Origin of the sequence: Nocardioides sp. ChNu-99, assembly GCF_029493445.1 — a bacterium.
Classification (GTDB): Bacteria; Actinomycetota; Actinomycetes; order Propionibacteriales; family Nocardioidaceae; genus Nocardioides.
Window position 1 is genome coordinate 1 of the sequence record NZ_JAHWBL010000004.1, and the last position, 110,609, is coordinate 110,609.

General features: G+C 72.9%; 117 protein-coding genes and 1 tRNA gene (1 of these 118 running past the window's edge). 70 read left to right on the top strand and 48 right to left on the bottom strand.

Going from position 1 to position 110,609, the window contains the following annotated elements:
* From KK617_RS02395 to KK617_RS02420, 6 genes are all read left to right on the top strand, one after another.
* Positions 1-443, top strand: a 443-nt coding sequence (locus KK617_RS02395) for an FHA domain-containing protein (protein ID WP_277497808.1), incomplete at its 5' end; no start/stop codon positions are given.
* A 291-nt stretch (positions 444-734) separates the two neighbouring features.
* Positions 735-1,217 (top strand): DUF4395 domain-containing protein, encoded by a 483-nt coding sequence (locus KK617_RS02400; RefSeq protein ID WP_277497809.1) that lies wholly within the window; start codon positions 735-737, stop codon positions 1,215-1,217.
* Between the two features lie 82 nt (positions 1,218-1,299).
* Entirely contained in the window at positions 1,300-2,163 is an 864-nt protein-coding gene (locus KK617_RS02405) for a sulfurtransferase (protein ID WP_277497810.1), read from the top strand.
* Between the two features lies 1 nt (position 2,164).
* The gene (locus tag KK617_RS02410; protein WP_277497811.1) at positions 2,165-2,461 is read left to right on the top strand and encodes a DUF1416 domain-containing protein; all 297 of its coding nucleotides are present in this window, start codon (positions 2,165-2,167) and stop codon (positions 2,459-2,461) included.
* A gap of 166 nt (positions 2,462-2,627) precedes the next feature.
* The gene (locus KK617_RS02415) at positions 2,628-2,966 is read left to right on the top strand and encodes a hypothetical protein (protein ID WP_277497812.1); all 339 of its coding nucleotides are present in this window, start codon (positions 2,628-2,630) and stop codon (positions 2,964-2,966) included.
* Positions 2,967-3,113: 147 nt separating this feature from the next.
* Positions 3,114-3,239 (top strand): hypothetical protein, encoded by a 126-nt coding sequence (locus KK617_RS02420; RefSeq protein WP_277497813.1) that lies wholly within the window; start codon positions 3,114-3,116, stop codon positions 3,237-3,239.
* Positions 3,240-3,273: 34 nt separating this feature from the next.
* Here KK617_RS02420 and KK617_RS02425 read toward each other — a convergent pair whose 3' ends face one another.
* Entirely contained in the window at positions 3,274-5,514 is a 2,241-nt protein-coding gene (locus KK617_RS02425; protein WP_277497814.1) for an acyltransferase family protein, read from the bottom strand.
* Between the two features lie 144 nt (positions 5,515-5,658).
* Between KK617_RS02425 and KK617_RS02430 the strand changes: the two genes are divergently transcribed.
* Positions 5,659-6,501, top strand: coding sequence for a 3-keto-5-aminohexanoate cleavage protein (locus tag KK617_RS02430; protein ID WP_277497815.1), 843 nt, complete (start codon positions 5,659-5,661; stop codon positions 6,499-6,501).
* Positions 6,502-6,654: 153 nt separating this feature from the next.
* The gene (locus KK617_RS02435) at positions 6,655-7,098 is read left to right on the top strand and encodes a hypothetical protein (RefSeq protein ID WP_277497816.1); all 444 of its coding nucleotides are present in this window, start codon (positions 6,655-6,657) and stop codon (positions 7,096-7,098) included.
* Positions 7,099-7,186: 88 nt separating this feature from the next.
* Here KK617_RS02435 and KK617_RS02440 read toward each other — a convergent pair whose 3' ends face one another.
* The gene (locus KK617_RS02440; protein WP_277497817.1) at positions 7,187-7,546 is read right to left on the bottom strand and encodes a DsrE family protein; all 360 of its coding nucleotides are present in this window, start codon (positions 7,544-7,546) and stop codon (positions 7,187-7,189) included.
* 154 nt (positions 7,547-7,700) lie between these two features.
* Between KK617_RS02440 and KK617_RS02445 the strand changes: the two genes are divergently transcribed.
* From KK617_RS02445 to KK617_RS02460, 4 genes are read left to right on the top strand one after another with little or no spacing between them, the layout of a single operon-like run.
* The gene (locus KK617_RS02445; RefSeq protein ID WP_277497818.1) at positions 7,701-8,195 is read left to right on the top strand and encodes an FABP family protein; all 495 of its coding nucleotides are present in this window, start codon (positions 7,701-7,703) and stop codon (positions 8,193-8,195) included.
* A gap of 3 nt (positions 8,196-8,198) precedes the next feature.
* Positions 8,199-8,666 (top strand): transcriptional repressor, encoded by a 468-nt coding sequence (locus KK617_RS02450; protein ID WP_277497819.1) that lies wholly within the window; start codon positions 8,199-8,201, stop codon positions 8,664-8,666.
* Entirely contained in the window at positions 8,659-9,618 is a 960-nt protein-coding gene (locus KK617_RS02455; RefSeq protein WP_277497820.1) for a folate-binding protein, read from the top strand. The genes KK617_RS02450 and KK617_RS02455 overlap by 8 nt, the downstream gene beginning before the upstream one ends.
* A 20-nt stretch (positions 9,619-9,638) precedes the next feature.
* A complete protein-coding gene (locus KK617_RS02460) occupies positions 9,639-11,384 on the top strand; it encodes a DUF4012 domain-containing protein (RefSeq protein ID WP_277497821.1) in 1,746 nt (581 codons plus the stop codon).
* A gap of 58 nt (positions 11,385-11,442) precedes the next feature.
* Here the strand turns inward: KK617_RS02460 and KK617_RS02465 are convergent, their stop codons facing one another.
* Positions 11,443-12,858: a polysaccharide biosynthesis tyrosine autokinase gene (locus KK617_RS02465; RefSeq protein WP_277497822.1), complete on the bottom strand. Its 1,416-nt coding sequence runs from the start codon at positions 12,856-12,858 to the stop codon at positions 11,443-11,445.
* A 213-nt stretch (positions 12,859-13,071) separates the two neighbouring features.
* Here KK617_RS02465 and KK617_RS02470 point away from each other — a divergent pair, with 213 nt between their 5' ends.
* Positions 13,072-14,547, top strand: coding sequence for a sugar transferase (locus tag KK617_RS02470; protein ID WP_277497823.1), 1,476 nt, complete (start codon positions 13,072-13,074; stop codon positions 14,545-14,547).
* A 114-nt stretch (positions 14,548-14,661) separates the two neighbouring features.
* Here KK617_RS02470 and rfbA read toward each other — a convergent pair whose 3' ends face one another.
* Positions 14,662-15,522, bottom strand: a complete 861-nt coding sequence (gene rfbA / locus KK617_RS02475; RefSeq protein ID WP_277497825.1) for a glucose-1-phosphate thymidylyltransferase RfbA — start codon at positions 15,520-15,522, stop codon at positions 14,662-14,664.
* 23 nt (positions 15,523-15,545) lie between these two features.
* Between rfbA and rfbB the strand changes: the two genes are divergently transcribed.
* Both rfbB and KK617_RS02485 read left to right on the top strand, forming a co-directional pair.
* Positions 15,546-16,544: a dTDP-glucose 4,6-dehydratase gene (rfbB, locus tag KK617_RS02480; protein WP_277497826.1), complete on the top strand. Its 999-nt coding sequence runs from the start codon at positions 15,546-15,548 to the stop codon at positions 16,542-16,544.
* A 53-nt stretch (positions 16,545-16,597) separates the two neighbouring features.
* The gene (locus KK617_RS02485) at positions 16,598-18,010 is read left to right on the top strand and encodes a bifunctional dTDP-4-dehydrorhamnose 3,5-epimerase family protein/NAD(P)-dependent oxidoreductase (protein ID WP_277497828.1); all 1,413 of its coding nucleotides are present in this window, start codon (positions 16,598-16,600) and stop codon (positions 18,008-18,010) included.
* On the opposite strand, the gene KK617_RS02490 is transcribed toward KK617_RS02485, so the two are convergent.
* Positions 17,991-18,296 (bottom strand): DUF2516 family protein, encoded by a 306-nt coding sequence (locus tag KK617_RS02490; protein ID WP_277497831.1) that lies wholly within the window; start codon positions 18,294-18,296, stop codon positions 17,991-17,993. The genes KK617_RS02485 and KK617_RS02490 overlap by 20 nt on opposite strands.
* A 25-nt stretch (positions 18,297-18,321) precedes the next feature.
* On the opposite strand from KK617_RS02490, the gene KK617_RS02495 reads away from it, so the two are divergent.
* Positions 18,322-19,497, top strand: coding sequence for a nucleotidyltransferase family protein (locus KK617_RS02495; RefSeq protein ID WP_277497833.1), 1,176 nt, complete (start codon positions 18,322-18,324; stop codon positions 19,495-19,497).
* Between the two features lie 46 nt (positions 19,498-19,543).
* Here KK617_RS02495 and KK617_RS02500 read toward each other — a convergent pair whose 3' ends face one another.
* Both KK617_RS02500 and KK617_RS02505 read right to left on the bottom strand, forming a co-directional pair.
* The gene (locus KK617_RS02500) at positions 19,544-20,248 is read right to left on the bottom strand and encodes a hypothetical protein (RefSeq protein WP_277497835.1); all 705 of its coding nucleotides are present in this window, start codon (positions 20,246-20,248) and stop codon (positions 19,544-19,546) included.
* 88 nt (positions 20,249-20,336) lie between these two features.
* Positions 20,337-20,714 carry a helix-turn-helix transcriptional regulator gene (locus KK617_RS02505; RefSeq protein WP_277497837.1) on the bottom strand — a complete coding sequence of 126 codons (378 nt, stop codon included), beginning with the start codon at positions 20,712-20,714 and terminating at the stop codon, positions 20,337-20,339.
* Positions 20,715-21,066: 352 nt separating this feature from the next.
* Here KK617_RS02505 and cysC point away from each other — a divergent pair, with 352 nt between their 5' ends.
* Together cysC and KK617_RS02515 are read left to right on the top strand one after the other, a co-directional pair.
* Positions 21,067-22,863 (top strand): adenylyl-sulfate kinase, encoded by a 1,797-nt coding sequence (gene cysC, locus KK617_RS02510; protein WP_277497839.1) that lies wholly within the window; start codon positions 21,067-21,069, stop codon positions 22,861-22,863.
* A 286-nt stretch (positions 22,864-23,149) separates the two neighbouring features.
* Positions 23,150-23,830 carry a GDSL-type esterase/lipase family protein gene (locus KK617_RS02515; protein WP_277497841.1) on the top strand — a complete coding sequence of 227 codons (681 nt, stop codon included), beginning with the start codon at positions 23,150-23,152 and terminating at the stop codon, positions 23,828-23,830.
* On the opposite strand, the gene KK617_RS02520 is transcribed toward KK617_RS02515, so the two are convergent.
* Entirely contained in the window at positions 23,811-25,163 is a 1,353-nt protein-coding gene (locus KK617_RS02520) for a hypothetical protein (RefSeq protein WP_277497842.1), read from the bottom strand. The two genes, KK617_RS02515 and KK617_RS02520, sit on opposite strands and share 20 nt — an antisense overlap.
* Before the next feature lie 393 nt (positions 25,164-25,556).
* Here KK617_RS02520 and KK617_RS02525 point away from each other — a divergent pair, with 393 nt between their 5' ends.
* The 8 genes from KK617_RS02525 to KK617_RS02560 all read left to right on the top strand — a co-directional run bounded on the left by KK617_RS02525 (position 25,557) and on the right by KK617_RS02560 (position 33,931).
* Positions 25,557-26,723, top strand: a complete 1,167-nt coding sequence (locus KK617_RS02525) for a nucleotide sugar dehydrogenase (RefSeq protein ID WP_277497844.1) — start codon at positions 25,557-25,559, stop codon at positions 26,721-26,723.
* Positions 26,724-26,886: 163 nt separating this feature from the next.
* The gene (gene cysD, locus KK617_RS02530; protein ID WP_277497846.1) at positions 26,887-27,801 is read left to right on the top strand and encodes a sulfate adenylyltransferase subunit CysD; all 915 of its coding nucleotides are present in this window, start codon (positions 26,887-26,889) and stop codon (positions 27,799-27,801) included.
* Complete coding sequence (locus tag KK617_RS02535; RefSeq protein ID WP_277497847.1) at positions 27,801-29,045, top strand: GTP-binding protein; 1,245 nt, start codon at positions 27,801-27,803, stop codon at positions 29,043-29,045. Before cysD ends, KK617_RS02535 begins: the two co-directional genes overlap by 1 nt.
* Positions 29,046-29,124: 79 nt before the next feature.
* The gene (locus KK617_RS02540; RefSeq protein WP_277497848.1) at positions 29,125-30,261 is read left to right on the top strand and encodes a glycosyltransferase family 4 protein; all 1,137 of its coding nucleotides are present in this window, start codon (positions 29,125-29,127) and stop codon (positions 30,259-30,261) included.
* The gene (locus tag KK617_RS02545; protein ID WP_277497849.1) at positions 30,258-31,199 is read left to right on the top strand and encodes an NAD-dependent epimerase/dehydratase family protein; all 942 of its coding nucleotides are present in this window, start codon (positions 30,258-30,260) and stop codon (positions 31,197-31,199) included. The genes KK617_RS02540 and KK617_RS02545 overlap by 4 nt, the downstream gene beginning before the upstream one ends.
* 331 nt (positions 31,200-31,530) lie before the next feature.
* Positions 31,531-31,752: a hypothetical protein gene (locus tag KK617_RS02550; RefSeq protein ID WP_277498015.1), complete on the top strand. Its 222-nt coding sequence runs from the start codon at positions 31,531-31,533 to the stop codon at positions 31,750-31,752.
* A gap of 47 nt (positions 31,753-31,799) precedes the next feature.
* Complete coding sequence (locus KK617_RS02555) at positions 31,800-33,104, top strand: lipopolysaccharide biosynthesis protein (protein WP_277498017.1); 1,305 nt, start codon at positions 31,800-31,802, stop codon at positions 33,102-33,104.
* On the top strand, positions 33,101-33,931 hold the full coding sequence (locus KK617_RS02560) for a glycosyltransferase family 2 protein (RefSeq protein WP_277497850.1): 831 nt from the start codon (positions 33,101-33,103) through the stop codon (positions 33,929-33,931). Before KK617_RS02555 ends, KK617_RS02560 begins: the two co-directional genes overlap by 4 nt.
* A gap of 32 nt (positions 33,932-33,963) precedes the next feature.
* Here KK617_RS02560 and KK617_RS02565 read toward each other — a convergent pair whose 3' ends face one another.
* The 8 genes from KK617_RS02565 to KK617_RS02600 all read right to left on the bottom strand — a co-directional run bounded on the left by KK617_RS02565 (position 33,964) and on the right by KK617_RS02600 (position 41,009).
* Complete coding sequence (locus KK617_RS02565) at positions 33,964-35,016, bottom strand: glycosyltransferase family 4 protein (RefSeq protein WP_277497851.1); 1,053 nt, start codon at positions 35,014-35,016, stop codon at positions 33,964-33,966.
* The gene (locus tag KK617_RS02570) at positions 35,013-36,194 is read right to left on the bottom strand and encodes a glycosyltransferase family 4 protein (RefSeq protein ID WP_277497852.1); all 1,182 of its coding nucleotides are present in this window, start codon (positions 36,192-36,194) and stop codon (positions 35,013-35,015) included. The genes KK617_RS02565 and KK617_RS02570 overlap by 4 nt, the downstream gene beginning before the upstream one ends.
* Positions 36,191-37,123 carry an NAD-dependent epimerase/dehydratase family protein gene (locus tag KK617_RS02575; RefSeq protein ID WP_277497853.1) on the bottom strand — a complete coding sequence of 311 codons (933 nt, stop codon included), beginning with the start codon at positions 37,121-37,123 and terminating at the stop codon, positions 36,191-36,193. The genes KK617_RS02570 and KK617_RS02575 overlap by 4 nt, the downstream gene beginning before the upstream one ends.
* Positions 37,123-38,118, bottom strand: coding sequence for a GDP-mannose 4,6-dehydratase (locus tag KK617_RS02580; protein WP_277497854.1), 996 nt, complete (start codon positions 38,116-38,118; stop codon positions 37,123-37,125). Before KK617_RS02580 ends, KK617_RS02575 begins: the two co-directional genes overlap by 1 nt.
* Positions 38,115-39,266 (bottom strand): glycosyltransferase, encoded by a 1,152-nt coding sequence (locus tag KK617_RS02585; RefSeq protein ID WP_277497855.1) that lies wholly within the window; start codon positions 39,264-39,266, stop codon positions 38,115-38,117. The genes KK617_RS02580 and KK617_RS02585 overlap by 4 nt, the downstream gene beginning before the upstream one ends.
* A 141-nt stretch (positions 39,267-39,407) precedes the next feature.
* Positions 39,408-39,794, bottom strand: a complete 387-nt coding sequence (locus tag KK617_RS02590) for an MscL family protein (RefSeq protein WP_277497857.1) — start codon at positions 39,792-39,794, stop codon at positions 39,408-39,410.
* A gap of 38 nt (positions 39,795-39,832) precedes the next feature.
* Positions 39,833-40,507 carry an SAF domain-containing protein gene (locus tag KK617_RS02595; protein ID WP_277497859.1) on the bottom strand — a complete coding sequence of 225 codons (675 nt, stop codon included), beginning with the start codon at positions 40,505-40,507 and terminating at the stop codon, positions 39,833-39,835.
* Positions 40,508-40,685: 178 nt separating this feature from the next.
* Entirely contained in the window at positions 40,686-41,009 is a 324-nt protein-coding gene (locus KK617_RS02600; RefSeq protein WP_277497862.1) for an FmdB family zinc ribbon protein, read from the bottom strand.
* Positions 41,010-41,163: 154 nt separating this feature from the next.
* Here KK617_RS02600 and KK617_RS02605 point away from each other — a divergent pair, with 154 nt between their 5' ends.
* Positions 41,164-41,364 carry a hypothetical protein gene (locus KK617_RS02605; RefSeq protein ID WP_277497864.1) on the top strand — a complete coding sequence of 67 codons (201 nt, stop codon included), beginning with the start codon at positions 41,164-41,166 and terminating at the stop codon, positions 41,362-41,364.
* Between the two features lie 79 nt (positions 41,365-41,443).
* On the opposite strand, the gene KK617_RS02610 is transcribed toward KK617_RS02605, so the two are convergent.
* On the bottom strand, positions 41,444-41,959 hold the full coding sequence (locus KK617_RS02610; protein ID WP_277497867.1) for a hypothetical protein: 516 nt from the start codon (positions 41,957-41,959) through the stop codon (positions 41,444-41,446).
* 229 nt (positions 41,960-42,188) lie between these two features.
* On the opposite strand from KK617_RS02610, the gene KK617_RS02615 reads away from it, so the two are divergent.
* Both KK617_RS02615 and KK617_RS02620 read left to right on the top strand, forming a co-directional pair.
* Positions 42,189-43,862, top strand: coding sequence for a HAMP domain-containing sensor histidine kinase (locus tag KK617_RS02615; RefSeq protein WP_277497868.1), 1,674 nt, complete (start codon positions 42,189-42,191; stop codon positions 43,860-43,862).
* A gap of 43 nt (positions 43,863-43,905) precedes the next feature.
* Positions 43,906-44,352 (top strand): hypothetical protein, encoded by a 447-nt coding sequence (locus KK617_RS02620; protein ID WP_277497870.1) that lies wholly within the window; start codon positions 43,906-43,908, stop codon positions 44,350-44,352.
* Positions 44,353-44,374: 22 nt separating this feature from the next.
* Here the strand turns inward: KK617_RS02620 and KK617_RS02625 are convergent, their stop codons facing one another.
* Complete coding sequence (locus KK617_RS02625) at positions 44,375-44,977, bottom strand: 5-formyltetrahydrofolate cyclo-ligase (protein WP_277497872.1); 603 nt, start codon at positions 44,975-44,977, stop codon at positions 44,375-44,377.
* 23 nt (positions 44,978-45,000) lie between these two features.
* Here KK617_RS02625 and KK617_RS02630 point away from each other — a divergent pair, with 23 nt between their 5' ends.
* The 9 genes from KK617_RS02630 to KK617_RS02670 all read left to right on the top strand — a co-directional run bounded on the left by KK617_RS02630 (position 45,001) and on the right by KK617_RS02670 (position 52,465).
* Entirely contained in the window at positions 45,001-46,380 is a 1,380-nt protein-coding gene (locus KK617_RS02630) for a UTP--glucose-1-phosphate uridylyltransferase (protein ID WP_277497874.1), read from the top strand.
* Positions 46,381-46,436: 56 nt separating this feature from the next.
* The gene (glp, locus tag KK617_RS02635; protein ID WP_277497877.1) at positions 46,437-47,699 is read left to right on the top strand and encodes a gephyrin-like molybdotransferase Glp; all 1,263 of its coding nucleotides are present in this window, start codon (positions 46,437-46,439) and stop codon (positions 47,697-47,699) included.
* Positions 47,699-48,193 (top strand): cyclic pyranopterin monophosphate synthase MoaC, encoded by a 495-nt coding sequence (gene moaC, locus KK617_RS02640; protein ID WP_277497879.1) that lies wholly within the window; start codon positions 47,699-47,701, stop codon positions 48,191-48,193. The genes glp and moaC overlap by 1 nt, the downstream gene beginning before the upstream one ends.
* Entirely contained in the window at positions 48,190-48,729 is a 540-nt protein-coding gene (locus tag KK617_RS02645) for a MogA/MoaB family molybdenum cofactor biosynthesis protein (RefSeq protein ID WP_277497881.1), read from the top strand. The genes moaC and KK617_RS02645 overlap by 4 nt, the downstream gene beginning before the upstream one ends.
* 8 nt (positions 48,730-48,737) lie before the next feature.
* Positions 48,738-49,349, top strand: a complete 612-nt coding sequence (locus KK617_RS02650; RefSeq protein ID WP_277497883.1) for a GNAT family protein — start codon at positions 48,738-48,740, stop codon at positions 49,347-49,349.
* A gap of 159 nt (positions 49,350-49,508) precedes the next feature.
* Entirely contained in the window at positions 49,509-50,426 is a 918-nt protein-coding gene (locus KK617_RS02655; protein WP_277497886.1) for a GDSL-type esterase/lipase family protein, read from the top strand.
* 80 nt (positions 50,427-50,506) lie between these two features.
* Positions 50,507-51,358, top strand: a complete 852-nt coding sequence (locus KK617_RS02660) for a hypothetical protein (RefSeq protein WP_277497888.1) — start codon at positions 50,507-50,509, stop codon at positions 51,356-51,358.
* A gap of 80 nt (positions 51,359-51,438) precedes the next feature.
* Positions 51,439-51,514: transfer RNA gene (locus KK617_RS02665), tRNA-Ala, on the top strand.
* Positions 51,515-51,607: 93 nt separating this feature from the next.
* Positions 51,608-52,465 (top strand): class I SAM-dependent methyltransferase, encoded by an 858-nt coding sequence (locus tag KK617_RS02670; protein ID WP_277497890.1) that lies wholly within the window; start codon positions 51,608-51,610, stop codon positions 52,463-52,465.
* 16 nt (positions 52,466-52,481) lie between these two features.
* On the opposite strand, the gene KK617_RS02675 is transcribed toward KK617_RS02670, so the two are convergent.
* A complete protein-coding gene (locus KK617_RS02675) occupies positions 52,482-54,092 on the bottom strand; it encodes a peptide chain release factor 3 (protein ID WP_277497891.1) in 1,611 nt (536 codons plus the stop codon).
* Between the two features lie 109 nt (positions 54,093-54,201).
* On the opposite strand from KK617_RS02675, the gene KK617_RS02680 reads away from it, so the two are divergent.
* The 3 genes from KK617_RS02680 to KK617_RS02690 are packed head-to-tail and all read left to right on the top strand — an operon-like array spanning position 54,202 to position 56,029.
* Positions 54,202-55,221, top strand: a complete 1,020-nt coding sequence (locus KK617_RS02680; protein WP_277497894.1) for an LLM class flavin-dependent oxidoreductase — start codon at positions 54,202-54,204, stop codon at positions 55,219-55,221.
* A 26-nt stretch (positions 55,222-55,247) separates the two neighbouring features.
* Complete coding sequence (locus tag KK617_RS02685; protein ID WP_277497896.1) at positions 55,248-55,565, top strand: GNAT family N-acetyltransferase; 318 nt, start codon at positions 55,248-55,250, stop codon at positions 55,563-55,565.
* Entirely contained in the window at positions 55,565-56,029 is a 465-nt protein-coding gene (locus KK617_RS02690) for a carboxymuconolactone decarboxylase family protein (RefSeq protein WP_277497898.1), read from the top strand. Before KK617_RS02685 ends, KK617_RS02690 begins: the two co-directional genes overlap by 1 nt.
* Before the next feature lie 106 nt (positions 56,030-56,135).
* On the opposite strand, the gene KK617_RS02695 is transcribed toward KK617_RS02690, so the two are convergent.
* Both KK617_RS02695 and KK617_RS02700 read right to left on the bottom strand, forming a co-directional pair.
* Positions 56,136-56,792: a class F sortase gene (locus KK617_RS02695; protein WP_277497899.1), complete on the bottom strand. Its 657-nt coding sequence runs from the start codon at positions 56,790-56,792 to the stop codon at positions 56,136-56,138.
* A gap of 12 nt (positions 56,793-56,804) precedes the next feature.
* Positions 56,805-58,073 carry a hypothetical protein gene (locus KK617_RS02700; RefSeq protein WP_277497900.1) on the bottom strand — a complete coding sequence of 423 codons (1,269 nt, stop codon included), beginning with the start codon at positions 58,071-58,073 and terminating at the stop codon, positions 56,805-56,807.
* Between the two features lie 321 nt (positions 58,074-58,394).
* Between KK617_RS02700 and npdG the strand changes: the two genes are divergently transcribed.
* Positions 58,395-59,078, top strand: a complete 684-nt coding sequence (gene npdG / locus KK617_RS02705) for an NADPH-dependent F420 reductase (protein ID WP_277497903.1) — start codon at positions 58,395-58,397, stop codon at positions 59,076-59,078.
* Between the two features lie 301 nt (positions 59,079-59,379).
* On the opposite strand, the gene rpsN is transcribed toward npdG, so the two are convergent.
* Genes rpsN through rpmB form a run of 3 tightly spaced genes read right to left on the bottom strand, consistent with a single transcriptional unit; the run spans position 59,380 to position 60,091 of the window.
* Positions 59,380-59,685, bottom strand: coding sequence for a 30S ribosomal protein S14 (gene rpsN, locus KK617_RS02710; RefSeq protein WP_277497904.1), 306 nt, complete (start codon positions 59,683-59,685; stop codon positions 59,380-59,382).
* Entirely contained in the window at positions 59,685-59,855 is a 171-nt protein-coding gene (rpmG, locus tag KK617_RS02715; protein ID WP_277497906.1) for a 50S ribosomal protein L33, read from the bottom strand. The genes rpsN and rpmG overlap by 1 nt, the downstream gene beginning before the upstream one ends.
* Positions 59,855-60,091: a 50S ribosomal protein L28 gene (gene rpmB, locus KK617_RS02720; protein ID WP_277497908.1), complete on the bottom strand. Its 237-nt coding sequence runs from the start codon at positions 60,089-60,091 to the stop codon at positions 59,855-59,857. The genes rpmG and rpmB overlap by 1 nt, the downstream gene beginning before the upstream one ends.
* A gap of 69 nt (positions 60,092-60,160) precedes the next feature.
* Here rpmB and KK617_RS02725 point away from each other — a divergent pair, with 69 nt between their 5' ends.
* The 5 genes from KK617_RS02725 to KK617_RS02745 all read left to right on the top strand — a co-directional run bounded on the left by KK617_RS02725 (position 60,161) and on the right by KK617_RS02745 (position 62,698).
* The gene (locus KK617_RS02725; RefSeq protein ID WP_277497909.1) at positions 60,161-60,454 is read left to right on the top strand and encodes a type B 50S ribosomal protein L31; all 294 of its coding nucleotides are present in this window, start codon (positions 60,161-60,163) and stop codon (positions 60,452-60,454) included.
* On the top strand, positions 60,451-61,530 hold the full coding sequence (locus KK617_RS02730) for a GTP-binding protein (protein ID WP_277497911.1): 1,080 nt from the start codon (positions 60,451-60,453) through the stop codon (positions 61,528-61,530). Before KK617_RS02725 ends, KK617_RS02730 begins: the two co-directional genes overlap by 4 nt.
* A 92-nt stretch (positions 61,531-61,622) precedes the next feature.
* On the top strand, positions 61,623-61,808 hold the full coding sequence (rpmF, locus tag KK617_RS02735) for a 50S ribosomal protein L32 (RefSeq protein WP_277497913.1): 186 nt from the start codon (positions 61,623-61,625) through the stop codon (positions 61,806-61,808).
* A 63-nt stretch (positions 61,809-61,871) separates the two neighbouring features.
* Positions 61,872-61,994, top strand: coding sequence for a type B 50S ribosomal protein L36 (gene ykgO / locus KK617_RS02740; RefSeq protein WP_023645249.1), 123 nt, complete (start codon positions 61,872-61,874; stop codon positions 61,992-61,994).
* 113 nt (positions 61,995-62,107) lie between these two features.
* Entirely contained in the window at positions 62,108-62,698 is a 591-nt protein-coding gene (locus KK617_RS02745; protein ID WP_277497926.1) for a hypothetical protein, read from the top strand.
* Between the two features lie 109 nt (positions 62,699-62,807).
* On the opposite strand, the gene KK617_RS02750 is transcribed toward KK617_RS02745, so the two are convergent.
* Together KK617_RS02750 and KK617_RS02755 are read right to left on the bottom strand one after the other, a co-directional pair.
* Positions 62,808-63,083: an HU family DNA-binding protein gene (locus tag KK617_RS02750; RefSeq protein ID WP_277497928.1), complete on the bottom strand. Its 276-nt coding sequence runs from the start codon at positions 63,081-63,083 to the stop codon at positions 62,808-62,810.
* 62 nt (positions 63,084-63,145) lie between these two features.
* Complete coding sequence (locus KK617_RS02755) at positions 63,146-64,453, bottom strand: MFS transporter (protein WP_277497930.1); 1,308 nt, start codon at positions 64,451-64,453, stop codon at positions 63,146-63,148.
* Between the two features lie 202 nt (positions 64,454-64,655).
* Between KK617_RS02755 and KK617_RS02760 the strand changes: the two genes are divergently transcribed.
* Complete coding sequence (locus KK617_RS02760; protein ID WP_277497933.1) at positions 64,656-65,192, top strand: DNA starvation/stationary phase protection protein; 537 nt, start codon at positions 64,656-64,658, stop codon at positions 65,190-65,192.
* A gap of 131 nt (positions 65,193-65,323) precedes the next feature.
* On the opposite strand, the gene KK617_RS02765 is transcribed toward KK617_RS02760, so the two are convergent.
* Complete coding sequence (locus KK617_RS02765; protein ID WP_277497935.1) at positions 65,324-65,734, bottom strand: TIGR03618 family F420-dependent PPOX class oxidoreductase; 411 nt, start codon at positions 65,732-65,734, stop codon at positions 65,324-65,326.
* Entirely contained in the window at positions 65,731-66,612 is an 882-nt protein-coding gene (locus KK617_RS02770; RefSeq protein ID WP_277497937.1) for a hypothetical protein, read from the bottom strand. Before KK617_RS02770 ends, KK617_RS02765 begins: the two co-directional genes overlap by 4 nt.
* 51 nt (positions 66,613-66,663) lie before the next feature.
* On the opposite strand from KK617_RS02770, the gene KK617_RS02775 reads away from it, so the two are divergent.
* Positions 66,664-67,659 carry an SDR family NAD(P)-dependent oxidoreductase gene (locus KK617_RS02775; RefSeq protein WP_277497940.1) on the top strand — a complete coding sequence of 332 codons (996 nt, stop codon included), beginning with the start codon at positions 66,664-66,666 and terminating at the stop codon, positions 67,657-67,659.
* Here KK617_RS02775 and KK617_RS02780 read toward each other — a convergent pair.
* Positions 67,656-69,368, bottom strand: coding sequence for a phospholipid carrier-dependent glycosyltransferase (locus tag KK617_RS02780; RefSeq protein ID WP_277498019.1), 1,713 nt, complete (start codon positions 69,366-69,368; stop codon positions 67,656-67,658). The genes KK617_RS02775 and KK617_RS02780 overlap by 4 nt on opposite strands.
* A 90-nt stretch (positions 69,369-69,458) precedes the next feature.
* On the opposite strand from KK617_RS02780, the gene rsmI reads away from it, so the two are divergent.
* The 7 genes from rsmI to KK617_RS02815 all read left to right on the top strand — a co-directional run bounded on the left by rsmI (position 69,459) and on the right by KK617_RS02815 (position 77,493).
* Positions 69,459-70,283 (top strand): 16S rRNA (cytidine(1402)-2'-O)-methyltransferase, encoded by an 825-nt coding sequence (rsmI, locus tag KK617_RS02785; RefSeq protein WP_277498022.1) that lies wholly within the window; start codon positions 69,459-69,461, stop codon positions 70,281-70,283.
* A 19-nt stretch (positions 70,284-70,302) separates the two neighbouring features.
* Entirely contained in the window at positions 70,303-71,166 is an 864-nt protein-coding gene (locus tag KK617_RS02790) for an alpha/beta fold hydrolase (RefSeq protein WP_277497941.1), read from the top strand.
* Positions 71,163-72,113, top strand: coding sequence for a TatD family hydrolase (locus tag KK617_RS02795; RefSeq protein WP_277497942.1), 951 nt, complete (start codon positions 71,163-71,165; stop codon positions 72,111-72,113). The genes KK617_RS02790 and KK617_RS02795 overlap by 4 nt, the downstream gene beginning before the upstream one ends.
* Before the next feature lie 336 nt (positions 72,114-72,449).
* Entirely contained in the window at positions 72,450-73,655 is a 1,206-nt protein-coding gene (locus KK617_RS02800; protein WP_277497943.1) for a resuscitation-promoting factor, read from the top strand.
* A 135-nt stretch (positions 73,656-73,790) separates the two neighbouring features.
* Positions 73,791-74,711: a 16S rRNA (adenine(1518)-N(6)/adenine(1519)-N(6))-dimethyltransferase RsmA gene (gene rsmA, locus KK617_RS02805; RefSeq protein WP_277497945.1), complete on the top strand. Its 921-nt coding sequence runs from the start codon at positions 73,791-73,793 to the stop codon at positions 74,709-74,711.
* Positions 74,708-75,679, top strand: a complete 972-nt coding sequence (locus KK617_RS02810) for a 4-(cytidine 5'-diphospho)-2-C-methyl-D-erythritol kinase (protein ID WP_277497947.1) — start codon at positions 74,708-74,710, stop codon at positions 75,677-75,679. Before rsmA ends, KK617_RS02810 begins: the two co-directional genes overlap by 4 nt.
* Positions 75,679-77,493: an ABC-F family ATP-binding cassette domain-containing protein gene (locus KK617_RS02815; protein WP_277497949.1), complete on the top strand. Its 1,815-nt coding sequence runs from the start codon at positions 75,679-75,681 to the stop codon at positions 77,491-77,493. The genes KK617_RS02810 and KK617_RS02815 overlap by 1 nt, the downstream gene beginning before the upstream one ends.
* Before the next feature lie 422 nt (positions 77,494-77,915).
* Here the strand turns inward: KK617_RS02815 and KK617_RS02820 are convergent, their stop codons facing one another.
* Entirely contained in the window at positions 77,916-78,401 is a 486-nt protein-coding gene (locus KK617_RS02820) for a MarR family transcriptional regulator (protein WP_277497950.1), read from the bottom strand.
* 87 nt (positions 78,402-78,488) lie between these two features.
* On the opposite strand from KK617_RS02820, the gene KK617_RS02825 reads away from it, so the two are divergent.
* Both KK617_RS02825 and KK617_RS02830 read left to right on the top strand, forming a co-directional pair.
* Positions 78,489-79,313 (top strand): methyltransferase domain-containing protein, encoded by an 825-nt coding sequence (locus KK617_RS02825; RefSeq protein WP_277497951.1) that lies wholly within the window; start codon positions 78,489-78,491, stop codon positions 79,311-79,313.
* A 33-nt stretch (positions 79,314-79,346) separates the two neighbouring features.
* Positions 79,347-79,826: a hotdog fold domain-containing protein gene (locus KK617_RS02830; RefSeq protein ID WP_277497953.1), complete on the top strand. Its 480-nt coding sequence runs from the start codon at positions 79,347-79,349 to the stop codon at positions 79,824-79,826.
* A 70-nt stretch (positions 79,827-79,896) separates the two neighbouring features.
* Here the strand turns inward: KK617_RS02830 and KK617_RS02835 are convergent, their stop codons facing one another.
* From KK617_RS02835 to KK617_RS02850, 4 genes are all read right to left on the bottom strand, one after another.
* Positions 79,897-80,745 (bottom strand): amino acid ABC transporter permease, encoded by an 849-nt coding sequence (locus tag KK617_RS02835; protein WP_277497954.1) that lies wholly within the window; start codon positions 80,743-80,745, stop codon positions 79,897-79,899.
* Positions 80,742-81,434: an amino acid ABC transporter permease gene (locus KK617_RS02840; protein WP_277497955.1), complete on the bottom strand. Its 693-nt coding sequence runs from the start codon at positions 81,432-81,434 to the stop codon at positions 80,742-80,744. The genes KK617_RS02835 and KK617_RS02840 overlap by 4 nt, the downstream gene beginning before the upstream one ends.
* A gap of 133 nt (positions 81,435-81,567) precedes the next feature.
* The gene (locus tag KK617_RS02845) at positions 81,568-82,425 is read right to left on the bottom strand and encodes a glutamate ABC transporter substrate-binding protein (protein ID WP_277497956.1); all 858 of its coding nucleotides are present in this window, start codon (positions 82,423-82,425) and stop codon (positions 81,568-81,570) included.
* A gap of 174 nt (positions 82,426-82,599) precedes the next feature.
* On the bottom strand, positions 82,600-83,328 hold the full coding sequence (locus tag KK617_RS02850) for an amino acid ABC transporter ATP-binding protein (protein WP_277498023.1): 729 nt from the start codon (positions 83,326-83,328) through the stop codon (positions 82,600-82,602).
* Between the two features lie 184 nt (positions 83,329-83,512).
* Here KK617_RS02850 and miaB point away from each other — a divergent pair, with 184 nt between their 5' ends.
* Positions 83,513-85,018 carry a tRNA (N6-isopentenyl adenosine(37)-C2)-methylthiotransferase MiaB gene (miaB, locus tag KK617_RS02855; RefSeq protein ID WP_277497958.1) on the top strand — a complete coding sequence of 502 codons (1,506 nt, stop codon included), beginning with the start codon at positions 83,513-83,515 and terminating at the stop codon, positions 85,016-85,018.
* A gap of 15 nt (positions 85,019-85,033) precedes the next feature.
* Here the strand turns inward: miaB and KK617_RS02860 are convergent, their stop codons facing one another.
* The 4 genes from KK617_RS02860 to KK617_RS02875 form a co-directional block, all read right to left on the bottom strand.
* On the bottom strand, positions 85,034-86,014 hold the full coding sequence (locus KK617_RS02860; protein ID WP_277497960.1) for a glycosyl hydrolase: 981 nt from the start codon (positions 86,012-86,014) through the stop codon (positions 85,034-85,036).
* 108 nt (positions 86,015-86,122) lie between these two features.
* The gene (locus KK617_RS02865; RefSeq protein ID WP_277497962.1) at positions 86,123-86,368 is read right to left on the bottom strand and encodes a hypothetical protein; all 246 of its coding nucleotides are present in this window, start codon (positions 86,366-86,368) and stop codon (positions 86,123-86,125) included.
* The gene (locus KK617_RS02870) at positions 86,365-86,961 is read right to left on the bottom strand and encodes an NUDIX domain-containing protein (protein WP_277497963.1); all 597 of its coding nucleotides are present in this window, start codon (positions 86,959-86,961) and stop codon (positions 86,365-86,367) included. Before KK617_RS02870 ends, KK617_RS02865 begins: the two co-directional genes overlap by 4 nt.
* On the bottom strand, positions 86,958-87,188 hold the full coding sequence (locus KK617_RS02875; protein ID WP_277497965.1) for an antitoxin: 231 nt from the start codon (positions 87,186-87,188) through the stop codon (positions 86,958-86,960). The genes KK617_RS02870 and KK617_RS02875 overlap by 4 nt, the downstream gene beginning before the upstream one ends.
* Positions 87,189-87,282: 94 nt before the next feature.
* On the opposite strand from KK617_RS02875, the gene miaA reads away from it, so the two are divergent.
* The 3 genes from miaA (at position 87,283) to KK617_RS02890 (ending at position 90,065) form a co-directional block, all read left to right on the top strand.
* Positions 87,283-88,206, top strand: coding sequence for a tRNA (adenosine(37)-N6)-dimethylallyltransferase MiaA (miaA, locus tag KK617_RS02880; RefSeq protein WP_277497967.1), 924 nt, complete (start codon positions 87,283-87,285; stop codon positions 88,204-88,206).
* A 222-nt stretch (positions 88,207-88,428) separates the two neighbouring features.
* Positions 88,429-89,490 (top strand): helix-turn-helix domain-containing protein, encoded by a 1,062-nt coding sequence (locus tag KK617_RS02885; protein ID WP_277497969.1) that lies wholly within the window; start codon positions 88,429-88,431, stop codon positions 89,488-89,490.
* A complete protein-coding gene (locus tag KK617_RS02890) occupies positions 89,487-90,065 on the top strand; it encodes a dihydrofolate reductase family protein (protein WP_277497971.1) in 579 nt (192 codons plus the stop codon). The genes KK617_RS02885 and KK617_RS02890 overlap by 4 nt, the downstream gene beginning before the upstream one ends.
* Here the strand turns inward: KK617_RS02890 and KK617_RS02895 are convergent.
* Positions 90,062-90,976 (bottom strand): sterol desaturase family protein, encoded by a 915-nt coding sequence (locus tag KK617_RS02895; protein WP_277497973.1) that lies wholly within the window; start codon positions 90,974-90,976, stop codon positions 90,062-90,064. The genes KK617_RS02890 and KK617_RS02895 overlap by 4 nt on opposite strands.
* Positions 90,977-91,046: 70 nt before the next feature.
* On the opposite strand from KK617_RS02895, the gene KK617_RS02900 reads away from it, so the two are divergent.
* The 6 genes from KK617_RS02900 to KK617_RS02925 all read left to right on the top strand — a co-directional run bounded on the left by KK617_RS02900 (position 91,047) and on the right by KK617_RS02925 (position 100,745).
* Positions 91,047-91,673: a TetR/AcrR family transcriptional regulator gene (locus KK617_RS02900; protein ID WP_277497975.1), complete on the top strand. Its 627-nt coding sequence runs from the start codon at positions 91,047-91,049 to the stop codon at positions 91,671-91,673.
* A 168-nt stretch (positions 91,674-91,841) separates the two neighbouring features.
* Entirely contained in the window at positions 91,842-92,717 is an 876-nt protein-coding gene (dapF, locus tag KK617_RS02905) for a diaminopimelate epimerase (protein ID WP_277497976.1), read from the top strand.
* Between the two features lie 95 nt (positions 92,718-92,812).
* Positions 92,813-94,459: an alkaline phosphatase D family protein gene (locus KK617_RS02910; RefSeq protein WP_277497977.1), complete on the top strand. Its 1,647-nt coding sequence runs from the start codon at positions 92,813-92,815 to the stop codon at positions 94,457-94,459.
* A gap of 42 nt (positions 94,460-94,501) precedes the next feature.
* Positions 94,502-96,010, top strand: a complete 1,509-nt coding sequence (hflX, locus tag KK617_RS02915) for a GTPase HflX (RefSeq protein WP_277497978.1) — start codon at positions 94,502-94,504, stop codon at positions 96,008-96,010.
* A 220-nt stretch (positions 96,011-96,230) separates the two neighbouring features.
* Positions 96,231-98,552: a protein translocase subunit SecD gene (gene secD, locus KK617_RS02920; RefSeq protein ID WP_277497980.1), complete on the top strand. Its 2,322-nt coding sequence runs from the start codon at positions 96,231-96,233 to the stop codon at positions 98,550-98,552.
* A 237-nt stretch (positions 98,553-98,789) separates the two neighbouring features.
* Complete coding sequence (locus tag KK617_RS02925; protein ID WP_277498024.1) at positions 98,790-100,745, top strand: ATP-dependent DNA helicase; 1,956 nt, start codon at positions 98,790-98,792, stop codon at positions 100,743-100,745.
* Positions 100,746-100,796: 51 nt separating this feature from the next.
* On the opposite strand, the gene KK617_RS02930 is transcribed toward KK617_RS02925, so the two are convergent.
* From KK617_RS02930 to lexA, 4 genes are all read right to left on the bottom strand, one after another.
* Positions 100,797-102,131: an alkaline phosphatase family protein gene (locus tag KK617_RS02930; RefSeq protein WP_277497982.1), complete on the bottom strand. Its 1,335-nt coding sequence runs from the start codon at positions 102,129-102,131 to the stop codon at positions 100,797-100,799.
* A 1-nt stretch (position 102,132) separates the two neighbouring features.
* Entirely contained in the window at positions 102,133-103,866 is a 1,734-nt protein-coding gene (locus KK617_RS02935) for an alkaline phosphatase D family protein (RefSeq protein ID WP_277497984.1), read from the bottom strand.
* A gap of 140 nt (positions 103,867-104,006) precedes the next feature.
* Positions 104,007-104,435: a hypothetical protein gene (locus KK617_RS02940; RefSeq protein WP_277497986.1), complete on the bottom strand. Its 429-nt coding sequence runs from the start codon at positions 104,433-104,435 to the stop codon at positions 104,007-104,009.
* 109 nt (positions 104,436-104,544) lie between these two features.
* A complete protein-coding gene (lexA, locus tag KK617_RS02945) occupies positions 104,545-105,300 on the bottom strand; it encodes a transcriptional repressor LexA (RefSeq protein WP_277497988.1) in 756 nt (251 codons plus the stop codon).
* A gap of 370 nt (positions 105,301-105,670) precedes the next feature.
* On the opposite strand from lexA, the gene KK617_RS02950 reads away from it, so the two are divergent.
* Entirely contained in the window at positions 105,671-106,051 is a 381-nt protein-coding gene (locus tag KK617_RS02950; RefSeq protein WP_277497990.1) for a LysM peptidoglycan-binding domain-containing protein, read from the top strand.
* A 235-nt stretch (positions 106,052-106,286) separates the two neighbouring features.
* On the opposite strand, the gene KK617_RS02955 is transcribed toward KK617_RS02950, so the two are convergent.
* The 5 genes from KK617_RS02955 to KK617_RS02975 form a co-directional block, all read right to left on the bottom strand.
* Positions 106,287-107,141 carry a PKD domain-containing protein gene (locus tag KK617_RS02955; protein ID WP_277497991.1) on the bottom strand — a complete coding sequence of 285 codons (855 nt, stop codon included), beginning with the start codon at positions 107,139-107,141 and terminating at the stop codon, positions 106,287-106,289.
* Positions 107,114-107,674, bottom strand: a complete 561-nt coding sequence (locus tag KK617_RS02960) for a DUF6318 family protein (RefSeq protein WP_277497992.1) — start codon at positions 107,672-107,674, stop codon at positions 107,114-107,116. Before KK617_RS02960 ends, KK617_RS02955 begins: the two co-directional genes overlap by 28 nt.
* 266 nt (positions 107,675-107,940) lie before the next feature.
* On the bottom strand, positions 107,941-108,483 hold the full coding sequence (locus tag KK617_RS02965) for a PKD domain-containing protein (protein WP_277497993.1): 543 nt from the start codon (positions 108,481-108,483) through the stop codon (positions 107,941-107,943).
* 302 nt (positions 108,484-108,785) lie between these two features.
* Entirely contained in the window at positions 108,786-109,349 is a 564-nt protein-coding gene (locus KK617_RS02970) for a DUF6318 family protein (RefSeq protein WP_277497994.1), read from the bottom strand.
* Positions 109,350-109,457: 108 nt separating this feature from the next.
* The gene (locus tag KK617_RS02975; protein ID WP_277497996.1) at positions 109,458-109,790 is read right to left on the bottom strand and encodes a hypothetical protein; all 333 of its coding nucleotides are present in this window, start codon (positions 109,788-109,790) and stop codon (positions 109,458-109,460) included.
* A gap of 359 nt (positions 109,791-110,149) precedes the next feature.
* Here KK617_RS02975 and nrdR point away from each other — a divergent pair, with 359 nt between their 5' ends.
* On the top strand, positions 110,150-110,609 hold the 5' portion of the coding sequence (nrdR, locus tag KK617_RS02980) for a transcriptional regulator NrdR (protein ID WP_277497998.1). It continues 77 nt past the right edge of the window; only the first 460 of its 537 coding nucleotides appear in the window; it begins with the start codon at positions 110,150-110,152; the stop codon falls past the right edge of the window.

Genomic DNA, 110,609 nt, shown 5'->3' on the forward strand with positions numbered 1-110,609 from the left:
CCCGCCCGGCGCCACGTGGGGCGGGCCAGCCCGTGCGCCCGCCGGTGCGCCCGCCGGTGCGCCCGGCCGCCGCTCCGACCCGCGGCCCGGGGATGCGCACTGACGTCATCCGGGGCGTGGACGAGCTGGCGCTCGTGACCGGGGGCGGTGACCTCGTGCGGGTGCGCTCCGGCGCGCTCGTCGGGCGCGCGCAGGGCTGCCGGGTCCGGTTCCGCGACCACCGGGTCTCGCGGCACCACGCGATGGTCTACCTCGCCCGCGGGGCGTGGTGGATCGGTGACCTCGGCTCGACGAACGGCACGTTCGTCGACGGGGCCCCCGTGCGGGGCGCCACCCCGCTGCGGGAGGGCAGCCACGTGCTCGTCGGGGGCCCCGGCGGCACCGCGTTCGTCGTGCTGCGGCCCGTCGACGGCAGCGCCCTCGCCGCGTCGTCGGCCGCCTGAGCCACGGTGCCGCCGGGCCCCCCGTGCCACGGGCGGAGGTCGACGGCGTAGTCCACATCGCGGAACCCTGTCTCACGATGCGACTCCGCCGTTCGGTGCGCTCCTGTGCCGCCCCTACATTGGACCTCGTGTTCACGACCCTGCTGACGAAGCGACGCGCAGTCGACCACTGCCGCGTGCGCTCCGCGCTGTGTCGACCGACCTGACCGACGCCGTCCCCGTCGCGCCGCGCGCGCACCCGACCGCGTCACCGTGAGCCCCCGCCCACCGCCGACCCGTCAGGTTCCCGCCATGCCCCCTGAGCCGCACACCGTGGCCGCCCCCGAGCGTCCTGCCCGGCCCGGCGCCCGCCAGATCGACCCGCGCGGCCCCCAGGTCGCCGCCGGCCTCACCTCCGTCGTGCTGGCCCTCGTGCTGGTGCTGGGCGACTCGACCGCGGCCGTCGTGCTGCTCGCGGCCCAGGTCGCCGTGTTCGCCCTCGGCGCCGCCGCCGGGCCGCAGCACACGCCGTACGCCTGGGTGTTCCGCGTCCTCGTCCGTCCCCGGCTGGCCCCGCCGGCCGAGCTGGAGGACGTCGCGCCGCCCCGCTTCGCCCAGGCCGTCGGCCTGGTCTTCACCGGCGTCGGGCTCGTCGCGCTGCTGGCCGGCGCCGTGGTCGTCGCCCAGGTCGCCGTCGGGCTGGCGCTCGTGGCCGCCCTGCTCAACGCCGTGTTCGCCCTCTGCCTCGGCTGCGAGGTCTACCTCCTCGCCCGTCGCGCGACGGCGCGGGCGTGACCACCGCGCCGAGGCCGCACGAGTCCCACCCGACTTCCATCCCCGCCCCCAACCGCGCCCCGAGGCGCAGAGGAGTACCTACATGAGCCGCGAGACCGCTCTCGTCACCACGCAGTGGGTCGAGGACAACCTGGACACCGACGGGATCGTCGTCGTCGAGGTCGACGAGGACACCTCGTCCTACGACAAGGGCCACATCCGTGGCGCCGTGAAGCTCGACTGGACGACGGAGCTGCAGGACCAGGTCCGCCGCGACTTCGTGAACAAGCAGCAGTTCGAGGAGCTCCTCTCCCGCAAGGGCATCTCCAACGACGACACCGTCGTGCTCTACGGCGGCAACAACAACTGGTTCGCGGCGTACGCGTTCTGGTACTTCACCCTCTACGGCCACGCCGACGTCAAGCTCATGGACGGCGGCCGCAAGAAGTGGGAGCTCGACTCCCGCGAGCTGACGGCCGACGTCGTCGAGCGCCCCGCCACGTCGTACACGGCGCAGGAGCAGGACCGCTCGATCCGCGCGTTCCGCGACGAGGCCGTGGCGGCCATCGGCGTCAAGAACCTGGTCGACGTCCGCAGCCCCGACGAGTACGCCGGGCGCCTGCTGGCCCCCGCGCACCTCCCGCAGGAGCAGGCGCAGCGCGCCGGCCACGTGCCCACGTCGATCAACGTGCCGTGGAGCAAGAACTGCAACGACGACGGCACCTTCAAGTCGGACGAGGACCTCAAGGCGCTCTACGCCGACGCGGGCATCGACGACTCCAAGGAGACGATCGCCCTGTGCCGCATCGGCGAGCGCTCCTCGCTGACGTGGTTCGTGCTCAAGGAGCTCCTGGGCCACTCCAGCGTGAAGAACTACGACGGCTCGTGGACCGAGTACGGCTCGCTCGTCGGCGTCCCGGTCGCCCTGGGCGACGAGCCCGGCACCGCCGACGGGCAGGGCGCCTGAGATGTGCGGCGCCACCGAGGGCGGCCTGTCGCTCGACGGCGTGAACGTCGCCAAGGAGGCCGTGATCCAGGGCCAGGTGCTGCGCGCCGGCGAGCCCGTCGGCAACGCCTACGTGCGCCTGCTCGACGGCTCGGGTGAGTTCACCGCCGAGGTCCCGACGTCGGCCAGCGGTCACTTCCGGTTCTTCGCGAACGACGGGGAGTGGACCCTGCGCACGCTGGCGCCGAAGGCCGACACCGTCGACCGCACGGTGGTGGCTCGCACCGGCGTCGTCGCCGAGGTCGAGATCGCCATCTGAGCACCACCTGAGCACCATCCTGCGGGGGAGCCCGGGCACTGCGCCCGGGCTCCCCCGTCGGCGTTCCGTGACCCGCACGACACGTCGACGCGAGGGTCACTCAGGCTAGGCGCAAGGTTCCGACAATCCGGCTCAGGTGGGCCTCCGGTCGGAGCACGATGCGGTCATGCGTACGTCGCTCCTCACCGAGGCGCCCCCGGCTGCGACCGTGCTCGTGGCCCCTGCCCCGGCCCCGTCCGCGAGCTCCGCCGCGGAACCGACCATGACCCTGCGCAACGGCGCGCTGGCGATCACCTCTCCCCGCAGCCGCGCCGCCCTCCTCCTCGCCGCCCACGTCGACTCGGGCAACGGTGCCTACCTGACGCTGGAGCTGCGGCCGGGCACCACCGTCGTGTCCCCGCCGCTCACCATCCCCGGGACGCTCGTGGAGCTGGTGGACGCCACCAGCGGGGCGAGCCTCGCCGAGGTCGTCCTCGATCGGAGGCTCGCGCCGCTCGCGCGGTGACGCGCCTCACCCCCGCGCCGGTCCAGTCCCCCCTGGGCTGCCACCTCTGCTCCTGCGAACCTCGGGTCAGCGCAGTGTCTCGTCGTCCGTGATCCACCGTCACCCGAGCCGAGCCAGCCCCGTTCGGCGTCGCCCCGAGGAGCCCTCATGTCCCGCCGCCCGAGCCCCGTCGAGCAGCGCCGGCGCAAGAACGTGCTGCAGTACACGCTGCTCACGCTGCTGTCCGCGCTGACCCTCGTGCTCGTCTACCTGGCCCTGACCCGCACGCCCTGACCCGCACGCCCCCCGACCCGCGGGGCGCGGTGCCTCAGCCCGCGAACACCTCGGGCAGCGCCGCGGCGAAGCCCTCGCGCACGAGCGGCGCGACCTTGCGCGACATCGGATCCGTGAGGTGCGCGGCGTCCGCACGCACGGGGACGCCGTCGACGAACCCGGGGCAGCCGACGCCCCCGACGCAGAACCACGGCACGACGTCGACGAACGCCGCGCCGTTGTCCTCGGCGGCGGCGCGGAACGCGTCGTACCAGGGGCCGGGCAGGCCCGCCGGGCGCCGCACGCAGTCAGCCGGCACGGCGGTCCCCGTGCGGCACTCGGTGAGCGGCAGTCCGGGCGGCGGCGGCGGGAGGTAGACGGTGTGCTCCGCGATGGGCGCGAGCTCCTCGGCCGCGGTCGCGAGGCCCTCGCCCAACCGGGCGAACGCGTCGTCGGTGCCCTCGGTGCCGGCGACCTGGCGGGGGTCGCCCTCGGAGGTCACGACGAGCACGTCGGGGTTCTCGGCCGCCAGGGCCGCGCGGGCGTCGCGGCGGAAGTCGGAGCACTCGGGGTAGGCCCCGCCGTCGGTCTCGGTCACCTCGACGTCGGCGACGGTGCACTGTCGCGCGGTCCACACCTCGATGCGCCAGGTCTCGCCGAACGCCTCCTCGATGGCCGGCACCCAGGAGATGCCGATCGAGTCGCCGAGCACGGCCAGGGTGCGGTCGGCGTCGGGGTCGCCGTACACGCAGCGGCGGGCGTTGACGATCGGGTCCGGGTCGGCACCGTCCTCGAAGGCGAGGCAGCCGTCCTCGCTCCACGGGTCGACGATGTCGTCGCGGCCCAGCTCGTCCACGCTGGGGGTCAGGGTCGGCCACTCGGTGGCGAGCAGCGCGCGGGCGACGTCCTTGCGCCAGGCGCCGGTCGCGGTGCCGTCGTCGGGGGCGGCGACGATTGCGCGCAGCTCGGCCTCGCCCCGCACCTGGGTCTGCGGCGCGACGGCGATGGCGACGCCGACGGTGCCGACGGCGGCGAGCACCCCGACGACGCCGAGCACCACGTGGCGCCCGCCGGGCACCCGGAGGCCGGGCGAGCCGGGCACGCGCGCGGCGCGGGCCGAGCGGCGGGCCTCGGGGGCCTTGCGGCGCGAGCGTGGCTCGAGCCAGGAGGAGTGGTGGATCGGGTTCTCGAAGCAGTGGTAGCTCGTGACCGTCAGGATCGACATGACGACGAGGGCGGTGACGAGGTAGAGCGCCGAGTCCGACGGCAGCGCCGCCGCCAGCAGCACGATGACGGGGAAGTGCCACAGGTAGAGCGAGTACGACAGGTCGCCCACGTAGGTCATGGCCTTGTTCGTCAGCGGCGCGAGGTACGGCGGTGTGCCCCCCACGCCGCCGGCGATGACGAGCGCGCTGCCGACCACCGGCAGCGCGGCCCACGGCACGGGGAAGCCCTGCTCGGCGCTCACGAGGAAGGCGCCGGCGACGATGAGCCCGAGGCCGCTCCAGCTGACGACGGCGCCGGTGCGACGACCGATCACCCCGGCGAGCAGGGGCGTGGCGATGGCGAGGAGGGCGCCGAGGCCGAGCTCCCAGACGCGGGCCAGCGTGGAGAAGTAGGCCCACGCCGGGCGGTCCAGCGTCTCGTGCAGGCCCCACGCGAAGGAGCCCACGACGATGACGGTCATCATCCCGCCGGCCAGGAGCCGGGAGTGGTGCCCGCGGCCCGCCCGCGCCAGCAGCGTCAGGGCGAGCAGCATCAACCACGGCCAGACGAAGTAGAACTGCTCCTCGACCGCCAGCGACCAGAAGTGCTGCAGCGGCGAGGCGTCGGCGGTGGCCGCGAAGTAGTCGGTGTCCGCCGAGGCGAAGCGGTAGTTGCCGGCGAAGAAGAACGCCCAGATCGCGTCGACGCCGACGGTGCGCGCCCGGGTCTCGGGGTAGACGAGCCAGGCGCCGACGGCGGTCACGACCAGCACGAGGGTCGCCGCGGGCAGGATGCGGCGGGCGCGCCGGCGGTAGAACGACGTGAACGAGATGCGGCCGGTGCGCTCGTGCTCGCGCAGCAGCAGGCCGGTGATGAGGAAGCCCGAGATCACGAAGAACACGTCGACGCCGATGAAGCCGCCGTGGGGCCAGCCGGTGAGGTGCTCGGCCACGACGAGCAGCACCGCGACGGCCCGCAGCCCCTGGATGTCCTTGCGGGGGCCGGTGGCGACCTTGACGCGCCGGCCGCCCCGGGTGGGGGTGGGTCCGCCGTCGGGCGAGGCCCCGGTCCGGGACAGGGTGTCGGTCACGCACGCACTCCGGGAACCTCGGGGACGCCAACCGCCCCACCATAGGTAACGGAGCGGTCGGGGGTTGAATCCCCCGCCGTGGAGCGCGATCCCGTCCTGCTCCGACCCTGGCTCGCCGGACGATCTCCTGGCAGCATGCCCGCCATGCCGGACGACCCGACCGCCTTGCTCCTCACCGTGGCCCCGACCGGCGCGGAGACCGCGAAGGCGGACTGCCCCGCCCTGCCGACCACCCTCGACGAGCTGGTCGCGACGGCGCAGGAGTGTGAGGCCGCCGGGGCCGGGATGATCCACGTCCACGTGCGCGACGAGCACCACGAGCCGACGCTCGACCCCGGTCGGCTGGCCGAGACCGTCGCGGCGCTGCGGGAGTCGTGCGACCTCGTGGTGCAGCTGTCGACCGGCGGCTCGGTGCACGACGGGTACGACGCCCGCCTGCGGGTGCTCGACGCCGCCCCCGACTCGTGCTCGCTGACGGTCGGCACCGTCGACTTCGGCGACGACGTCTTCCTCAACCCCTGGCCCTTCGTGCAGGAGCTCTACCAGGGTGCCTGCGAGCGCGGCATCGCGCCCGAGTTCGAGCTGTTCGACCTCGGCCACGTGCACAAGCTCGGGCGGCTCCTCGACCGCCACGGGCTCCCGCCGGGCGGGCGGGTGCACTGCGACCTCGTCCTGGGCGTGCCGGGCGGGCTGCCGGGTACGGCGGACGCCCTCGTCGCCGCGGTCGCCGCCCTCCCAGCCGCCGTGACCTCCTGGTCCGCGACGGGCATCGGGCGCACGGCACTGCCCGTCGCGATGACGGCGCTGGCGAAGGGAGGCCACCTCCGGGTGGGGATGGAGGACACCCTGACGCTGGCCCCGGGCGAGCCCGTGGGCGGCAACGTCGACCTCGTCCACCGGGCCCGCGAGCTGGGTGGTCTAGTCCGCCGGGACCCCATGTCCCCGCCGCAGGTCCGACGGCTCCTGGGGCTGGAAGTCGCGGCGTGACGCCACGGCGCGTGTTGCGGGCGGGTGAACTTTTACCCTGCTAGAGGGGATTTGTCCCACATCGGTAGGGCAGCAGCCATTCGTGCCCTACTGTTCTCCGCAGGTGGGTGAGGGGTTCGTCCACCGCAAGCCAGATCAACGTCAGGGGTTCTCATGAAGAAGCTTCTCGTCGCGGTCTTCTCGGCGGTCCTCATGACCGCTGGGTTGGTCGCCGGCACCGGTGTCTCTCCCGCGTCCGCCGCGGAGGAGCCGTACCCGGGCACCTACACCGTCGGCTCGCGCATCGTCGTGGGTGCGCCGTACCAGTACGGCCGCGCCAACGCCGCCAAGCCGCTCACCGTGTTCTTCGTCGGCTCGAACGGCTCGCGCGTCGAGGGCGAGGTCGTCACGACCGTCCGCCGCGTCGGCACGGCCGACATCCGCGCCACGTCGTACGACTACTTCGGCAGCACGCGCCGCATCTGGACGCCGAACTTCCTGCTGCGCCCCGTGCCGGCCAACTACCAGGTCACGGTCACGTTCTTCCCGTACGACGAGGCCTACCAGGAGACGAGCCGCTCGTTCTACGTGTGGGTCACGCGTACCGGTCGCCCCTGATCACAGCACCACCGCTCCACGGCGAGGCCCCCGCTCCGGCGGGGGCCTCGCCGCATGTGCGCGACGTCGACCCCGCGACCCCGGCGCGTCAGTAGACGAGCGCCTGTACGCCGTCGGCCAGGATCTCCTCGGCGAACGTCGCGGCGCCCGCGACGCGCACCCCGGGGAGCACCGCGTCGGGGGTGATGCCCCGTCGTACGGCGCACTGGGTGCAGACCGTCACCTGGCCCAGCTCGAGCACGGTGTCGCGCAGGTCAGCCAGGGCCGTGGCGTGGGGGAGCGCGAACTCCTCGGCGCGGCCCGGCAGGGCGAACCAGGCGGCCTCGCCCGTGAGCCAGAGGCCGACGTCGGCGCCCGCCGCGGCGGCGGCGGCCGCCACCGTGAACGCCTGGTTGCACCGCTCCGGGTCCTCGGAGCCGCAGGTGACCTTGATCCGGAGGCTTCGCATGCGCCCGAGCCTAGGCGGGGGTGCGGACGGGCGCGGATAGACTGGCGCGCGTGGATGCCGTCCTGATCGCTGCGCTCGCGTGCGCCCCGCTGGCCCTGGCCGCGGTCGCGTCGCGCCCCCTCGTCCGCCTCCTGCGCGCCCCGCGGGTGCGCTGATGCCCTTCGAGCTGCCGCTGGACCTGCACCCCGACTGCGGGCCGATCGCCTGGATGCTCGGCACGTGGCGGGGCAACGGGCACGGCGCCTACCCCACCATCGAGTCCTACGAGTTCGGCCAGGAGCTCATCTTCACGCACGACGGCCGCCCGTTCTTCCACTACATGGCGCGCTCCTGGGTGGTGGACGCGGACGGTGAGAAGGTGCGCGACGACGCCATCGAGACGGGCTTCCTGCTGGCGCGGCCCGAGGGCAAGGTCGAGCTGCTCCTCGCCCACGAGAACGGCGTCGTGGAGATCTGGGCCGGCGAGGCCGGCGCGGGCCGGATGGAGATCGTCACCGACGCGGTCGGCCGGGTCGAGGACGCCGAGGAGGTCACCGGCGGCAAGCGGCTCTACGGCAACGTCGAGGGCGACCTGCTCTACGCCTACGACCGCTCGACGACGGAGCACGGCCTGCAGCCCCGCACCTGGGCCCGACTGCAGCGGGTCTGAGCCGTGGGGGAGCACGCGCACCCGCCGGGCACCGGTGACGACTGGCGCAGTCGTCTCCGGGCCCAGGGCTACCGGCTCACCCCCCAGCGCGAGCTCATCCTCCAGGCGGTCACGACGCTGCGGCACGCCACGCCCGACGAGGTGCTGGCCGAGGTGCGGCGCTCCTCGTCGGCGGTGAACCTCTCCACCGTCTACCGCACCCTCGAGGTGCTGGAGGGCCTCGGCCTCGTGCGCCACGCCCACCTCAGCGACCGGGCCCCCACGTTCCACGCCGTCGACCCCGACCACGAGCACTTCCACCTGGTGTGCCGGAATTGCGGCCGCGTCAGCTCTGTTGACGCTGCGGAGGCCGCCGGCCTGACGGACCGGCTCCGGGAACGTCACGGGTTCGTGGCGGACACGGGCCACCTGGCGGTCTTCGGCACGTGCGTGGCGTGCCCGCCCTCCGACCGAAGGACCGACGATGCCTGAGACCAGCCCGCTCCTCTCGCTCCCCGGGGCCGTGGCCGGTGACGGTGTCGACGCCCCGGTCGCCGCGCACTACGGCTCGTTCATCACCGAGCAGCGCACGCTGGTGGCCGGCGAGGGCTTCGTCGACCTCTCCCACCACGAGGTGGTGCGGGTCGCCGGGCCCGACCGCCTGACCTGGCTGCACTCGCTGACGACGCAGCACCTGCTCGACCTCGCCCCCCGCGAGTGGACGGGCGTGCTCCTGCTGAGCCCGCAGGGCCACGTCGAGCACGCCTTCTACGGGTACGACGACGGCGAGGCCTTCGTCGCGCACACGGAGCCCGGCCAGGCGGCCGCCCTCGTCACCTTCCTCGAGCGCATGAAGTTCTGGAGCGAGGTCGAGATCGCCGACGTGACCGCCGACTGGGCGCTGACCTGGCGGCCCTCGTCGGCGGGGGAGGCGCCGTACTCGGCGTACGAGCTCGTGCCCCGCGACCAGCTCGAGGCGTACGCCGCGGCGGCTGGCCCCGCGTGCGGCCTGTGGGCGTTCGAGGCGCTGCGCATCGAGCGCGGCGAGCCCCGGCTCGGGCTCGACACCGACCACCGCACGATCCCCAACGAGGCGGGCTGGATCGGGCCGGCGGTGCACCTGGACAAGGGCTGCTACCGGGGCCAGGAGACGGTGGCGCGCGTGCACACGCTGGGGCGCCCGCCGCGGCGCCTGACGCTGCTGCACCTCGACGGCACGGAGATCGTGCTGCCCGCCGTGGGGGCCGAGCTGCGGCACGACGACAAGGTCGTCGGCTTCGTGGGCACGTCGGCGCGCCACCACGAGCTCGGCCCGATCGCGCTCGCCATGGTGAAGCGCAACGTGCCGCTCGACGCGGTCCTCGACGCCGGCGGGATGCCGGCGGCGCAGGAGGTCGTCGTCGACCCGGAGGTCGGACTGCACGTCCGTCCGCGCCTGCGCTGAGGCGTCGCTAGAGTCACGCCATGCGTGCTCTCCGCGGCTGGAAGCTGCCGGTCCTCCTGCTCGCGGCACTGCTCCTCGTCCTGGGGCTGTACGCCGCGTGGCAGGTGCTGTCGACCACGCGCGACCTCACCGCGGCGGCCGACGACGCGCAGCGGCTGCAGCAGGCCGTGACCGCCGGCGACGACGCCGCGTCGGACGCCGCCCTCGCCGACCTGCGGGAGCACGCGGGATCGGCCGCGGACCGCACGGGCGGGCCGCTGTGGTCGACCCTGACCTGGGCTCCCGTGGTGGGCGACGACCTCGACGGCGTCCGCACCGTCAGCGCCGTGCTGGACGACCTGGCGGCGGACGGCCTCGAGCCGCTGGTGGCCACGGCGCGCGACCTCGAGTCGCTGACGCCCCGCGACGGACGCATCGACCTCGCAGCCGTCGAGGGCCTCGCCGGCCCGGTGGCAGCGGGCAACGCGGCCTTCGCCGACGCGCGGGAGCGCCTCGCCGAGCACGACCCGTCGGGCTACCAGGCGACCCTGCGCGACGAGTACCGCGAGGTCGTCCGGCAGGTGGACCGCGCGGCGGACGCCCTGGACACGGCCGACCGCGCCGTGCAGGTGCTGCCGTCGATGCTCGGCGCGGAGGGTCCCCGCAACTACCTTCTGGTGTTCCAGAACAACGCCGAGATCCGTGCGGGCGGTGGGCTCCCGGGGTCGGCCTCCCTGGTCACCGCGAACGCGGGGGCGATCGAGCTGACGCGGCAGGCGGCGGGCAGCTCGTTCGGGCGCACCGACGAACCCGTGCTCGAGCTGAGCGAGGCGGAGGAGGACATCTGGGGCCGCCAGCTGGGCACCTACTTCCTCGACGCGAACTTCACGCCCGACTTCCCCCGTTCCGCCGCCCTGTGGCGGGCGCGCTGGGAGCAGGAGTACGAGCCCGTGGACGGCGTGCTCACCCTCGACCCGGTGACGCTGTCCTACGTGCTGGGGGCGACGGGGCCGGTCGAGGTGCCGGGCGGGCCCACCCTCACGCAGGCCAACGTGGTCGACGAGCTGCTCCACCAGGTGTACCTGCGCTACGAGGACCCCGCCGACCAGGACGCCTACTTCCAGGCGGCGGCGAGCACCATCTTCGCGGAGCTGACGGGGGGCGGGGAGAACCCGCGCGCCCTCATCGAGGCATTGGCGCGGGGTACCGACGAGGGCCGTCTCAAGGTGCACTCCTTCGCCGAGACCGAGCAGGCGGCGTTCAGCGGCACGGCCATCGCCGGGGAGCTCGTCGCCGACCCGGCGGCGGACCCGCAGGTCGGCGTCTACCTCAACGACGCGACCGGGGCGAAGATGTCCTACTTCCTGCGCCACGAGGTGCACGTGACGGCCACGAGCTGCCGGGCCGGCGTGCAGGGCCTCACGGGCCGGGCCTACCTCCTGTCCGACGCCCCGGCCGACGCCGCTGCGCTTCCCAGGTACGTGACGGGCGCGGGGGTGTACGGCATCGAGCCCGGCAAGCAGCTGGTGGCCGTGAACATCGTGGGGCCGGTCGGCGGTGAGGTCGAGGACGTCACCTTCAACGACGCCCCGCTCCCCGTCCCGCCCACCGTCGAGCTCGACGGACGGCCGGTCGTGACGGTGCTCGTAGAGCTCGAGCCGGGGTTCACCGCCGACGTGCGGTGGACGATGACGACGGGGGAGGACCAGACGGGCGACGTCGTCGTCGACACCACCCCGGGAGTGACGCCGGCGGACCTGGACATCGTGGCCGCGGCGGCCTGCTGAGGCGCCGGCGGTCCGGGGTCGGTGAGGCGCGGAGTCGGCCGCTCGGGTCGGTGAGGTCTCAGCCGCGGGCGCGCTTGCCGCCGCGGCTCCTGGGCGTCGGCGCCGACGACTCCACCGGGCTGTACCCGTACCCGTAGCCGTACCCGTAGCCGTACCCGTAGCCCCCGCCGCTCCTCGGCGTCATGTTGAACACGACGCCGAGCGGAGTTGCGTCGACCTGGGCGAGGCGGTTGACGGCGCCGGCCAGCTGGTCGTGGGTGGTCTTGCCGTGGCGCACGATGAGAAGGGCGCCGTCGGCCTGGGCGGCCAGGAGCGCGGCGTCGGTGACGGGCAGCAGCGGCGGGGCGTCGATGAGCACGACGTCGTAGTCGCGCCGCACCTCGGCCAGCAGGTCACGCATCGCCTGGCTCTGGATGAGCTCGGCGGGGTTGGGCGGCACAGCGCCACTGGCGAGGAGGCGGAGCCCCGACCCCGCGTGCTTCTGCACCGCGTCGGCGACGGCCGCCTTGCCGACCAGGATCGTGGTGACGCCGACGCTGGAGTCCAGCCCGAGCGCCTGGGCGGCCTTGGGGCGGCGCAGGTCGCACTCGATGAGGAGCACGCGCTCGCCACCCTGGGCGAGGGCGAGGGCCAGGTTCACCATCGTGGTGGTCTTGCCCTCGCCGGGGACGGCGGAGGTGCCGACGATGACCTTCGAGGCCTTGTCGACGTCGAGGAACTGCAGGTTGGTGCGCATCACCCGGAAGGCCTCGACCCGCGGGGCGTGCGGGGGTAGCGACGTGATGAGCGGGTCGCTCTTGACGGTCGTGTCGTAGCCGATGGCGCCCACGATGGGTGCCGCGGTGGCGGCCTCGATGTCGTCGGTCGTCTTCACCGTGGTGTCGAGGAGGTCGCGCAGCACCGCGACGGCGACGCCGAGCAGCAGGCCGAGGATGAGACCGAGGGCGAGGTTCCGCACGGGCTGGGGCGAGATGGGCGTGTCCGAGAAGCTGGCCGGATCGACGATGGTCGCCTTGATCGGCGCCACGGTCGACCCGACGGGGGTCTCCAGCTCCCGCACGAGGTCGACCATGCCCTCGGCGTACCCCTGGGCCAGGCGCTGGGCCTCGTTGGGGTCCTCGTCGACGATGCGGATCTCCAGGTTGACCGTCTCCGGCACCACGCTGGCGGACACCGCACCGACGAGGTCGCCGGGCTGGGCGTCGAGCCCGAGGTCGTCGACCACGTCGGCGGCCAGCTCGCGGCTGCGGACGAGGTCGGCGTAGGACGTCACGCGCTGCGCGGAGAACTGGGCACCGGTGAAGGACTCGCCCACGTCGCTCTGCTGCGTGCTGATGAACAACCGGGCCGTCGACTCGTACTGCGGCGTCACCAGGAACGTGTAGGCCGCGGAGGCCGCCACCGTCGTCAGGGCCACGAGGGTGATGACGAGCCAGGAGGCCCGGATGATGCGCAGGTAGTCCCGCAGGGTCATGAGCTCCAGCTTCGTTCGGCGACGTCCCGTGGATCGTAGTGTCCGCCACCGCGGGCTCGACGGCGAAACTCACCCGATGTGATGAAGCGTGGCCACAGAACCGCGTTCACTGTGACCACGTTCATTCATTCTTAACGCATCCTGGTTCACGAACCGCGGCTGGTGCCTGACAATGAAGGTCTGCCACCCCCTTCTCGTCCCCTCGGAGCCTGCATGTCTGTCGTCGTCGAGACAGCGCAACGCGACGACGCGCCCGCGGCCACCCGCTCGGTCCGCCACCGTGCCCTCAGCTACCTGCCCGTCACCGCCTTCCTGACCGACGTGGCCGCCATCTCCCTGACGGCGGCGCTGGCCCTGGCGGGGCGCGACCACCTCCTGGCGTCCCGGCCGGGCTCCGACAACGTGGCCGACACCCTTGGTGTCGTCGGCCCCCTCATGTTCCTCGGCTGGGTCGCCCTCATCGCCGCGGTGGGCGGCTACCACCGCTCCGTCTTCGGGGCGGGACCGGACGAGTACCGCCGGGTGCTCAACGCCTCGCTCTACACCGCGGCCGCGGTGGGCATCGGCTGCTACCTGGCCAAGTTCCCCCTGTCGCGCGGGTTCTTCCTGCTCGCCGTCGGGTTCGGCATCCCGCTGCTGCTCATCGGTCGCTTCGGTCTGCGCCGCGCGCTCCACAAGGCCCACCGGCTCGGCCTCCTGCGCTACCGGGTCGTCATCGCCGGCCGCCCGTCCCACGTCGACGAGATCGCCGCGGTGCTCGACCGGGAGACGTGGCTGGGCTACCAGGTCGTCGGAGCCGTCACCCCGATGGGCCACGTCAAGGACGTCACCGACTCCGGCATCGAGGTGCTCGGCGACACGCAGCGCATCGCGGAGGTCGCGAGCGCGGCCGAGGCCGACGTCGTGTTCTTCGCCTCGGGCGCGTTCCGCACCTCCGACGACATGCGCCGCGCGGCGTGGGACCTCGAGCAGCACCGCACGCACGTCGTGGTCGCGCCGAGCGTGACCGACGTCGCCCGCGAGCGGGTGCGGGTGCGCCCGGTGGGCGGGCTCCCCCTCATGCACCTCGACACCGCACGGTCCGCGCAGGCGTCCCGCTGGGCCAAGCGCACCTTCGACCTCCTCGGGGCCACTGGCCTCGTGGTGGTGCTGAGCCCGGTCCTCGCGCTCGCCGCTCTGCGGGTGTGGGTGTTCGACCGCGGGCCGGTGCTGTTCCGCCAGACCCGTACGGGACGGGACGGCGTGGAGTTCGCCTGCCTCAAGTTCCGCACGATGGTGGTCGACGCGGAGGCGCGTCTGGCGGGCCTGCAGTCGGAGTCCGGGTTCTCCGGGGGGCTGTTCAAGATGAAGGACGACCCGCGGATCACGAAGCCGGGCCGCTGGCTGCGCCGCTTCTCCCTCGACGAGCTGCCCCAGCTCTTCAACGTGCTGCGCGGGGAGATGAGCCTCGTCGGTCCGCGACCGCCGCTGCCCAGCGAGGTCGTCAGCTACGACGACGACATGCGCCGCCGCCTGCGGGTCCGGCCCGGCATGACGGGACTGTGGCAGGTCTCGGGGCGTTCCGACCTGTCGTGGGACGAGGCCATCCGTCTCGACATCTACTACGTCGACAACTGGTCGATGATGCAGGACCTCAGCATCCTCGTGCGCACCGTCGGCGCCGTGCTGGGCTCTCGAGGGGCCTACTGAGCACGACGTCACCCTCCCCGGACACACGGCCGGGACCCGCCGGTCCTGGGGGATGGCGGGCCCCGGTCGTGTCACGTCGGCGCCGCTCCAGGACGGGGCGCGCCGCGCGCGGACTCAGTCGAGCAGGCCCTCGAGGTAGGCGCCGTACCCGCTCTTGCGCAGCGGCGCCGCGCGCTCGCGCAGCTCGTCGTCGCTGAGGAACCCCATGCGCCAGGCGACCTCCTCGGGGCACCCGATCTTCAGGCCCTGGCGGCCCTCGAGGGTGCGCACGAAGTTCGAGGCGTCGTTGAGGGAGTCGAACGTGCCCGTGTCGAGCCACGCCGTGCCGCGCGGCAGGATCTCGACCTGCAGCCGGCCCTCCTCGAGGTAGGTGCGGTTGAGGTCGGTGATCTCGAGCTCGCCGCGGGCGGACGGCTGGAGCACCTTCGCGCGCTCGACCACGTCGTTGCCGTAGAAGTAGAGGCCGGGCACCGCGTAGTTGCTCCTCGGGTGCGTCGGCTTCTCCTCCATCGAGGTCGCGACGCCGTGCTCGTCGAAGTCGACGACGCCGTACGCCGTGGGGTCGGCCACCTGGTAGCCGAACACCGCCGCGCCGTCCAGGTCCTCGAAGCGCCGCAGCTTCGTGCCGAGCCCCGGGCCGTAGAAGATGTTGTCGCCGAGCACGAGCGCGACCGTCTCGTCGCCGATGTGGTCCTCGCCGATGACGAACGCCTGCGCGAGCCCGTCGGGGCTCGGCTGCACGGCGTACGTGATCGCGACACCCAGCTGCGAGCCGTCGCCGAGCAGCCGGTGGAACTGCTCCGCGTCGTGGGGCGTGGTGATGATGAGGATGTCGCGGATGCCCGCCAGCATGAGCGTGGTGAGCGGGTAGTAGATCATCGGCTTGTCGTAGACGGGCACGAGCTGCTTGCTGACGCCGAGCGTGATCGGGTGCAACCGCGAGCCCGTGCCGCCGGCCAGGATGATTCCGCGCATGCGCTCACTCTAGGGTGGCGCCCATGCAGCGCATCCTCGTGACGGGCGGAGCCGGGTTCATCGGCTCGAACTTCGTGCACCACCTCCTCGCGCACACGGACGCGACGGTGACGGTCCTCGACAAGCTGACCTACGCCGCCAGCCGCGAGTCGCTCGCCGGGTTGCCGGCCGACCGGGTCGAGCTCGTGGTCGGCGACATCGCGGACGCCGCCGTCGTGGAGCCGCTCGTGGCCCGCCACGACGCGGTGGTGCACTTCGCCGCCGAGTCGCACAACGACAACTCGCTGAGCGACCCCAGCCCGTTCATCCAGACCAACCTCGTCGGCACCTTCGTGCTGCTCGAGGCGGTGCGCAAGGCGGACGTGCGCCTCCACCACATCTCGACCGACGAGGTGTACGGCGACCTCGAGCTCGACGACCCGCACCGGTTCACCGAGGCGACGCCCTACACGCCGTCCTCGCCGTACTCGGCGTCGAAGGCGGGCTCGGACCACCTGGTGCGCGCCTGGGTGCGCAGCTTTGGGGTGCGGGCGACGGTCTCGAACTGCTCGAACAACTACGGGCCGTGGCAGCACATCGAGAAGTTCATCCCCCGCCAGATCACGAACGTGATCGACGGCGGCCGCCCGAAGCTGTACGGCGCGGGGCTCAACGTGCGCGACTGGATCCACGCCGACGACCACTCGTCGGCGGTCTGGACGATCCTCCAGAGGGGCGAGATCGGGGAGACCTACCTGATCGGCGCCGACGGCGAGCGCAACAACCTCGAGGTGGTCGGCATGATCCTCGAGGCGTTCGGCCGCCCCGCCGACGACTTCGAGCACGTGACGGACCGCGCCGGGCACGACCTGCGCTACGCCATCGACTCCACCAAGCTGCGCACCGAGCTGGGCTGGGCGCCGCGGTACGCCGACTTCGCCGAGGGCCTGGCCCGCACCATCCAGTGGTACCGCGACAACGAGGCCTGGTGGCGCCCGCACAAGACCGCGGTCGAGGCGACCTACGCGGCGAAGGGCCAGTAACCGGTGGTCGAGGAGCGAGGAACGAGCGTCTCGAAGCCACGACGGAGGACCCGATGACCCAGCAGCTCAGCGTCGAGACCACCCCCATCCCGGGCCTCCTGGTCGTGCACCTGCCCGTGCACGGCGACAGCCGGGGCTGGTTCAAGGAGAACTGGCAGCGGGCGAAGATGACCGCGCTCGGCCTGCCCGACTTCGGCCCGGTGCAGAACAACGTCTCCTACAACGCGACGCGCGGCGCCACGCGCGGCATCCACACGGAGCCGTGGGACAAGTACGTCGCGGTGGCGACGGGTCGCGTCTTCGCGGCCTGGGTCGACATGCGCGAGGGCGACTCGTTCGGAACCACGTTCTGGATCGAGATCGACGAGTCGGTCGCGGTCTTCGTGCCGCGCGGCGTCGGCAACTCCTACCAGGCGCTCGAGGACGGCACGACGTACACGTACCTGGTCAACGACCACTACGTGCCGGGCCGCACCTACCCGGCGCTGCACCTCGGTGACGAGTCCTCCGCGATCCCGTGGCCGATCCCGCTCGCCGAGGCCGAGATCTCCGCGAAGGACCAGGGCAACCCGCGCCTCGCCGACGTCACCCCGATGCAGCCGCGCCGCGCGCTCGTCGTGGGCGCCCGCGGCCAGCTCGGGCGCGCCCTGCAGGCCGTGTTCCCCGGCGCCGACCTGGTGGACCTCGGCGAGCCGGGCGACGGGGTCGAGCGCCTCGACCTCACCGACGCCGACGCCGTCGCTGCGTGGCCCTGGAACGATTACGACGTGGTGCTCAACGCCGCGGCGTACACGGCCGTCGACGCGGCCGAGACCCCGGAGGGGCGGGTCGTCTGCTGGGCGGCCAACGCCACGGCGCCCGCCACGCTGGCCCGGCTCGCGGCCGAGCACCGCTTCACGCTGGTGCACGTGTCGAGCGACTACGTCTTCGACGGCACGCACCCGCTGCACCCGGAGGACGAGCGCCTCAGCCCGCTGGGGGTCTACGGCCAGGCCAAGGCCGCCGGCGATCTCGCGGTGGGCACCGCGCCGCGCCACTACCTGCTGCGCACGTCGTGGGTGATCGGCGACGGGAAGAACTTCGTCCGCACGATGCAGACCCTGGCCGGGAACGGCGTCACCCCGACGGTCGTCGACGACCAGCGCGGCCGGCTGACCTTCACCAGCGAGCTGGCGCGGGCGGTGCGGCACCTCGTGGACACGGGCGCGCCGTACGGCACCTACAACGTCACCGGCGGCGGCGACGTGCTGTCGTGGGCCGACTACGCGAAGCGGGTCTACGAGCTGGCGGGACGCTCGGCCGATGACGTCACGCCCATCACGACCGAGGAGTACGAGGCCGGCAAGACCCTGGCGCCGCGGCCGCGCAACAGCGCGCTCGACCTGGCCAAGGTCGAGGCCACCGGTTTCGTGCCGCGGGACGCACTGGAGCAGCTGGAGGAGTACGTCACCAGCGCGGACGCATGACGTCCTTGAGCGCGGGGCGCACGTCGGCGAGGTAGACGAAGGCCGCGATGGTGAAGCCGAGGTTGAGGATCGTGCCGAGGAAGCCCAGGTAGAACAGGAAGACCGCGAGCTGCAGGACGAAGCCGATGGCGAGGATCGCGACCCACTTCTGCTTCGTGAGCTTGCCGGCGGCGTCGTAGGCGTCGGCGCGGTGGGCGAGGGCGTTGACGAGGCTGAACCCCTTCACCAGGAGCAGCGCCACCAGCACGGCGAGCCCGATCCAGCTCTGCATCACGAAGACGTTCACGGGACCCCACACTAGGGTGTCGCTGGTGCGGCGTCCTCCGGCATCACGACCCGACCTGCCGTACACGCCCGCCTCGGTCGAGGCGGTACGCGGGGCGCTGCGGGTCGTGCTGGCGGACGACGGGCGGGTGTTCCGCCTTCCGCCGGAGGTCGGCGGGGACGAGTTCCTCGCCGCCGCCGACCGGCACCGCGTCGTCGTCTTCCTGTCGATGCACCTCGACCGCCTGGACCTGCCCGCGGCCGTGACCGAGCGGCTCCGCAGCGAGGGACGACGGGGCCGGATGCCGTGCCTCGTCATGGCCCACGACCTCCATCGGGTCCTCGACGTGCTCGAGGACGCGGGCGTGCGGGCGTTGACGGTGAAGGGGGTCGCCCTGGCCGCCCAGGCGTACGGCGACTACACCGCCCGCGGGTCGGGGGACCTCGACCTCCTGGTGCCGCCCGCGGACGTCGAGGTCGCCTACCGGGCCCTGCGGTCGGCGGGGTGGCACCCGAGCAGCGCCTACCCCGCACCGGGGCCGACGTGGGCCTGGCGGTTCACCGTGCGCAACTACTGCGAGGTGCCGCTGACGGGTCGGGGGGTCGCGGTCGACCTCCACTGGCACCTCGCGACGGCGCGCGACGCCTTCCCGACCTTTGACGAGCTGTGGGGCCGGCGGGCCCTGGTCGACGTGGGCGGCCGGGAGGTGGCGACGCTCGGCGTCCGGGACGCGCTGGAGCACTCGGCGAGCCATGCCGCCAAGGACGACTGGGCGTGGCTGCGGAGCCTGGCGGACGTGCGAATGCTCGAGCGGGTCGGTCACAGCGCGACGGTCCTGTCGACCCCCGCCCGGCGTCGCACGGCGGCGGTCGCAGCGTGGCTCCTCGGCTCCCCGCCGGCGGGGCGGCCGTCCGGCCAGGGGCTGGTCACGGCCCGTCAGGCGTCGGACCCGGAGGTGTCGGTGGGCCGGTTCCCCGGCCACCGCACGTTGGTCGGACTCCGGCGGTCCGCCCGGGACGTCCGGTCGGCCGCGGACGCCCGGCGGGTGCTGGCGGTGACGGTCTTCCACCCGAGCGAGCTGGGCGCGATCGAGGCGACGGGCACGTTCCGCGGCGCCGCCGCGGCGGTCGGCGTACGGACCCGCGCGTTCCGCGAGCGGACGCGTCAGTGGCAGCGACGCGGGACGGTGCCCTCGTCGGACCGTCCCGGCGCCGGGACGTAGGACGGGCCCGCGGCGACGCCGCGGGCCCGTCCTCGGTGCTGCTCGGTCAGTCGCCGACCTTGGCGGCGGCGTCCTTCGCGGCGGTGGCGGTCTTGGCCGCCGTCTTCTTGGCGGTGGTGCCGGTCGCCTTCGCCGTGCTCTTCGTCGTCGCGGCGCGCTTGCGCGTGGTCGCCGTGGCGTTCTTGGCCGGGGTGGACGTCGCGGCGTCCTTGGCCGCGGCGGCCGTGCGCTTCGCGGTCGTGGTCGCGGTCGACTTCGCCGACGACGCGGTCTTCTCCGCGGTGGTCGTGGTGGCCTTCGCACGGGAGGCGGTCGACTTCGCGGAAGCGGCGGCCTGCTGCGTGGACTCCTGGCGGCGGATGCGCGCCACCAGCGTCTCGCCCCGCTTCGCGAGGTCGGTGTAGGTGGCGGTCGCGGTCGAGACGTACTCGTCGGCGCGCTTCTGCGCCTTCTCCGGGATGGCCCGGGCCTCGGCCTGCAGCTCGGCGATCCGGGCCTCGACGGCCGCGCGGCGCTCCTTGGCCTCGGTGGTCAGTGCCTCGATGCGGGCGTTGACCGTGCTGACCGCCTGGTCGCGCAGCGCCTTCGGCTCGAAGTCGAACGAGGTGGCCCTCTTCTGCGCCTCGGTCACCCGGGCCTGGGTCGTCGCGACGTACTCGCGGACGGCCTCGACGGCGAGGTCGATGACGCCGGCGCCGGCGTAGAGGGTCTTGTTGGCCTCGGTCTTGATGTCGAACTTGGCGGAAGCCATGTTCACTCCTTCGGTTGGGGTGAGGCGGCTCAGGGCCGCGCTCGGAGGATGTGCACCGCGCGATCGAGCGGCGAGCAGTGCCGGTGGGTCAGCCGTCGCCCTGGCCGTTCAGCGCCAGGAACGACGCGTAGACCTCGAGCAGGGACTGCTTCTGCCGCTCCGTCAGCTGCGGGTCGGCGAGGACCGCGAGCTCGACCGAACCGCCCTCGCCGTCCGGGGGGCTGACGATGCCCGCCCGGAGGTAGAGCTGCTCGGCGGAGATCCGCAGTGCCTTGGCGATCTGCTGCAGCACCTCGGCCGAGGGCTTGCGGAGACCGCGCTCGATCTGGCTGAGGTAGGGGTTCGACACGCCTGCCTGGTCGGCGAGCTGCCGCAAGGAGAGCTGCGCAGAGGTGCGCTGCTCCTTGAGGTACTCCCCGAGAGTCTCGACGGTCTTGCCGACCTTGCCCTTCGCCATGAGTTCCATAGTGCTAACTGTAGCTAGCGCTGACAACCCCTGTTGCGGTGAGGCGGGCCACATGACGGTTGAAAGTTCAGGCGGGACGCGGCGGCGGTGCGCCGCTCGTGCGCTAGCAACTGCTTGCAGGCCCCAAGGGAGCCCGAGGCCCCGGGCGGGGCGCACGCAAGAGGTCCAGAACTTGTCCCAGCACCCTTTGTGCCCGCGGTGGGGGCGTGCCAGAGTAGATCGCGGAGTGACGCTGCCCCCGGGATCCCTGACGTCCGGGAGCCTGCGGCCTCCGCCGGGAGCCGCCCTGCTGAACCCCAGAGAGCAGGGCGGCTCCTCCTGCCCCGGCCCGGGTCGCTGGCAGGATGGCGCGGTGGCCACGACGCAGCACTGCCCGAGTCCTCGCGTGCTCGACGACCTGGAGCTCCGGGCTTGGGGTGTCCTCCCCGGGCCCGTCGATGCCGGCGAGTTCGACCTGCCGTCGGGTCTCGCAGCCGACGAGCCCGACCTGCTCGAGCTGGTCGATCCCGAAGGTCTCCCTCTCGCTCGCCTGCACGCTCGCGACGCGGGTGGCTGGACCGTGGAGCCGCTGGCACGCCCCGCCCACGGCCCGTTCCGGCGCCTGCGCCTGAGCCCCGACGAGGTGCGCGAGCAGCACCCCGGGGCCGTCCGTGTGCCGGTCGAGTCGCCGTTGTCGCCCGCCCAGCGCGCCGAGCTGGCCGCCGCGGACGGGGAGGTGCTGCTGCTCGTCCTCGCTGGCGACGGCTGGCCCCGCGGGACGAGCCCGCTGGGCCTGGTGCGGTCGACCCTGGCGGCGGTCCGCAGCCTGTCCTCGGTGCACGTGGTGGTGGTGCCGCTGGCCCGGACCGGCGACGTCGCCGTCGACGCGGAGCGTCGGGAGCGGGTCGTGGCCGCGTACGCCGGTGACGCGCCGGTGGTCGAGCTGGGTGACGGGGGAGGGCAGAGCAGCACCGCGGCGGCGGAGCGGGCCGCCGGTCTGGTGGTCTTCTTCACCGGGTTGTCGGGCAGCGGCAAGTCGACGGTCGCGCGGGCGCTCGTCGACCACCTGCTGGAGACGACGGAGCGCACGGTCACGAGCCTCGACGGTGACGTCGTGCGGAGGAACCTGTCGGCCGGACTGACGTTCTCCCGCGAGGACCGGGAGACGAACATCCGCCGGATCGGGTGGGTCGCGGCGGAGATCGCCCGGCACGGCGGGGTGGCGGTCTGCAGCCCGATCGCGCCGTACGACGCCACTCGCCGCGACGTGCGCCGCCTGGTTGCCGACGCGGGAGGCCGCTTCGTGCTGGTGCACGTCGCGACCCCCGTGGAGGAGTGCGAGCGGCGCGACCGCAAGGGTCTCTACGCCAAGGCCCGCGCGGGCGAGATCCCCGACTTCACCGGCATCTCGGCGCCGTACGAGGTGCCGGAGGACGCGGACGTCGTCGTCGACACGACGGGCCTGACCGTCGAGGAGGCGCTGGCGCCGGTCCTCGCCGCCATCGCGCCTGGGGTCGAGGTCGGCGGCGAACCGGTGGTCGAGGTAGGTCGCGAACCGGTGGTTGAGGTGGGTCGCGAGCCGCTGGTTGAGGTGGGCGCGCTAGCGCCCCTCGAAACCACGGCCGAGGTGGGCGCGCCAGCGCCCCTCGAAACCCCGCTCAAGGTCCTCGTCGTCTGCACCGCGAACATCTGCCGCTCGCCGTACATGGAGCTCGCACTCCAGGCGGCGGCGGGCGACGCCGTCGTCGTCGCGGGGGCGGGAACGCACGGCTACGCCGACCACCCGATGGACGAGCACATGGCCGCGGAGGCCCGCGCTCGTGGGCTCGACCCGGCGCAGTTCCGCAGCCGGCCGCTCACCCGCGCCCTGATCGACGACGCCGACCTGGTGCTGACGGCGGAGAGTCGTCACCGGTCTTTGATCCTCGACGAGAGCCCGGGGGCGTTCCGCAAGGTCTTCACTCTGGGGCAGTTCGCGCGCGGGGTCGAGGGTCTGGAGGGCCCGGTCGACGCCCGGGCGGCCGTGGCCCACGTCGGGGCCAATCGACCGAGCGCCGAGGGCCTCGACATCGCCGACCCTTTCCGCCGGGGCCCAGTGGCGGCTGCCGAGTGCGCGGCGCTCATCGACGGTCTCGTAGAGAAGATCGCGGACCACCTGGCGCGACCGTGACCCGCGCCGGCGACCCGGGCGGCCCTGGGGGACACTCGTTGAGTGAACGCGACCCGGGCTTGTCCTGTCTGCAAGGCGCTGACGCTCCATCTGGACTGGGACGTGGAGCGCCGGCCGTCCCATCTCCGCAGTGTCCAGTGCGAGAACGCGTGCGAGCTCAGCGGGGACCAGGTCGAGGAGCAGCGCTCCCGGCCGGTGATCTGATGGCCCCCGTCTCGCCGGCGGGACAAGCCAAGGGGTCGGCCGACCGAGGGTCCTGCCGAGTACGCTGCCCTAGGGTTGCGCCGTGCGCGTAGCGGTGTTCGGGGACTCGATCGCCAACGGCCTCGGAGTCCGCGGACCGCGTTACGCGGATCTCGTGACCGAGGCGTTGGGGGCGGAACTGCTCGACTTCACCGCGTCCGCCCAGACCGTGGCCGTCTCGGAGGCCCGGCTGCGCGCGTCCGGGGTCGACGGCATCGACCTGGCAATCATCGCGCACGGGACGACGGAGGCCATTCTTCGACCCTCCCAGCGAACGTTGCGGTGCGTGCCGGCCAGGTGGCGGCGAACCGGTTGGCTCGACCCGCGGCCATACTTCTCGACGAGTCGGCACAGGCGCTTGGCCCAACGCCTCGAGTCTGAGGCTCGTTGGCGGGTCAAGGTCGGCCTGCTCAAGTGGGGAACTGCTGAGCAGTTGCTGGCACTGCCCGCGTTCGTCGATCACATGGTCGGCCTGCAGGATGCGCTCCGGGCTCGCGGTGCCCACGTCGTGATACTTGGGCCGACCGACCTGGACGACCGCTACTTCCCGGGCTCGAGCGCTGCTCTTCGCGAGTACGCGAGCGGCTCCCGTTCCGTTGCCCGGAGCTACGTGCCCATGAACGGCGCGCTCCAGAGGTGGGACCACTACTGCCTCGACCACTTCCATCCCAACGAGGCAGGCCACCGGGCAATGGCAGAACGCATCACGGCTGCGCTCCCGTGACCGGGTGACGTCGGACGGCCTGAGCCGAAGCCCGGCCCCGATCGCGGTCAGGACGGGCGGGAGGCGCGCTGAGCACCCAGCCCCAGGCGAGCGCGACGGCTAGCCCCGACGTGGTGGCGAACGTCGAGCCGGCGACGGTGAAGGCCATGGAGAAGAGCACGGCCAGGCTGAGGTCGTTCCCGGGGAGCTTCCAGTCCGCCGCCACGGCGCGCTTCGCCGTGATCGCGGCGACCACCAGCATCGCCAGGAGTGCAAGGGGGCCGGCAGCCACGAGCAGGTCGATGTAGAGGTTGTCCGCCCGTTGAACGGAGGCACTGAATCCGGTTCCCAATGGTTGGCGCAGGGCTGGCCCGACCCCGTCGAGCAGCCGGAGGCGAGCCTCGAGCGACTGGTCGCCGCCCAGATCGGTGTAGCGCTCGACGGTGAAGACGTTGGTCTCGGCTGAGCTCGCGATGACGCGTGTCCCGACGGCGTACAGCACCGCGCTGGCGCCGACGGCAACGGTGACCAACGCGAGTGACCTTGTCTTGACCGCGGCGACCAGCAAGACGAGTGCCATCGACAACAGGCCGGTGCGCACGCCCGTGAGGAAGAAGGCAGGCGCAGCGACCGCCAGCGCCGTAACCCGCAGCGCCAGTTGTCGCCGAGCCGCACCACGTACAACGCCCTGGGCGACCACGCACATGAGCGCGCCGAGGACGAGTGCGTACGGACCTGGTGATTCCAGCGACCCGAACACCCTGACCTGGCCGGGCACTGGCGCACCGATCGAGCTGAGGTTGGAGGCGACCATCCAGGCCCGGTCCCACGAGGGCAGGAACTGGAATTGGACCAGCCCGTAGCCAGCGATGGCCAGCGTCGCCCAGGGCGCAGCTCGAGAGACCGCCTCCGATGCGTTGGGCAGCAGACCCGAGGCAGCCGTCGCCATCGCCAGGAAGCAGGTCGAGTAGACGATGGCCACGTAGAGCGCTTCCACCGAACGCTCGGAAAGCGCCCAAGAAATTAGCGGCAGGAACACGAGTGCCGCTAGCGCAAGACCAAGGACCGGGTCGGTTCTGCGCAAGGCCACGCCGCGGTCGCGCCCCACGCTCCACATGAGTGCGAGCGCCAGTAGAGCGATGGGCAACAGCAACAGCGGGTCCGTCTCGGTCCGGCCACCTGACGTGACACGCCGCACGAGACCCAGGGACACGACGCAGGCAAGCAGGATGACCAACGCTGTTCGTGCTCGAACGAGCAAACCCGCCAGGAGCAGGACGACGGCCAGCGCTAGCCGCGGCTCGACAGCGACCAGCACCCCTAGCGACGCGCACAGGAACATCGCCAGGGCCATCAAGAGGCCGCTACCCACACCGCGCATGAAGACTCCCAGCTGTCTGTCAGGTGGCAGCCTAGGGGAGAGGTGCAGTCGGCGCAGGCCGCCCGCTTCGGTCACCCTCGGCTGCTGTCCGTGCTCCCTCGCCATGGCGACTGCCGGAGCGTCGGCACCCGGCGCCGGGCGGGGTCTATCAAACAGGTGGGCCGTTCGGGGCGGACTCGCAACTCTGCGAGGGCGGCGCCGCTAGACCTGGGGTAGCGCCCGGCCGCGACTGAGCGGCTGGTCTCGTGACGACAGGGCGGGCCCAAGTGGCCGCGGCGGTTCTGCCTACTGCGGCATCACCCCTCGCCCGACCAGTCCCTGCCTCTCGGACGTCATGTGCCCGGAGCGCCCGGTAGCCTGCCGCCCATGAAGATCGCCGTCGCCGGCATGGGCTATGTCGGGCTGTCGAACGCCGTCGTCCTCGCGCAGCACCACGAGGTGGTCGCGGTCGACGTCGACCAGAGCCGCGTGGACCTGCTCAACCAGCGGCAGTCGCCGATCGAGGACGCCGAACTGGAAAAGTACCTGGCCTCCATCCCCCTGAACCTCTCGGCGACCCTCGACAAGGCGGCGGCGTACTCGGACGCCCGCTTCGTCATCGTCGCGACGCCGACGGACTACGACGAGCGCACGAACTACTTCAACACCAGCACGGTGGAGAGCGTCATCGCCGACGTGCTGGCGGTGAACACCGACGCGACGATCATCGTGAAGTCGACGGTGCCGGTCGGCTTCACCCGCCGCGTGCGGGAGGAGAACGCGGGCGCATCGATCATCTTCTCGCCCGAGTTCCTCCGCGAGGGCCGGGCGCTCTACGACAACCTGCACCCCTCGCGCATCGTCGTCGGCGACACCTCCGAGCGGGCGCGCGAGTTCGCGGCGCTGCTCGTCGAGGGCGCGATCGACAAGGACGTGCCCACGCTCTTCACCGACCCCACCGAGGCCGAGGCGATCAAGCTCTTCGCCAACACCTACCTCGCGCTGCGGGTGGCGTACTTCAACGAGCTCGACACCTACGCCGCGGTGCACGGGCTCGACTCGGCGCAGATCATCGAGGGCGTCGGGCTCGACCCGCGCATCGGGTCGCACTACAACAACCCCTCCTTCGGGTACGGCGGGTACTGCCTGCCGAAGGACACCCGCCAGCTGCAGGCGAACTACCAGGACGTGCCGCAGAACCTCATCAGCGCCATCGTCGAGGCCAACACGACGCGCAAGGACTTCATCGCCGACGACGTGCTGCGCCGCGGGCCCCGCACGGTCGGCATCTACCGCCTCATCATGAAGGCGGGCTCGGACAACTTCCGGGCGTCGAGCATCCAGGGCGTCATGAAGCGCATCAAGGCGAAGGGCATCGAGGTCGTCGTCTACGAGCCCGCGCTCGACACGGAGGAGTTCTTCCACTCGGAGGTCATCACCGACCTCGACGAGTTCAAGAAGCGCTCCGACGTCATCATCGCGAACCGGCGTACCGACGTGCTGGCGGACGTCGCCGAGAAGGTCTACACGCGCGACATCTACGGCCGCGACTGATCGGCCCCGCAGCCCGGCGCTGATCGGGCCGCTGGTTGAGGTGGCCGCCCCAGCGGCCCGAGCCGGTGGTTGAGGTGGCCGCCCCAGCGGCCCTCGAAACCACTCGGCGCCCACGGACTGATACGTGGCCGGGTGCTGAGACGGCCGTCCGTACTCTCATCGGGTGTCCGCGTCGCATCCCGACTACCGCCTGAGCCAGCTGGACCAGCTGGAGGCCGAGTCGATCCACGTCTTCCGCGAGGTCGCGGCCGAGTTCGAGAAGCCGGTGCTGATGTTCTCCGGCGGCAAGGACTCGATCGTCATGCTCCGCCTGGCCGAGAAGGCGTTCTTCCCCGCGAAGATCCCCTTCCCCGTGCTGCAGGTGGACACGGGCTACGACTTCCCCGAGGTGCTCGAGTGCCGCGACGAGTGGGTCGCCCGCCTCGGTCTGCGGCTGGTCGTCGCCAGCGTGGAGGAGGCGATCGCCTCCGGTGTCGTCGTCGACGACGGGCGCACGACCCGCAACCGCATGCAGATCGGCACCCTGCTGCACGCCATCGAGGAGGAGGGCTTCACCGCCGCCTTCGGTGGCGGTCGCCGCGACGAGGAGAAGGCCCGCGCCAAGGAGCGCGTCTACTCTCACCGCGACGAGTTCGGCCAGTGGGACCCGAAGAACCAGCGCCCCGAGCTGTGGAGCCTCTACAACGGCCGCATCCACTCGGGCGAGCACATGCGGATCTTCCCGCTGAGCAACTGGACCGAGCTCGACATCTGGCACTACATCGACCGGGAGCAGATCTTCATCCCGTCGATCTACTTCAGCCACCAGCGCCGCGTCTTCGAGCGCGACGGCATGCTGCTGACCGAGAGCGAGCACAACCCGCTGCGTGCCGGCGAGACCGCCGAGGAGCGCACCGTCCGGTTCCGCACCGTCGGCGACCTGACCCTCACCGGCTGCGTCGAGTCGACCGCGTCGACCACGACCGAGATCATCGACGAGATCGCCGTGGCCCGCCTCACCGAGCGTGGCGCCACCCGTGGCGACGACCGGTTCTCCGAGGCCGCCATGGAGGACCGCAAGAAGGAGGGCTACTTCTGATGGACCTGCTTCGCTTCGCCACCGCCGGCTCGGTCGACGACGGCAAGTCGACCCTCATCGGGCGGCTGCTGCTCGACTCCAAGGCGATCTTCGAGGACCAGCTCGCGGCCGTCGAGGCCACCAGCCAGTCGAAGGGCTACGACTACACCGACCTGGCCCTGCTGACCGACGGCCTGCGCTCCGAGCGCGAGCAGGGCATCACGATCGACGTCGCCTACCGCTACTTCGCCACCCCGAGCCGCAAGTTCATCATCGCGGACACCCCGGGACACGTGCAGTACACGCGGAACATGGTCACGGGCGCCTCGACCGCCGACCTCGGTCTCGTGCTCGTCGACGCCCGCCACGGGCTGTCCGAGCAGTCGCGGCGCCACGCCGTGCTGCTGTCGCTGCTGCGGGTGCCGCACCTCGTGCTCGCGGTCAACAAGATGGACCTCGTCGACTACTCGCAGGAGCGGTTCGACGAGATCAAGCGCGAGTTCAGCGCCTTCGCGACGAAGCTGACCATCCCCGACCTCGCGGTCATCCCGATCTCGGCGCTCAAGGGCGACAACGTCGTCACGCGCTCCGAGGCCATGCCGTGGTACGACGGCTCGTCCCTGCTGCACCACCTCGAGAACGTGCACGTCGCCTCCGACCGGGACCTGCGCGACGCGCGATTCCCGGTGCAGTACGTCGTGCGCCCCAAGTCCGACGACCACCACGACTACCGCGGGTACGCCGGACAGGTCGCCGGCGGCGTCTTCAAGCCCGGCGACGAGGTCGTCGTGCTCCCGTCGGGCATGACGGCCAAGATCGCCGGCATCGACCTGTTCGACCGCGAGGTCGACGAGGCGTTCCCGCCCATGTCGGTCACCATCCGCCTCGACGACGAGCTCGACGTGTCGCGCGGCGACCTCATCGCGCGGCCCAACAACCAGCCGCAGGTGACGCAGGACATCGACGCCATGGTCGCGTGGATGAGCACGACCCCGCTGCGCCCGCGCCAGCGGCTCCTGGTCAAGCACACGACGCGCACGGTCAAGGCCCTGGTGAAGGAGCTCGACTACAGGCTCGACGTGAACACCCTGCACCGCGACCAGGAGACCGGCGAGCTCGGCGTCAACGAGATCGGCCGGGTGCGCCTGCGCACCCAGCAGCCGCTGCTCGTCGACCCCTACTCGCGCAACCGCACCACCGGCGCGTTCATCCTCATCGACGAGGCGACGGGTGTGACGGTGGGCGCGGGAATGATCAACGACTAGGTCGTTGGTGGGCAGTGGTGTTGGTCCCACTCTCGACAAAGCGCCGTGAGCCCCCCTCGTGCCTTGGTACGTTCAACCGGTGAGCCCAGGGAGTGATGTCGCGAGGCCGTTGAGGGTTCTGCTTGTCACTCCCGATTTCCCTCCGGCGCACGGCGGCATCCAGCGGCTGCTCTACGAGATCACGTCACACATGCCATCGGCCGAGGTCCGGGTCGTGACTCTGTCGACCGAGGGAGCGGCCGAGTTCGACCGCTCGAGCAGAACTCCGACGCGACGTCTGCCGGCGGTCGGTCGGCGTCCGCTGGTCCGGAACGCCATGTTGAACGTGTCTCTGGCGTTCTTCCGCAGTTCGTGGCGCCCAGACGTGATCTTGAACGGTCACGTCGTAACCGCGCCTGCCGCCGTTGTCCTGGCTCGCCGGTTCAAGGTCCGCCAAGTGCTCTACACGTACGGCAAAGAGGTAGAGGGCAGGCCACGGACGGCCCGCTGGGCGATGCGCCGTGCTCACGCCGGGGTCACAGTTGCTGCCTACACCCGCGGCGCAATGGAACGTGTGGCCGGCGGACTTCTACCTCTCGAGGTGCGGGTGGTCCATCCGGGTACCAAGCCTCCATCAGAGCTGCCGTCCACCAGGGCTCAGCGACCTACGGTGCTGACCACCGCTCGCCTGAGGGACTGGTACAAGGGCCACGACGTCATGGTGCACGCCATGGAGAAGGTCGTGCGACGGGTGCCGGACGCGCGCTGGGTCGTCATCGGCGATGGGAGGCTCCGACCCGAGCTGGAGCAGCGTTGCGCCGATCGGGGCCTCGCGGAGGCGGTCACTTTCCTGGGTTCGGTCGACGACGCTACGCGTGATCATTGGCTCGGTCAGGCTCACGTGTTCGCGATGCCAGCCCGTTACCCGGAGGGCGAGGTCGGCGGAGAAGGCTTCCCGGTGGTCTACCTCGAGGCAGCGGCATGGGGGCTGCCGACCTTGGCCGGAAATGTCGGAGGGCCGGCAGAAGCGGTCTTGGATCGGCAAACGGGGCTGCTCGTCAACCCCGAGTCCGCTGACGAGGTGGCCGACGCTCTCTCGGCCTTGTTGCTGGATCCGTCTCTTGCTGCAACTTACGGAGTGGCAGCCAGGAACCGTGTGCTCGAGGAGTTCACGTGGGAATCAGTGGCAGCTCAGCTTGAGAGCCTTCTGCGGGACGTCGCCGGAGTAGAAGAGTGAGCCGGCCGATCGAACGTGCCCTCGTCATCGGCTCGTCCGGCTTCCTTGGTAGTTGGATAGCTCACGAGCTCGCTCGCGAGGGTGTGGAGGTCGTCGGGACGTCACGCGGAGGCGGTGGTCCCGTCATGCCCACACTGCAGGCGCCGGCACGCTGTCACGCGATCGACCAGGCCGATGGGCGCATGGAGGGTCTGCTGAAAGACGTGGACACGGTGTTCTTCGCCGCTGGGGTTGCATCCGTCCCACGCTCGATCGAAGACCCGGTCTCCGATCTGCTGGCCAACACGCACTCGGTGCTGCGCCTACTCGATCTCAGTCGTCGGTTGGATCGTCCGCCCGCGTTCGTGTTCTGTTCGTCGGCCGCGGTATATGGAACTGCGTTATCGCTGCCAATGCGGGAGGACCACCCCAAGAGGCCTGTCTCGCCCTACGGAGTTTCCAAGCTCGCGGCTGAGGAGTACGTCGCGCTGTACGCGCGGGAATTCGGAGTCCCGGCGGCGTCGACACGGCCTTTCTCAGTCTATGGTCCCGGTCAGCGTAAACAGGTGGTCTACGACTTGGCGCGACGGATCGGTGCCGACGCGACTTCGCTCGAGGTCGCGGGCGACGCCGATGTCTCGCGCGACTTTGTCTACGTCACGGACGCGGCGCGAGCGGTCATCTCGGTGGCCAAGCGGGCGCCCCTCAAGGGGGAGGCGTTCAATGTCGCCTCCGGGCTGGAAACAACGCTGTCCGCCCTCGTGTCTGCTCTGGTGGACGCGGCGGGCAGCACGATCCAAGTTCGCTTCACCGGCGAAGTGCGCGAGGGTGACCCGATCCGTTGGTGCGCCGACATCGCCGCTCTGAGAGCTCTCGGCCATGTTCCTGAAGTCCCGTTCGCAGACGGGATCCGAAGAACCTACGATTGGGTGGCGCAGCAGAATGATCTCTCGGCCTGAGGCGGGCAACTAGGTGGCTATTCTGAAGGCGCGACCGCGGGGCTATCAACCGACGTCGCGCCAGTACCGGTTGCCGCGACGTCCCACGACTTCGTTCGACGTACTTCGTTCTGGTATCAAGCGGCGTCTTGCTGACGGTCCCCTTGGTCGAGTTGCGCGAATGGCGGTCGAACGCAACATTCATGTAGTCGGACACCACGGCCCGGATTGCGAGATCCATCCGTCGGCCAGCGTTCAGAACGCTCACATCAACGCCACAAGTGGCGTTGTGAAAATCGGAGCACTTGCAATGTTGGCTCCGGGCGTGACGCTCGTGGCTGGTACCCACGACATGTCCAGGACGGGGGACGAGCGTCGCAAGGCCATCCCCGACGCGGGGTACGACATCACGGTGGGCCCCGGCGCATTCCTAGGCGCGAACTGCACGGTCATCGGACCTTGCAAGATCGGACCGGACGCGGTGGTCGCGGCCGGGGCGGTCGTCGTTAGTGATGTCGCCCCCGGCGCCCTCGTGGCTGGCGTTCCAGCCCGACATGTCAAGTTCGTGGTCTAGGCCGATAGGCGGTGACGTCGAGCGGCCCCTGGCGTCGACGCCGGCGTATGCCAGCGTTGGAAGCCCTGCGGGGGTCTGGAATAGCCCGCGCTGCATTCGGCCTCACAGGCGTGCAGCTGGTCGTAATGCTGTTGTCGTTCGCGACGGGACCGATCCAAGCGCGCGAGCTGGGTCCCGAGCTGCGGGGGCAGCTAGCAACGGTTCTTATCGTGGGTCAGATCGGCGCGTTTCTGTCCGACTTCGGCGCCCTCGGGTGGATTACGCGGCAGGTCGCACACGGGGAGCGGGCAGGCTCCGTTCTCCGATCGGCCGCGCCTCTCCTGCTCGCTGCTTGGCTGGTAGCCGTTGCACTCGCGTTCCCTATCGCCACCATGGTGGGCGGGAGCGACGAGTCATTGCTCTTCTGGCTGTTGCTGTTCCAGATCCTCCTGCTTCCTTTCAGTTCCTTGGTGCAGGCTGCGAGCGGAGTGGCGCTGGGTAGCGCCAACTGGCGGTTCATCGCCTTCGTTCGTCTCACCGGCGCCGTGGTGCCGTTCATCGGTCTTGTGGTCCTGTTGCTCGTTGACGAGGTTACGCTCCTTTCGACGGTGGTCTGTTATTACTTGGCGGCTGTGGCGGCTGGGGTCATCGCGCTGGGTGTTTGGTGGCGCTCGCGCCCGATTGCGACGGACGTTTCGGCCGTCAGGGATGCGTGGCGGTTCGGTCGGGGCGCTTGGTTGAGCACCCTGTTGAACGTGAGTAATCTTCGCGCGGACGGACTCATGGTCGCGGCAGTCCTCGACTTCCGGTCATTGGGAATTTATGCGGTGGCGGCCACCTTGGCCGCGTTGCCCGGAGTGGTGCCGGCGGCGGTAACGCAGGCGACTGCCCGCGCACTCTCGCTCGACAACCTGCGTGAGTTCGCAGCGGCAACCGTCGGAGCGGTTCTTGCCCTCGCTGCGATCGCGGCGTCTGCGATTGCCCTGACGGCGCCGGTTCTGGTGCCACTTCTGTTCGGCGACGAGTTTGACGAAGCTGTGCCAGTAGTGTGGTTCCTATTGACAGGGACCGTTCTCGGCGCCGCTGCGCAGACCCTCGGCAACGCCATCACGCTGGCAGCCAAGCCCGCCGTAGTCGCGTGGGCCCAAGGTGCGGGTGTCGTGACGATGCTGCTCGGGATGGCGGTCTTGGGGCCCCGTTTTGGCATTCTTGGCGTCGCCGCGGCGAGTGCCTCGGGTTATGGGGCGAGCTTCGCGCTGCTTCTAACCTATGCCCGAGTTAATTCGGGCATCCCGGTTCGGCGTTGGCTGCTGCTCTCGCCGCGGTCGGTCCAGTTGATATACAAGCGCCGAAAGGTCCAAGCTGAGCAATGACCGTAAAATGTTCTGTAATTGTCGGAACCTTCCGTGGCGGATACTTGCGCGCGACGCTAAAGAGTATTCTCGCGCAGTCTGAACCATCATTTGAAATCCTCTTGATGGACGATGCCAATAGTCCGGATGTTGCCGAATTGGCAGCAAGCCTTGGAGACAGCCGGATCAAGTACCACGGAAACCCAACGACGTTAGGGCCAGCGCTGAATCACGCTCGCGGCATCTCCCTGGCCTGCGGCAAGTACGTAGCGATCGTCAACCATGACGACCTGTGGGAGCCTGAGACCCTGGATACGTTGCTGAGCGGGCTTGAGCGGCACCCAGACTGCGTTGCAGCATTCTCTCGGCCCCGCGTGACCACGGCTGACGGGCGCTTCGACGAGAGCCGGACCTCTCATGCTTGGACTACGTGGGACCTCACTGACGTGCCTGCCGGGAGAATCGGAAACTGGGCACGAGACGTGCGGAGCACCAGGTTGGCATTCCCGTCCGTGGTGTGTGCCCTGATGAGGACGCCCGAGCTGCAAGCCGTGAAGATTCCAGCCGCCGTGGGCGGTTCATACGACTTCTGGATCGGCTACCAACTGAGTCGCACCCACCCGGTTCTCCACCTCGACGAGGCCGTTGGCTACTGGCGAGAGCATCCTGACAACCTGACGCGCGTGCGGTCGGCCAAGCGATCCTTCGAGATGGCCTACATCTACTCTCACGTCGCTCTCGATCGTGCCCTGCCGCCGAAGCGGCGGCTGTACGGTGCCGCGCGGCTCCCCCGCGCCTACGCGGTGACTGCCGCCGATTACGTTCGGGGGGCGCGTCAGGGGCGCTGAGTGGGCCTGAAGAGCGCCACGGCGAACGGTACCTATCGGGCAGCGCGAAGGGCCTCCTGGTAGATGCTGAGCAGGCGTTCAGGGGAGCCGTCGGCTGCCATGTCGGACACGAGGCGTCCGCCAGCTTCGCGCTCGGGCCGCGACTTGACCGGCCCGCGTGCGACCGCCCGGCCGAGGGACGCCCCGAACGCTTCGTCCTCCACCACGTCGAGCGGGACCCCGGGCTCTGCGCGTGACTGCAGGTACTGGGAGCCCGGGTTGCTGCTGGCCACCACGCGCAGGCCGTGGTCGATGCCCTCGAGGACCGGGATCCCGAAGCCCTCGTACTCCGAGGGCGAGGCGAGGACCCACGCCGAGCCGAGCACGTCGGCGACCTGGCTGTCGGCGAGCCCGGCCCGGTGCTCGACCCACGGCGACCAGCTGGCGGCGTCGTCGGCCGGTCCGATGACGACGAGGCGGACCCGGTCGTCCTCTGCGCGCAGTGCCTCGACGGCCTCTTGCACCATCCAGCCCCGTTTGCGGCCCCGGAAGCTGCCGATGAAGACCACGACGGGCTCTGCTCCCTTGGTGCCGCCGGTCGTGCGCTGCTGCCGGAGGTACGGCGGGAAGACGTGCTGGCAGCGGAACATCTCGAGCGACTCGGGAGCAATGCCCAGGCGCAGCTGCGCCCGCTTCGCAGACCAGAGCTCGGCCCCCGCCAGCACCACGTGGTTGGCCTTGCGCAGACCCGTGGACGACTTCGCCTCTCCCCACGACGTGCCGTAGAACGAGCGCACGATGGGCGCCGAGGTGCGCAGGAGGAAGTCGTCCCCATGGGCGTGCACCACGTCGGGCCGGGTGGCGGGCAGGGCGCGTGCCGCCCGCCAGGCCGAGGTGTAGTAGCGCTCGACCCGCGAGCCGGCCGGCGGGATCGTGACGAGCTCGACCCCCGGGACCGGCGCGGCCCCGGCGTAGGTGATGACGGTGAGGTCGACGAGCTCCTGCACCCGCGCCGCCAGGCGGGCGGCGTACCGGCCCACACCGCCCGAGTGATGGCCCTCGCGGGGCCACTCCAGGCTCACCCACGTGACGCGCATCTTGGTCATCGGTCCATCTCCTCGGTCCACTGGTGCCACTCGGTCACGGCGGGCAGGCGCCGCCCGCGGGCGATGGCACGGATGAAGCCGGCCCGGGCTGGGGTCGTCACCCCGATCGCGTACCTGCCCGTGGTGCGGTGCCCTGCTGCGACCAGCTCTCGGCGGGCGCCCGGTCCCAGAGCCGCGGTGCTCGTCAGTGCCTCCCGCAGCGCGTCGACGTCGCCGCACGGCACGAGGAAGCCGTTCACCCCGTCCTGCACCACCTCAGCCGGACCGCCCGGTCGAGAAGCGATCACGACACAGCCCGCGTCCATGCCCTCCAGGACTACCGAGCCGAAGGGTTCGGGCAGGACCGAGGTGTGGGCGAGCATGTCCATCTCCTCGAGCAAGAACCGGGGGTCGTCGACGTGGCCGTGGAACACCACACGGTCGTCGACACCGAGCTCGGCCACTGTCTCGCGCAGGACCGACTCGTAGTCGTGCTCGCCGAAGAGCGCTCCGCCGATGAGGTGGAGCCGCGTGGACGACGGCAGCGCGGCGGACGCGAAGGCGCGCACCGCCTCGAGCTGGCCCTTCCAGGGGCTGAGCCGACCCAGCACGGCGATGTTTCGAACCTGCTCGCCGACCGGACGCGCGACGCGGCGCAGGCGGGCACCGGGAGGGCAGATCAGGACCGGAGTGCGCCCGGCGGTCAACGACGCCAGGGTCGCGCGGCTGTTCACGATGATCCCGTCGACCAGGCTCGGCAGGACGCGCGAGAAGAACGGTGCTGCCGGACCGAGGTAGTCACGGCCGACCCGGTCGTGGACGCTCCACACCAGGGGCGTGCCGGAGAACGCCGTCGCGATGCGGGCGTACACCACGGCCTTCAAGCTGCCGGCAACCACGACGTCGGGGCGGCTGCCGCGGAGCTCGCGTCGTAGCCTCACGGCGTACCGCAACAGGGCCAGCAGCGCCGCTGCCTTGGCGCGTGCACCGGCGTCCCGCCGGGTCGCCCGCGAGGCCTCTGAGAGGGGTCGCACGTGCACGCGCACGCCGAGCCGGCGGTAGGTGTCCACCACCGGGCCGTCGGCGGCCAGGTGGACCTCGACGGTCGAGTGAGTCGGCCAGACCGATAGCGCCCGGCCCAGCGCGAGCTCGGCTCCCGAGGGAGCCGCCGAGTGGATGAGGTACGCGACGCGGGTCACGACATGGCCGAGAGGGAGGCCGCCCACGCGTCGGCCAGGCTCTGGTCGAGAGTCAGTTTTGGTCGCCAGCCGGTGAGGCGCGAGAGCCTGGCGTTGGAACCGGCGATCACGGACGGCTCGGCCGGGCGCAGGAGGGAGGCATCGACAGTGACCCCGTCGATGGGGACCTCTGCGATCTGGGCCAACGAGCTGAGGATCCTCGTCCCCTCGACCGCTCGCCCAGTACAGACATTGACGAGTTCACCTGGCGCGAGCCCGTCGGCGTTGAGCAGCGCGACGTAGGCGTCGGCCACGTCCCGGACGTCGGTGTAGTCCCGCTGCGAGGTCAGGTCGCCGAACGCTGGGGGTACACCAGTTCGCTGGGCCGCCTTCAGCCCGGCGATGATGTCCGGAACCAGGAACCCGGGGCCTTGACCGGGCCCGATGTGGTTGAACGGCCGCGCGACCGTGGCGGCCAGGCCGCGGCGGGCGTAGTAGAACGCCTGATGCTCGACGGCGAGCTTGCTGACCGCATAGGGCGATGTCGGCGCCGTACGGCCCGCCTCGGTGATAGGCAGGTCCTGGGCGGAGTCGTAGACGGCCCCGGAACTGACCACCACGACGCGAGCTGGCGAGTTGGCGGCCAACAACGGCTCGCAGACATTGGTCATCATCGCCGTGTTCGACGTCAGATAGTGCTGAGGATGGTCGAACGACGGTCCCACGGCCGAGAGGCCAGCGAGGTGCACGACGCCGGACGCGTGAATCACGGGCAACGGGTCACTGGCCAGGTCGACCGCCACATGGTCGACAAGCAAGCCAGCTATGTCGTCACCCGGTCTGGCGTCCCGGGACACCCCCACGACGCGACGCCCCGAGGCGACGAGCGATAGCACCAGGTGGCGGCCGACGAACCCGTTCACCCCGGTGACGACGACCGGCTCGGACATCAGGCGTTCGGGTCCGTCACCTTGAGGTCGTGCTGGACCATCCGGTGCACCAGGCCGGCGAAGTCCACGTCGCGCTTCCAGCCCAGCACGCGCTCGGCCTTCGCGGGGTCGCCGAGCAGGATGTCCACCTCCGCGGGCCGCATGAACTGCGGGTCCTGCTTGACGTAGGGCCGCCAGTCGTCGATGCCGATCTCGGCGAACGCCAGTGCCAGGAACTCCTCGATCGAGTGTGTCTCGCCGGTGGCCAGCACGAAATCGTCGGGCTCGTCGTGCTGCAGCATCTGCCACATCCCGCGGACGTAGTCGCCGGCGTAGCCCCAGTCGCGCTTGGGCCACAGGTCGCCGAGCACGATGTGGGGCTGCAAGCCGTGGTGGATGCGGGCCACGGCATCACTGATCTTGCGGGTGACGAACTCGAGACCACGACGCTCGCCCTCGTGGTTGAAGAGGATTCCCGTGGAGACGAACATGCCGTAGGACTCGCGGTAGTTCTTGGCGATCCAGTGGGCGTAGAGCTTCGCCACGCCGTACGGGCTGCGGGGGTGGAAGAGAGAGTCCTCGTTGTAGCCGGCTCCGGGCCGGTTGTAGTCGAGGCCGCCGAACATCTCGGAGGTCGACGCCTGGTAGAAGCGCACCTCGTCGGCGCGCCCGGAGGAACGGATCGCCTCCAGCAGGTTGAGCACGCCCTTGCCCGTGATGTCGGCAGTCAGCTGCGGGTTGCGGAAGGAGTAGCCGACGTGGCTGATGGCCCCCAGGTTGTAGACCTCGTCAGCCTCCGAGGTGCGGACGGCGGCGAGCAGTGACGTGGGGTCGGTGAGGTCTGCCTCGACCAGGTTCACGAAGGGGAACTCCGCCACGAAGGCCTCGCGGCGGGCGTTCCGCTGCCCGCGGATGAGTCCGTAGATCTCGTACCCCTTGGCGTTCAGGAGCTCCGAGAGGTGCTGCCCGTCCTGTCCGGTGATGCCGGTGATGAGGGCGCGCTTGGGGCTGGTCACTGTTCCTCCTGCTGGAGCTGCGGGTCGATGAGGGAGGCGACCTCGTCGCGCAGACGCGCGACGAACGCACTCTCGGTGAAGCGGCTGGCGTGCGCCGAGACGGCGCGCTCGTCCCAGACCGAGTCGAGGAGTCGGCGGACGCCGCCCGCGATCGAACCAGGGGTGGGGGAGTCGAAGAAGACCGACGTGACGCCGTCCTCCATCGTGTCGAGAAACCCCCCAGCCGCGAGCACGACGCTGGGCTTGCCGAACAGGGCCGCCTCGAGCGGGGTCAGGCCGTAGTCCTCGTGACTCGCAGCGACGAGTCCACGAGAACGCTCGTAGACGGTGCGCATCTGGCCGTCGGTGAGGTCGCGGAGGAAGGTGACGTTGTCCGGCGCATCTCGGCGGAGGGCGTCCCACTCCGGTCCCCGGCCGACGACGACGAGCCGGTGGTCCGGCAGCTGCACGAAGGCGCGGGTCACCTTGTCGACGTTCTTGTACGGCAGCAGTCGCGACACGCACAGCAGGTAGCCGCCGTCTCGCACCACGGGCTCGTCGAGCGGTTCTGCCGCCACCGCCCGCAGGCGGTCGCTCAGCGGTGCCGGCAGGATGGCCGACTCGATGTCGTACGTGGCGCGGATGCGCTCCTGCACGATGGTCGAGATCGCCAGGTAGCGGTCGGCTCGTGAGGCCGCCCGTCGGTCCCAGCGGCGCAGCGGCCCGCTGAGCGCCTTGAGCCCGGCTCGTTGCAGGCGGCCGGCGTTGCCAGAGAGGTACACGTCGGGTTGGTAGAGCCATCGCGCCGGGGAGTAGCAGTAGACGAGCGTCTTGTGGCTGCCGCCGAACCCGTGCGCCCACCCGCTGCTGCTGGCGATGACGACGTCGGCATTGACGGAGATCGACGAGGCTGCGGCGGGGAGGAGCGGGAGCGCCTTGCGGTGGTCCTTCCGCAGCGGTCCGACCCGGTTCAGGCGCGACGGGCGTACGTCGAGGTCACGGAACTCCGGGAAGGTGCCGTCCGCGTCGTACAGCGTCGTGTAGATGGGCGCGTCGGGGAAGCCCTTCGCGAGGGCAAGGACGACGCGCTCCGCGCCGCCGCGCTGGGTCAGGTAGTCGTGCGCGATCGCGATGCGAGGGGCGCTGCTGCCCGCGCCCTGTGTCCTCATCGCGTTCGTCCACCCCGTTCTCCGGCCATCTGTGGTTGCGGCTCCCGATGACCCTAGACGGGCGCGGGGGCCGTTGTCGCAGGATCCCGTCAAGGTCGGCGCGGGTTCCGTCACACGCCCGGTGCGTTCGGGAACCGGGGCTCAGGTCGAGAGCCCGTTGCCCCCACGAGCCTGGGAGGCCAGCAGGTCGCGGATCTCCGTGAGCAGGGCGACGTCCTCCGGCGTACCGGGCTCGCCCTCCGGGTCGGGGAAGAACCGCTCCTTCGCCTTCGTGTAGGGAAGCACGACGCCGAAGTAGACGACGGCGGAGACGATGAGGAACGAGATGACGGCGGTCAGCCAGGCGCCGACCGAGACGCCTCCCGGCTGGTAGGTGGAGAAGTCGGGCTGCCCGCCCACCTTGCCGATCAGGTCCATCAAGATCGCCACGGTGGCGGTCACGACCGTCGTGAACGCAGCGCCCACGACGAAGGCCACTGCCAGCTCGATCAGGTTGCCGCGCAGGATGAATGCCTTGAATCCGCTCACCGGTTGCTCCTCGTCCCGAGGCCCCGCAGGTCGCGGGGCTACCGGGCGGCCACGCTAGACCGGAAGGCGATGGTCAGGAAGTCCTGCGCGCCGGCGCGGGCGATGTCGAGCGCGTCACCCGGGTCGGCGGCGAAGACGACCAGTCGACCGCTGACCAGCTCTCCACCGGGATCGTCGACGGGCTGCGGGAGGGCGGAGACGCGGACGTTGCGGGCAACGGTGGTCGTCGTGCCGTCCTCAGCGGCCGTGGCGACGAGGTCGACGACGTCCCCGACCCGCAGCAGCGCGGCCATCGCAGGGTCGGGGAGACGGACGGGCACCGCCACCTCGCCGGACCCGGTCGCGAAGGTCGTCGCCGAGGAAAGGCGGGTCTCGGTGACGGCCTCGCCCTCCCCGATCGGACTCGCCGTCGCGCGACCGACGAGGTCGTCCAGGGCCGGGCTGGAGGGTGGCGCGGCCTCGACCGGGAGCGTCACGGTCGTCAGGTCCGCCGCGGTCAGCGAGACGCCGGCCGCGACCGGACGGGCCGCGACGACCACCTGCGTGGTGGGTCGGCCTGGGGCCGCGAACGCCTGCACGCAGGCGAGGACGGCGACCCCGAGGAGCATCGCGCCCAGTGCGCGACGGTGGCGGGCGAAGACGCGGCGCGGGCCGCGCGTCAGGGTCGCGCCGCGCGAGCGCGCGGCCGTCGTCGGTGGGGTGGCGAGAGGCATGCGACGACGCTAGGCCGGATCGAGGCGCGGCGTCGGCGGGCTTCCACAGGTGGTTTCGAGGGCCGCTGGCGCGGCCACCTCGATCACCGGGTGCTGGCGCGGCCACCTCAACCACCGCGTGTCGGCGCGGCCAGCTCAACCGGATGCTGGCGCGGCCGCGCCGGACGACCGCCCAGGATCAGGCGGAGGTGCTGGCGGCGCTAGAGCTGCTGGGCGTCTTCTTCTCGGTCGAGGTCGACGTGCTCGACGACTTGTCGCCCGACGACGAGGAGCCGGCGTCGCTCGAGGACTTGGTCGTCGACGAGGTGTCCGAGCTCGAGGCACCCGTGCGGCTGTCGGTGCGGTAGAAGCCCGACCCCTTGAAGACGACGCCGACGGCGTTGAACAGCTTCCGCAGCCGGCCGTGGCACTCCGGGCACTCGGTCAGGGCGTCGTCGCTGAAGCTCTGGACCTGCTCGAAGGCGTGACCGCACTCGGTGCAGGCGTACTGGTACGTGGGCACGTGGACCTCCGGAGACGTGTGCTGGCCGAGAGACTGGCACTCGGCGGGCTCGACTGCCAATTGTAGGTCGTGTCACCGGTAGTGCTTCATCCGGCCAAGCGGTGGATCGTGCTCACTGAACGGCCCATCCCCCCACCCTCCGTACGCTGACCCGATGACCTGGGTACGCCGCAGCTGCGTGCTGGCGTTCCTCGTCGGTGCGACGGCCTGGATGCTGTCGTCCATCACGAACGACCACCAGCCGGTGAAGATCCTCGTCGCGTTCAGCGACACCCACGGGATCGTCGCGAGCGACGTGCCGCGGCTGCTGGCGTGGGCGGTGCTCGTCGGGCTCGGCGTGCGCGCCCTGCGCTGAGACCGCCGAGGGGGTGGAACCGCACGACCCCGCCACGCAGGGCGTGACGGGGTCGCAGTGCGGGCGGAGCCCGCCGGTCTCAGTTGACGGTGGCGCAGACGGCCTGCACGACGAGGTCGTCGGCGACGTCGGAGGGGTTGGAGGCGTAGGCGGAGACGCTGGAGCCGTCCGGGTTGACGAGGAACTGCACGGCCTCGTCGCTGGTCGACCAGTAGGCGGCGCCGCTGAGCGCGGCGGTGCCCTCGGGGCAGTAGACCTCGCCGTACGCGTCGGACTCGAGCGCGCCGACGCTGACGAGCTCCTCCACGACCTCGTAGCCGTTGACGCCGATGAACGTCTTCTTGGTCGCGCCGTTGATCTGCGCTCCGAAGATGCTGGCGCGACCGAGGTCGGCGCCGGAGAGCGAGCCGTTCTTGACGTCCTTCGTCGTGATGGTCTCGTCGGCGATCTGCGCGCCGGTGATGAGCGTGGCGGCGAAGGCGCCGGTCGTGGCGCTGGCCGCGATCACGGCGGTGCAGACGAGGGCGGCGGGAGCGAGGCGACGGGCGGTCGACGTGGCTCGGGGGGCGGTGGAACGGCGGGAGAGCAGGGTCATGAGCGGAACGTACGGCGGCCGCTCGGGCGGCGCTCGCGGACGCCGGAACACGGCTCCGTGGGCTAGACCTGTGGTCGTGAGAACAGGCGGCGCGGAAGTGAACCCCGTTCTACTCAAGCGTCTCTAGGTTGACTCCTCAACAATCGCGCAAGCCGGCCGATGAGGGCCCTGCAACGTGGGACTGTCGGATGTCCGGATCGGGCCGGACGAGGTGAGGGGAGGCAGGGCGATGACGACGCAGACGTCCGTCGCCCCCCTGACGACGCCCGTGTGGCAGGCCCGTCGACCGCGACGCCTGTCGGGGCCCGCCGGCGCGGTCGACGCTGTCGCCTGGCTGCTCGCCGCCGTCGTCACGATCGGCACCGCCGTCGGGCGCGGCATCGTCGGCTCCGACGTGTACGGCGTGAACCCGGTGTGGTCCTCCGTCGGCGTCGGCACCGCCGCGTTCGTGCTCGCCCCCCGCTGGGGCAAGGTGCTCGTGGGCCTCGCGCTGCCGGCGTACATGGTCGTCAGTGCCGCCCTCGTGGGGTCGCCGCTCGAGGCCGCCGTGATCGTGGCGGTCGGCGGGACCGCGGCGTCGGCGGCCGCCGCCCTCGTGCTCGTGCGCTCCGGGGTGCGCTCGATCGACTCGATGGGCGCGTTCGGCTTCCTCGCCCTCGCCGCCGCCCTGGGGGCCGCCTGCGTCGGGGTGGGCGGGCTGCTGCTGAGCGGCGCCGAGGGGGCCGACGGGCCCACCGCCGGGGTTGCGGCCCTGGCCAACGCGACGGCGATCCTCGTGTGGTGCCCGGTGCTGCTCCAGCGGCCGCAGCGCACCTACGACCGCTACTCGGCCCGCGAGCTCGCGCTGCAGGTCGCCACGATGCTGGCGCTCTGCGCGCTCCTCGTGCTCGTCGGCGGGTTCGTCACGGCGGTCGCGAGCACCGCGGTGTTCGTCGCCCTCAGCTGGGCCGGCCTCCAGTTCGGCGTGCGGGTCACGGCCATCGAGCTCGTCGTGCTCTCCGCGATCGGCGTGCTCGTGTGGCTCGTGGGCGCCCCCCTCCACGTGCCGATGACCGGCATCCACGAGGGGCCGCTCGCGAACGTGGAGCGGTCGTGGTCGATCGGCGTCTTCGTCGGTACGGCGGCCCTGTGGGCCCTGCCGCTGGCCATCGTGGGCGACCAGCGCCGCGACGCCGAGCGGCGCGTCGTACGGGAGCTGCGGGCCATGGAGGTCGCCCGCGCCCGGTTCGTCGCCACCGCCAGCCACGAGCTGCGGACCCCCGTCACCAACGCCCTCGGGCGTCTCGACCTCCTGCAGGAGGGCGTCTTCGGGCCGCTGACCGACGAGCAGCAGGGCGTGGTCGAGACCACCGCTCGCAACGTCGAGCGTCTCGCCGACCTGGTCGAGAGCCTCGTGCTGCTCACCCAGGTCGACGGGCCCGCGACCTGCCCGCCGCGTGCGGTGCGGCTCGACGAGGTCGTGCGTCACTGCGTGACCGTCGAGCGCGAGCGCGCCGGCGCGTCCTGCGCCGGCCTGAGCATCGACGTGCGGCTCGGGGAGGTCGTCGTCACCGGCGACGAGGCCCTCCTCACCAGCGCCGTGCGCCACCTCGTGCGCAACGCCCTGACGTTCGGCGAGCACCGCGTGTGCGTCCAGGTCGGCCGCGTGCGGGGCACCGACGGCGCGTTCGAGGCGGTCGTCACCGTCGAGAACGACGGCGTCCCCATCCTCGGGCAGGAGCGCGACTCGCTCTTCGAGAGCTTCTACCGCGGCGGGTACGCCGAGAAGTGGGCCATCCAGGGCAGCGGCGTCGGCCTGGCCATCGTGCGCGCCGCCGCCGAGCGCCACGGCGGCAGCGCCCGCGTCGTCTCCGCCGAGGGCGACGGCGCGAAGTTCGAGATCCGCGTGCCCTGCGGCGGGTGACGTCGCCCGACGTGGGGCTGACCGACGTCACTAGGCTCGGCTCATGTCCTCCTCCGGTGTTCCCGGTCTCCCCGGCCCCTCCGTGTCGCCACTGGACCGAGCGATCGACTACTACGACGACCGGGTGGGTCTCAGGGAGTCCCTCGAGGACGATGCAGCCCGCCGGCGGTGGGACCTCGGGGCCGTCGCCGTGATCCACGGCCTGATCGGCAACGGCGGCCTCGTGGGCGCGATCGAGAACTGCGTCGAGACCGATGTCGAGTACGTGACCGACGGCATCGTCGCGCTCCGGTCGCTCGGTCTCGACCAGGTCGCGGACCTGGTCGACAGGGCGTTCGTCGAGTACCGACGGATGCGCCCGAACAGTTGCAGCGACGACCTGTCGCCTGCCGACGACGCGCTGTGGGAAGAGCTCGACGAGGCGTACTGGGCGGTGTCCGACGACGTCGAGCACGCCATCAGCGCCCGGGCGTCGGCCCTGCCCGACTGACGCGCGGCCCGGGACAGGGCCCTCAGCCCGTGATCGCCCCGTCGACGGGCACGTCGTGGGGCTCGGTCGGCACGTCGATGCCGACCTCGTCGGGGTGCAGCAGCACGTACGTCGGCACGGGGGAGCGGAGCGCGGCGAGCGCCCGGTCGTAGGCGCCGCCGCCGCGGCCCAGGCGCGCGCCGTCCGCGGAGCAGGCGAGACCGGGCAGCAGTACGACGTCGGCGTCCCCGAGCGCGTCGACCGCGTCGGCCGTCCCGGCAGCGCCCTCTGGAGCCCGCGGCTCGAGGAGGCCGCGCGAGGACGTGACGAGGGCGTCGCGCCCGTCGTACCGGCCCCAGTCCAGCGACCAGTCGGGCCGCAGCACCGGCAGCAGCACCCGCACGCCGCCCGCGCGCAGCGCGTCGAGGAGCGGGAGGGTCGCGGGCTCCGTGCCCACCCCGACGTACGCCGCCACGCACCGCGCGCCGGCGACCACCGGGTGGGCGAGGGCCGCCGTGGCGAGGCGCTCGCCGTACGCCGCCACCTCGGCCGGCGTGCGCGCGGCGCGGCGCGCGAGGATCTCGGCGCGGAGCGCACGTTTCGCCCGCCCGGGATGTTCTTCTGCCGGAGGTTGTGTGGCGGCCACCGGTTGAGCCTACGATCGCCGCCATGGGTTCCCCCGGGCTGCACCAGGCGGCCGAGAAGATGCGCGAGGCCGGGATCGACGAGACCGCGGTGGAGGTGTTCGCGCACTACTACCGGCTCCTCGAGCACGGCGAGACCGGCATGATCGCGGAGGACACCATCGACCCGCTCGACATGCCGTCGCTGGCCGACGTCGAGGTCGACGAGGCCGCCGCGGCCGACGCGCTGCAGAAGACCGCCGTCATCAAGCTCAACGGCGGGCTCGGCACGTCGATGGGCATGGACCGGGCGAAGTCGCTGCTGTGCGTGCGGCGCGGGCTGTCGTTCCTCGACATCATCGCCCGCCAGGTGCTGCACCTGCGCGAGCGCTACTCCGCGCCGCTGCCGCTCATCCTCATGAACAGCTTCCGCACCTCCTCCGACACCCTCGCGGCGCTCGCGCGCTACGAGGACCTGCCGGTGGAGGGCCTGCCGCTGGAGTTCCTGCAGAACAAGGAGCCCAAGCTGCGGGAGAAGGACCTGACGCCCGTCGAGTTCGCGGCCGACCCCACGCTCGAGTGGTGCCCGCCCGGCCACGGCGACATCTACACGGCGCTGCTCGGCACCGGCCTGCTCGACCAGCTGATCGAGGCCGGCTACCGCTACGTGTTCGTGTCGAACTCCGACAACCTCGGCGCCGTGCCCACGCCCGAGGTGGCCGGCTGGTTCGCGACCTCCGGCGCGCCGTTCGCGATCGAGGCCGTGCGCCGCACGCCGTCGGACCGCAAGGGCGGCCACTTCGCCCGCCGCAAGAGCGACGGCCGCATCATCCTGCGCGAGTCGGCGCAGACGCGCGACGAGGACAAGGGCGCCCTCGCCGACCTCGACCGCCACAAGTACACGTCGACCAACAACCTGTGGTTCGACCTCGCCGCGATGAAGCAGGCGCTCACCGAGCGCGAGGGCATCCTCGGCCTCCCGCTCATCCGCAACGTCAAGACGGTCGACCCGTCCGACTCCAGCACCGAGAAGGTCGTGCAGATCGAGACCGCCATGGGCGCGGCCATCGAGGTCTTCGACGGCGCGCAGACCATCGAGGTCGGCCGCGACCGCTTCATCCCGGTCAAGACGACGAACGACCTGCTGGTGCTGCGCAGCGACATCTACGCCATCGGCCCCGACTTCACGCTCGACCAGGTCGCCGCCGACGTGCCGTTCATCGACCTCGACGGCGAGCACTACAAGCTGGTCGGCGACTTCGACCGCCGCTTCCCCGAGGGCGCCCCGTCGCTCAAGGAGGCCGCGGCCCTGCGCGTGCGCGGCGACTGGACCTTCGGCCGCGACGTGAAGGTGCGGGGCGAGGTCACCCTCGAGGAGGCTCCTTCGGCGCAGCGCCTCGAGCCGGGTACCGTGCTGGGAGGCTGAGCCCGCGGCGAGCGCGGCGCGGGCTGCCCGCCGTACCGCCCACCAGTAGGAGCCTGATGCCCGACGCGACCTCCCAGCCGATCGGCGTCCCCGAGTTCTTCGAGCGGGTCATGGCCGGGGTGCGACCCCTCGAGCCGATGACCCACTCGTTGCAGGAGGCCAGTGGCCTGGCGTGCGCGGAGGACGTCGCCGCCGGGGTGTCGCTGCCGTCCTTCGACAACGCGGCGATGGACGGCTACGCGGTCGTCGCCGACGACGTCGCCACCGCCAGCGAGCACCAGCCCGTGAGCCTCCCCGTCGTCGGTGAGATCGGGGCCGGGCAGGCGCACATCATGGCGCTGAGCCCCGGCACCGCGGTCAAGATCATGACCGGGGCGCCGCTGCCCGCCGGCTGCGACGCCGTCGTCCCCTACGAGTGGACCGACCGGGGCGTCGCCAACGTGACCGTGTACGACGCGCCCCGCCCGCTGCAGCACGTGCGGCACCGCGGCGAGGACGTGCAGGCCGGCGACGTCGTCGTCTCCGAGGGCACCATCCTCGGCCCGCGCCAGATCGGCCTGCTCGCCGCGATCGGCCGCTCCCACGTGCGCACCCGGCCCCGCCCGCGCGTCGTCGTCATCTCCACCGGCTCCGAGCTGCGCGCCCCCGGCGACCAGATCGGCCACGACTCGATCTACGACGGCAACTCCTACATGCTGGCCGCCGCCGTGCGCGAGGCCGGCGCGATCGCCTACCGGGTCGGGATCGTGCCCGACGACCCGGCCACGTTCCTCGAGGCCGTGCACGACCAGCTCGTGCGCGCCGACCTCGTCATCACCAGCGGCGGCGTCAGCGCCGGCGACTACGACGTCGTCAAGGCCGCGCTCGCCCCGCAGGGCGACATGTGGTTCGGCTCCGTCGCGATGCAGCCCGGGAAGCCGCAGGGCTTCGGCACCATCGGCGAGGACGCGACGCCGATCGTCACGCTGCCGGGCAACCCCGTGTCGGCGTACGTCTCGTTCGAGGTGTTCGTGCTGCCCGCGATCCGCAAGCTCATGGGGCTCACGCCGTACGCCCGCCCCCTGCGCCGCGCCCTGCTCACCCACCCGGTGAGCTCGCCCGAGGGGCGCCGGCAGTTCCTGCGCGGGGAGTACAACGCGCCGTCCGGCGTCGGCGGCAACGCGGCCCGTACGGCGCACGTCACCCCGGTGGGCGGCCCCGGGTCGCACCTGCTGGGCGACCTGGCCGCGTCGAACGCGCTCATCGTCATCCCCGAGAGCGTCACGCGCGTCGAGGCCGGCCAGCCGGTCCACGTGCTCGCGCTGGACGAGCAGATCTGATGGGCACCCCGCAGGAAACCGGGACCGCCGCTCGCCTCACCCACGTCGACGAGCGCGGCGCCGCCCGCATGGTCGACGTCTCGGAGAAGGCGGTCACGGCGCGCACCGCGACGGCGTCGGGCCGGGTGCTCGTCTCCGCCGAGGTCGTCGCGCTGCTCCGCGGCGAGGGCGTCCCGAAGGGCGACGCGCTCGCCGTCGCCCGCATCGCCGGGATCATGGGCGCCAAGCAGACGCCTGCGCTCGTGCCGCTGTGCCACCCGCTCGCCGTCTCGGGCGTCGAGGTCGACCTCGAGGTCGCCGACGACGCCGTCGAGATCAGCGCGACGGTCCGCACCACCGACCGCACGGGCGTCGAGATGGAGGCGCTCACCGCCGTCTCCGTCGCCGCCCTCACCGTGATCGACATGGTGAAGGCGGTCGACAAGCGGGCCGTCATCACCGACGTGCGGGTCGAGGCCAAGTCCGGCGGCCGCTCGGGGGAGTGGACGCGATGAGCGAGGCCACCGACACCCCCGTCACCCCGCCCGCCCGCCCGGGCCTGCCCGCCGCCGTCGTCGTCGCCTCGAACCGCGCCTCCGCGGGTGTGTACGACGACACGACCGGCCCCCTCATCGTCTCCGCGCTGCGCGCCTGGGGCTTCACGTGCGACGACGCGGCCGTCGTGCCCGACGGCGAGCCCGTGGCGGACGCGATCCGCGCGGCGCTCGCCGCCGGCGCCCGCGTCGTGCTGACCACCGGCGGCACGGGCCTCACCCCGACCGACCGCACGCCGGAGGTCACCCGGCCGCTGCTCGACCGCGAGGTGCCCGGCATCGCCGAGGCGATCCGCGCCGCGGGCGTCGCCAAGGGCGTGCCGACCGCCGTGCTGTCGCGGGGGCTCGCCGGCGTCGCCGGCTCGTGCCTCGTCGTCAACCTGCCCGGGTCGCGCGGCGGTGTGAAGGACGCCCTGGCCGTGCTCGCCGACGTCGTGCCGCACGCCGTCGACCAGGTCACCGGGGGCGACCACCCCCGGCCGACGGCGAGCGCCTGAGGACCGTCGTGCGCTGGACCCACGCGGCGGCCTGGCCGGCGCGGATCACCGACCCGGACCCCGCCACCGGCCTCGTCCTGCGCTCCCTGCGGATGGGGGACGCCTCGGCGTGGCAGGAGGTGCGCGCCCGCAACCGGGCGTGGCTCGGCCGCTGGGACGCCACCGCCCCGCCCGGCTCGGAGTCCGAGCAGCCGACGACGCTGCGCCGCAGCCTCCGGTCGCTGCTGCGGATGGCCGACGCGGGACAGGCGCTGCCGCTCGTCATCGAGGTCGACGGCGCCTTCGCCGGCCAGGTGACGGTCAACAGCGTCGTGCGCGGCTCGGCGCAGTCCGCGTCGATCGGCTACTGGATCGACCAGCGGTACGCCGGCCGCGGCCTCGTGCCCCGCGCCGTCGCCCTGGCCGTCGACCACTGCTTCGGGCCCGGGCGGCTGCACCGCATCGAGATCGCCGTCCGCCCCGAGAACACGAACTCCCTGCGCGTGGTGGAGAAGCTCGGCCTCGCCGAGTTCGGCTACGCCCCGCGCTACCTCCACATCGACGGCGCCTGGTGCGACCACCGGCTCTACGCCGTCACCGCCGAGGAGTGCCCCGGCGGCCTGCGCGCCCGCCTGGGCTAGGCCGCGCCGGACCCGGCGGCGGGTGTGGCCGACTTCTCGACGCGCCACGCCGTTGGGATTCGACTCCGGGCGCCTCGCTGAGGCACCGTTCTCCCCGGCGCGGACGCAGCAGTCCCGCCGTACGCAGGCAGGCACGAGCAGTCGTCGACGGGGGTGGACGTGGCACACGGCGCGAAGCGCTGGGCGATCGCCGTCGCGGGCACGCTCGTGGTCGTCGGGATCCCGTTCGGGGCCGCGGCCGTCGAGCGGATCAGCGAGCAGGGCGCCGCCACCGAGGCGGCCGCCGCCGAGGGTGCGGACGTCGCCGGCGGCACCGGCGAGACCGCCGCGCCGAGCCCGACGACCGACGCGTTCGAGCCCCTCGACCCCCAGGCGTCGGCGTCGGCCGAGCTGCCCGTCGAGCCCGTCGAGACGCCCACCCGCATCATGCTGCTCGGCGACTCCGTCACCCAGGGCGCGGGCGGCGACTGGACGTGGCGCTACCGCCTCGCCCGCACCCTCGACCGCGCCGGCACCGCCTACGACTTCGTGGGCCCCCGCCAGGTGCTGTACGACGCGCTGACGCAGGACTCGACGTCGACGGCCTACCTCGACCCGGCCTTCGACCAGGACCACGTCGCGCGCTGGGGCATGACGCTGGCCGAGCAGGACTTCCCCGTCACGACGCTCGTCACCGACCTGCGCCCCGACGTGCTCGTCGAGATGCTGGGCGTCAACGACCTCAACCACCGCGGCGACGACCCGGCCGTCGTCACGCAGCGGGTGCGGCAGCTCGTCGCCGACGCCCGCGCGGTGTCGCCGACGGTCGACGTCGTGCTCGTCGAGCTGCCGCAGACCTGGGTGGAGGGCGTCGACGAGTTCAACGCGTTCATCCGGCAGATGGCCCTCGAGCTCGACACCCCCGAGGCCCGCGTCGTGTCGGCCTCCACCGCCGGCGCCACGATCGCGCACACCCGCGACGGCATGCACCCGAACGCGGACGGCGAGGTGCTCATCGCCGACGGCGTCGCCCGGGCGCTGCAGCGCATCGGCGTGCCCACGCAGCGGCGCTCGCCGAGCGCTTCGCTGCGCTACTGACCCCACCCGTCCCACAAGTCACCGCCCGACACACCCCGCACGTCCCGGGTGTGCCGCGTCGGCGCTCCTAGGCTCGGCCCGTGGATCTGAGCGGTGTCATCTTCGTGGCCGTGGCCGTCGCGTGGGCGGCGTACCTCATCCCCCAGGCGCTCAAGCACCACGACGAGGCGGTGGAGAGCCGGTCGGTCGAGCGGTTCTCCGCGACCCTGCGCGTGCTCGCCCGCCGAGGCGCCGTCGAGGCGCCCCCCGTGACCGCCGTGCCCGTAGCTGCGCCCACCCCTGCGCAGCTCCGGGCCCGACGGGCGGCCGCGCGCCGCGCGATGCAGCGGCGTCGTCGCGTGCTCGGCGTGCTGGTCGGCCTGCTCGTCATCGGTGTGCTGCTCGCCGCGTTCGGCGTCGTGGCCTGGGGCTACGTCTCCGCGCCCGTCGCGCTCCTCGTCGCCTGGCTCGTCACCTGCCGGGTGATGGTCAAGGGCGAGCGCGCCGCGTTCGACCACGCCCGCCGCCCGGCGCCCGAGCCGGCGCAGCGCGGCCCCGTCGTCCTCGACGCCGCGAGCCGCGAGGAGGACCTGGTCGCCCAGCTCGAGGAGTACGACGACGGCGAGGTCGCCGAGCTGCTCGACGCCAGCGCCGACACCCAGCTCATCTCCGCCGTCTCCCGCGAGCTCGGCGACGAGCCGGCCGCGGTGCAGGACGACCGCGACCCCGCGACGCTGTGGACCCCGGTCGCCGCGCCGCTCCCGACGTACGTCGGCAAGGACCACGCCGCGGCCCGCGAGCTGCCCGCGTTCGACCTCGACGACAGCGGCATCTTCTCCTCAGGCCACGACCGCGCCGACTCGGAGCTGGTCCGCCGTACCGCCGTGGAGGCCGACGAGCAGCGGGCCGCCGACGCCGCCCGGGCGGCCGAGCGCCGCGTCGTCGGGCACTGACGAACGGGCTCCCGGGGCGATTCGGTGCCCCCCGCGCGGGGGTGCTAACGTTCCCTCTCGCGTCACGCGAGTGACGCACTGGGGCTGTGGCGCAGTTGGTAGCGCGTCTCGTTCGCATCGAGAAGGTCAGGGGTTCGAATCCCCTCAGCTCCACCACCACGAGAAGGCCGTCCCTCCCGGGGCGGCCTTCGTGCATTCCGGGCGCGTCCCCGGCCGTCCCTCCCGGCTGCGCGTGGCTACGGTGGCCCGGTGGCCAACGAGCTGATGCGGGAGACCTGGACCGGCAACGCCGACGGGTGGGTCGAGAACGAGGCGACGTACGACGCGATCTTCGCGCCCGTCACCGCCGCCCTGCTCGCGGCCGGCGCGCCGGCGCCGGGCGAGCGCGTGCTCGACGTCGGGTGCGGGAGCGGGACCCTGCTCGCCGCCGTCGCCGATCGCGGCGCCGAGCCCGTCGGTGTCGACATATCGCCCGGGATGGTCGCGGCGGCCGCCGCGCGCGTGCCCGAGGCGGTCGTGCGCACCGCCGACGCGCAGGAGGCCGACCTGGCGGCCCTCGCCCCCGGGCACCCGTTCGACCTCGTCGTCTCGCGCTTCGGCGTCATGTTCTTCGCCGACCCGGTGGCGGCCTTCGCCAACGTGCGTGCCGCCTGCGCGCCGGGCGCCCGCCTCGCCGTCGCCTGCTGGCGCACGCCGGGGGAGAACCCGATCTTCACCCTGGGTACGTCGGTGCTCGTCGCCGCCATCGAGGCCCACCACGGCCCCCGGCCCGTCCGGGCCCCCGACGCGCCCGGCCCGGTCGCCCTGGCCGATCCGGAGCGCGTCCGCACCCTGCTCGGTGACGCCGGGTGGAGGGACGTCGACCTGCGACCGCTCGACTACACCCACGCCCACGGGTACGACGGCAGCGACGGCGTCGAGAGCCGGCTGGCCGCCGTCCTGGGCACCACGACCGGGCGCGAGGCCCACGACGTGCTCGTGCCGGTGCTCGGCGAGGACGGCTGGGCGGCGCTGCTCGACGACGTGCGCGCCGAGCTGCGGGCCCATCTCGTCGACGGAGCCGTGCGCTACCCGGGCGCCGTGTGGATCGTGACCGCCCGGGCGTGACGCCGCGGGCCGGGGGTCAGGACTCCCGGGCGGGGCGGGTGGGCTCGGCGTCCAGGTCGCTGGCCGGGAGGGGGCGGAGGTCGAGGTGCGGGTGCATCCGCTCGACCGCGCCGAGGCGCCAGCGGTCCGGGAACAGCGCGAGGTGCACGCCGTCGGAGCGGTGCAGCACCTCGACGCCCGACAGCGCCGCCACCTCCGCCAGGTCGGCCTCGTCGACCGCCCGGGCGAGCTGGTAGCCCAGCGCGTCGAGCCGGATCGGCGCCCCGAACTCCGCCTGCATCCGCGCGGCGGCCACCTCGAACTGCATCGGCCCGACGGCGGCGAGCACCGGCTCGTGCTCGCCGCGCAGCTCCGAGCGCAGCACCTGCACGACGCCCTCCTGGTCGAGCTGCTCGATGCCGCGGCGGAACTGCTTGTAGCGCCCGGAGTCCGTGGCCCGGGCCGTGGCGAAGTGCTCCGGCGCGAAGCTGGGGATGCCCGGGAAGCGCACCGGCTTGCCGGCGTAGATGGTGTCGCCCACCCGCACGCTGCCGGCGTTGACGAGCCCGATCACGTCGCCCGGGTGGGCCACCTCGACGGCCTCGCGGCGCCGGCCGAAGACCGCGTGGGCGTACTTGGTGGCGAAGGGGCGGTCGGTCTGCGCGTGGGTCACCACCATGCCGCGCTGGAACACCCCCGAGACGACGCGCGCGAAGGCGAGGCGGTCGCGGTGGGCCTTGTCCATGCCGGCCTGCACCTTGAACACGAAGGCGCTGAAGTCGTCGTCGGGCGCCCGCAGGGTGCCGTCCTCCGCGCGGGTGCCCTCGGGCGCCGGAGCGATCTGCACCAGGGTGCGCAGCAGCTCGGCCACGCCGAAGTTGAGCAGCGCGGAGGCGAACAGCACCGGCGTGGTGCGGCCGGCCAGGAACGCGGCGTGGTCGTGGTCGGCGCCGTCGGCGGCCAGCAGCTCGTGCCCCTCCACCGCCTCGTCCCACGTCGCGCCGAGCAGCTCGTGGGCGCTCTCGGGCCCCATCCGGGTCTCCGGCGCGCGCGTCGCCCCGCCCGCGGTGCGCGTGTACGCGACGTACTCGCCCGTGCGCCGGTCGAGCACCCCGTGGAAGTCGCCCGCCTGGCCGACGGGCCACGTCAGCGGGGTGGGCCGCAGCCCGATGCGCTGCTCGATCTCGTCGAGGAGGTCGAGCGGGTCGCGGCCCGGCCGGTCCCACTTGTTGATGACGGTGATGACCGGCAGGCCGCGGTGGGCGCAGACCCGGAAGAGCTTCAGCGTCTGCGGCTCCAGGCCGCGGGCGGCGTCGACGAGCATCACGGCCGCGTCGACGGCCGACAGCACGCGGTAGGTGTCCTCCGAGAAGTCGGCGTGGCCCGGGGTGTCCACCAGGTTGACCACGTGGCCGTCGTGCTCGAACTGCAGCGCGGTCGAGCTGACGGAGATGCCGCGCTCCTTCTCCATGTCCATCCAGTCCGACACGGTCGCCCGCCGGTCGCCCTTGCCGTGCACCGCACCCGCCTCGGCGATGACCTGCGCGTGCAGCGCGAGCGCCTCCGTCAGCGTCGACTTGCCGGCGTCGGGGTGGCTGATGACGGCGAAGGTACGGCGCGTGCGCGCGTCGTGGGGGGTGTCGGACACGACGCAGACCGTACCCACGAGCGCGCTTCGCGACGACTCGGCGTGACTACGAGCGCGCTTCGCGACGACTCGGCGGGAACACCAGCGCGCGGGGAGCGTTGGAGTCGGTGTGAAGAAGATCGGGTTCCTGTCCTTCGGCCACTGGACGCCGTCGCCGCACTCGCAGACGCGGTCGGCGTCGGACACGCTGCTGCAGTCGATCGACCTCGCGGTCGCGGCCGAGGAGCTGGGGGTGGACGGCGCCTACTACCGGGTGCACCACTTCGCGCGCCAGCTCGCCTCGCCGTTCCCCCTGCTGGCGGCGGTCGGCGCCCGCACGAGCCGCATCGAGATCGGCACGGGCGTCATCGACATGCGCTACGAGAACCCGCTCTACATGGCCGAGGACGCCGGCTCGGCCGACCTCATCTCCGGCGGCCGGCTGCAGCTCGGCATCAGCCGGGGATCACCGGAGCAGGTGGTCGACGGCTACAAGTACTTCGGGTTCGAGCCCCCGCAGGGCATGAGCGACGCCGACATGGCGCGCGGCCACACGCAGGTGCTCCTCGAGGTGCTGAAGGGCGAGGGCTTCGCCCAGCCCAACCCGCGCCCGATGTTCCCCAACCCGCCGGGCCTGCTGCGCATCGAGCCGCACTCCCCGGGCCTGCGCGAGCGCATCTGGTGGGGCGCCGGCTCGCGCGCGACCGCCGAGTGGACCGCCGAGCAGGGCATGAACCTCATGAGCTCCACCCTGCTGACCGAGGACACGGGCGTGCCGTTCCACCAGCTGCAGGCCGAGCAGATCCAGCGGTTCCGCGACGCCTGGACGGCCGCCGGCCACGAGCGCGAGCCCCGCGTCTCGGTGAGCCGCAGCATCTTCCCGATCGTCGACGACCGGGACCGGGCCTACTTCGGCCACGAGGGCCGCAGCGAGGACCAGGTGGGCTTCCTCGAGGGCGGGGCCGCGCGTTTCGGCAAGACGTACGCCGCGGAGCCCGACCGCCTCGTCGAGCAGCTGGCGCAGGACGAGGCGATCGCGGCCGCCGACACGCTGTTGCTGACGGTGCCGAACCAGCTGGGTGTCGACTACAACGCCCACGTGCTGGAGGCGATGATGACCCACGTGGCGCCCGCGCTCGGCTGGCGCTGACCGAGGTACGAGGAGCAGGAGACGACATGGGTGAGGCGAACGCGGTCGAGGTGCGGGACAACCCCGAGGAGAAGCGCTACGAGGCGTGGCTCGACGGGGAGCTGGCCGGCTTCGCGGCGTACATCCCGGCCGACGGGATGCTGGTGCTGCCGCACACCGAGGTCGGGGACGCGCACGAGGGCAAGGGCGTCGGGTCCGCGCTCGCGCGGCACGCGCTCGACGACATCCGCGCCCGCGGGCTGCGGGTCATGCCGACCTGCCCGTTCATCGCGTCCTGGATGCGCCGGCACCCCGACTACCTCGACCTCGCCTTCAACGCGCCCGCCAGCCGCGTCGCGGACTGATGGGCGCCCCCGAGGGCCACGAGGGCGTGTTCCTCGACCGGGCCGAGCCGGAGGTGTACGCCGCGCTCGCGGCCACCGCCAAGGCCGTCACCGAGGCGGCGCGCCGGGCGGGCCTCGACCGGGGGTTCGTCGAGCTGGTCAACCTGCGGGTCTCCCAGCTCAACGGCTGCGCCTTCTGCCTCGACCTGCACCACCGACGGGCGCTCAAGGCGGGGGAGGACCCCCGCCGGCTCGCGGTGCTGTCGGTGTGGGAGGAGACGGCGCTCTTCGACGAGCGCGAGCGCGCCGCGCTGGCCCTGGCGGAGTCGGTCACCCGGCTGCCGCCCGTCGAGGAGCGTCGCGCCGTCGAGGCCGACGCGCGGCGGGTGCTGGGGGACGAGGCCTACGGGGCGGTCGCCTGGATCGCGGTGACGATCAACGCGTTCAACCGCGTCTCGATCACCAGTCAGCATCCCGTGGTGTGAGCGCGGGCCCGAGCGCGGGCCCGAGCGCGGGCTCAGCCGGACGCGCCGAGGGCGGGAGGAGCGTTGCTCCTCCCGCCCTCGGCGGTTCGTCGTGCGGGCGCCGGGCTCAGCCGGCCGCCTGGTCCGCGGTGGGCTCCACCGTGGGCCGCTCCTTCGGCTCGCCGAGCGGCGTGCCGAAGGCGATGACGTTGCGCTCGTAGTACTCCCCGTTCCAGTCCGCGCAGGTGATGAGGACGAGGTTGCCGTCACCGCGGTCCTGGCCGAACAGCTCCTCGGCCTTCTCCGCCACGTCGTCCCGGCTGTAGTAGCGCACCCGGTCGATCTCGTAGCGCATCCGGCCGGACTCGCTGACGACGTCCACCTGGTCGCCCGCCTCGAGCGAGCCGATCCGGTTCATCGACCCACCGCCGGTGTGCACGGTGTGACCGGTGATGACCGTCTGGCCCGTGGCATTGCCGGGCTTCGCGCTCTCGTTCCACCAGCCGACCAGCTCGGCGTCGCGGGGCGGGTCGAGGACCCCCTCCGTGCTGACGCTGATCGGGACGATGGGAGCGGTCACCTCGAGGCGGGGGACCTCGAGGCGGATCGGCGCGGCCGGGTCGAGCGAGGTGTACTGCGACGACGTGCCGTCGTCCGCCTCCCCGCCCGGCCACGCGATCCCGATGCCCACGAGCCCGACGCTCAGGACGAGGAGCAGGGTGGTCAGCGCCGTCAGGACCGCGGTGCTGCGGACCTTGCCTGCCCCCGTGCTCTTCTCGGTCATGGCGTCAGCAGGTCACGCAGCGTTGCGGGCGCGGACGAAGCGGGCCACACCGGCGGTGCCGGCGAGGAGCGTCATGCCGACCAGCGCGGCGGGACCCCAGGGAGCGGGCGTCTCGCCCGACATGCCGGCGGGGACCGAGGTGGGCACCGTCGGGGTGTCGGCGACCGGCGTGACCGGCGGCGTCGTCGGCGTCGGGGTGGGCTCGGGCTCGCCCACGGCGTACACGCCGCCGCGGCAGAAGGCCTTGCCGAGCTCGACGCTGGCGAAGCTGGTGCCGATGAACTGGCTGGCCGCCGGGAGCACCTGCAGGTCGAACGCGGTGACCTCGATGGAGTTCGGGGTCGGCTGGCTCTGCTTGTTGAGCGTCAGGCTCAGCAGGTTGTCGCGGACCGGCGCGAGCTGGTCGGAGATCTGGGCGATGACCAGGTCGTTGATCTGCTGGACGTAGGGCAGCAGGGCGGTCAGCGGGGCGAGGGCGCCCTGGAGGCCGTTGGTCAGCTGCGAGTCCAGGCCCACGAGGATCGCGTCCACGACGTCGTCGAGGTTGGTGACGACCTCCGTGTTCGGCGCGATGTCACCGACGGGGAGGTTGAGGATCTCCACCTCCTGGCCGGCGACCGTGACGTAACCGCGCAGGTCGGCGATGTTCGACGTGGCCTCGGCCGAGGTCGAGGTGGCGGCGCAGGAGCTCTGGATCGCGCCGGCCGACTCGATGACGACGCCGAGGTTGCCGAGACCGCCCAGCACCTGGTTGAGCACGTCGCTCAGCGGGGTGAGCAGCTGGGAGACGACCGGGCCGAGCGCGTCGTTCAGCGGCTGCGTCAGCGGGGCCAGGATGTTGCTCTGGATCAGCTGGGCGTTGCCCAGGTCGATCGTGCCGGGCACCAGGGTGACCTGGTCGCCGCCGGTGAGGCAGGTGCCGTCGCCGACCTCGGCCACGACGGCGCCGTTGCCCGCGACGCCGGAGCACGCGAAGGCGTTCGACCGGCCGCCGTTCGAGGAGGTCGTGGCGTCCTGGTAGATGACGCCCACGTCGACGTTGCTCTGCTGCGAGAGCACGTCGGCGACCTCGGGGCTGTTGGTGCCGGACTCGGTCTGGGTCGTGCCGTCGGTGACGACGGTGTACTGACCCGAGTCGACGGGGCTGCCGGCGATCGTGAGGATGGCGCCGGTCGCGCTGGCCTCCGCGGCGGGGTCGGCGGCCATGGCCGGAGCCGTGGTGACGCCGACGACGGCGATGGTGGAGAGCGCGGCAACGAGGCGCGCAGCGGGGCGTGACATAGGAATCCCTCCCAGGGTGGAACACGGCAGTCCCGACATCCGAGGCGTCGGGTCACTCGCTGTGCTGAACGACACAAGCGATCGCAGGCTACCCTCAAGATTGCCTCAAGGCGACTGAATGCGCAGATCAAACCCGGGTTGAGCACGTGACGGACGTCGCACTCCGGACCTGCGAGGGGCCTCTCGGGTCGATGGTTCGACGGGTGGCCCGCCGGGTGCGGGTGCGCCCGAGCGTCACTACGATGCGAATCCATCCGCAGGGTTTCCTGCACCGAGACACCCGTCGCGGCCCGCTGCGGCGCGACGAGAAGGAGCAGCCGCGTGAGCATCCCCGAGAGCCTCGAGGGCACGACCATCGCCGTCCTGGGCGGCACCGGCCCGCAGGGTCGCGGGCTCGCCCGCCGCTTCGCGGCCGCGGGCCTGAGCGTGGTGCTGGGGTCCCGCACCGAGGAGAAGGGTGCGGCCGCGGCCGCCGAGCTCGCCGCTGCGCTGGGCGAGGGCGCGGGCTCCGTCACCGGCGCCGACAACGCCGGCGCGGCCGCCGCGGGCGACGTCGTGCTCGTGGTCGTGCCGTGGGACGGCCACAAGGAGCTGCTGGAGGGCCTGCGCTCCGAGCTGGCCGGCAAGGTCGTCGTCGACTGCGTCAACCCGCTCGGCTTCGACAAGCAGGGCCCGTTCGCCCTGCAGGTGGAGGAGGGGTCGGCGACGCAGCAGGCCCAGGCCGTGCTGCCGGACTCCACCGTCGTCGGCGCCTTCCACAACGTCTCCGCCGTGCTGCTCGAGGACCCCGAGGTCACGAGCATCGACACCGACGTGCTCGTGCTGGGCGACGAGCGCGAGGCCACCGACCTCGTGCAGGACCTCGCGGGCGTGATCCCCGGTGTCCGGGGTGTGTACGCCGGCCGCCGCCGCAACGCCCACCAGGTCGAGGCGCTGACGGCCAACCTCATCGCCGCCAACCGCCGCTACAAGGCGCACGCCGGCGTGCGGATCACCGACGTCTGAGGGCTGGTCTCGAGGGTCGCCCCGCGGGGGCGACCACCTCGACCACCGGGTGGCCGCGGGGGCGACCACCTCGACCACCGGGTGGCCACGGGGGCGACCGCCCTCGGCTGCCGGGTGGCTGGCGAGCTCGCCGCCCGATCGCATCCACTCGTGGGCGCAGCGCCCCGTCGTGGCGCGGGCTCCGTGGTGCGAGTGGTGACATCCGGGCGATGTCGGGCGGGCGGTGGCCCCGCGCCCACGGGACCCCGCCGCCCCGACCACCGGGCACGCGGCCCGGTGGTCGAGGCGTCAGGTAGAGCCGCTACCAGCTCGACTTCGTGATGCCCGGGAGCTCGCCGCGGTGGGCCATCTCCCGGAAGCGCACGCGGGACAGGCCCGCCTTGCGCAGGTAGCCGCGGGGGCGGCCGTCCACCTGGTCCCGGTTGCGCAGCCGCACCGGAGAGGAGTCGCGCGGCAGGCGCGACAGTGCGCGGACGGCCTCGGTCAGCTCCCCGGACCCGGGCTCGGCCCGCCGCACGGCCTCGCGCAGGGCGGCGCGGCGCTCGGCGTACCGCTCCACGACCGCGCGGCGGCGCGCGTCCGCCGCGATCTTCGACTTCTTGGCCATCAGCGCTCCTCGCGGAACTCGACGTGGCGCCGCACGCGCGGGTCGAACTTGCGCAGCACGAGCCGGTCGGGGTCGTTGCGCCGGTTCTTGCGCGTGACGTAGGTGTAGCCGGTCCCCGCCGTCGACCGCAGCTTCACGATCGGTCGCACGTCGTTGCCTCGCCTGGCCATCAGAACCCCGTCCCCTTCCGCTGCAGCTCGGCGACCACGGACTCGATCCCGCGGGCGTCGATCACCTTGATGCCGCGGGCACTCACCCGCAGCACGACGTGCCGGCCGAGGCTCGGCACGAAGTACCTCTTGCGCTGGATGTTGACGTCGAACCTCCGCTTGGTGCGGCGGTGCGAGTGCGAGACGTGGTGGCCGAATCCCGGCTCCCGCCCCGTCACCTGGCACACACGTGACATCGGGACTCCCTTCGTGTCAGACTAAAAACGGTTCTCATTCTAAACACACGCAGGAAGAGGCAGATCCAGATGAAGCAGGGGATCCACCCCACGTACGGGCCCGTGGTCTTCCGCGACCGCTCGGCCGACCAGCTGGTGCTCACCCGCTCGACGCTCGCCGGCCGCACCGGCGGGGAGACCGTCGAGATCGACGGCACGACGTACCCGGTCGTCGACGTCGACGTCTCCTCGGCCAGCCACCCGTTCTGGACCGGCAAGGGTCGCGTCATGGACACCGAGGGCCGCGTCGAGGCCTTCCGCCGTCGGTACGGCGCCCGCGGCGCCGCGGGCGGGCGCAGCGCCGCCGGGGAGGGGGACGCGTGAGGACCGCCGTCGTGCTCGTGACCGGCGTCCACCCCGACGCGATGGCCGCGGCCCAGCTGAGCCTGGTGTGCGACCTGCCGGACGCCGTCGCGGTGCGCCACCACATCGACCTCGACCGCGGGGTGCTCGAGCGGGTCGTCAGCGACCTCACCGGGGTCGTCGAGCGCGAGGAGGTCGAGCTCGAGCACGCCTGCGTCAGCTGCGCGCTGCGCGAGGACGTGCTCCCCACCCTCGAGCGCCTCGCCCGCGACGGCCGGTGGCGCTCGGTGGTCGCGCAGCTGCCCGTGGGGGCCGAGGCCGACCAGGTCTGCGGCGTCATCGCCCGCGACCGGCGCCTCGCGCGCCGCCTGCGCCTGGCGGCCGTCGTGACCGCGCTGCCCGACGCGACGCTGGTCGACGACCTCCTCGGCGACGAGACGCTCGCCGAGCGCGGGCTGGCCACGAGCCACGACGACGAGCGCGGTGTGGGCGAGGTCGCCTGCTCGATGGTCGAGCTCGCCGACGTCGTCGTCACCACCGGCGCCGCGGGCACCGACGCCGGCCCGGACCTGCTGCGGGCGCTCGCACGTCCCGACGTACCGGTCGTGCGGGGGGCCGACCTGCTCGCCGGCACCGACCTCGTCACCCGCCCGCCCCACCAGCACGCCCGGTCGCGGGCGTGGGCCTCCCACGTGCGCGAGCTGCCCCTGCCCGTGCCCGCCTCCGCCGACGTGTGGACGCTCGACCTGGTCTCCGACCGGCCGTTCCACCCCGAGCGCCTCCTCGACGGGCTCGAGAGCCTTGCACTCGGGCGCCACCGCACCCGCGGCTGCTTCTGGCTGCCCACCCGCCCGGGACGCGCGCTGCTGTGGGAGGGAGCCGGCGGCCAGCTGAGCATCGGCGACGGGGAGCCGTGGGGCGACCGCGTGCCGCGCACCCAGCTCGCGTTCACCGGCACCGGGGCGCCCCCGCTCCACCTCGCGGCGGCCTTCGAGGGCCTGCTCGTCCCGCGCGCCGCCGTCGGCCGCGGGATCGGGTGGCACCAGGTCGAGGACGGCTTCGAGCCCTGGCTCGGCCCGATCCGCGACGTGGCCTGAGTCCCCGCCGCACCCACCCGCCGCACCCACCCGCCGCACCCACCCCCGCCCCACCCCCCCCGCCCTCCGGGGCCCGAGAGGAAGGACCCACCGTGGCCGTCCCGAAGCGCCGCACGTCGCGCAGCAACACCCGTCACCGCCGCTCCGCCTGGAAGGCGAGCGCACCGGACCTCGTGCCCGTCACCGTCGCCGGCGAGGAGCACGCCGTGCCCCGCCGCCTGCTGCCGGCCGTGCGGCGCGGGCTCGTCGACCCGGCCACCGGCCGGCTCGTCCGCTGAGCCCGGCACGACCGCACGACCCCCGCACCGCCCCGCACCCACCGCCGCTCCCGAGGAGGAGACATGAAGGTCCGCAACTCCCTGCGCTCGCTGAAGAACCAGCCCGGCTCGCAGGTGGTGCGCCGCCGCGGCCGCACCTACGTCATCAACAAGCAGAACCCCCGCCTGAAGGCCCGCCAGGGCTGAGTCGCCGGCGTCGCGGGGGTGCCGTCCGGGCGGGCGGCACCCCCGTCGCCGACGACGCCCGCCGCCCACCTCGTCTAGGCTCGGACCGGTCCCGACCCACCAGGAGGAGTCCGATGAGTGCACGCAACGGCATCCGCGCCGCCGCGCTGGCGGGGGTGCTCGCCCTCGGGTTGGGCGCCTGCAGCGGCGACGACGGCGGTGAGCCGGAGGCCGAGCGCACCGACTGGCCCGAGAACATCACGGAGGCGTGCCCCGAGGTCGCCGGCTTCGTCGCCTCGCAGGAGCTCGACGAGGGCACGACCGACTACGCCGGCATCGCGTCGGGCCTGCGCGACCTCGTCGAGCACGGCGACGACGAGATGGACGCGACGCTGACCCCGCTCGCCGACGCGGCCCAGGCCATGGCCGACAGCCCGGCCCTCGCGGCCGACGAGGAGATCGCCGACGCGGCGACCGACCCGGCCAACATCCCCACCGACCTCGACCCGGGGGAGACGGCCACCTACACGCTGCCCGGCCTGCCGACCGAGGCCGAGCTGGCCGAGATCGAGCAGCTCGAGGGCGACTTCTTCGCCGCGCTCTCCACGGTCTCGACGACCTGCACCGAGGCCGGCGAGCCGCTGGTGGACGAGGACGAGGTCGAGCAGCAGCTGCAGGACCTCGAGGAGATGGACGGCTCCACCGTCCCGCCGACCGAGGGCTGAGCCGCAGCTACCCCCGCCGCCCCCGGTGGGCGACGGGCGACGCACAGACGCCGAGGGCGTCCGACCCCGAGGGGCCGGACGCCCTCGGCGTCTGTCGGTGGTGCTGGCGTCAGCCGGCGACCGTCTTCTTCAGCGCGGCGGCGGCCTTGAACGCCGGCGTCGTGCTCGCGGCGATCTGGATCTCCTCGCCCGTCTGCGGGTTGCGGCCGGTGCGAGCGGCGCGCTCACGGGTCTCGAACGTGCCGAAGCCGGCCACGGCGACCTTGTCGCCGGCCGCGAGGGCCTTGCCGATCGCGTCGAACACCGCGTTGGCGGCGGACTCGGCCTCGCCCTTGCCCAGGCCGGTCGCCTCGGCGACCTGGTCGACGAGCTCCTTCTTGTTCATGTCTGACTCCTTGTCGCGGACTACTGGATTGCGGGGCGACCGTACCGGTCCCACGTCGTCCGTCACGCTACCGGGGCGGCGCTCGGATCGGGCGCCGACGCCCCGTCCCAGCGCGTCGTGTCGGCCTCGGAGGCCACCGCGGCACGCACGAGGGCCCGTCGGGCGAGCACCGCGAGGACGGTCGCGCAGGCCGTGGCGGTGACCGTGACGACGTACGCCGCGGTGTGGCCGCCGAGGTCCGCGAGGCCGCCGGGGAGGTCCCCGGCGCGGGCGGCGTCGGCGAGCCGGCCCGCGAGCGCCGACCCCGCGGCGTACCCGAGGCCGGTGGCGCCCGCCAGCAGGGTCATCGCCGTGCCGACCCGGGCGAGCGGGACCACGCGCTCGGCCAAGGTGAAGGTGGTGACCATGTACGGCGCCACGGCGAAGCCGAGCGCGAGCGTCACCAGCGCGACGCCCACGAGGCCGTCGACGAGCAGGAGCGGCGCCGACAGCACGAGCAGGGCGACCGCGGCCACGACGAGGCGGTCGGCGAGCCGGAACCGGTCGGGCAGCGAGGCGTAGACGATCGCGGCGCTCGCGCTGCCGACGCCCAGCAGGGCGTGCAGGAGGCCGGCGGCGCCGGCCACGTCCTCCGCGGTCGCCAGCACGGTCGTGCCGGTCTGGATCGAGCCGAAGAGGGTGCCGAGGAAGAACTGGGCGGCGAGCAGCACGAGGACCGCGCCGGTCACGAGCGGACCGGTGGCGCCGTGGTCGACGCGGCCCGCGCCGGGCGGGGCGGTGCGGTGCAGCCCGAAGAGGGTGCCGAAGACGCCGAGCGTCACCGCGGCGACGAGGAGGGCGCCCGCCGGCGAGATCAGGGCCGCCACGAGCCCGACGAGCGCCGGGCCGAGCACGAACGACGCCTCGTCGGCCGCGCCCTCGTAGGAGAACGCGGTGGCGACGAGCCGGTGCTGGTGCTGCTCGCCGCGGGTGACGGGACGCCAGCGCACCCGCGCGAGCGGGCCGACCTGGGGGAGGGCGAGGCCGGCGAGGGCGGCGACGACGAGCAGGACCGGCAGGGGTGCCCCCTGGGTCGCGCCGACGACGACGCCGACGAGGCCGACGGCCCCGACCGACGACTGCAGCAGCACGACGGGGCGCTGGCCGAGGCGGTCGGCGAGGCTGCCGGCGACGGGGGAGCCGAGGGCGTTGGCCACGGCGAGGGCGCCGGCGGTCGCGCCGCCGGCGCCGTAGCTGCCGGTCTCCTGCGCGACGAGGAGGAGGGTGCCGATCTGCGCCATGGCGAGCGGGATGCGCGCCACGAAGGCGACGGCGACGTAGGTGGGTCCGACGAGTCCGAGGAGACGTCGGTAGCTGTCGAGGGATGTCATGCGGGGCTCCGAGCGGGTACGGCGAGGCTGCGCGCCGTACCCACCTCCAAGACGCGCCCGAACCCTGAGCAACCGCCAGGGTAGCCCCCGGGGGGTCGGCCAGGCGAGCCTAACCTTTCTGGAACGGTTCCAGAAAAGGTGGCAAGGTGGGGCCATCGGCCGCTGCGGCGGCCACCCCGGACCCCGAGGAGAGGAGATCGCCATGAGCGACACCATCCAGACCACCGCCCCCACCGCGACCCACCAGGCGCGCCCGCCGTTCAAGGCGTCCCAGCAGCTGGCGGACCACCTGCAGGCCCTCAGCGCCGACCTCATCGACCTGCACCTCGTGGGCAAGCAGGCCCACTGGAACGTCGTCGGCAAGAACTTCCGCGACCTCCACCTGCAGCTCGACGAGGTCGTCGACGCGGCCCGCGAGTTCTCCGACACCGTGGCCGAGCGCATGCGCGCCGTCTACGTGACGGTCGACGGCCGCGCCGCCCGCGTCGCCACGCAGTCGAGCATCCCGGAGTTCCCCGCCACCGAGATCGACACGGCCCGCTGCGTCGACCTGATCGTGGGCGCGCTCTACGCCGTCGCCGGCACCGCGCGTCGCATCCACGACGAGGTGGACGCCGAGGACCCGACCACGGCCGACATCCTCCACACCATCCTCGAGCGTCTCGAGCAGCTCGCCTGGATGATCGACGCCGAGAACCGCACCGCCAACGCGAGCGAGCCGGCCAGCATCAACGAGTGATCCGGGCGGGGGCGGCGCGAGCCGTCGTACCCCGTCCGCACGGCCTCGAGCCGGTGCCCCCTGTCCTCTGTGGCGGAGCAGGGAGCACCGGCTCTCGTGCGTCCGGGGGCGGAGCCTCGGTCGCGGCTGCGTCAGAGGTGGGCGCCGTGCAGCACGCGCTCGACCTCGATGCGCAGCGCGACGCGGTCGGGGCGCTCCTTCGGCTGGCGGTAGCGGGCGGCGTACCGCTCGACCGCGCGGGCGACCTGCTGCGGGTCCGACGTCACGCTCGCGGTGCCCTCGACGGTGAGCCAGCGGCCGCCGTCGACGTGGCAGGCGGCCACGGGGCTGCCGGGGCGCTCGAGGAGGTTCCGCGCCTTGCGCGACTCCGGGAACGTGATGACCCAGGCGCAGCGCTGCTCGACGTCGAGCGTGACGCCGACCGGCACGACGTGCGGGCGGCCGTCGGCGCGCAGGGTGGTCAGGGTGGCGAGGTGGTACTCGCCGAAGAAGCGCTCGATCGGCTCCGGCACGGCGTCCCAGCCCGGCTTCCAGGTGGTCACGACTCTCCTCGGGGTACGGCGACGCGCGCGGGCGTGCGTCCGCGCCGCACCACCCCCACCGCGACGAGCGGCACGAGCGCGGCGACGCCGGCGACGAGGCCCACGACCAGCGACTCCGGGTCGCCGGCGAGGCGACCATAGGCCACCCAGGCGAGGCCCCACGCCTGGGCGAGCGCGACCGCCACCCGGCCGCCCCACGCGCGCGCCACCAGCGCCGTGACCAGCGCGACGCCGACGAGCACGACGACCGCGACGGTCACCGCCACGTCCCCGGTGCGCGCGGCCCCCTGGGCGGTGCTCGCGGCCGCCACGTTGGCGACGACCGCGAGGCTGACCCACCCGACGTACAGCCCGAAGGTGCCGTCGACGGCCACCCGTTCGGTCAGCCCGGTGCGATCCGTCCCGCCGGCCGGGTGGCGGGTGAGGCGGCGCACGATCTCGACGAGCACCGCGAGCAGGGCCGCGATGACCACGACGCTGGTCCACAGGTAGCCCTGCAGCGAGACGGTCAGCCACCCGGCGTTGAGCAGCGAGGCGGCGACGACGAGCCAGCCCGTCGCCCGGTGCCGCGCCGAGGTGGCCCGCGACGGGAGCCACTGCACGGCGACGTGGAGGGTGAGGCCCGCGTAGACGACGGACCAGATCGAGAACGCCGACCCGGCCGGCGTCAGCAGGGAGGCGTCGGCGGCGAAGGCCTCGTTGCCGGCCGTGCTCACCTCGACCGGGCCGACGACACCGGCGCCGAACAGGTTGCCGACGATGCACGCGACGTAGGCGACGGTGACCGCCACCTGCCGCGCCCGGTCGGCCGGCGCCGGGCGTCCCCGGTCGGTCGCTGCGGTCGCCGGCGGCGCGGGGGGAGCCTCGGAGGTCGTCATCCGGCCATCGTCCCCGCCGCGGGCAAGCACACCGCGGCTAGCGTCACCGGCATGACCTCGTGGACGACCGGCGCCGCCCGCACGCTCGACACTGCGCTGGACCGCGCGGTCGTGCCCGGCTACACCCGCCTCGGCGTGGCGGTGCGCCGCCGTCTCCCGACGTGGCCCGCCGACCCGGCGCCCGGAGCGCTCGCCGGGCGCACGGCCGCGGTCACGGGCGCCTCGTCGGGGCTCGGCGCGGCGACGGCCGAGGACCTGGCGCGGCTCGGTGCCGCCGTCGTCCTCGTCGTGCGCGACCCCGCGAAGGGCGAGGCCGTGCGCCGCGAGCTGCTCGCGCGCGTGCCCGGGGCCGAGCTGACGGTGCAGCGCTGCGACGTGGGTGACCTCGCCGACGTCCGACGTGCGGCCGGCGAGCTGCGCGCGGCGCTGGGGGAGCGGTCCCTCGACGTGCTCGTCCACAACGCCGGCGTCATGCCGCCGGAGCGCACGCTCTCGGCCCAGGGGCACGAGCTGTCGATGGCGGTGCACGTGCTGGGCCCGGCACTGCTGACGGAGCTGCTGCGCGACCGGCTCGCGGCCTCGCGCCACGGCGCGCGGGTGGTGTGGGTGACGTCGGGCGGCATGTACGCCCAGGCGCTGCGGCTCGACGACGTGGCCTACGACGTGGGCCCGTCCGACTACTCGCCGACGACGGCCTACGCGCGGTCCAAGCGGGCCCAGGTCGAGCTGCTGCCCGAGCTGGCGCGGCGCTGGGGCCCCGACGGGGTGGTCGTCGCCGCCGCCCACCCGGGCTGGGCCGACACCCCCGGCGTCGCCGACTCCCTGCCCGGGTTCCACCGGCTCACGGGCCCGGTGCTGCGCGACGCCGCGGAGGGCGCCGACACGGTCGTGTGGCTGGCGGGCGTCGAGCCGGCGCCCCGCTCCGGCGCGCTGTGGCACGACCGCCGCCCCCGCCCGACGGCCCTGCTGCGCCGCACCCGCACGAGTTCCGACGAGCGCGCCGCCCTCGCGGCGTGGGTCCGTGACCTCGCGGGGCTCGACGCCTAGATCCAGCGGTCGAACCAGATGCGGTCGAGCCACTCGGCGCGGGTCAGCAGCTGGTCGGTGTAGATGGGCCAGAACCACGCGAAGTTGAGGACGACGAGCACGACCACGGCGCCCGCGAGGACGACCCCCGCCGTACGACGGGGGGTGGGGACCGGTGAGCGGCCCACCACCCGGCCGAGCACGAGGGTCAGCGCGATGACGGTGAACGGGAGGATCGCCATCGCGTAGAAGAGGAAGATCGGGCGGTCGTCGTTGGAGAACCACGGCACCCAGGTCGAGCCGGCGCCCACGACGGCGACGCCGTAGCGCCAGTCGCGGGCGGCCACCCACAGCCCGAGGGCCGCGACGAGGGCCAGTGCGCCCGACCACCACAGCACCGGCGTGCCGAGGATGAGCACCTGGCGCAGGCACGTGCTGTCGGCCGCCGCCGTGCAGCCCTGGTCGCCGGGCTGGATGTCGTTCTCCGCGTGGACCCCGACCGGCCGGTTCAGCACGAGCCAGCCGACCGGGTCGGACTGGTAGGGGTGGGTCGAGCAGTTGAGGAACTGCGTGTGGAAGACGTAGAGGTCCTGGTGGTAGTACCAGAGCGAGCGCAGCGACTGCGTCACCTCGCCCAGGCCGCTGGCGTCCGGCTCCGTGGCGGTGGGCCAGCGCGCCTGCGGGTCCAGCGTCGCCTGGTCGTCGCAGTCGGTGGCCGCGGCGACGAACTGCGTGTACTGCGTCGAGGAGAAGGCCTCCTCCTGCTCGTCGGCGTGGAGCAGCCAGCCGGTCCAGCTCAGGACGTACGTCGCCAGCGCCACCAGCACGAGGTAGCCGAACGCCGGCACGCCGTCGACCAGCGCGGCGCGCACCAGCGAGCGACGCACCCCGAACATGCGGCGGGCCCCGGCGCTCCAGACCCAGACGAGGACGCCGAACGCGGCGAGGGGGTAGAGCGCGGTCCACTTCGTGCCGACCGCGAGGCCCCAGGCGACGCCGCCGCCGAGCAGCCACGGGCGCCACAGCAGCGCGCGGACGGGACCGGAGGCACCCCACCGGCGCGACCCGTCGAGCGGGTCGAGGGCGGCGGCCGGGTCGTCGGGCCGCTCCGGCACGAGCCGGGCCAGCCGCGCGCGCAGCCAGTAGCGGTCGTTGACGACGCAGGCCACGCCGCAGAGCAGGAAGAGCGCGAGGAAGATGTCGAGCAGTGCGAGGCGCGAGAGCACGAAGTGCATGCCGTCGAAGGTGAGCAGGAGACCGGCGACGCACCCCAGCAGCGTGGAGCCCGTCATGCGGCGCACGAGCCGGCACATGACGAGCACCATCAGCGCGCCGGCCACGACCGCGGCGATGCGCCAGCCGAACGGGTCCATGCCGAACGCGCGGATCCCCAGCGCGATCATCCACTTGCCCACCTCGGGGTGGACGATGAGCTCGGGCGCGTCCAGCCAGACGTCCGTGTCCCCGTCGAGGATCGACTCGTCCGCGCTGTCGGGGTAGTCGCGCACGTAGCCGTGGTTGAGCAGCGACCAGCCGTGCTTGGCGTAGTAGGTCTCGTCGAACGAGAACTCCCGCGGCGTGCCCAGGTGGTAGAGGCGCAGCAGCAGGGCGAGGACGAAGACGGCGAGGCCGGGCAGCCAGCCGCCCCAGCGGGTCCCCCACCCGGCGAGCGCCCGCGTGACGGCCGGCGGGGCCACGGCGCCAGGACGCACGCGCGGCAGGGTCGGCATCGTCACGGGGGTGAACTCTACGGACGGCGTCCTGGGATGATCGCCGGTGTGGACACCCCCCAGGCGACCGGCGACGCGGCACCCACCGGCGTGCTCGTGCTCGCGGGCACGCCGATCGGCCGCCCCGACGACGCGTCGCCCCGGCTCGTCGCCGAGCTGGCCCGCGCCGACGTGGTCGCGGCCGAGGACACCCGGCGGCTGCGCCGCCTGACGGGCGACCTGGGCGTCGAGGTCGGCGGCCGCGTGGCGTCGTACTTCGAGGGCAACGAGCAGGCCCGCACCCCCCAGCTGCTCGAGGCGCTGCAGGCGGGGCAGCGGGTGCTGCTCGTCACCGACGCGGGGATGCCGAGCGTGTCGGACCCCGGCTACCGGCTCGTGGCGGCCTGCGTCGAGGCGGGGGTGCCCGTCACCGCGGTGCCCGGGCCCTCCGCGGTGCTCACCGCGCTCGCGGTCTCGGGACTGCCCGTCGACCGGTTCTGCTTCGAGGGCTTCCTGCCGCGCAAGGCCGGCGAGCGGGCCCGCCGCCTCGCCGTGCTCGCCCACGAGGAGCGCACGATGGTGTTCTTCGAGGCCCCCCACCGCACCGAGGCGGCGCTCGCCGCGCTCGCCGAGGCCTTCGGCGGCGACCGGCCGGCGGCCGTGTGCCGCGAGCTGACGAAGACCCACGAGGAGGTACGACGGGGGCCGCTCGCCGACCTCGTCGCCTGGGCCGGCGAGGGCGTGCGGGGCGAGGTCACCCTCGTCGTGCAGGGCGTCGTCGCGAGCGCGAGCGTGGCCGCCGACCCCGACAGCCTCCGCGCCGCGGTCGCCGAGCGGGAGGAGACGGGCACGCTGCGCAAGGACGCGATCAAGGAGGTCGCCGAGGCCGCCGGCGTGCCCAAGCGGGTCGTGTACGACGCGGTCCACCGCGGCTGAGCCCGGTAGGTTCGGCGCCATGAGCTCGGAGCGCGTGACGACCTTCACCAACGACGGCCTCACCTTCGACGTGGTGGACTCCGGTCCCCTCGACGGCGACGTGGTCGTGCTGCTGCACGGCTTCCCCCAGCGCTCGTCGTGCTGGGACCAGGTGGCCCCGCTGCTGCACGCCCAGGGCTACCGCACCGTCGCGCCCGACCAGCGCGGCTACTCCCCGGGCGCACGCCCGAGCGGACGGAAGCAGTACACCCTGAACAGGCTCGTCGGGGACGTGCTGGCGCTGCTCGACGCGCTGGGCGACGCGGGCGCGCGGGTCCACCTCGTCGGGCACGACTGGGGCTCCGCCATCGGCTGGGGCGTCGCGGCCGCCCACGGCGACCGCATCCGCACCTTCACCGCCGTCTCCGTGCCGCACCCGGGAGCGTTCAGCAAGGCCGGACTGCGCAGCCCGCAGCTGCTGCGCAGCTGGTACATCGGCATGTTCCAGCTCCCCGTCCTGCCCGAGCTGCTGGCCGCGAAGCGCCCCCGCGACCTCGAGCGGATCCTGGCCCACGCGGGCATGCGGTCCGAGGACCTCGCCCGGTTCCGGCGCGAGATCCTCGAGTACGGCGCGTTCCCCGGCGGCGTCGGCTACTACCGCGGTCTGCCGTTCTCCGGCGGCGGGGGCTTCGCGCGCCGGGTGAAGGTGCCCACGACGCTGGTGTGGAGCGACGGCGACACCGCCGTCGACCGCGCCGGCGTCGACATGTCGGGGGAGTACGTCGACGCCGAGTACGAGCTCGTCGTGCTCACCGGCGTCAGCCACTGGATCCCCGAGCACGCGCCCGAGGCGCTGGCCGAGGCCGTCCTCGAGCGCGTCGGCGGCGCGGCCGGACACCCGTGAGCGAGGGGCCCCACGGCTCCCCGACGCCCGACGGCCCGACCCGGTCCCGGGCGGCCGCGACCGAGCAGGGCGCGCGCCGCGACCGCAGCCGCCCGCCGGCTCCGGAGCCGCTGCCGCACCCCGTCGTCGACAACCACTGCCACCTCGACATCGCCGACGGGCCCGGGCCCGACGACTGGCTCGGCGTCGAGGCGGCGCTCGCGGCCTCGGCGGCGGTGGGGGTGCCGCGCATCGTGCAGATCGGCTGCGACCTGCCCGGTGCCCGGTGGGCGGTCGCCGCCGCGGAGCGGTACGACGCGCTCGTCGCCGGCGTCGCGCTGCACCCGAACGAGGCGCCCCTGCTGGCCGCCGCCGGGCGGCTCGACGCGGCCCTCGAGGAGATCGAGCGGCTCGCCGCCGCCCACCCGGACGTGCGCGCCGTGGGGGAGACGGGCCTCGACTTCTTCCGCACCGGCCCCGAGGGCCTCGACGCCCAGCGGGAGAGCTTCGCGCGCCACGTCGACATCGCGAAGCGGCTCGACAAGACCCTCGTCATCCACGACCGCGACGCGCACGCGGCGGTGCTCGACGTGCTCGACGCCGTCGGTGCGCCCGACCGTTGGGTCATGCACTGCTTCTCCGGCGACGCCGCCTTCGCGCGCGCCTGCCTCGACCGCGGGGCGCACCTCTCCTTCGCGGGCACGGTGACGTTCAAGAACGCCGGTGACCTGCGCGAGGCGCTCGTCGTGACGCCGCTCGACCGGGTGCTCGTGGAGACGGACGCGCCGTACCTGACGCCCACGCCGTACCGGGGGAGGCCGAACGCGTCCTACCTGGTGCCCGTGACCGTGCGGGCCATGGCGCAGACCCGTGGGGACGACCTCGGCGAGCTGTGCGCGGCCATCGAGCGCACCACCTTCGCGGCCTTCGGCGGGCCGTGGGGGACGGCCCCCCGGGCCGGCGCCTGACCCCCGGCACCGCCGTCCCGGCCCGCCGCGGCGCCGTGTGAGCCGCGTTCCACCGGTGGACGACGGATTGGCTCTCGCCGCAGCGGCGGTTATGGTCGAGTTCTTGTCAGCCGGGATCGGGCGTCACGTCCAGCCGGCGCAGGGTGCGGCTCGCGGCCGCCTCCGCGGGCAGACAACCGCGGTGGCTGGTCGCTACTCCCCCAGTCGGCCCGACAGGTCCAGACGGTCCACGACGTGGTCCGGAGGCGCGTGCGCCCCCGTGATCCCGCCCGCGGACGGCTGCGGCCTGGGGTGCGCCGACGTCCGAGGGCCGGACAGAACTGCGTTCGGAGTGTTGTGCAGCTCATCAGCTCGAGCGGCGGCCGCGGCGATCTCGCCCGGTTCGTCCGCAGTCGTGGGTTCATCGCCGCCCTCGTGGCGGTCGTGGTGCTGGCGGTGGCCGGCACCACCGCCGGGTACGCGGCCCTCAGCAAGACGGTGACGCTCAGCGTCGACGGCCAGGAGCGGACCGTGTCCGCCTTCGGCGGCTCGGTCGGCGACGTCCTGGAGAGCGAGGGCGTCGAGGTCGGCGACCGCGACCAGGTGGCCCCCAGCGTGGACGAGGACGTCGTGGACGGCTCGCGCATCAGCGTGCGCTACGCCCGGCCCCTCGAGCTCACGGTCGACGGCGCGACCGACACCCACTGGGTGCTCGCCCGCGACGTCGACGGCGCCCTCGCCGAGATCGGTCTGACCGCCGAGGGTGCGCAGCTCTCGGCCAGCCGCAGCGCGGGCATCGACCGCGACGGCATGGCCCTGGAGCTCGTCACCCCCAAGACCCTCACGCTCGTCGTCGGCGCCGACGCCCCGGTGACCGAGCAGGTGGCCGGCCTGACCGTCGGCGACGTGCTCGCGCAGCTCGGCATCGAGCTCGCCGCGACCGACGCGGTCGTCCCCGCCGTCGAGACCCCCGTCGCCGAGGGGGGCACCATCACGGTGACCCGCTGGGCGCAGCAGGAGGTCACCGTCGCCGACCAGGTCGTGCCGCACGGCACGGTCGAGGTCGAGGACCCGTCGCTCTTCGAGGGCGAGGAGGAGGTCGAGACGGCCGGTCGCGACGGCGCCCAGGACGTGACCTACCTCGTGACGCTGCGCAACGGCCGCGGCGTCGAGCGCCAGGTCACCGCGTCGCGCGTCACCACCGCCCCCGTCACCGAGCGGGTGCGCGTGGGCACGAAGGAGCGCCCGGAGGAGACCCCGGCCCCGTCGAGCTCCTCGTCGTCCTCCGCCCCGGCCGGCGGCTCCAACTACGCCTCCGGCTCGACCGTGTGGGACGACCTCGCGCAGTGCGAGTCCGGCGGCAACTGGGCCATCAACACGGGCAACGGCTACTACGGCGGCCTGCAGTTCAACCTGCAGACCTGGCGCGCCTACGGCGGCTCGGGCTACCCGCACGAGAACAGCCGCGAGGAGCAGATCCGCGTGGCCACCAAGCTGCGCGACGACCGCGGTGGGTACGGCGCGTGGCCGAGCTGCTCGAGCAAGCTGGGCCTGCCCCGCTGACCCGAGCGCCCTCCCGCCGCTGACGCCGAGCCGCCGCCGACCCCACCCGGTCGGCGGCGGCTCGCGTCGTACCGGGGGTCGGTGGCCCACGGGGCGCCGAGCCGCCCGGGGCCCGGGGTTCGTAGGGTGGCCCTCGTGACCACGGCCGGCGCTCCGCGACTCCTCAGCGCCGCCGACGTCCGTCGCCTCGCCGCCGAGCTCGACCTGCGGCCCACGAAGCAGCGCGGGCAGAACTTCGTCATCGACCCCAACACGGTGCGGCGCATCGTGCGCGACTCCGGGGTCGGGCCCGACGATGTCGTCGTCGAGGTCGGTCCGGGGCTGGGGTCGCTGACGCTGGCGCTGCTCGACGTCGCCCGCCGGGTCGTCGCGATCGAGCTCGACGAGGTGCTCGCGGCCCGGCTCCCGGCCACCATCGCCGAGCTCGCCCCGGCGCAGGCCGACGCGTTCGAGGTCGTGGCCGCCGACGCCCTGCGCATCACCGAGCTGCCGGGCGATGCCCCGACCGCGCTGGTCGCCAACCTGCCCTACAACGTCTCGGTGCCGGTGCTGCTGCACCTGCTCGCCCTGCTGCCCTCGCTCGAGCGCGGTCTCGTCATGGTGCAGGCCGAGGTGGCCGACCGGCTCGCCGCGGGCCCGGGCTCGCGCACGTACGGCGTGCCCTCGGTCAAGGCGGCCTGGTACGCCGACGTGCGTCGCGCCGGGTCGATCGGGCGCAACGTGTTCTGGCCCGCGCCCAACGTGGACTCCGGCCTCGTCGCCTGGACCCGGCGCGAGCCGCCCGTCACCACCGCGTCGCGCACCGAGGTGTTCACCGTCGTCGACGCCGCCTTCGCCCAGCGCCGCAAGACGCTGCGCGCCGCGCTGCGCGGCCTCGCCGGCTCCACCGAGCGCATCGAGGCCGCCCTGGCCCACGCCGGCGTCGAGCCCACCGTCCGCGGCGAGCAGCTGCGGGTGGAGGACTTCGCCCGCGTCGCCGAGGGCCTGGCCCTGACGGCTCCCCCCGCGTCCACCGACACCTCCGCCCCCGTCGAGACCCCCGAGGACCCCGCATGAGCGCCCGCACCGCCCCCACCGGCCAGGGCGGCGGCCGGTCGGTGACCGTGCGCGCCCCGGCGAAGATCAACCTCTACCTCGCCGTCGGCGCCCCTCGCCCCGACGGCTACCACCCGCTGGCCACCGTCTACCAGGCCATCGGGCTGTACGACGACGTGACCGCCCGCCCCGGCGGCTCGGGCACGGTGCCGGTGCAGCTCGAGCTGACCGCGTCCGACCACGTCGACGGCTCCTCCGTACCGCTCGCGCCCGGCACCAACCTCGTGCACCGCGCCGCCGAGCTGCTCGGCGCCCACCACGGCCGCACCCTGCGCGCGGACGTGCACGTCGAGAAGGACATCCCGGTCGCCGGCGGGCTCGCGGGCGGCTCGGCCGACGCCGCGGCGACGCTCGTGGCGCTCGACCGGCTGCACGACCTGCAGACCCCCGACGACGCCCTCCTCGCCATCGCGGCCGAGCTGGGCAGCGACGTGCCGTTCTGCCTGCTCGGCGGCACCGCCGCGGGCGTGGGACGCGGGGAGCAGGTCGCGCCGTACGCCGACCCGGCCATCGTCGACGCCACCTGGTGGTGGGTGGTCGTGCCGTCGCGGGAGGGCCTCTCGACGCCGCGCGTCTTCGCCCACCACGACCGGCTGCGGCCCGACGCGGCCGCCGAGGGCGTCGTCGTGCCCGACCGCGTCATCGCCGCGCTGGCGTCGCAGGACGCGGAGCTGCTCGGCCAGGTGCTGCACAACGACCTGCAGCTGCCCGCGCTCGACCTGCGTCCCGACCTCGTGGACGTGCTCCAGGCGGGGGAGGACGCGGGGGCGGTGCGCGGCATCGTGTCCGGCTCCGGGCCGACCTGCGTGTTCCTCTGCACCGACGCCGACCACGCCCGCGAGGTCGCCGAGCGGCTGCGCGCGACGTACGACGTCGTGCTCGTCGCCACCGGCCCCGTCGCGGGCGTGCACCGGGTGGAGTACGTCTGATGGCTGCCCCGAACCTCGTCAACCTCGAGCGCGTCTCGAAGTCGTACGGCGTGCGCCCCCTGCTCTCGGAGGTGTCGATCGGCGTCGGCGAGGGCCAGCGCATCGGCATCGTCGGGCGCAACGGCGACGGCAAGACCACGCTGCTGGAGGTGCTGACCGGCCTCGAGGAACCCGACACCGGCCGGGTGTCGATGACGCGGGGCATCGAGATCGGCTACCTGCACCAGGGCGACGAGCTCGACGACACCCACTCCGTGCGCGAGGCCGTGCTGCAGGGGCGGCTCGACCACGAGTGGGCCGCCGACGCCACGACCCGCGAGGTCGTCGAGGTGCTGCTCGCCGGGGTCGACCTCGACCGACCCGTCGTCGGCCTGTCCGGTGGCGAGCGTCGCCGCTGCGCGCTGGCCGCGCTGCTGCTCGACCGCCACGACCTGCTCGTGCTCGACGAGCCGACCAACCACCTCGACGTCGAGGCGGTCGCCTGGCTGGCGCGCCACCTGGTGGGGCTGTCGTCGGCGCTGCTCGTCGTGACCCACGACCGGTGGTTCCTCGACGCGGTCGTGGGGTGGACGTGGGAGGTGCACGACGGCGTCGTCGACGTCTACGAGGGCGGGTACGCCGCGTTCACCCTCGCCCGCGCCGAGCGGTCCCGCCAGGCCGCGGTCAACGAGCAGCGGCGGGCCAACCTCGCGCGCAAGGAGCTGGCCTGGCTGCGCCGCGGGGCGCCGGCGCGCACCTCGAAGCCGAAGTTCCGCATCGACGCCGCCAACGCGCTCATCGAGGACGAGCCGCCGCCGCGCGACAGCATCGCGCTGCAGCGCTTCGCCACCCAGCGGCTCGGCAAGGACGTCGTCGACGTCGAGGACGTCGACCTGCGCCGCGGCGAGAAGGTGCTGCTCGAGGCGGCCACCTGGCGCATCGGGCCCGGCGACCGGTTCGGCATCGTCGGCGTGAACGGCGCCGGCAAGACCTCCGTGCTGTCGCTGCTCGCCGGCACCCTCGAGCCTCAGAAGGGCCGGGTGAAGCGCGGCCGCACGGTGGCGCTGGCGCACCTGACGCAGCAGCTCGACGACCTCGACCCCGACGCCCGCGTGCTGCCCTTCGTCGAGGACATCCGGCGGGTCACCCGCACCGCCGACGGCGAGATCACCGCGACGTCGATGCTGGAGCGCTTCGGCTTCACCGGCGACCGGCTGACGGCGCGCATCGGCGACCTGTCCGGCGGTGAGCGGCGCCGGTTCCAGCTGCTGTGCCTGCTGCTCGGCGAGCCCAACGTGCTGCTGCTCGACGAGCCCACCAACGACCTCGACATCGAGACCCTGCAGGTGCTCGAGGACTTCCTCGACGGCTGGCCCGGCACGCTCGTCGTGGTCAGCCACGACCGGTACTTCCTCGAGCGCGCCACCGACGCCACCTGGGCGCTGCTGGGCGACGGCAAGATCTCGATGCTGCCGCGCGGTGTCGACGAGTACCTCGAGCGTCGCGAGACCGACGCCCGCGCCGCGGCCGGTGCGTCCGGCGGGGGTACGGCGGGCGCCGGGGCCGGAGCCGGGGCCGGGGCCGGGGCCGGGTCCGCCGAGGGGAAGGCGAAGGTCGGCGGCGCCGAGGAGCGCGCCGCCCGCAAGACCGTCGCCCGCGTCGAGAAGCGCCTGGCGCGGCTGACGCAGGAGGAGGCCGCGCTCAACGCCGAGGCCCTCGAGCACGCGCAGGACTACGAGCGACTCGCGACCGTCAGCGCCCGGCTGCAGGCCCTGGCCGAGGAGAAGGACGAGCTCGAGATGGAGTGGCTCGAGGCGGCGGACCTGCTCGGCTGAGGTCGCCTCCCCGGGCGGGAGGTCGGCTCCCGGTGGTCGAGGTGGATCGTTGGGCCTCCGGCGTTTGAGGTGGGTTGCTCGGCTCCCGGTGGTTGAGGTGGGTTGCCCGGCCGCCGGTGGTTGAGGTGGGTTGCCCGGCCGCCGGTGGTTGAGGTGGGTTGTTCTGGCAACCCCTCGAAACCAGGTCTGGTTGCGGGTGGTGTTTCGAGGGCCGCTGGCGCGGCCACCTCGACCACCGGCCGCCGGTGGTTGAGGTGGGTTGCTCTGGCAACCCCTCGAAACCACGTCTGGTTGCGGGTGGTGGTTTCGAGGGCCGCTGGCGCGGCCACCTCAACCACCGGTCGGGGCGCTGGCGCGGCCACCTCGACCGTCCGCCCTACCTCGGCCCGGCCACCTCGACCGTCCGCCGTACCGCGCCGGCGTCAGGAGAACGGGCGCATCAGCTCGCGCAGCAGCGCGCCGAGGCGCTCGCGCTCACCGGCGGGGACGGAGGCGACGAGGGACGCCTCGGCCTCCAGCAGCGCCTCGAACGCGCCGTCCACTGCGGCGCCGCCCTCGCGCGTGAGGCGCACGAGCACGCCGCGGCGGTCGTGGGGGTCGGGGAGGCGGTCGACGAGGCCACGGGCGACGAGACGGTCGACGCGGTTCGTCATGGTCCCGCTCGTCACGAGCGTCTCGCGCAGCAGCCGTCCGGGGGAGAGCTCGTACGGCGCGCCCGCCCGCCGCAGCGCGGCGAGCACGTCGAACTCCCACGTCTCGATGGCGTGCGCGGCGAACGCCTTGCGACGCGCCAGGTCGAGGTGCCGGGCCAGGCGGCTGATGCGGCTGAACACCTCGACGGGCGCGAGGTCGAGGTCGGGGCGCTCGCGCGCCCACGCCTCGACCAGCTCGTCGACCTCGTCCCGCATGACAGCGATGGTACCGCCCGTCGAGAATCTTGACATCAAGAGGTTTCGGGCGGACGGTGGAGCTGCCGCCGACGCGAGGAGACCACCGTGCCCTGGGACCCCACGAGCTACCTGCAGTACGCCGACGAACGGGGCCGCCCCTTCGTCGAGCTGCTGGCGCGGGTGCGGGCCGAGGCGCCCCGCCGCGTCGTCGACCTCGGCTGCGGCCCCGGCAACCTGACCGCCCTGCTCGCCCGCCGCTGGCCCGGGGCCGAGGTCGTCGGCATCGACTCCTCGCCCGAGATGATCGACCGCGCCCGGGCGGAGCACCCCGCCGGGCCGCCCGCCGGGCAGCCCTGCGGGCCGTCCTTCGCCGTCGGCGACGTCCGCACCTGGCGACCCGAGCGTCCCGTCGACGTCCTCGTCTCCAACGCGACGCTGCAGTGGGTGCCGGGCCACCTCGACCTGCTGCCCGACCTCCTGGCGCGCGTGGCGCCCGGCGGCACGCTCGCCTTCGGGGTGCCCGGCAACTTCGCCGAGCCCAGCCACGTGCTGCGCGCCGAGCTGGCCGGGCGCGCGCCGTACCGGGAGCACACCCGTGACATCGACGTGCCCGCGGCGCACGACGCCGCGACCTACCTGCAGGTGCTCGCGGCGACGGGCGCCGAGGTGGACGCCTGGGAGACGACCTACCTCCACGTCCTGCGCGGCCCGGACCCGGTCTTCGCGTGGGTGCGCTCGACCGGCGCCCGGCCCACCCTCGAGGCGCTCCCGGACGACCTGCGCGAGCGCTTCGCCGACGAGTTCCGCGCGGCGCTGCGGGCGGCGTACCCGACCACCGAGGTCGGCGGCGAGCCGGCCGTGGTGCTGCCGTTCCGGCGGGTGTTCGTCGTGGCGACCCGACCCGGCGGCACGGGCGCGGCGGGGGAGTGACGTGTACGGTTACCGATGAGTAAGGTGGGGCGCATGGCCAACGTGCTCCAGCTGTGGAAGCAGACCACCTCGCTCCCCGTCGTCGGCCCGCTGCTGGGCAAGCGGGTCTTCTCGCTGGCGTTCAGCCAGCAGGCGCCCTACTTCGCGACGATCCGCCCGCGGTTCACCGAGCTGCGGCCCAACTACGCCGAGCTGCGCATCCCCAAGCGCCGCGGCGTGCACAACCACATCGGCACCGTGCACGCCATCGCCCTGTGCAACGGCCTCGAGGCCGCGATGGGTGCGCTCGCCGAGGCGACGATCCCCGCCGACAAGCGGTGGATCCCCAAGGGCATGGACGTCGCCTACACCGCCAAGGCGGACAGCGACGTCCGCTGCATCGCCGAGACCGACCCCGAGCAGTGGACCGGCGACGACCCGGATCTCCCGGTGCGGGTGCGGGGCGTGCGCGAGGACGGCACGGTCGTCATCGAGGGCGTCATCCGCCTGTGGGTGACACCGAAGAAGCGCTGAGCCCGCCCGTACGACGAGGGGCCCCGCACCTGCCCGGGTGCGGGGCCCCTCGTCGTACGCGTGCGTGCGGTCAGGTGGTGCTCGTCGTGCCCGCGCCCACCATCGGCACGTCGAGCTGCTTGCGCTCGCCGACGAGCTTGTGCTGCAGCCAGGTCGCCAGCAGCGTGAGCAGGATGTTGACGACGATGTAGATGCTCGCGATGACGATGGCGGTCGGCACCTGGTTCTGGAACTCCAGGTAGATCGGCCGCATGACCGCGGTGAGGCCCGGCGCGGTGATGTAGTAGCCGAGGCTCGTGTCCTTGAGCGCCACCACGCACTGGCTGACCAGGGCGGGGAGCATGATCTTCACGGCCTGCGGCAGCTGCACCAGCCAGATGACCTGCGACTTGCGCAGACCGAGGGCGTACGCCGCCTCGACCTGCCCGGCGGGCACCGCGTTGATGCCGGCGCGCAGCACCTCGGCGAGCACGGAGCCGTTGTAGAGCGTCAGGGCGATGACGACGCACCAGAACGGGCTGAGCGGACCGTCGCCGATCGAGAACGCGAGCCAGAGCCCCGTCATGAGCAGCAGCACGGGCACCGCGCGGAAGAACTCCACGACCGCCCACGACGGCCAGCGCACCCAGGCGTGGTCCGACAGCTTGCCGATGCCGAACAGCACGCCGAACACGATGGCCAGCACGATCGCGCCGAACGCCATCTTCAGCGTCTGCGTCAGCGCGTCGAGGATGACCTGGAGGTAGTCCGGGGTGACGAACGGCTCCCACAGCGCGTACTCGAGCTGGCCCTTGTCGGCCAGGCGCAGCACCACGAGGGCCACCACGCCGGCGAGCGCGAGCACGGACAGCACCGTGTAGATGCGGTGGCGCACCCGGGCCTTGGGGCCCGGGGCGTCGAAGAGGACTCCGGCGCTCATCGCGACGCCACCTTCCAGCGCCGCTCGAGCGCGTACGAGCCGAGGGCGAGCAGCTCGACGACCACGATGTAACCGATCGCGATGAAGAAGAAGATCTCCACCACCTGGTCGCCGTAGCGGTTGCCGAGCGTGCGCATCGCCGAGGTCGCCTCGGCGATGCCGAACGCGGCCGCGACCGAGGTGTTCTTCGTGAGGGCGATGATGACGCTGGTCAGCGGGGGTACGACGGCACGCAGCGCCTGCGGCATCACGACGTTCGTCATGTTCTGGGTGAACGTCAGGCCCAGCGCGCGGGCGGCCTCGGCCTGGCCGAGCGGGACCGCGTTGATGCCCGAGCGGAACGCCTCGCAGACGAACGCCGAGGTGTAGAGCGTCAGGGCGACGCAGGCCCGGAAGAAGAACGCCGAGATGCTCCAGTCGCCGACCGCGATCTCCTCGACGAACTTGAAGGTGATGCCGATCCGCGGCATCGCGATCGCCACGAAGATGAAGACCATCAGCAACGGGGTGTTGCGGAAGATCGTCACGTAGAGGCTCGCGGCCTTGGACAGCACCCAGATGGGGCCGACGCGCGCGGCGGCCAGCAGGGCGCCGAACACCAGCGACGCGACCCCGGACACGAGCACCAGCCCGACCGTCAGGGCGAAGCCCTTCAGGTAGAGGTCGTAGTCAGAGAGGACTGCCTCCACGCGGCGGCTCCTCCTTCCGGTTCAGGGGGGGGGCGGGTTCCCCGGTGCACCGGGGAACCCACCACTTCAGGGTGAAAGTTTCGTGCTGTAAGTGGCGGGTTCCCCGGTTCACCGGGGAACCCGCCACCTCACCTCACGCGCAGGGGTCGAGCGCGGGGGGCTCGGGGGCCTCGTCGAGGGAGACGCCCAGCGTGTTGTTGAACGCCTCCTCCCAGGTGCCGTCGTCGAACGACTCCTCGAGGGTCTCGTTGATCCAGCCGCACATCTCGGGGGCGTCGATCGAGTAGCCGATGCCGTAGCGCTCCTCCGAGAACGGGTCGCCGACGACCTTGAGGTTGTCGGGGTCCTCGGCGGCGTAGCCGAGGAGGATCGCGCCGTCGGTCGTCATCGCGGCGACCGTGCCGTCACGGACCTGGTCGACGCACTCGGAGTAGGTGTCGAAGCCGCGCGGCACCGCACCCTCGGCCTGCGCGTTGTCGAGCGACGTCGAGCCCGTCACCGAGCAGACCTCCTGGCCCTGCACGTCCTCGACGCCGGCGATGTCGCTGTCGGCGGGGACGAGCAGCTGCTGGCCGGTCACGTAGTACGGACCCGCCTGGCCCACGACCTCGCGGCGGGCGTCGGTGATCGAGTACGACGCGATGACGAGGTCGACCTCGCCGCTCTCGAGGAACGACTCGCGGTTGGCCGAGATGGTCTCGACCCACTCGATGTCGTCGGCCGCGATGCCCAGCGAGGCGGCCAGGATCGTGCCGACCTGCGGGTCGAAGCCGGTCGGGACCTCGTCGGTGGCGCCCTTGTAGCCGATGCCGGGCTGGTCGAACTTCACGCCGATCTTGATCGTGCCCTGGTCGGCGAGCTCGCGCATGCGCGTGCCCTCCTCGAAGCTCTCGGCCGCGTCGGAGTTGACGTCGACGTCGACCGACTCCTCCTCGTCGCTGCCGGCGTCGCCGCACGCGGCCAGCGAGGCGGCGAGCACCAGGCCGGTCATCGTGGCCATCGTCCTTCTGAGTCGCATCTCTCCTACTTCCAGGGCCGCCGAGGGGCCCGTCATCGGGTGATGGGGTGGTGGGGCTGCGCGGGGGCGTCGCGCCGGGGCGCGCGTCCCGTCGTACGTGCCGGTCGACCCGGGCACCCCGTCACCGGGGGCCGGGCCCGGCGGGTCTCAGTGCTTGAGGATCTTGCCCAGGAAGTCCTGCGCGCGCTCGCTCTGGGGGTTGGTGAAGAACTCCTGCGGGGTGCCGGACTCGACGATCTGGCCGTCGGCCATGAAGACGACCCGGTCGGCCGCCGTGCGGGCGAAGCCCATCTCGTGGGTCACCACGACCATGGTCATGCCGCCGCGGGCGAGCTCGACCATGACGTCGAGGACCTCCTTGATCATCTCGGGGTCCAGCGCCGAGGTGGGCTCGTCGAACAGCATCACCTTCGGCTCCATCGCCAGGGCCCGCGCGATCGCGACGCGCTGCTGCTGGCCGCCGGAGAGCTGGGCGGGGTACTTGCCCGCCTGGGCACCGACCCCGACGCGGTCGAGCAGCTCCTGTGCGCGGGCCTCGGCCTCGGCCTTCTTGACGCCGCGCACCTTGATCGGCCCGAGGGTGACGTTCTCGAGGATCGTCTTGTGGGCGAACAGGTTGAAGCTCTGGAACACCATGCCGACCTCGGCGCGCAGCCCGGCGAGCGCCTTGCCCTCCTCGGGCAGCGGCTGGCCGTCGAGCGTGATCGAGCCCTCACCGATCGTCTCGAGGCGGTTGATGGTGCGGCACAGCGTCGACTTGCCGGAGCCCGAGGGGCCGATCACCACGACGACCTCACCGCGGTGGACGGTGAGGTCGATGTCCTTCAGCACGTGGAGGTCGCCGAACCACTTCTGCACCCCCGACAGCACGACCAGCGGCTCGCCCTGCGGCGCCGCAGGGGTCGGCTCCTTCTCCAGCGTCGTCATGGTCGGGGAACCTAGACCCAACTGGTCCGTGCGAGCCAGCCGGAGGGGCCCGTTCGCGATGATCGGGACCTATTCGTGATGAGGACGCGCGCGTTCGTGTGGCGGCCGCGGGTCGCCGTACCCTGGTGCGGTCATGCCTGAGACCGCCACGCCCCGCACCTACGACGTCCGCACCTTCGGGTGCCAGATGAACGTCCACGACTCCGAGCGGCTCACCGGCCTGCTGGAGCAGGCGGGGTACGTCGCGGCGCCGGCCGGCGCGGACGCCGACGTCGTCGTGCTCAACACCTGCGCGGTGCGGGAGAACGCGGACAACAAGCTGTACGGCAACCTCGGTCACCTGGCGCCGGTGAAGGCGCGGCGCCCGGGCATGCAGATCGCCGTCGGCGGCTGCCTCGCGCAGAAGGACAAGGGCGAGATCACCCGCAAGGCCCCCTGGGTCGACGTGGTGTTCGGGACGCACAACATCGGCTCGCTGCCGGTGCTGCTGGAGCGGGCCCGCATCGCCGAGGAGGCGCAGGTCGAGATCCTCGAGAGCCTCGAGGTCTTCCCGTCCACGCTGCCGACCCGCCGCGAGTCGGCGTACGCCGCGTGGGTCTCGGTCAGCGTCGGCTGCAACAACACGTGCACCTTCTGCATCGTCCCGAGCCTGCGCGGCAAGGAGAAGGACCGCCGCCCCGGCGACGTGCTCGCCGAGATCGAGGCGCTGGTGGCGGAGGGCGTCACCGAGGTGACGCTGCTGGGGCAGAACGTGAACGCGTACGGCGTGGAGTTCGGCGACCGTCAGGCCTTCAGCAAGCTGCTGCGAGCCTGCGGCGAGATCGAGGGCCTGGAGCGCGTGCGCTTCACCTCGCCGCACCCGGCGGAGTTCACCGACGACGTCATCGAGGCGATGGCCGAGACGCCGAACGTCATGCCGTCGCTGCACATGCCGCTGCAGTCGGGCTCGGACACGGTGCTGAAGGCGATGCGCCGCTCCTACCGCCAGCGGAAGTTCCTCGGCATCATCGAGCGGGTGCGGGCCGCCATCCCCGACGCGGCGATCACCACCGACATCATCGTGGGCTTCCCGGGCGAGACCGAGGCGGACTTCGAGCAGACGCTGCACGCGGTGCGGGAGTCGCGGTTCTCGAGCGCGTTCACGTTCCAGTACTCCACCCGCCCCGGCACCCCCGCCGCCACCATGACCGACCAGGTGCCGAAGGCCGTCGTGCAGGAGCGCTACGAGCGCCTCGTCGCGCTCGTCAACGAGATCGCGTGGGAGGAGAACCGGAAGCTCGAGGGCCGCCGGCTCGAGCTCATGGTCGCCGAGGGCGAGGGCCGCAAGGACGCCGCCACCGCGCGCCTGTCGGGCCGCGCTCCCGACAACCGGCTGGTGCACTTCGCGTCGGACTTCTCGCTCGTGGGCGGCGAGGCTCCGCGCCCGGGCGACATGGTCGAGGTCGCGATCACGTACGGCGCGCCCCACCACCTCGTCGCCGACGGCCCCGTGCTCGCGCTGCGCCGCACGCGCGCCGGCGACGCCTGGGAGCGTCGTACGGCGGAGCCCCCCGCCCCCGCGGGCGTGTCGCTCGGCATGCCGAGCATCGGCGTCCCCGCGCCCCTGCCCGTCGTCGAGAACGCCTGCTCGGTGCGCTGAGGCCGTCGGCGGCCGTCAGGCGCCGGCGACGCCGGCGCGGAAGGCGTCGAGCGAGGCCTGCGTCGACTCGACGCGCCAGTCGGCCTCCTTGGCGACGTTGAACCACGTGAAGCCCGAGATCTCCGGGTGGGCGGCGAGCACGGCGAACATGTCGGTGATCCAGGCGGCCTTGTCGCCGCCGTCCTCGGCGCAGCCGACCTCGCCGATGACGAGCGGCTTGGTCGTCAGCGTGCGCAGCTCGGCGACGCCGGCGCCGAACACGTCGGTGAAGCTGCCCCAGGTCGACCAGTCCTGGCTCGTGCCCCAGTTGTAGCCGTCGAGGCCGACGGCGTCGACGTACGCGTCGCCGGGGTAGATCGAGGCGAGCGCCGGAGTCCCCGCGAACGGCACGTTGGGGCACCAGACGAAGCGGACGTTGCGGGCGCCCGCGTTGCGGAAGATGGTGACGACGCGGCGCCAGGCGGCGACGTAGCCACGGCTGGTGGTGCCGGCGACCCCGACGGACCAGGGGTACCAGGGGCCGTTCGACTCGTGGGCGAACCGCAGGCGCACGGCGCCGCCCCACGCGGCCGCCGCCCGGGCCCAGGCCTTGACGTAGACGTCGTGGCGGCCGCTGGCGATCGACGCCATGGAGAAGCGCGTCTGGGCGGTGCCCAGCGCGGGGTCCCACGGCTCCCAGGTGATCTCCGGGACGGCGCCCGCGGCGCTGACCTCCTGCACCTGGGCCAGGGGGAACGCGCCGCCGGTCGACCACGCGGCGTACCACATGACCAGCTCGGGCGCCCGTCCCACGGCCTCGCCGGCGACCCGCACGGAGTCGATGCTGCCGGGGTACGACGGCAGGAACAGGCCGTAGCCCCGCCCGGCGCCGGCCGCAGCGGCGGGGGACGCGAGGAAGGCGGGGGCTGCTGCCCCCGCGAGCGTGGTGGCGCCCAGGGCGCCCAGGAGGGAGCGGCGGCTCATGCGGGGAGCAGCGGCGACGGTGATGGGGAGCACGACGGAGACCTCTCGGGACCCCGCGCGCAGGAGAGGGGTTCGCGGGACCTGGTCCTCCTGTCGGCGGGCTCGCCGCCGACCTGAGGGATCCCGCGCCGCTCGGGTCCGTCAGTCGGCGGGCTCGGCGTCGCGGTCGACGTCCTCGTCGCCCTCCTGCTGCTTGTCCTCGCCCTCGGTCACGCCGTCGGGCAGGGCGTCCTCGTCGACGGCGGGGTTGCTGCCGGACGGCAGGTCCGGCGTGATCGCCTGGCCGGCGTCGCCGTAGCGGTCCGACTCGTCGATCGCGTCGGCCCCCCCGGGGTTGGGCTCGGCGGGCTCGATGGTGGGCTCGGGCTGCGGACCGGGGTCGCTCACGGCTGTTCCTCCTCGGGCTGGGGCGTCGCGAAACCGTAGGTCAGGTACGGCGTCGGCTCGCCCTCCACCGTACCCAGCGGCCCCACGACGCGGCGCAGCTCGGTGAGCGCCACGAGCTCGTGCGGGACGACCGGTTCGGGGAGTGCGTCGAGACCGAACCACCGCAGGTCGGCGCACTTCGCGCCCTCCATGATCCGCGGCTGGCCGGTCCACGACGTCGCCGTGAGGAAGAAGTCCACGCGCTCGTCGATGGGCGCCACGGGCTCGGGGCCGGGCGCCCGGCGCTGCATGGTGGCCAGCATCCGCAGGTCGGCGACGGAGACGCCGAGCTCCTCGACCGCCTCGCGGCGGGCGGCGTCGTACGCGGTCTCGCCCTTCTCCACGTGCCCGGCCGCGCCCGACGCCCAGTGGTCGTCCATGAAGCCCGTGCCCGAGCGCAGCTGCAGCAGCACCTCGGGGACGTCACCGCGGCCGGGTCGCAGGAGCAGCACGTAGGCGGCGGGCACCACGACGAAGCGCCCGATCCCGACGGGGTCGTCGGTGGTCGGGCGCTGGTCCGAGCGCGGCGCGGGGTCCGGCTCGGCGGGCGTCATCGAGCGGTGCCGCCGTCGTTGCGCCGGTCGATCTTGTCGAGGCCCTGCTTGGCCTTCGACGTGCCCTTCGCGATCTTGTCGGAGTACTTGCCCTTGGTCTTCGCGTCCGCCACGGCCGCGGCCTTGTCGATGCCGCCCGTGATCTTGTCGCCGTGCTCGGCGACCACGTCGCCGGCCTTCGTGCGGGCCTGGCCGAGCGCGCCCTTGAGCTTGTCGCTGAACGCCATGTGAGGTCCTCCTGGTGGGGCACCCGACGCCGCCGGATCGTGGCGGCGGCCGGTCGGGCACGTCGTCTCGTGCGGTCCTGGAAGGATAGCCAGCGTGAACCAGCCGCCCGTCCCGCCGATCGTGGCGGTGGTCGGGGCCACGGCGGCCGGGAAGACCGACCTCTCGCTCGACCTGGCCCAACGCCTCGGCGGGGAGGTCGTCAACACCGACGCGATGCAGCTCTACCGCGGGATGGACGTGGGTACGGCGAAGCTCCCCGCCAGCGAGCGCCGCGGCGTCCCGCACCACCTGCTCGACCTCCTCGACGTGACCGAGCCCGCCAGCGTCGCCGACTTCCAGGGCCGGGCGCGCGGCGTGATCGCGGAGGTCCGCGCGCGGGGACGGGTGCCGGTGCTGGTCGGCGGCTCCGCGCTCTACACGCGGGCGGTGCTCGACCGCTTCGAGTTCCCCGGCACGGACCCGGCCGTCCGGGAGCGGTACGACGCCGAGCTCGCCCGCGTCGGGTCGGCCGCGCTGCACGCCCGGCTCGCGGAGGTCGACCCCGCCGCGGCGGCCGGGATCCTGCCCGAGAACGGGCGGCGTGTCGTGCGGGCGCTCGAGGTGGTCGAGCTGACCGGGCGCCCGTTCAGCGCGTCGCTGCCGGTGCTCGAGCACGTGGACCCGCGCACCGTCCAGGTCGGCGTCGCCATCGACCGGCCCGCCCTCGACGAGCGCATCGCCCGGCGCGTCGACGCCATGTTCGCCGCCGGTTTCGTCGCCGAGGTCGAGCGGCTGCTGGGCGAGGGGTTGCTCGACGGGCTGACGGCGTCGCGCGCCATCGGCTACCGCGAGGTCGCCGAGCACCTGGCCGGCCGGCTGTCCCTTGCCGATGCCCGCGAGCGCACCGTGGTGGCCACGCGGCGGTTCGCGCGGCGCCAGGAGTCGTGGTTCACGAAGGACCCGCGCATCACGTGGGTTCCGTACGACGCGCCCGACCGCGTCGACCGGGCCCTCGCCGCCGTCGCCGCGCTGGGCTGAGGCGCGCCGTACCCCGTTCGTGGTGGCAGCGCCGCGGAATGTGTGGCGCTCCCACCACGGACCGCCGGCGTCCCCGTTCGTGGTGGCAGCGCCGCGGAATGTGTGGCGCTGCTACCACGAACGGGCGGCGGCAGGACGGGGGCAGGCCGGGGGGCAGGACGGGGGGCAGGACGGCAAGATCGGTCGGGCGCGCACGCCCCCGGCCGCCCCAGACTGGACCCCGTGACCGACCCCGACCAGCCCGGCAGCCAGCCCGGCAGCCAGCCCGGCAGCCAGCCCGGCAGCCAGCCCGGCAGCCAGCCCGGCGACCAGCCCGCGCCGCCGCGCGGCCGCGACCGTCTGCGCGAGCTCCTCGACGCCGTGCTCGACGACGCCCACCCGCGCCTGGGCGACATGGCGCGTGGGGCGCACGCGTCGCCGTACCACTTCAGCCGGCTCGTGGCCCGCGAGGCGGGGGAGCCGCCGGTGGCGCTGCGCCGCCGGGTGCTGCTCGAGCGGGCCGCATGGCGCCTGGCGGGCGGCGCGACGGTGACGGAGGTGGCGCTGGAGGCGGGCTACGACTCGACCGACGGGTTCGGGCGGGCGTTCGCGCGGGCCTACGGGCACCCGCCGAGCGCGACGACGAGCGGCACCGCGACCTGGCTCGCCGCCCCCAACGGCATCCACTTCCACCCACCGACGAACCTGTGGGTGCGCGAGCCGTCCGCCGGGCGGGCGCGGCTCGACCCGGTGCTCGCCGTGCAGCTGCACCACGGCGTCGCCGACACCACCCTCATGCTGGAGGCGGCGCGCGGGCTCGACGCGGCGGCGTACCGACGCCCGCTGCTGCCCGGCCACCGCGTCCACGCCTGGGGCCCGCCCGAGGAGAGCGTCGCCGCCCTGCTGCAGGCCCTCGTGTTCTCGCAGGAGGTGTGGGTCGCGAGCATCGAGGGCGCCGACCACCCGGGCGCCGGCACCGACGACCTCGACGACCTCCGCGCCCGCCACGCCGTGGCCGGGCCCCGCTGGGTCGCCGCCGTCGCCGACGTCGTGGCCCGCGACGCCTGGGACGACCGCCTCGTCGACGCGCTGTGCGAGCCGCCCGAGTCGTTCGTGCTGAGCGGGGTGGGCGCCCACGTCCTGCAGTACGGCGCGCACCGCCGCCTCCTCGTGCGCCGCCTGCTGCGCGAGCTCGGCGCGCTCGACGACGCCCCGCCCGCCCCCGACCTCGGCGACCCCGTCGAGTGGGTCCGCCAGCCCATCCGACAGCCGAGCCGCCAGCCGACCCGACAGGAGCACCCGTGACCACCACCGTCTACAACACCGCCAGCAGCCTCGACGGCTTCATCGCCACCCCCGAGCACTCCCTGGAGTGGCTGCTCCACCGCGACCTCGACCCCGAGGGCCCGGGCAACCACACGACCTTCATGGCGCGGGTGGGCGCGACGCTCATGGGCGCCTCGACGTACACCTGGGTCGCGCGGCACGCCGGCGACGACCCGTGGGCGTACGACGTGCCCACCTGGGTGCTCACCCACCGCGCCGCCGAGCTCGAGGCCGCGCGCCCGGCGGGCTGGGCCGGCGCCGACATCCGCTTCGTCGCGGCCGACGACGATGCCGCGGTGCGCGCGCTCCACGCGGAGGCGGCGGCCGTGGCCGGGGACCGCGACGTGTGGGTGGTCGGCGGCGGCGAGCTCGCCGCCCGGCTCGCCGACGTGGGCCTGCTCGACGAGGTCGTCGTGGCCTACGCCCCGGTGGTGCTGGGGGCCGGGGCGCCGCTCCTGCCGCGCCACCTCGAGCTCGCGCTGCGTGGCGTCGAGCGCAACGCCGACTTCGTCGTCACCACCCACGACGTGGTGCGGGGCGGCTGGACCGGCTAGGGCAGCTCCGGTACGGCGGGCGCCGGGCCCGGCGCAGCCGGGGCGCTCGGCGTGGCCGGATCAGTCGGTGCCCATCCGGGCGGCCCCACGACGTACCCGACCTTGTCGCGCCACCGCGTCGCCGCGCGCGCGTCCTGCCAGATCTCGCGGTAGTGCCCGTACTGCAGCTCGAGCAGGTTGAACGTCGTCACCGGGGTCGTCAGCCCGTACCGCGGCCGGTGCCGCTCGGGGGCGAAGGTGCCGAAGAGGCGGTCCCAGACGATGAGGATGCCGCCGTAGTTCTTGTCGAGGTACTCCGGGTCGCTGCCGTGGTGCACGCGGTGGTGCGAGGGCGTGTTCATCACCCACTCGACGGGCCGCGGAAGGCGGTCGACGATCTCGGTGTGGGTGAAGAACTGGTAGATCAGGTTGAGGCCGAAGGCCACGTAGAGCGTCCACGGCGCGAACCCGAGCAGCGGCAGCGGCAGCCAGAAGAAGAACTCGAACCACGGGTTCCACTTCTGGCGCAGCGCGGTGCCGAAGTTCATGAAGTCGCTGGAGTGGTGGGCCTGGTGCCCGGCCCACGCGATCCGCACCCGGTGGCTGAAGCGGTGGTGGGCGTAGTAGCCCAGGTCGACGCCGAGCACGACGAGCACCCAGTACCACCACGTGTCGGTCGGCAGGTGCCACGGCGCCAGGTACGTCGAGACCGCCACGAAACCGACGAACGAGACGAGCTTGAACGCGGTGAGGAAGACGAGCGAGACGATCCCCATCGAGATCGAGGTGCGGGCGTCCTTCAGCGCGTAGCCGGTGAGGTTGTCGTCGTGGTCGAGCCAACGCAGCGCGGCGAGCTCGACCAGGATCGTCAGCACGAAGAACGGCGCGGCGTAGGTGACCGGGTTCTTCATCGGGTCGAGCAGCTCGTCCACGGGACCTCCAGGGGATGTGACCTCGAGGTAAGTTACCCCTAGGTCATATGACCTGGCTAGAGTCCGGCGCATGGCAGCACGCACCGGCACGAAGGGCGTCCCGCGCCGCGACCGCGAGGAGCAGATCCTCGCCGCGGCGCAGGAGGAGTTCGCCCGGGTCGGGTACGGCGCGGCCTCCGTCGTGACCGTCGCCCGCGCCGCCGGCATCTCGAAGCCGCTCGTCTACAGCTACTTCGGGTCGAAGGAGGGGCTGTACGTCGCGTGCGTCGACGCCGCGGGCTCCATTGTCGCCGACGAGGTCGAGCGCAGCGCCGGGCTCGGCGCCGTCGGCCTCGAGCGCGGGCTGCTCACCGTGGCGGGCCTGACGGCCGTGCTCGACGGCCGTCCGCACCTGTGGCGCGTGCTGTTCGACCCCACGGTGCCCGACGGCACCGAGGCCGCCCGGGCCGCCGCCCGCCACACCGACCGGCTCCACCGGCTCGCCGTCGAGGGCGTGGGGGAGATGCTCGAGCTCGCCGGCGACAGCGACCCCGCCGACCGCGCGCTCACCACCCGCATCTGGATCGGGATGCTCGACACCGTCCTGCGCTGGTGGGCCGAGCACCCCGACGAGCCGGGCGCCTCCGTGCTCGCCCGTGTCGAGCGCATCGCGGCGGGGCTGGCCGCCGGGCTCGGTGCCGGGCTCGCCGCCGGCTGAGCGGCGCCGTACCCCGTTCGTGGGAGCAGCGCCGCGGAAGGCCTGGCGCTCCCACCACGAACCGCCGCCGCCCCCGTTCGTGGGAGCAGCGCCGCGGAATGCCTGGCGCCCCCACCACGAACATGCAGCGGCTGGGCCGCGGTGGTCCGGGGTGGGAGGATCGACGCCGTGAGCGAGCACCCGACGTACCCCTTCGCCAAGGGCCACGGCACGCGCAACGACTTCGTGATCCTCCCCGACGCGGACGGCACGCGGCACGCGGACCTCGACCCTGCGCGGGTGCAGGCGCTCACCGACCGGCGCGCGGGCATCGGCGGCGACGGCATCCTCCGCGTCGTGCGCACGGCCGCGACCGACGACCCCGACGCGGTCGCGGCGCGCGACGCCGCCGAGTGGTTCATGGACTACCGCAACGCCGACGGCTCGGTCGCGGAGATGTGCGGCAACGGCATCCGGGTCTTTGTCCGCTGGCTCGTCGACCATGAGGGCGTCGACCCCTCCGCACCCGTCGCGGTCGCGACCCGCGCCGGCGTGCTCTCGGTGCGCGTGGACGACGACGGCCGCGTCAGCGCCGAGGTCGGTACGCCGACGCTGCTGCCCGCCTCCCAGGTCACCGTCGCCGACACCGAGGTGACCTGGCCGACGACGGGCGTCGACATGGGCAACCCCCACGCCGTCGCGTTCGTCGACGACCTCGCGGAGGCCGGCAGCCTGCTGGCCGGGCCGGCGTACGACCGTGCGCTCTACCCCGACGGGGTCAACGTCGAGTTCGTGGTGCGCCGCGGCGAGCGGCACGTCGCGATGCGGGTGCACGAGCGCGGTTCCGGCGAGACCCAGTCGTGCGGCACCGGCGCGGCGGCCGTCATGGTCGCCAGCGCGCTGGCCGACGGCGCCGTCCCGGCCGACGGCACCCCGCCGGGCGAACCGGTGGTCTACCGCGTCGACGTGCCGGGCGGCGAGCTCGACCTGACGTGGACGCCGCAGGGCACTGTGGTCCTCACCGGCCCCGCCGAGATCGTCGCCGAGGGCGTCTCCGCACTGTAGGGCCGTCGGGCGTCCGCCCAGCCTTCGCCCAGCCCCCGACGCGACGCCACCGCGGGTCGGCCCGCGGTTCACCCGCGCTCGGTCGAGTGCGGTGCGTGCCGACTTCGCGAGGTCTCGGGCAGGCGGTCGTGCGACGGCGGGGGCTGCTGGCCCTCGGCGGCGGCGTGGCGGGTGGGGTGATGCTGGGCCCACCCTTCGACGCGTTGCGCGACCCCGCGGTGGCGGCGCGCGCCACCGACCGGCCGGTGCCGCACACGACGGCCAACCTGGTGCGCACCCGCGACGGCATCACCCACGCGCAGACCGGTGACGTCACGCCGACCTCGGGGGTGCTGTGGGCCCGCGGGGAGGGCCCGGGGCAGCTGACGGTGCGCCTGTCGAGCGGCAGCCGGGTGATCGGCACCCGCGTGGGGCAGGTCGCGACCGCCGCTACCGACCTGACGGCGCGGATGTCGCTCGACGGGCTCGAGCCGGGCCGGGAGTACGCCGCCGACCTCTGGTTCACCGACGCCGCCGGGGTGGCGGGCGAGACCCGCCGCGTCACCTTCGCGACGCCGTCGACCACCCCGGCCCGCACCACGTTCGCGTGGTCGGGGGACACCTGCGGGCAGGGTTACGGCATCAACCCCGACGCGGGCGGGCTCGTGGGGTACGGCGCGGTGGCCGACCTGCGGCCCGACGTCTTCGTGCACTGCGGCGACAACATCTACGCCGACGAGCCCATCACCGACACCGTCGTCGAGCCCGACGGCACGGTCTGGCGCAACGTCGTGACCGACCAGGTGGCGCGCCCCGCGCAGACCCTGGAGGAGTACCGCGGGCGCTACCGCTACGTGCTCCTCGACGAGCACGTGCGCCGCCTGCACGCGTCGGTGCCGGTGGTCTCGCAGTGGGACGACCACGAGACGACGAACAACTGGTACCCCGGCGAGGTGCTCACCGACGAGACCACCACGCACCCCTACACCGACGAGCGGCGCGTCGACGTGCTCGCGCGGTGGGGCCGCCAGGCCTGGCAGGAGTACATGCCGATCGGCGAGGCCCACCTGCTCGGCCGCGGGGCGACGGGGTTCGCCGACCGGGGGATCTACCGCAAGGTCGCGCGAGGCGCCCACCTGGACCTCTTCTGCCTGGACCAGCGCTCGTACCGCTCCACCAACGACGAGGCCGACGGCGAGCGCCCCGCCGCCCTGCTCGGGGAGGAGCAGACCGACTGGCTCATCCGGGAGGTCACGGCCTCGCGGGCGACGTGGAAGGTCATCTCCGCCGACCAGCCCCTCGCACTGGGGCCCCGCAAGCCGGTCGACTTCGACGGCTACGGCAACGCCGACGGCGCCGCCCCGCGCGGTCGCGAGCACGAGCTGGCACGCATCCTGTCGGCCTTCCGCGCCGCCGGCGTGCGCAACGTCGTCTGGATCACCGCCGACGTCCACTTCGCCGCCGCCCACCGCTTCCGCCCGGACCGCGCGGCCTTCACCGACTTCGACCCCTTCTGGGAGTTCGTCGCCGGCCCGATCGCGTGCAGCTCGTTCGGCGTCAAGGAGCCCGACACCACCTTCGGCGCCCAGCAGGTCTTCGCGACCGGCTCGTCGGCGCCGAGCCGACGGGCGCCGACGCCGGATCAGACCTTCATCGGGTACGGCGAGATCGCCGCCGACGGCCTCCTGCGGGTCTCGTTGCGCGACGCGCTGGGTACCGAGCTGTATGCCGTCGACCTGGAGCCCGAGCCGTCCGGGGGATAACGGATCGCCAGGTGCGGCACCGCGGCCTACTCTGGAGGACGTATGAGCAACGCACCTGACTTCTCCCTCGCCGCCGAGCTGGCGGCCACTGACGACTGGGACGACGACGACTTCGTCTCGGGGTACGCCGACGAGCCCGACGACCCCGACGTCGTCGACGCCGACGGCCCCGACCCCGAGGACCTCACGACCGGCGACCTGGACCTGGTGGAGCGCCACCAGCTCCGCCGCGTCGCCGGCCTGCGCACCGAGCTCGAGGACATCACCGAGGTCGAGTACCGGCAGCTGCGCCTCGAGCGCGTCGTGCTCGTCGGGGTGTGGACGGGCGGCACGGTGACCGACGCCGAGAACTCGATGGCCGAGCTCGCGCTGCTGGCCGAGACCGCCGGCTCCGAGGTGCTCGACGCGATGTACCAGCGGCGCCAGTCGCCCGACCCCGCGACGTACGTCGGACGCGGCAAGGTCGACGGGCTGCGGGAGATCGTGCAGGCCACGGGCGCCGACACCGTGATCTGCGACGGTGAGCTGGCGCCCAGCCAGCTGCGCAACCTGGAGGACCGGCTCAAGGTCAAGGTCGTCGACCGCACCGCGCTGATCCTCGACATCTTCGCCCAGCACGCGAAGAGCCGGGAGGGCCAGGCGCAGGTCGAGCTGGCCCAGCTGAGCTACATGAAGCAGCGCCTGCGCGGCTGGGGCGGCAACCTGTCGCGCCAGGCCGGTGGCCGGGTCGCCGGCGGCGCGGGCATCGGTGGTCGCGGCCCCGGTGAGACCAAGATCGAGACCGACCGCCGCCGCATCAACACCCGCATCGCGAAGCTGCGTCGCCAGCTGGCGCAGATGAAGGGCACGCGGGAGACGATGCGCTCCGAGCGCCACCGCAACCAGGTGCCGAGCGTCGCGATCGCGGGCTACACGAACGCCGGCAAGTCGTCGCTGCTCAACCGGCTGACGGGCGCCGGGGTGCTCGTCGAGGACGCGCTCTTCGCGACGCTCGACCCCACCACGCGACGCACCACGACCTCCGACGGGCGGGTCTACACGATGTCCGACACGGTCGGTTTCGTGCGCCACCTGCCCCACCAGCTCGTCGAGGCCTTCCGCTCCACCCTGGAGGAGGTGGCCGACTCCGACCTCGTGCTCCACGTCGTCGACGGTTCCCACCCCGACCCCGAGGGCCAGATCGCCGCGGTCCGCGAGGTGTTCGCCGAGATCGGCGCCGACAAGGTGCCCGAGCTGGTGGTCGTCAACAAGGCGGACGCCGCCGACCCGCTCGTCATCGCGCGGCTGCAGCAGCGCGAGCCGCACGTGGTCGTCGTCAGCGCCCGCACGGGCGAGGGCATCGAGGAGGCCCTGCGGGTCATCGAGGGCGAGCTGCCGCACCCGGCGGAGCCGTTCGACGTGCTCGTGCCCTACTCCCGCGGCGACCTCGTCAACCGCATCCACCAGCAGGGCGAGATCGACCACCTCGAGCACACGGGCGAGGGCACCCGGGTGAGCGGCCGGGCGAACGCGGCCCTCGCGGGCGACCTGGCGCCGTACGCGGTGGGCTGACCCCGGCTGAGCCCGACTGACCCCGGCTGACCCCGACGACCTGACGACCTCGGGCCGCCCGACGGCGGCCGTGCACGATCCGACGCGCCCCGGGCCCGGCCCGGGGCGCGTGGTCGTCGTCGTGGTCGTGGTCGAGGAGCGTCGATGCCTCGCGGACGTCCGGTGTCTGTACCCTTTCCCGCGTTTGCGTTCTTCTCGCCCACGACAGAGCAGGTAGTGCATGTCTCGCGGAATCCTCGTCCGGCTGCTGTTCGTCGTCGCCCTGCTGGCCGCCTGCGCGGCCGCGGCGTGGAGCATCCAGCCCCGCCTCGGCATCGACCTCGAGGGCGGCAGCCAGATCACGCTGACGGTGCTGTCGGAGGAGGAGGGCGAGGAGCCCACCGCCGAGCAGGTCGACCAGGTGGTCGAGGTGCTGCGCCAGCGCGTGGACGGCATCGGCGTCAGTGAGTCGACCATCGTGCGGTCGGGCTCCGACCGCATCATCGTCGAGCTGCCGGGCGTGCAGGACCCGGACGACGCCCTCGATGTGGTGGGCCGCACGGCGCAACTCGAGGTGCGTCCCGTGGTCGACCAGTCGACCATCGACCCGACGGTGCTGGGCACGATCGTGGAGTGCTCCGAGGCCGAGGACGACGCGCAGTGCCAGGCCGCGGACGACCAGTCCGGCGCCCCCATCGTCATGGGCCCGGTGGCGCTCAAGGGTGACCAGATCACCGGTGCCGCCGCCGAGCAGCCGCAGAACTCCACCGGCTGGGCCGTCACCGTCGACTTCTCCGGCTCGGGCTCCGACGCGTTCGGCGAGCTCAGCAAGACCGCCGCGTGCGCCACCGGCGACGCCGGCCGCATCGCGATCCTGCTCGACGACGAGGTCATCTCGTCCCCGCAGGTGACCGTGGCCTGCGGTGCTTCCATCACGGGCTCCACGCAGATCACCGGCAACTTCAACCAGTCGCAGGCCAGCGACCTCGCCGTCCTCATCGAGGGCGGCTCGCTGCCGCTGCGCATCGCCTCGGAGGACGACGGCGCCGACATCGCGCCCGACGTCCGCACCATCGGCCCCACGCTCGGTGACTCGGCGATCGAGGCGTCCGCCGAGGCCGGCGTCATCGGCCTGCTGCTGACCGGCCTGTTCATCGTCTTCGTCTACCGCTTCGTCGGCTTCCTCGCCACGGTCGCGCTCGCGACGTACGCCCTCATCTCCTACGCGATGCTCGTCATCGTCGGGGCGACCCTGACGCTGCCCGGCCTCGCCGGCTTCGTGCTCGCCATCGGTCTCGCGATCGACGCGAACGTCCTCGTGTTCGAACGAGCGCGGGAGGAGTACGCCGCCAACCGGGCCTCCGGCCTGCGCCGGGCCCTGCAGGTCGGGTTCAACAAGGCGTTCTCCGCCATCCTCGACTCCAACGTCACGACGCTGCTCGCGGCGGTCCTGCTGTTCTTCCTCGCCTCCGGCCCTGTCCAGGGCTTCGGTGTCACCCTCATCATCGGCACCGTGGCGTCGATGATCTCGGCGCTCGTCGTCGCCCGGGTGTTCACCACCGCCGGTGTGCAGCCGCGCTGGGTCAACCGCAAGCCGAAGATCACCGGTCTCGCCAACGTGGGCCGCGTGCGCACGTGGTTGGAGCGCAAGCGCCCGAAGCTGGTGCAGCGCCGCAACGTGTTCCTCGGCATCTCCGGTGCCGCGGTCGTCCTGGCCGTCGCCGGCATCGCCACCCAGGGGCTCAACCTGGGCCTGGAGTTCACCGGCGGCCGCAACGTCGTCTACGCCACCGAGTCCCCGATCGAGCCGGACCGGGCCCGCGACGTCATCGCCGACGCCGGCTTCCCGGAGGCGACCGTGCAGAGCGCCGACGCCGGCGACATCTCCGTGCGCACGGGCCGGATCTCCGACGAGGAGGAGCAGCAGATCCGCGACGCCCTCGACGCGGAGGTCGGGGTCACCGACGTCGTCACGGACGACAACCTCGGTGCCGCCCTCGGTGGGGAGCTGCTGCGCAACGCGATCATCGCGTTCGTCCTGGCGCTCGCCGCCCAGATGATCTACCTGGCGTTCCGGTTCAAGTGGACGTTCGGCGCCTCCGCGGTGCTCGCCATGGCGCACGACGTGGTGATCGTGGTCGGTGTGTTCGCCTGGCTCGGCAAGCCCATCGACGGTGTCTTCCTCGCCGCGGCCCTGACGATCATCGGTCTGTCCGTCAACGACACCGTCGTGGTCTTCGACCGCGTCCGCGAGAAGTGGTGGGGGTCGAAGGACGACGACGAGTTCATCGACGTCGCCAACGACGCCGTCGTGGAGACCCTGCCCCGCACGGTCAACACCGGTCTCGGCGCCATGTTCATCCTCGCCGCGCTCACCATCCTCGGTGGCGACTCGCTGCAGGACTTCGCGCTCGCGCTGCTCATCGGTCTCGTGGTCGGCACGCTGTCGACGATCACGCTGGCGACGCCGCTGCTGACCTACCTCAACCCCTTCTCGCCGTTCGGCCGGGAGAAGAAGGAGAAGGTCGTGCGCGACCCGACCGACTCCGGCGCGGTGGTCTGACCCGCGTCACCAGCACGACCCACCGACGGGCCCGCCGCACCACGCGGCGGGCCCGTCGGCGTTCCCAGCCGTCCCCGCAACCGTCGCGGGGGCTGTGGAGGCGCCGTACGACGGGAGCCGCCGCGCGGCTAGGGTTCTCCAGTGCCCGAGGAGACCCCGACCCCCGACCGCGTGCGGGAGGTGCTGGCGACGGCGGTCTCCGGGCTGGGCGGTGCGGAGCGCGAGGGCCAGGTGCGGATGGCCGAGGCCGTCGCCGCCGCGCTGCGCGACGAGCAGCACCTGCTCGTCCAGGCCGGCACGGGCACCGGCAAGTCGCTGGCCTACCTCGTGCCGTCGATGCTCCACGGCGAGCGGGTCGTCATCGCCACCGCGACGCTGGCGCTGCAGCACCAGCTCGTCGAGCGCGACCTGCCGCGCCTCGTCGGCGCGGTGAAGGGAGAGGCGGGGGTCGACACGTCGTACGCGGTGCTCAAGGGCCGGTCGAACTACGCGTGCCTGCACCGCATCCGCGAGGGCGTGCCCGACGACCAGGGCGTGCTCGTCGACGTGCCCGAGGGCTCCATGGGCGCCGAGGTGCTGGCGCTGCGCGCGTGGGCGGAGGAGCAGGCCGAGTCGGGCGGCCCCGGCGACAAGGACCACGCGCCGCGCCACAACGACCGGCTGTGGCGCCAGGTGAGCGTGAGCGCGCGCGAGTGCCTGGGCGCGGCCCGCTGTCCGTACGGCGAGGAGTGCTTCGCCGAGCGGGCGAAGGAGAAGGCGGCCACCTCCCAGCTCGTCGTCACCAACCACTCCCTCCTCGCGATCGACGCCATCGAAGGCATCCCGATGATCCCGGAGTACGACGCGGTGGTCGTCGACGAGGCCCACGAGCTGGTCGCGCGCGTGACCCAGGCGGCCACCGACGAGCTGACCGCCGGCGAGGTCGACCGCGCGGCACGCCGGGCCCGGCGCCACGTCGAGGAGTCGGACTCCCTCGGCAACCCCGCCGACGACCTCGCCGACGCCGCCGAGGCCCTGCGGGCCGCGATGGGCGAGACCGAGGGCGGACGCCTCGACACGCTCGGCGAGGAGCTCTCCGACGCCCTCGTGCTGGTGCGCGACGCCGCCCGCGAGTGCGTCTCCGCGTTCGCGAAGGAACGCGGCAAGGACAAGGACGGGGAGGGCGACGCGGGCAAGGCCCAGGCCAAGGCCGGGGTGCAGGAGGTCTTCACGACCGCCGAGCGGTTGGTGGCCAACAGCGACCACGACGTCGTGTGGCTCTCGAAGCCGTACGCGCCGGGCCGCGACCGCGTGCCCGACCGGCTCTGCGTGGCGCCCCTGCAGGTGTGGGGCCAGATGCGTGACCGCCTGCTGTCGGAGTCGACGGTCGTGCTGACGAGCGCGACACTGATGCTGGGCGGCGACTTCGACGCGGTGGCCTCGACGATGGGCCTCAAGCCCTCCGAGCGCGTCGCCGAGGGCGCCGAGCCGCAGCGGCGCCGTACTCCCGGGGAGAGCGGGCAGGGCCCCACCGTGCTGCCGTGGCGGGGTCTCGACGTCGGCTCGCCGTTCGACTACGGCAAGCAGGGGATCCTGTACGTCGCGCGCCACCTGCCCACCCCCGGCCGCGACGGGCTCGGCCCGGCGCAGCTCGACGAGATCGTGCGGCTCGTCGACGCCGCGGAGGGCCGCACCCTCGGGCTGTTCTCCTCGCGGCGGGCCGCCGAGGCGGCGGCCGAGGCGGTGCGCGAGCGGCTGCCCCACCTCACGACCCTGGCGCAGGGCGACGCGCAGCTGTCGGAGCTGACGCGCCAGTTCGTCGACGACCCGCACACGAACCTGTTCGGCACCCTCGGGCTGTGGCAGGGCCTCGACGTGCCGGGGGACACCTGCCAGCTGGTCATCATCGACCGCATCCCGTTCCCGCGCCCCGACGACCCGCTGATGTCGGCGCGCCAGAAGGCCGCCGATGCCGCGGGCGGCAACGGCTTCATGCAGGTCGCGGCCACCCACGCCGCGCTGCTGCTCGCCCAGGGCGCGGGTCGTCTCATCCGCACCACGGAGGACCGCGGCGTCGTCGCGGTCCTCGACCCGCGGTTGTCGACCGCGCGCTACGGCCGCTTCCTCGAGGCGAGCCTGCCCTCGATGTGGCGCACGAGCGACCCGGCGGTGGTGGCGAAGGCGCTCGCGCGCCTCGCCTCGGTCACCGCCTGAGCCGCACGAGCCGCACGAGCCGCCTGAGCCGCCCGGGCCGCCCGGGCGACCTCACCAGCGCAGCAGCGACTTCCCGTCCCAGGCGGTGCGCCCGGTCATCGCCGGCAGGCCGAGGAACTTCGCGACCGTCGGGGTGACGTCGACGGTGTAGGCCGGCTCCGACGACGAGCCGCGCCGGATCGCCGGGTGCCCGCCGCTGAGGAAGAACGGGATGGGCCCGGTCGCCGGGTGCCCGTGGTTGCCGGGGATCGGGTTGCTGACGACACTCGGGTCCGAGAAGCGCCACCCCGCCTGGCAGTAGACGATGACGTCGCCCGCGTTCGGCCCGAGGCGCAGCGACGGCGTCCGTACCCGGTCGTGGGCCGAGAGCACGCCGGGCTGGGCCGCGGCGACCTGCAGCATCCGGCGTACGCCGGCCTCGCGGCCCGACGCCGGGCCGGTCCAGTAGAGGAGGTCCGCGCCGCCGTTCTGCGCGATGGCGACCTTGCCGCGCAGGAGCGGGTCGGCCTCGAGGGGCCGCGTCAGCGAGATGACCTTGTGGGGCAGCGACCAGTCCATCGAGTGGTCGGCGAGCACGACGAGCATCGACTTCTCCCAGCGGCCGGTGGCCTTGAGCATGTCGACGAAGCGCTTCACCTGCTGGTCGGTCGCGACGAGCGCGGTGCGGCGCAGCACCTCGAGCGAGAGCCCGCCGGTGAGGTCGGTGTGCCCGACGCGGTCGACGTCGCCGAGGTTGACGAAGACCAGGTGGGGGTCGAACTGCTCGACGATCGACAGCGCCGCGTCCATCGTGAAGGCGTCGGGCGCGTGCCCGCTGATGGGCACGATGGGCCGCGGCTCCCAGCGGAAGGTCGCCTGGCGCCCGAAGATGCCGTAGAGGTACTCCTTGCTCAGCACCGTCCCGGCGGTGAGGCCGTGCTTGCGGGCCCACCACAGCAGCGTGGGGGCGACGAGGTCGCCGGGCCGGTCGAGGGTCCGCTCCTCACCGATCGTGCGGTCGAAGATCGAGTTGGCCGGCACGCCGCTGCGGTCGGGGCGCACGCCGGTCATCATCATCACGTGGTTCGGGATGGTCTCGAGGATCGGCATCGACCGCCCGCGCGGGAAGTTGAACCCGCCGTCGCGCAGCGCGCGGAGGTTCGGCATGAAGCCGGAGTCGATCTCGTCGGGGCGGCAGCCGTCCACGACGAGCACGTAGGCCCGGTTCCAGCTCTTCGGCGCGGCCTGCGCGGGGGCGCCCGCAGCGGCGGAGAAGAGCAGGCTCGCGCCGCCCGCACCGGCGACCTTGAGGAAGGTACGACGCTGCGCCGCCGGGCGCTGCTGCTCGCGTTCGGGATCACCGTCGAGGAACGGCGAGGGCCCGGAGGAACGGTGGTCGTGGCCCATGTCAGTTTCCTCCCACGGGCCCGGCGGCCCGGCTCAGCTTGTTGGTGCCGGCGAGCGTCTGGAACGACGCCGCCCAGGTGGAGCCGGCGTTCCGCTGGTCGCGGGGGCCGGTGGTGTACCAGTCCATCTGCGCCCGGGCGGGCGTCACGTCGAGCACGGAGTAGCCGTGGCTGTCGAAGTCCAGGTAGCGCACGTGGCGGTTCGCCGTCCTGATGACCGTCTCGACGGCGAGGCTCGCCGTGCGCGGCGGGGCCCCGAGGATGTCCTTGAGGTTGTTCGACGTGACCGAGCTGGCGACGAACTCGACGCCGGCCGAGCGGCCCAGCGGGTAGGTGGCGACGTCGTACGGCAGGTCGGCGGCCCACCCCGAGTGGATGTCGCCGGTGACGAAGACGGTGTCGCGGATGCCCTGGTCGCGGATGTGGGTGAACAGCTCGCGCCGGTCGTCGGTGTAGCCGTCCCACTGGTCGACGTTGTAGGGCGCGCCGTCGCGCGGCAGCAGGCCGGTGACGTCGTTGACCGGGTCGATGAGGTCGGTCGGCAGCTGGGCGAAGGTGACGGGCGCGATCATCACGGGGTTGCCGACCAGCTTCCACTGCACCGCGGTGCTGGCCACCGCCTTCTTGAGCCACGCGAGCTGCTCGCGGCCGGTGATGGTGCGGGCGGGGTCGCTCACGGCCGGGTCGACGACCGGGTAGGCGACCTGCTGGTCGCGGTAGGTGCGCAGGTCGAGCATGCTCAGCTCGGCGAGGGTGCCGAACCGCAGGCTGCGGAACAGGCGGGTCCCGTCACCCAGCGCGGCGGTCGAGCCGAGCCGCACGGGCATCCACTCGTCGTACGCGCGGTGGGCGCGCGAGCGGCGCGTGGCCCAGTCGCCCTCGCCCGGCTGGTGGTTCTCGGCGCCGTCGCGCCAGGCGTCGTTGGTCGACTCGTGGTCGTCCCAGGTGACGACGAACGGGTACTTCGAGTGCAGCCACTGGAGGTCGGGGTCCTCCTTGTACTGCCCGTGGCGCTGCCGGTAGTCGGCGAGGGAGACCATCTCGCGGGCGGGCACGTGGCGGCGCACGTCGACGTCGTCCTGCCCCATGCCGTACTGCCCGGGTGCGTACTCGTAGAGGTAGTCGCCGAGGTGGAGGATCGCGTCGAGGTCGTTGCGGGCCGCGAGGTGGCGGTAGGCGTGGAAGTAGCCCGCCTGCAGGTTGGCGCAGGAGACGACGCCCATCCGCAGGCGTGCGGGCGCGCTCGTGTAGGCCGGCGCCGTCTTGGTGCGCCCCACCGGGCTGGCCACGCCGCGGTGGAGGAAGCGGTAGTAGTACCACCGGCCCGGCTGCATGCCCCACGCGTCGACCTTGACCGTGTGGTCGGCGGCGGCGTCGGTGCGCACGGTGCCGCGGGTGACGAGCTGGCGGAAGCGGGTGTCGGTCGCGACCTGGTACTCCACCGTCACCGCCGGCCCGCGGCCCGAGCCGGGGGTGGCGTCGGGGGTGGGGGTCACACGGGTCCACAGGACGACGCGGTTGGCGAGCGGGTCGCCGGAGGCGACGCCGTGGCGGAAGTACGGCGACGCGCCGGCCAGCGCGGCGCGGGCCTCGTCGTCGTCGAAGGGGCTGACGACGAGCGCTGCGGCGCCGACGAGGGCGCCGCCGGCGAGCACGGTACGGCGGGGCACGGACGGGAGGGCGAGCTGCTGCTCGACTCCAGCGTCGGTGCGGGTGGGGGATGAGGCCTCGGTCACACCTCATTGAACGACGAAAAACGGGCCAGGTCCCGCGAACGGTGATGTGAGCACCGTCCGGACGGCGGGAGTTCACCCGGAGGTCGACTGGGTGGGTGGGGCGGCGGGTGCGGGCGGCGGGTGCGGACGGCGGGTGCGGGTCAGAAGAAGGAGAGCACGTAGCTGCCGAGCAGCGCGACGATCACGAGGAGCGCCACGATGCGGGCCCAGGTGGGGATGGTGCTGGTGTGGTCGTCGGTCGCGGGCTGCGACGCCGGCACGTCGCGCAGCTCCGGCGGGTCGTCGAGGTCGCCGTCGTACGTCGCGCGGCCGAGCCCCGAGGGATGGTGACGCCGGGCCTCGAGTTCGCCGGAGCAGCGGTCGAACCAGGCGTCGACGGCGCGTGCGTCGTACACCTGCGAGCGGTGGACGAGGGCGAACGGCCGGGTGTCGAGGGGGCCGGGGTGGAAGCCGGTGCGGCGGCCGCGCTGCACGTCGTCGAGCAGCGTCGCGACGTGCCGGTCGACCGCGGCGATGTCGTAGCCGTCGGCGGCCTCCAGCACGGGGAAGCGGGGCGCGTCAGCCGACATGGCACCTCCTCGGAGCGGGTCCCCGCAAGGGTACGGCGCACCCCGCCCGACCGGGGCATCGACCGCGGGTGGGACGGCCGGTGCCCGGGCGGGCGCGGGTGCAGGTGGCTCAGAGGCGGCGCAGGACCGCGGTGACCTTGCCGAGGATGGTGGCGTGGGTGCCGTCGATCGGGTCGTACGCCGGGTTGTGCGGCAGCAGCCAGACCTGGCCGTTCTTGCGCTGGAAGGTCTTCACGGTGGCCTCGCCGTCGATCATGGCCGCGACGATCTCGCCGTTCTCGGCGTTGGGCTGCTGGCGAACCACGACGTAGTCGCCGTCGCAGATCGCGGCGTCGACCATCGAGTCGCCGGAGACCTCGAGCAGGTAGAGGGTGCCGTCGCCGACGAGCTGCTGCGGAAGGGGGAAGACCTCCTCCACGCGCTGCTCGGCCAGGATCGGGCCGCCGGCGGCGATGCGCCCGACGACCGGCACGTACGTCGCGGCCGGCTGGGCGTCGCCGATGCCGGTCTCGTCGAGGACGGCGTCGAGGTCGGGGTCGGTGACGGAGGAGACGGCGGCGCGCTCGGGGGAGCCGGGGGTGACGACCTGGATGGCCCGCGGCCGGTTCGGGTCGCGGCGCAGGTAGCCCTTCTCCTCCAACGCCTTGAGCTGGTGGGCGACCGAGGAGGAGCTGGTGAGGCCGACCTGCTCGCCGATCTCGCGCATGCTCGGCGGGTAGCCCTGGTCGTCGAGCGCCTGCGTGATGACGGCGAGCACCTTGGCCTGGCGGGGGGTCAGGCGGGCCTGGCCGGCGGCGGGCTCGGGAAGGGCGGACAGGTCCTCGACCGTGGCGCCCGTCTCGTCGCTCTTGCTGCTGCTGGCCATCTCCGCCTTCTTCCCGCGCCGGGGCGCGCTCCGTCTGCCTGTTCGGTGGACCGGTTCCGTCGTGCGCCCGGGCCACCGTGCCGCTGCGTCGGGCATCGGGCCGGGCCCGGTCGACGCAGGTCACGCTAGTCGTTCGTGACCTCCGGCATCAAACATCTGTTCGAACCGGCGTGTCGGTCGGCGTGCGGGGAGGCTCGAAGAAATGTTCGACTGCACCCTTGATTGGTTCGAACACCTGCTCTACTGTCGAGCACGTGTTCGATCGAACGGATGATCGACAGTGGGTCTGGAGCGGTTGCGGATCAGAACTGTCGGTGGCCGTCGGTAGACATCAGCTCGTCCGACCCGACTCCTTCCCCTGGAGGTCATCATGAGCAGCACGTACGCCGTTCCCGCCGTCCGCACCCGTCGTCCGGCCGCGCCGCGCTCCGTCGCCGCGCAGTCCGCTCGTCGCAGCACCGTGCGGCTCACCCACCGGGGTCGTGTGGTCGTCGTCGCGCTCGCGCTCCTGGTGATGCTCGCGCTCGGCGTCGTGCTGGGCTCCGTCTCGTCCGCTACCGACGAGCCCGGCCCGACCGGCACGACCGAGACGGTGCGCGTCGGCGCTGGCGACACGCTGTGGGCCATCGCGTCGGAGCGGGCCGCCGACGGCGAGAGCGTCCAGAGCGTCATCGACGAGATCCGCTCCCTCAACGCGATGTCGAGCGGCTCGCTGCAGGCTGGTCAGCTGCTGGTGGTGCCCACCAGCTGACCCCGGCCGCCCCGCGCCCGGCATCCCGTCGGCGCGCGCTCGGGCGGCCACAGACCCCGACAGGTCGCTTCGACCCCGACCTGTCGGTCCACCGGGGAAGAACCACGAGGGGCGGAGCTTCGGCTCCGCCCCTCGTGCCGTTGGTGGTGCGCGTCCGTCGCCCCCGGTGGTTGAGGTGCTCGCGCTAGCGAGCCTCGAAACCACGTCCTGACCCGCGGCGGGGCGACGGCACCGGTCAGTCGGTGAGGACGGGTGTGGCTTCGTCGACCTGGAGGGGCACGGGTGCGCTGGGCATGGTGACGGTGCCGGCGACGTCGAGCCAGGGGCCGCCGTTGACGCGGTAGCGGGCTGACCAGGTGGTGGTGACGGTGACGTCGTAGCTGCCGGTCTGTTGGTAGCGGTGGGTGACCTGCAGGTCGGGGTAGGGCGCGCCGGGCGTGCTGGTGGTGGCGGTGGTCCCGTCGCCGTAGGCCCAGGTGTACGACGTGGGCGTGATGTCGAGCTCGACGGCTTGGCCCAAGAGAGTGACGGTGGTCGTGAACGGAGCGGCCTCGGTGTAGAAGTTCGTGTCGAAGTTGACCAGGGTGAGCCCGTCGGGCGGCTGGATCGTCAGGACGGTCTCGGGCAGCGGAACGGACTGGAACGCCTGGAGAACGAGCGCCGGGGTGATGACCGGTGCGGCTGCCGCGGCGGGGGCTGCGCACTCGGACGTGACCGCCGATGCCCCGGCGAGCAGCCCGATGTGCGACACCGCATTCAACGCCCCCTCGCCGCAGGCCACCGGGGCGTAGCAGGGGTTGATCAAACTGAAAAAGCTGACCGGGGATGGCAAGCACGCGTGGGCGTTGTAGTTGGCCGCCCATGCGGCCATCGGATCGAAGTTCTGAGAGTTGCTGCTCTCGTTCTGGCGGCCCTGGCCGGCCTGGTATGTGCCGCCGCCCGTGACATTGCCACCCACAATGTTGAAGCTATCGATTCCGGGAGTCACCTCTTCCTCTCCGTCGGAGAGGGCGACCGCCGACGTTGTCGGTGCAACCAGGAATGCCGTGGCAAGCGCTGCCGCTAGGCCGCGGTTGCTGCGTCGAGCCATGACACCTCCCACGATCCGTCGGTCCGCTTCAAGCCGAAGGTGAGGGTTCCGGTGCCTGTAATCGCGGGGTCCTCGATCACGTTGTCGGCGATCTCAACATTCATGAGGACAACAACGTCGGTAGTGGCTCGATCGGGAGCCTGGGGATCGAACGTCTCGCCTCCATCAACGGTCCACGAGCCCGGTTCCGCGTCTCCGAAAGTGCTCTCGATGTTGTCGATGGCCGCGGCACAGTTTTCGCACCCGGGTGCCAGGGCCCTGGCGGAGTCGCCCACCCCGGTCAGGAAGGCGTAGTTCACCAACTCGACCCAGTGTTCGACGAACGCGATGGCGGCTGCGTCGTCGTCGCCGGTGGCCTCGTCGGGCAGTGGCGGGGGCGTAGAGGCGGTGCTGGTCGACTCGACCGGTGCGCCGGAGCTGCTGGTGCCGCCAGTGGGGTCGGCGTCGTCGGTCTCGCCGGAGCTGCTGGTGCAGGCGGTGAGTGCCGTCGTACCGGCCAGGGTGCAGGCGAGCAGGCGTCGTCGCAGGCGCATGGATCCTCCCGAGGTGTCCGGCGCCCCGATCGCGCCGGCGTGCTGTCGAATCTAACGAGACTCGCGGGGCGCGGCTACCCGTCGCACGGGCGCCTGTGGACGAAGGCGTCGATCAGCGGAGCCGCGCCCACGCGGTGCAGGACGAGGCGTGGCGATCGACTTCGCTGCGCAGGGAGCACGCCACCGGGCGTCGTGTCGACGGGCTGTGCGGGGGTCTGCTGAGCAGACGTGGCGCAGCAAACCTCCGCGCAGGTGAATACGGGTGGTCAGTCGGTGAGGATGGGTGTGGCTTCGTCGACCTGGAGGGGCACGGGTGCGCTGGGCATGGTGACGGTGCCGGCGACATCGAGCCAGGGGCCGCCGTTGACGCGGTAGCGGGCGGACCAGGTGGTGGTGACGGTGACCTGGTAGCTACCGGTCTGCTGGTACCGGTGGGTGACCTCAAGGTCGGGGTAGGGCGCGCCGGGGGTGCTGGTGGTGGCGGTGGTCCCGTCGCCGTAGGCCCAGGTGTACGACGTCGGCGTGATGTCGAGCTCCACGGCTTGGCCCAGGAGGGTGACGGTGGTCGTGAACGGAGCGGCTTCGGTGTAGAAGTTCGTGTCGAAGTTGACCAGGGTTAGGCCGTCGGGGGGCTGGATCGTCAGGACGGTCTCAGGCAACGGCACGGACTGGAACGCCTGCAGGACGAGTGCCGGGGTGATGACCGGTGCCGCGGCGGCGGGGGCTTCGCACTCGGAGCGGACGGCCGATGCTCCGCCGAGGAGCCAGCCGGCTGGGACGGCGTTCAGCTCGCCGTCCCCACATGCCACCGGCGCGATGCAGGGTGACGCTAGGCCCGCGATGGGTAGGCAGGTGTGCGCGTTGATGTTGTCTGCCCACGCCTGAACGGGGTCTACGACTTCGGGCGCCCGGGCACCGTTGGTTGAGCCTTCTGAGCGGGTTTCGGCGTACGTCTCCCCGCCAGTACCCGCGTCGCCCCATACATCAAAGCTGCCCGCGCCCGATCCGACATCGGTGTCGCGGTCACCAGCCGCCTGCCACGCCGTTCCGAGAATGCACCCTGCAGCGAGTGCTGTGACCCCGAGAGTTCTTGATACGGCGCGAGGGCGCTTCATGACTCTTGCCCGTCCGCCCAGGCCACGTTCCACGATGTTTCGTCGACGCTGGCGAGACCAAACGTGAAGATGCCCGATCGAGTGACCGTGGCGCTTGCCTCAGGGCCGTCGAATACCTCGATGTCCGTGACGATGACTATGTCGGTTCGAGGAGCATCGTCTCCCTGTGGTGCCAGTGCGTCGGGATTGGCAATCTGCCACCTGCCCGGCGGGCCCTCGCCGAATGTCGACTCGATGTGGTCCAGGGCAGCCGCGCAGGCCTCGCAGCCAGTGGACAAGGCGCGCGCTGGGACGGTGTCACCGGTCTGGAAGCTGTAGTTCACCAACTCCACCCAGTGCTCGACGAAGGCGATGGCGGCTGCGTCGTCGTCGCCGGTGGCCTCGTCGGGCAGCGGCGGGGGTGTGGGGGCGGTGCTTGTCGACTCGACCGGCGCGCTCGAGCTGCTGCTCGCGCCGCCGCTGGGGTCGGCGTCGTCGGTCTCGCCGGAGCTGCTGGTGCAGGCGGTGAGGGCCGTCGTACCGGCCAGGGTGCAGGCGATCAGGCGTCGTCGCAGGCGCATGGATCCTCCCGAGAGGTGTCCGGCGCCCCGATCGCGCCGGCGTGCTGTCGAATCTAACGAGACTCGTGGGGCACGGCTACCCGTCGTACGGGTGCCTGTGGAGAACCGTCAGCGTGCGGCGCGCTTGCCGCCGCTGGGCCGCGGGGGACTCTCGGGGGCGGTCGGCGCCGCCGGGCCGCCGAGCGTGCGCAGGGCTGCCGCGCCCAGCAGCAGCGCGATGAAGAGACACGCGATGGCGCCCAGCGAGGCCAGCGCCACGAACCACCAGGCAGCGCCCTCGCCGGCGCGCGCGGTGGCCCCGAAGTCGATGGCCACCCAGACGAGGTAGCCCCACGCGACGACCGTCACCGTGATGCCGAGGGCCAGTGCGGCGAGGCGGCCGCGGGGGCGGGGCGCAGCGGTGGACTCCCGTCGCGAACCCGCTCTCTTCCCTCCCCGCACCGCTCCATCATGTCCCACCGTCCCCAACCCCGCAGGCGGTTCGCCGGACCCCGTCCGCGGGCCTGTGAACGGCTTCGCCGGACCCCGTCCGTGGGGCCGCGACACGCCGTACCGGACGTCTCGCGGGGCGCTGACCTGCGGGTTCGCCGACTGGTCCGGACGGGTGTCGGGAGACACGCCGATCCGCTTGCACCTCTAGGGGACCGCGCGTACGGTTACCCCCACATCTAGTACTTACAGCCGTGTAGTTATCCACATCTAGTTCACAGGCCCGGGTCTGGATACCCACACGAAGTGCAGATCCATCCACAGGTAGACCCCGTTCCATACACACCCCCGCGCCCGAGAGGAGCTTCGTCGTGCACTGCCCGTTCTGCCGCAACAGCGACACGAAGGTCCTCGACTCGCGGGTCGCGGAGGACGGCGCCTCGATCCGTCGCCGGCGCGCGTGCCTCGGGTGCGAGCAGCGATTCACGACGGTCGAGCAGATGCAGCTGACCGTGGTCAAGCGCTCGGGCGCCTCCGAGCCGTTCAACCGCGAGAAGGCGATCGCCGGCGTGCGGAAGGCCTGCAAGGGCCGCCCCGTGAGCACCGACGAGCTCGCCTGCCTCGGTCAGCAGGTCGAGGACGCCCTGCGTGCCTCCGGCTCGGCGGAGTTCCCGGCCCACCAGGTCGGGCTCGCGATCCTCGGCCCGCTCCGCGAGCTGGACGAGGTGGCCTACCTGCGCTTCGCCAGCGTCTACCGCTCGTTCGAGTCCGCCGCCGACTTCGAGGCCGAGATCGCCCTGCTGCGCCTCGACCGGGAGGCCGCGGCGGCCG

Bases quoted from the DNA above. Each gene is read 5' to 3' on its own strand.
- KK617_RS02400 (WP_277497809.1), top strand. From the start codon at position 735: ATGCCCCCTGAGCCGCACACCGTGGCCGCCCCCGAGCGTCCTGCCCGG.
- KK617_RS02405 (WP_277497810.1), top strand. From the start codon at position 1,300: ATGAGCCGCGAGACCGCTCTCGTCACCACGCAGTGGGTCGAGGACAAC.
- KK617_RS02410 (WP_277497811.1), top strand. From the start codon at position 2,165: ATGTGCGGCGCCACCGAGGGCGGCCTGTCGCTCGACGGCGTGAACGTC.
- KK617_RS02415 (WP_277497812.1), top strand. From the start codon at position 2,628: ATGCGTACGTCGCTCCTCACCGAGGCGCCCCCGGCTGCGACCGTGCTC.
- KK617_RS02420 (WP_277497813.1), top strand. From the start codon at position 3,114: ATGTCCCGCCGCCCGAGCCCCGTCGAGCAGCGCCGGCGCAAGAACGTG.
- KK617_RS02430 (WP_277497815.1), top strand. From the start codon at position 5,659: ATGCCGGACGACCCGACCGCCTTGCTCCTCACCGTGGCCCCGACCGGC.
- KK617_RS02435 (WP_277497816.1), top strand. From the start codon at position 6,655: ATGAAGAAGCTTCTCGTCGCGGTCTTCTCGGCGGTCCTCATGACCGCT.
- KK617_RS02440 (WP_277497817.1), bottom strand. From the start codon at position 7,546: ATGCGAAGCCTCCGGATCAAGGTCACCTGCGGCTCCGAGGACCCGGAG.
- KK617_RS02445 (WP_277497818.1), top strand. From the start codon at position 7,701: ATGCCCTTCGAGCTGCCGCTGGACCTGCACCCCGACTGCGGGCCGATC.
- KK617_RS02455 (WP_277497820.1), top strand. From the start codon at position 8,659: ATGCCTGAGACCAGCCCGCTCCTCTCGCTCCCCGGGGCCGTGGCCGGT.
- KK617_RS02460 (WP_277497821.1), top strand. From the start codon at position 9,639: ATGCGTGCTCTCCGCGGCTGGAAGCTGCCGGTCCTCCTGCTCGCGGCA.
- KK617_RS02465 (WP_277497822.1), bottom strand. From the start codon at position 12,858: ATGACCCTGCGGGACTACCTGCGCATCATCCGGGCCTCCTGGCTCGTC.
- KK617_RS02470 (WP_277497823.1), top strand. From the start codon at position 13,072: ATGTCTGTCGTCGTCGAGACAGCGCAACGCGACGACGCGCCCGCGGCC.
- rfbA (WP_277497825.1), bottom strand. From the start codon at position 15,522: ATGCGCGGAATCATCCTGGCCGGCGGCACGGGCTCGCGGTTGCACCCG.
- rfbB (WP_277497826.1), top strand. From the start codon at position 15,546: ATGCAGCGCATCCTCGTGACGGGCGGAGCCGGGTTCATCGGCTCGAAC.
- KK617_RS02485 (WP_277497828.1), top strand. From the start codon at position 16,598: ATGACCCAGCAGCTCAGCGTCGAGACCACCCCCATCCCGGGCCTCCTG.
- KK617_RS02500 (WP_277497835.1), bottom strand. From the start codon at position 20,248: ATGGCTTCCGCCAAGTTCGACATCAAGACCGAGGCCAACAAGACCCTC.
- KK617_RS02505 (WP_277497837.1), bottom strand. From the start codon at position 20,714: ATGGAACTCATGGCGAAGGGCAAGGTCGGCAAGACCGTCGAGACTCTC.
- KK617_RS02520 (WP_277497842.1), bottom strand. From the start codon at position 25,163: ATGGCCCTGGCGATGTTCCTGTGCGCGTCGCTAGGGGTGCTGGTCGCT.
- KK617_RS02525 (WP_277497844.1), top strand. From the start codon at position 25,557: ATGAAGATCGCCGTCGCCGGCATGGGCTATGTCGGGCTGTCGAACGCC.
- KK617_RS02535 (WP_277497847.1), top strand. From the start codon at position 27,801: ATGGACCTGCTTCGCTTCGCCACCGCCGGCTCGGTCGACGACGGCAAG.
- KK617_RS02550 (WP_277498015.1), top strand. From the start codon at position 31,531: ATGTCCAGGACGGGGGACGAGCGTCGCAAGGCCATCCCCGACGCGGGG.
- KK617_RS02555 (WP_277498017.1), top strand. From the start codon at position 31,800: ATGCCAGCGTTGGAAGCCCTGCGGGGGTCTGGAATAGCCCGCGCTGCA.
- KK617_RS02560 (WP_277497850.1), top strand. From the start codon at position 33,101: ATGACCGTAAAATGTTCTGTAATTGTCGGAACCTTCCGTGGCGGATAC.
- KK617_RS02565 (WP_277497851.1), bottom strand. From the start codon at position 35,016: ATGACCAAGATGCGCGTCACGTGGGTGAGCCTGGAGTGGCCCCGCGAG.
- KK617_RS02575 (WP_277497853.1), bottom strand. From the start codon at position 37,123: ATGTCCGAGCCGGTCGTCGTCACCGGGGTGAACGGGTTCGTCGGCCGC.
- KK617_RS02585 (WP_277497855.1), bottom strand. From the start codon at position 39,266: ATGAGGACACAGGGCGCGGGCAGCAGCGCCCCTCGCATCGCGATCGCG.
- KK617_RS02595 (WP_277497859.1), bottom strand. From the start codon at position 40,507: ATGCCTCTCGCCACCCCACCGACGACGGCCGCGCGCTCGCGCGGCGCG.
- KK617_RS02605 (WP_277497864.1), top strand. From the start codon at position 41,164: ATGACCTGGGTACGCCGCAGCTGCGTGCTGGCGTTCCTCGTCGGTGCG.
- KK617_RS02610 (WP_277497867.1), bottom strand. From the start codon at position 41,959: ATGACCCTGCTCTCCCGCCGTTCCACCGCCCCCCGAGCCACGTCGACC.
- KK617_RS02615 (WP_277497868.1), top strand. From the start codon at position 42,189: ATGACGACGCAGACGTCCGTCGCCCCCCTGACGACGCCCGTGTGGCAG.
- KK617_RS02620 (WP_277497870.1), top strand. From the start codon at position 43,906: ATGTCCTCCTCCGGTGTTCCCGGTCTCCCCGGCCCCTCCGTGTCGCCA.
- KK617_RS02630 (WP_277497874.1), top strand. From the start codon at position 45,001: ATGGGTTCCCCCGGGCTGCACCAGGCGGCCGAGAAGATGCGCGAGGCC.
- glp (WP_277497877.1), top strand. From the start codon at position 46,437: ATGCCCGACGCGACCTCCCAGCCGATCGGCGTCCCCGAGTTCTTCGAG.
- moaC (WP_277497879.1), top strand. From the start codon at position 47,699: ATGGGCACCCCGCAGGAAACCGGGACCGCCGCTCGCCTCACCCACGTC.
- KK617_RS02645 (WP_277497881.1), top strand. From the start codon at position 48,190: ATGAGCGAGGCCACCGACACCCCCGTCACCCCGCCCGCCCGCCCGGGC.
- KK617_RS02685 (WP_277497896.1), top strand. From the start codon at position 55,248: ATGGGTGAGGCGAACGCGGTCGAGGTGCGGGACAACCCCGAGGAGAAG.
- KK617_RS02690 (WP_277497898.1), top strand. From the start codon at position 55,565: ATGGGCGCCCCCGAGGGCCACGAGGGCGTGTTCCTCGACCGGGCCGAG.
- KK617_RS02695 (WP_277497899.1), bottom strand. From the start codon at position 56,792: ATGACCGAGAAGAGCACGGGGGCAGGCAAGGTCCGCAGCACCGCGGTC.
- KK617_RS02700 (WP_277497900.1), bottom strand. From the start codon at position 58,073: ATGTCACGCCCCGCTGCGCGCCTCGTTGCCGCGCTCTCCACCATCGCC.
- rpsN (WP_277497904.1), bottom strand. From the start codon at position 59,685: ATGGCCAAGAAGTCGAAGATCGCGGCGGACGCGCGCCGCCGCGCGGTC.
- rpmG (WP_277497906.1), bottom strand. From the start codon at position 59,855: ATGGCCAGGCGAGGCAACGACGTGCGACCGATCGTGAAGCTGCGGTCG.
- rpmB (WP_277497908.1), bottom strand. From the start codon at position 60,091: ATGTCACGTGTGTGCCAGGTGACGGGGCGGGAGCCGGGATTCGGCCAC.
- KK617_RS02725 (WP_277497909.1), top strand. From the start codon at position 60,161: ATGAAGCAGGGGATCCACCCCACGTACGGGCCCGTGGTCTTCCGCGAC.
- ykgO (WP_023645249.1), top strand. From the start codon at position 61,872: ATGAAGGTCCGCAACTCCCTGCGCTCGCTGAAGAACCAGCCCGGCTCG.
- KK617_RS02745 (WP_277497926.1), top strand. From the start codon at position 62,108: ATGAGTGCACGCAACGGCATCCGCGCCGCCGCGCTGGCGGGGGTGCTC.
- KK617_RS02750 (WP_277497928.1), bottom strand. From the start codon at position 63,083: ATGAACAAGAAGGAGCTCGTCGACCAGGTCGCCGAGGCGACCGGCCTG.
- KK617_RS02755 (WP_277497930.1), bottom strand. From the start codon at position 64,453: ATGACATCCCTCGACAGCTACCGACGTCTCCTCGGACTCGTCGGACCC.
- KK617_RS02760 (WP_277497933.1), top strand. From the start codon at position 64,656: ATGAGCGACACCATCCAGACCACCGCCCCCACCGCGACCCACCAGGCG.
- KK617_RS02770 (WP_277497937.1), bottom strand. From the start codon at position 66,612: ATGACGACCTCCGAGGCTCCCCCCGCGCCGCCGGCGACCGCAGCGACC.
- KK617_RS02775 (WP_277497940.1), top strand. From the start codon at position 66,664: ATGACCTCGTGGACGACCGGCGCCGCCCGCACGCTCGACACTGCGCTG.
- KK617_RS02780 (WP_277498019.1), bottom strand. From the start codon at position 69,368: ATGCCGACCCTGCCGCGCGTGCGTCCTGGCGCCGTGGCCCCGCCGGCC.
- KK617_RS02790 (WP_277497941.1), top strand. From the start codon at position 70,303: ATGAGCTCGGAGCGCGTGACGACCTTCACCAACGACGGCCTCACCTTC.
- KK617_RS02810 (WP_277497947.1), top strand. From the start codon at position 74,708: ATGAGCGCCCGCACCGCCCCCACCGGCCAGGGCGGCGGCCGGTCGGTG.
- KK617_RS02815 (WP_277497949.1), top strand. From the start codon at position 75,679: ATGGCTGCCCCGAACCTCGTCAACCTCGAGCGCGTCTCGAAGTCGTAC.
- KK617_RS02820 (WP_277497950.1), bottom strand. From the start codon at position 78,401: ATGCGGGACGAGGTCGACGAGCTGGTCGAGGCGTGGGCGCGCGAGCGC.
- KK617_RS02830 (WP_277497953.1), top strand. From the start codon at position 79,347: ATGGCCAACGTGCTCCAGCTGTGGAAGCAGACCACCTCGCTCCCCGTC.
- KK617_RS02835 (WP_277497954.1), bottom strand. From the start codon at position 80,745: ATGAGCGCCGGAGTCCTCTTCGACGCCCCGGGCCCCAAGGCCCGGGTG.
- KK617_RS02845 (WP_277497956.1), bottom strand. From the start codon at position 82,425: ATGACCGGCCTGGTGCTCGCCGCCTCGCTGGCCGCGTGCGGCGACGCC.
- miaB (WP_277497958.1), top strand. From the start codon at position 83,513: ATGCCTGAGACCGCCACGCCCCGCACCTACGACGTCCGCACCTTCGGG.
- KK617_RS02870 (WP_277497963.1), bottom strand. From the start codon at position 86,961: ATGACGCCCGCCGAGCCGGACCCCGCGCCGCGCTCGGACCAGCGCCCG.
- KK617_RS02875 (WP_277497965.1), bottom strand. From the start codon at position 87,188: ATGGCGTTCAGCGACAAGCTCAAGGGCGCGCTCGGCCAGGCCCGCACG.
- KK617_RS02900 (WP_277497975.1), top strand. From the start codon at position 91,047: ATGGCAGCACGCACCGGCACGAAGGGCGTCCCGCGCCGCGACCGCGAG.
- hflX (WP_277497978.1), top strand. From the start codon at position 94,502: ATGAGCAACGCACCTGACTTCTCCCTCGCCGCCGAGCTGGCGGCCACT.
- secD (WP_277497980.1), top strand. From the start codon at position 96,231: ATGTCTCGCGGAATCCTCGTCCGGCTGCTGTTCGTCGTCGCCCTGCTG.
- KK617_RS02925 (WP_277498024.1), top strand. From the start codon at position 98,790: ATGGCCGAGGCCGTCGCCGCCGCGCTGCGCGACGAGCAGCACCTGCTC.
- KK617_RS02930 (WP_277497982.1), bottom strand. From the start codon at position 102,131: ATGGGCCACGACCACCGTTCCTCCGGGCCCTCGCCGTTCCTCGACGGT.
- KK617_RS02940 (WP_277497986.1), bottom strand. From the start codon at position 104,435: ATGTCGGCTGACGCGCCCCGCTTCCCCGTGCTGGAGGCCGCCGACGGC.
- lexA (WP_277497988.1), bottom strand. From the start codon at position 105,300: ATGGCCAGCAGCAGCAAGAGCGACGAGACGGGCGCCACGGTCGAGGAC.
- KK617_RS02950 (WP_277497990.1), top strand. From the start codon at position 105,671: ATGAGCAGCACGTACGCCGTTCCCGCCGTCCGCACCCGTCGTCCGGCC.
- KK617_RS02955 (WP_277497991.1), bottom strand. From the start codon at position 107,141: ATGGCTCGACGCAGCAACCGCGGCCTAGCGGCAGCGCTTGCCACGGCA.
- KK617_RS02960 (WP_277497992.1), bottom strand. From the start codon at position 107,674: ATGCGCCTGCGACGACGCCTGCTCGCCTGCACCCTGGCCGGTACGACG.
- KK617_RS02970 (WP_277497994.1), bottom strand. From the start codon at position 109,349: ATGCGCCTGCGACGACGCCTGATCGCCTGCACCCTGGCCGGTACGACG.